108 protein-coding genes and 3 pseudogenes are annotated in these 111,295 nt (G+C 63.6%); 57 read left to right on the plus strand and 54 right to left on the minus strand.

Translation table 11 applies throughout. From position 1 onward, the window contains the following. Positions 1-158 precede the first annotated feature (158 nt). Complete coding sequence (locus LB555_RS18525; RefSeq protein ID WP_140720305.1) at positions 159-1,076, minus strand: LysR family transcriptional regulator; 918 nt, start codon at positions 1,074-1,076, stop codon at positions 159-161. Between the two features lie 139 nt (positions 1,077-1,215). Here LB555_RS18525 and LB555_RS18530 point away from each other — a divergent pair, with 139 nt between their 5' ends. Continuing rightward, the gene (locus LB555_RS18530) at positions 1,216-1,854 is read left to right on the plus strand and encodes a DsbA family protein (RefSeq protein ID WP_140720307.1); all 639 of its coding nucleotides are present in this window, start codon (positions 1,216-1,218) and stop codon (positions 1,852-1,854) included. Positions 1,855-1,890: 36 nt separating this feature from the next. Beyond that, a complete protein-coding gene (locus LB555_RS18535) occupies positions 1,891-2,502 on the plus strand; it encodes an NAD(P)-dependent oxidoreductase (protein ID WP_140720309.1) in 612 nt (203 codons plus the stop codon). Here LB555_RS18535 and LB555_RS18540 read toward each other — a convergent pair. Both LB555_RS18540 and LB555_RS18545 read right to left on the minus strand, forming a co-directional pair. Beyond that, entirely contained in the window at positions 2,486-3,958 is a 1,473-nt protein-coding gene (locus LB555_RS18540; RefSeq protein ID WP_224683568.1) for an ROK family protein, read from the minus strand. The genes LB555_RS18535 and LB555_RS18540 overlap by 17 nt on opposite strands. A gap of 35 nt (positions 3,959-3,993) precedes the next feature. Next, the gene (locus LB555_RS18545; RefSeq protein ID WP_224683452.1) at positions 3,994-4,902 is read right to left on the minus strand and encodes a tagatose-bisphosphate aldolase; all 909 of its coding nucleotides are present in this window, start codon (positions 4,900-4,902) and stop codon (positions 3,994-3,996) included. Positions 4,903-5,185: 283 nt separating this feature from the next. Here LB555_RS18545 and LB555_RS18550 point away from each other — a divergent pair, with 283 nt between their 5' ends. From LB555_RS18550 to LB555_RS18565, 4 genes are all read left to right on the plus strand, one after another. Continuing rightward, the gene (locus tag LB555_RS18550; protein ID WP_140661652.1) at positions 5,186-6,091 is read left to right on the plus strand and encodes a sugar-binding transcriptional regulator; all 906 of its coding nucleotides are present in this window, start codon (positions 5,186-5,188) and stop codon (positions 6,089-6,091) included. Between the two features lie 431 nt (positions 6,092-6,522). After that, positions 6,523-7,500 carry an ABC transporter substrate-binding protein gene (locus LB555_RS18555; RefSeq protein ID WP_015315618.1) on the plus strand — a complete coding sequence of 326 codons (978 nt, stop codon included), beginning with the start codon at positions 6,523-6,525 and terminating at the stop codon, positions 7,498-7,500. Between the two features lie 99 nt (positions 7,501-7,599). Continuing rightward, a complete protein-coding gene (locus LB555_RS18560) occupies positions 7,600-8,661 on the plus strand; it encodes an ABC transporter permease subunit (RefSeq protein WP_224683453.1) in 1,062 nt (353 codons plus the stop codon). Continuing rightward, positions 8,654-9,409, plus strand: a complete 756-nt coding sequence (locus tag LB555_RS18565; RefSeq protein WP_140618990.1) for an ATP-binding cassette domain-containing protein — start codon at positions 8,654-8,656, stop codon at positions 9,407-9,409. Before LB555_RS18560 ends, LB555_RS18565 begins: the two co-directional genes overlap by 8 nt. A 35-nt stretch (positions 9,410-9,444) precedes the next feature. Here the strand turns inward: LB555_RS18565 and LB555_RS18570 are convergent, their stop codons facing one another. The 5 genes from LB555_RS18570 to LB555_RS18590 form a co-directional block, all read right to left on the minus strand. Further along, positions 9,445-10,221 (minus strand): ATP-binding cassette domain-containing protein, encoded by a 777-nt coding sequence (locus LB555_RS18570; protein ID WP_015315621.1) that lies wholly within the window; start codon positions 10,219-10,221, stop codon positions 9,445-9,447. Next, positions 10,218-11,099 (minus strand): ABC transporter ATP-binding protein, encoded by an 882-nt coding sequence (locus LB555_RS18575; protein WP_015315622.1) that lies wholly within the window; start codon positions 11,097-11,099, stop codon positions 10,218-10,220. The genes LB555_RS18570 and LB555_RS18575 overlap by 4 nt, the downstream gene beginning before the upstream one ends. After that, on the minus strand, positions 11,096-11,926 hold the full coding sequence (locus tag LB555_RS18580; protein ID WP_224683454.1) for an ABC transporter permease: 831 nt from the start codon (positions 11,924-11,926) through the stop codon (positions 11,096-11,098). Before LB555_RS18580 ends, LB555_RS18575 begins: the two co-directional genes overlap by 4 nt. Further along, complete coding sequence (locus LB555_RS18585) at positions 11,923-12,909, minus strand: ABC transporter permease (RefSeq protein WP_224683455.1); 987 nt, start codon at positions 12,907-12,909, stop codon at positions 11,923-11,925. Before LB555_RS18585 ends, LB555_RS18580 begins: the two co-directional genes overlap by 4 nt. Positions 12,910-13,053: 144 nt before the next feature. Continuing rightward, entirely contained in the window at positions 13,054-14,664 is a 1,611-nt protein-coding gene (locus tag LB555_RS18590) for an ABC transporter substrate-binding protein (RefSeq protein ID WP_224683456.1), read from the minus strand. Positions 14,665-15,030: 366 nt separating this feature from the next. Here LB555_RS18590 and LB555_RS18595 point away from each other — a divergent pair, with 366 nt between their 5' ends. After that, entirely contained in the window at positions 15,031-16,221 is a 1,191-nt protein-coding gene (locus LB555_RS18595) for a M24 family metallopeptidase (protein ID WP_224654913.1), read from the plus strand. A gap of 67 nt (positions 16,222-16,288) precedes the next feature. Here the strand turns inward: LB555_RS18595 and LB555_RS18600 are convergent, their stop codons facing one another. From LB555_RS18600 to LB555_RS18610, 3 genes are read right to left on the minus strand one after another with little or no spacing between them, the layout of a single operon-like run. Further along, the gene (locus LB555_RS18600; protein ID WP_140661659.1) at positions 16,289-16,705 is read right to left on the minus strand and encodes a cupin domain-containing protein; all 417 of its coding nucleotides are present in this window, start codon (positions 16,703-16,705) and stop codon (positions 16,289-16,291) included. A gap of 5 nt (positions 16,706-16,710) precedes the next feature. Continuing rightward, on the minus strand, positions 16,711-17,568 hold the full coding sequence (locus tag LB555_RS18605) for a phosphoenolpyruvate hydrolase family protein (protein ID WP_224683457.1): 858 nt from the start codon (positions 17,566-17,568) through the stop codon (positions 16,711-16,713). A gap of 9 nt (positions 17,569-17,577) precedes the next feature. Then, complete coding sequence (locus LB555_RS18610) at positions 17,578-18,774, minus strand: Tm-1-like ATP-binding domain-containing protein (RefSeq protein ID WP_015315629.1); 1,197 nt, start codon at positions 18,772-18,774, stop codon at positions 17,578-17,580. A gap of 139 nt (positions 18,775-18,913) precedes the next feature. Between LB555_RS18610 and LB555_RS18615 the strand changes: the two genes are divergently transcribed. From LB555_RS18615 to LB555_RS18655, 8 genes and pseudogenes are all read left to right on the plus strand, one after another. Further along, entirely contained in the window at positions 18,914-19,594 is a 681-nt protein-coding gene (locus LB555_RS18615) for a TetR/AcrR family transcriptional regulator (protein ID WP_224683458.1), read from the plus strand. A gap of 360 nt (positions 19,595-19,954) precedes the next feature. After that, a complete protein-coding gene (locus tag LB555_RS18620; protein ID WP_224683459.1) occupies positions 19,955-21,271 on the plus strand; it encodes an ABC transporter substrate-binding protein in 1,317 nt (438 codons plus the stop codon). Between the two features lie 69 nt (positions 21,272-21,340). Then, positions 21,341-22,246, plus strand: coding sequence for a carbohydrate ABC transporter permease (locus LB555_RS18625; protein WP_015315632.1), 906 nt, complete (start codon positions 21,341-21,343; stop codon positions 22,244-22,246). A gap of 1 nt (position 22,247) precedes the next feature. After that, on the plus strand, positions 22,248-23,207 hold the full coding sequence (locus LB555_RS18630) for a carbohydrate ABC transporter permease (RefSeq protein ID WP_140618971.1): 960 nt from the start codon (positions 22,248-22,250) through the stop codon (positions 23,205-23,207). Beyond that, entirely contained in the window at positions 23,204-23,434 is a 231-nt protein-coding gene (locus LB555_RS18635) for a hypothetical protein (protein WP_224683460.1), read from the plus strand. Before LB555_RS18630 ends, LB555_RS18635 begins: the two co-directional genes overlap by 4 nt. Then, positions 23,431-24,534, plus strand: a complete 1,104-nt coding sequence (locus tag LB555_RS18640; protein ID WP_224683461.1) for an ABC transporter ATP-binding protein — start codon at positions 23,431-23,433, stop codon at positions 24,532-24,534. The genes LB555_RS18635 and LB555_RS18640 overlap by 4 nt, the downstream gene beginning before the upstream one ends. After that, positions 24,534-25,637 carry an ABC transporter ATP-binding protein gene (locus tag LB555_RS18645; protein WP_015315636.1) on the plus strand — a complete coding sequence of 368 codons (1,104 nt, stop codon included), beginning with the start codon at positions 24,534-24,536 and terminating at the stop codon, positions 25,635-25,637. Before LB555_RS18640 ends, LB555_RS18645 begins: the two co-directional genes overlap by 1 nt. 223 nt (positions 25,638-25,860) lie before the next feature. Continuing rightward, positions 25,861-26,088 (plus strand): annotated as a pseudogene (locus LB555_RS18655) (MFS transporter); the annotation flags it as partial. A gap of 37 nt (positions 26,089-26,125) precedes the next feature. Here LB555_RS18655 and LB555_RS18660 read toward each other — a convergent pair. Further along, the gene (locus tag LB555_RS18660; protein WP_140661663.1) at positions 26,126-26,473 is read right to left on the minus strand and encodes a GFA family protein; all 348 of its coding nucleotides are present in this window, start codon (positions 26,471-26,473) and stop codon (positions 26,126-26,128) included. A gap of 115 nt (positions 26,474-26,588) precedes the next feature. Here LB555_RS18660 and LB555_RS18665 point away from each other — a divergent pair, with 115 nt between their 5' ends. Further along, a complete protein-coding gene (locus LB555_RS18665) occupies positions 26,589-27,893 on the plus strand; it encodes an amidase (protein WP_224683462.1) in 1,305 nt (434 codons plus the stop codon). A gap of 15 nt (positions 27,894-27,908) precedes the next feature. On the opposite strand, the gene LB555_RS18670 is transcribed toward LB555_RS18665, so the two are convergent. From LB555_RS18670 to LB555_RS18690, 5 genes are read right to left on the minus strand one after another with little or no spacing between them, the layout of a single operon-like run. Further along, on the minus strand, positions 27,909-28,298 hold the full coding sequence (locus tag LB555_RS18670) for a hypothetical protein (RefSeq protein WP_140618963.1): 390 nt from the start codon (positions 28,296-28,298) through the stop codon (positions 27,909-27,911). 40 nt (positions 28,299-28,338) lie between these two features. After that, positions 28,339-29,319: a hydroxyacid dehydrogenase gene (locus tag LB555_RS18675; RefSeq protein ID WP_224683569.1), complete on the minus strand. Its 981-nt coding sequence runs from the start codon at positions 29,317-29,319 to the stop codon at positions 28,339-28,341. Between the two features lie 14 nt (positions 29,320-29,333). Further along, on the minus strand, positions 29,334-30,053 hold the full coding sequence (locus LB555_RS18680) for a FadR/GntR family transcriptional regulator (protein WP_015315641.1): 720 nt from the start codon (positions 30,051-30,053) through the stop codon (positions 29,334-29,336). Between the two features lie 2 nt (positions 30,054-30,055). Beyond that, positions 30,056-31,225 carry a mandelate racemase/muconate lactonizing enzyme family protein gene (locus LB555_RS18685; protein WP_140618962.1) on the minus strand — a complete coding sequence of 390 codons (1,170 nt, stop codon included), beginning with the start codon at positions 31,223-31,225 and terminating at the stop codon, positions 30,056-30,058. Positions 31,226-31,285: 60 nt separating this feature from the next. Then, the gene (locus LB555_RS18690; protein ID WP_224683463.1) at positions 31,286-32,173 is read right to left on the minus strand and encodes a sugar phosphate isomerase/epimerase family protein; all 888 of its coding nucleotides are present in this window, start codon (positions 32,171-32,173) and stop codon (positions 31,286-31,288) included. Positions 32,174-32,572: 399 nt separating this feature from the next. Here LB555_RS18690 and LB555_RS18695 point away from each other — a divergent pair, with 399 nt between their 5' ends. From LB555_RS18695 to LB555_RS18705, 3 genes are all read left to right on the plus strand, one after another. After that, positions 32,573-33,628 (plus strand): sugar phosphate isomerase/epimerase family protein, encoded by a 1,056-nt coding sequence (locus LB555_RS18695; RefSeq protein ID WP_224683464.1) that lies wholly within the window; start codon positions 32,573-32,575, stop codon positions 33,626-33,628. Positions 33,629-33,681: 53 nt separating this feature from the next. Further along, complete coding sequence (locus LB555_RS18700) at positions 33,682-34,869, plus strand: Gfo/Idh/MocA family protein (protein WP_224683465.1); 1,188 nt, start codon at positions 33,682-33,684, stop codon at positions 34,867-34,869. Positions 34,870-35,081: 212 nt separating this feature from the next. Beyond that, the gene (locus LB555_RS18705; protein ID WP_224683466.1) at positions 35,082-35,933 is read left to right on the plus strand and encodes a sugar phosphate isomerase/epimerase family protein; all 852 of its coding nucleotides are present in this window, start codon (positions 35,082-35,084) and stop codon (positions 35,931-35,933) included. A 294-nt stretch (positions 35,934-36,227) separates the two neighbouring features. Here the strand turns inward: LB555_RS18705 and phnE (LB555_RS18710) are convergent, their stop codons facing one another. The 12 genes from phnE (LB555_RS18710) to phnG form a co-directional block, all read right to left on the minus strand. Beyond that, on the minus strand, positions 36,228-37,595 hold the full coding sequence (gene phnE / locus LB555_RS18710; protein WP_224683467.1) for a phosphonate ABC transporter, permease protein PhnE: 1,368 nt from the start codon (positions 37,593-37,595) through the stop codon (positions 36,228-36,230). Positions 37,596-37,598: 3 nt separating this feature from the next. Beyond that, positions 37,599-38,555, minus strand: coding sequence for a phosphonate ABC transporter, permease protein PhnE (phnE, locus tag LB555_RS18715; protein ID WP_224683468.1), 957 nt, complete (start codon positions 38,553-38,555; stop codon positions 37,599-37,601). 58 nt (positions 38,556-38,613) lie between these two features. Next, entirely contained in the window at positions 38,614-39,522 is a 909-nt protein-coding gene (gene phnD, locus LB555_RS18720; protein WP_015315649.1) for a phosphonate ABC transporter substrate-binding protein, read from the minus strand. A gap of 111 nt (positions 39,523-39,633) precedes the next feature. Continuing rightward, positions 39,634-40,491: a phosphonate ABC transporter ATP-binding protein gene (phnC, locus tag LB555_RS18725; RefSeq protein WP_224683469.1), complete on the minus strand. Its 858-nt coding sequence runs from the start codon at positions 40,489-40,491 to the stop codon at positions 39,634-39,636. Positions 40,492-40,621: 130 nt separating this feature from the next. Then, the gene (locus LB555_RS18730) at positions 40,622-41,326 is read right to left on the minus strand and encodes a DUF1868 domain-containing protein (protein ID WP_263489189.1); all 705 of its coding nucleotides are present in this window, start codon (positions 41,324-41,326) and stop codon (positions 40,622-40,624) included. A 526-nt stretch (positions 41,327-41,852) separates the two neighbouring features. Beyond that, on the minus strand, positions 41,853-42,467 hold the full coding sequence (locus LB555_RS18735; RefSeq protein ID WP_224683470.1) for a DapH/DapD/GlmU-related protein: 615 nt from the start codon (positions 42,465-42,467) through the stop codon (positions 41,853-41,855). After that, positions 42,464-43,171 carry a phosphonate C-P lyase system protein PhnL gene (gene phnL, locus LB555_RS18740; RefSeq protein ID WP_015315653.1) on the minus strand — a complete coding sequence of 236 codons (708 nt, stop codon included), beginning with the start codon at positions 43,169-43,171 and terminating at the stop codon, positions 42,464-42,466. The genes LB555_RS18735 and phnL overlap by 4 nt, the downstream gene beginning before the upstream one ends. 319 nt (positions 43,172-43,490) lie before the next feature. Beyond that, the gene (phnK, locus tag LB555_RS18745; RefSeq protein WP_015315654.1) at positions 43,491-44,267 is read right to left on the minus strand and encodes a phosphonate C-P lyase system protein PhnK; all 777 of its coding nucleotides are present in this window, start codon (positions 44,265-44,267) and stop codon (positions 43,491-43,493) included. Next, the gene (locus tag LB555_RS18750; RefSeq protein WP_015315655.1) at positions 44,264-45,175 is read right to left on the minus strand and encodes an alpha-D-ribose 1-methylphosphonate 5-phosphate C-P-lyase PhnJ; all 912 of its coding nucleotides are present in this window, start codon (positions 45,173-45,175) and stop codon (positions 44,264-44,266) included. The genes phnK and LB555_RS18750 overlap by 4 nt, the downstream gene beginning before the upstream one ends. Then, positions 45,172-46,284 carry a carbon-phosphorus lyase complex subunit PhnI gene (locus tag LB555_RS18755; protein ID WP_224528985.1) on the minus strand — a complete coding sequence of 371 codons (1,113 nt, stop codon included), beginning with the start codon at positions 46,282-46,284 and terminating at the stop codon, positions 45,172-45,174. Before LB555_RS18755 ends, LB555_RS18750 begins: the two co-directional genes overlap by 4 nt. A gap of 1 nt (position 46,285) precedes the next feature. After that, positions 46,286-46,897: a phosphonate C-P lyase system protein PhnH gene (gene phnH / locus LB555_RS18760; protein ID WP_224683471.1), complete on the minus strand. Its 612-nt coding sequence runs from the start codon at positions 46,895-46,897 to the stop codon at positions 46,286-46,288. After that, complete coding sequence (gene phnG, locus LB555_RS18765; protein WP_224683472.1) at positions 46,897-47,358, minus strand: phosphonate C-P lyase system protein PhnG; 462 nt, start codon at positions 47,356-47,358, stop codon at positions 46,897-46,899. Before phnG ends, phnH begins: the two co-directional genes overlap by 1 nt. Before the next feature lie 111 nt (positions 47,359-47,469). On the opposite strand from phnG, the gene phnF reads away from it, so the two are divergent. Continuing rightward, positions 47,470-48,219, plus strand: coding sequence for a phosphonate metabolism transcriptional regulator PhnF (gene phnF / locus LB555_RS18770; RefSeq protein ID WP_140661676.1), 750 nt, complete (start codon positions 47,470-47,472; stop codon positions 48,217-48,219). A 2-nt stretch (positions 48,220-48,221) separates the two neighbouring features. Here the strand turns inward: phnF and LB555_RS18775 are convergent, their stop codons facing one another. The 6 genes from LB555_RS18775 to LB555_RS18800 form a co-directional block, all read right to left on the minus strand. Then, a complete protein-coding gene (locus LB555_RS18775; RefSeq protein WP_224683473.1) occupies positions 48,222-49,238 on the minus strand; it encodes a zinc-binding alcohol dehydrogenase family protein in 1,017 nt (338 codons plus the stop codon). Positions 49,239-49,302: 64 nt separating this feature from the next. Then, the gene (locus LB555_RS18780; protein ID WP_015315661.1) at positions 49,303-50,268 is read right to left on the minus strand and encodes an ABC transporter permease; all 966 of its coding nucleotides are present in this window, start codon (positions 50,266-50,268) and stop codon (positions 49,303-49,305) included. After that, positions 50,265-51,818: a sugar ABC transporter ATP-binding protein gene (locus tag LB555_RS18785; RefSeq protein WP_140618932.1), complete on the minus strand. Its 1,554-nt coding sequence runs from the start codon at positions 51,816-51,818 to the stop codon at positions 50,265-50,267. Before LB555_RS18785 ends, LB555_RS18780 begins: the two co-directional genes overlap by 4 nt. Positions 51,819-51,968: 150 nt before the next feature. After that, positions 51,969-52,961: an ABC transporter substrate-binding protein gene (locus LB555_RS18790; protein WP_015315663.1), complete on the minus strand. Its 993-nt coding sequence runs from the start codon at positions 52,959-52,961 to the stop codon at positions 51,969-51,971. Positions 52,962-53,291: 330 nt separating this feature from the next. Next, positions 53,292-54,290 (minus strand): aldo/keto reductase, encoded by a 999-nt coding sequence (locus tag LB555_RS18795; protein WP_224683474.1) that lies wholly within the window; start codon positions 54,288-54,290, stop codon positions 53,292-53,294. 61 nt (positions 54,291-54,351) lie between these two features. Further along, positions 54,352-55,857 carry a UxaA family hydrolase gene (locus LB555_RS18800; protein WP_015315665.1) on the minus strand — a complete coding sequence of 502 codons (1,506 nt, stop codon included), beginning with the start codon at positions 55,855-55,857 and terminating at the stop codon, positions 54,352-54,354. Between the two features lie 205 nt (positions 55,858-56,062). Between LB555_RS18800 and LB555_RS18805 the strand changes: the two genes are divergently transcribed. From LB555_RS18805 to gndA, 6 genes are all read left to right on the plus strand, one after another. After that, the gene (locus tag LB555_RS18805) at positions 56,063-56,965 is read left to right on the plus strand and encodes a GntR family transcriptional regulator (RefSeq protein ID WP_140618928.1); all 903 of its coding nucleotides are present in this window, start codon (positions 56,063-56,065) and stop codon (positions 56,963-56,965) included. A gap of 118 nt (positions 56,966-57,083) precedes the next feature. Further along, entirely contained in the window at positions 57,084-57,440 is a 357-nt protein-coding gene (locus LB555_RS18810; protein WP_224683475.1) for a DUF2946 family protein, read from the plus strand. Between the two features lie 94 nt (positions 57,441-57,534). Continuing rightward, on the plus strand, positions 57,535-58,077 hold the full coding sequence (locus LB555_RS18815) for a copper chaperone PCu(A)C (protein WP_224683476.1): 543 nt from the start codon (positions 57,535-57,537) through the stop codon (positions 58,075-58,077). Positions 58,078-58,115: 38 nt separating this feature from the next. Then, entirely contained in the window at positions 58,116-58,634 is a 519-nt protein-coding gene (locus LB555_RS18820) for a YcnI family protein (protein WP_224683477.1), read from the plus strand. 52 nt (positions 58,635-58,686) lie between these two features. Further along, positions 58,687-60,321: a copper resistance CopC/CopD family protein gene (locus LB555_RS18825; RefSeq protein ID WP_224683478.1), complete on the plus strand. Its 1,635-nt coding sequence runs from the start codon at positions 58,687-58,689 to the stop codon at positions 60,319-60,321. A gap of 116 nt (positions 60,322-60,437) precedes the next feature. Then, a complete protein-coding gene (gndA, locus tag LB555_RS18830; RefSeq protein WP_224683479.1) occupies positions 60,438-61,865 on the plus strand; it encodes an NADP-dependent phosphogluconate dehydrogenase in 1,428 nt (475 codons plus the stop codon). A 57-nt stretch (positions 61,866-61,922) separates the two neighbouring features. Here the strand turns inward: gndA and LB555_RS18835 are convergent, their stop codons facing one another. Then, a complete protein-coding gene (locus LB555_RS18835; RefSeq protein WP_224683480.1) occupies positions 61,923-62,975 on the minus strand; it encodes a LacI family transcriptional regulator in 1,053 nt (350 codons plus the stop codon). Between the two features lie 402 nt (positions 62,976-63,377). Here LB555_RS18835 and LB555_RS18840 point away from each other — a divergent pair, with 402 nt between their 5' ends. The 8 genes and pseudogenes from LB555_RS18840 (at position 63,378) to LB555_RS18875 (ending at position 71,483) form a co-directional block, all read left to right on the plus strand. Next, entirely contained in the window at positions 63,378-64,616 is a 1,239-nt protein-coding gene (locus LB555_RS18840; protein WP_015315675.1) for an ABC transporter substrate-binding protein, read from the plus strand. 97 nt (positions 64,617-64,713) lie between these two features. Further along, positions 64,714-65,607, plus strand: coding sequence for a carbohydrate ABC transporter permease (locus LB555_RS18845; RefSeq protein ID WP_015315676.1), 894 nt, complete (start codon positions 64,714-64,716; stop codon positions 65,605-65,607). After that, positions 65,600-66,535, plus strand: a complete 936-nt coding sequence (locus LB555_RS18850) for a carbohydrate ABC transporter permease (RefSeq protein ID WP_140721116.1) — start codon at positions 65,600-65,602, stop codon at positions 66,533-66,535. The genes LB555_RS18845 and LB555_RS18850 overlap by 8 nt, the downstream gene beginning before the upstream one ends. Then, complete coding sequence (locus LB555_RS18855; protein WP_411969424.1) at positions 66,535-67,638, plus strand: ABC transporter ATP-binding protein; 1,104 nt, start codon at positions 66,535-66,537, stop codon at positions 67,636-67,638. Before LB555_RS18850 ends, LB555_RS18855 begins: the two co-directional genes overlap by 1 nt. 55 nt (positions 67,639-67,693) lie before the next feature. After that, on the plus strand, positions 67,694-68,440 hold the full coding sequence (locus tag LB555_RS18860; protein WP_015315679.1) for a sugar phosphate isomerase/epimerase family protein: 747 nt from the start codon (positions 67,694-67,696) through the stop codon (positions 68,438-68,440). An 11-nt stretch (positions 68,441-68,451) separates the two neighbouring features. After that, positions 68,452-69,609 (plus strand): Gfo/Idh/MocA family protein, encoded by a 1,158-nt coding sequence (locus LB555_RS18865; RefSeq protein ID WP_224683481.1) that lies wholly within the window; start codon positions 68,452-68,454, stop codon positions 69,607-69,609. A gap of 133 nt (positions 69,610-69,742) precedes the next feature. Next, positions 69,743-70,772, plus strand: a pseudogene (mgrA, locus tag LB555_RS18870) (L-glyceraldehyde 3-phosphate reductase). Between the two features lie 306 nt (positions 70,773-71,078). Then, positions 71,079-71,483, plus strand: a complete 405-nt coding sequence (locus tag LB555_RS18875) for a Fur family transcriptional regulator (RefSeq protein WP_015315682.1) — start codon at positions 71,079-71,081, stop codon at positions 71,481-71,483. A 16-nt stretch (positions 71,484-71,499) separates the two neighbouring features. Here the strand turns inward: LB555_RS18875 and polA are convergent, their stop codons facing one another. Then, the gene (polA, locus tag LB555_RS18880; protein ID WP_224683482.1) at positions 71,500-74,457 is read right to left on the minus strand and encodes a DNA polymerase I; all 2,958 of its coding nucleotides are present in this window, start codon (positions 74,455-74,457) and stop codon (positions 71,500-71,502) included. Positions 74,458-74,886: 429 nt separating this feature from the next. On the opposite strand from polA, the gene LB555_RS18885 reads away from it, so the two are divergent. The 8 genes from LB555_RS18885 (at position 74,887) to LB555_RS18920 (ending at position 82,085) form a co-directional block, all read left to right on the plus strand. Further along, positions 74,887-76,272: a M20/M25/M40 family metallo-hydrolase gene (locus LB555_RS18885; RefSeq protein WP_023770650.1), complete on the plus strand. Its 1,386-nt coding sequence runs from the start codon at positions 74,887-74,889 to the stop codon at positions 76,270-76,272. A gap of 78 nt (positions 76,273-76,350) precedes the next feature. Then, a complete protein-coding gene (locus tag LB555_RS18890; RefSeq protein WP_140618902.1) occupies positions 76,351-76,971 on the plus strand; it encodes a ribonuclease D in 621 nt (206 codons plus the stop codon). Between the two features lie 13 nt (positions 76,972-76,984). Beyond that, positions 76,985-77,188, plus strand: a complete 204-nt coding sequence (locus LB555_RS18895) for a hypothetical protein (protein ID WP_023770648.1) — start codon at positions 76,985-76,987, stop codon at positions 77,186-77,188. A 108-nt stretch (positions 77,189-77,296) separates the two neighbouring features. Further along, the gene (locus tag LB555_RS18900; RefSeq protein ID WP_015315687.1) at positions 77,297-77,551 is read left to right on the plus strand and encodes a GlsB/YeaQ/YmgE family stress response membrane protein; all 255 of its coding nucleotides are present in this window, start codon (positions 77,297-77,299) and stop codon (positions 77,549-77,551) included. A 25-nt stretch (positions 77,552-77,576) separates the two neighbouring features. Then, entirely contained in the window at positions 77,577-77,723 is a 147-nt protein-coding gene (locus LB555_RS18905; RefSeq protein WP_140823902.1) for a hypothetical protein, read from the plus strand. Between the two features lie 25 nt (positions 77,724-77,748). Beyond that, positions 77,749-78,663 (plus strand): hypothetical protein, encoded by a 915-nt coding sequence (locus tag LB555_RS18910; RefSeq protein ID WP_140721128.1) that lies wholly within the window; start codon positions 77,749-77,751, stop codon positions 78,661-78,663. Positions 78,664-78,980: 317 nt separating this feature from the next. Beyond that, entirely contained in the window at positions 78,981-81,254 is a 2,274-nt protein-coding gene (locus LB555_RS18915; RefSeq protein ID WP_224683483.1) for a transglycosylase domain-containing protein, read from the plus strand. A 78-nt stretch (positions 81,255-81,332) separates the two neighbouring features. Further along, on the plus strand, positions 81,333-82,085 hold the full coding sequence (locus LB555_RS18920; protein WP_015315691.1) for an SDR family NAD(P)-dependent oxidoreductase: 753 nt from the start codon (positions 81,333-81,335) through the stop codon (positions 82,083-82,085). 95 nt (positions 82,086-82,180) lie between these two features. On the opposite strand, the gene LB555_RS18925 is transcribed toward LB555_RS18920, so the two are convergent. Then, on the minus strand, positions 82,181-83,965 hold the full coding sequence (locus tag LB555_RS18925) for a cation:proton antiporter (RefSeq protein WP_224683484.1): 1,785 nt from the start codon (positions 83,963-83,965) through the stop codon (positions 82,181-82,183). A gap of 223 nt (positions 83,966-84,188) precedes the next feature. Then, entirely contained in the window at positions 84,189-84,638 is a 450-nt protein-coding gene (locus LB555_RS18930; RefSeq protein WP_015315693.1) for a host attachment protein, read from the minus strand. A 380-nt stretch (positions 84,639-85,018) separates the two neighbouring features. On the opposite strand from LB555_RS18930, the gene cysG reads away from it, so the two are divergent. The 6 genes from cysG to LB555_RS18960 all read left to right on the plus strand — a co-directional run bounded on the left by cysG (position 85,019) and on the right by LB555_RS18960 (position 90,676). Continuing rightward, positions 85,019-86,467 (plus strand): siroheme synthase CysG, encoded by a 1,449-nt coding sequence (cysG, locus tag LB555_RS18935; protein WP_224587505.1) that lies wholly within the window; start codon positions 85,019-85,021, stop codon positions 86,465-86,467. Continuing rightward, positions 86,464-86,757, plus strand: coding sequence for a DUF2849 domain-containing protein (locus LB555_RS18940; RefSeq protein WP_224528917.1), 294 nt, complete (start codon positions 86,464-86,466; stop codon positions 86,755-86,757). Before cysG ends, LB555_RS18940 begins: the two co-directional genes overlap by 4 nt. A gap of 45 nt (positions 86,758-86,802) precedes the next feature. Further along, on the plus strand, positions 86,803-88,473 hold the full coding sequence (locus tag LB555_RS18945; RefSeq protein ID WP_140618890.1) for a nitrite/sulfite reductase: 1,671 nt from the start codon (positions 86,803-86,805) through the stop codon (positions 88,471-88,473). Then, entirely contained in the window at positions 88,448-89,212 is a 765-nt protein-coding gene (locus tag LB555_RS18950) for a phosphoadenylyl-sulfate reductase (RefSeq protein ID WP_023770638.1), read from the plus strand. The genes LB555_RS18945 and LB555_RS18950 overlap by 26 nt, the downstream gene beginning before the upstream one ends. Before the next feature lie 160 nt (positions 89,213-89,372). Continuing rightward, complete coding sequence (locus tag LB555_RS18955) at positions 89,373-89,906, plus strand: DUF934 domain-containing protein (protein ID WP_015315698.1); 534 nt, start codon at positions 89,373-89,375, stop codon at positions 89,904-89,906. Between the two features lie 149 nt (positions 89,907-90,055). Then, positions 90,056-90,676, plus strand: coding sequence for a DJ-1/PfpI family protein (locus tag LB555_RS18960; RefSeq protein WP_015315699.1), 621 nt, complete (start codon positions 90,056-90,058; stop codon positions 90,674-90,676). 45 nt (positions 90,677-90,721) lie between these two features. On the opposite strand, the gene LB555_RS18965 is transcribed toward LB555_RS18960, so the two are convergent. Then, the gene (locus tag LB555_RS18965; protein ID WP_140713196.1) at positions 90,722-91,744 is read right to left on the minus strand and encodes a fatty acid desaturase; all 1,023 of its coding nucleotides are present in this window, start codon (positions 91,742-91,744) and stop codon (positions 90,722-90,724) included. 89 nt (positions 91,745-91,833) lie between these two features. Continuing rightward, positions 91,834-92,034, minus strand: a complete 201-nt coding sequence (locus LB555_RS18970; RefSeq protein ID WP_015315701.1) for a hypothetical protein — start codon at positions 92,032-92,034, stop codon at positions 91,834-91,836. A 238-nt stretch (positions 92,035-92,272) separates the two neighbouring features. On the opposite strand from LB555_RS18970, the gene grpE reads away from it, so the two are divergent. Both grpE and LB555_RS18980 read left to right on the plus strand, forming a co-directional pair. After that, on the plus strand, positions 92,273-92,905 hold the full coding sequence (gene grpE, locus LB555_RS18975) for a nucleotide exchange factor GrpE (RefSeq protein ID WP_015315702.1): 633 nt from the start codon (positions 92,273-92,275) through the stop codon (positions 92,903-92,905). Positions 92,906-93,008: 103 nt separating this feature from the next. Beyond that, on the plus strand, positions 93,009-93,641 hold the full coding sequence (locus LB555_RS18980; RefSeq protein WP_140618884.1) for a trimeric intracellular cation channel family protein: 633 nt from the start codon (positions 93,009-93,011) through the stop codon (positions 93,639-93,641). Between the two features lie 79 nt (positions 93,642-93,720). Here the strand turns inward: LB555_RS18980 and LB555_RS18985 are convergent, their stop codons facing one another. The 7 genes and pseudogenes from LB555_RS18985 to LB555_RS19015 all read right to left on the minus strand — a co-directional run bounded on the left by LB555_RS18985 (position 93,721) and on the right by LB555_RS19015 (position 101,349). Beyond that, positions 93,721-94,596 (minus strand): GNAT family N-acetyltransferase, encoded by an 876-nt coding sequence (locus tag LB555_RS18985; protein ID WP_041163320.1) that lies wholly within the window; start codon positions 94,594-94,596, stop codon positions 93,721-93,723. A 239-nt stretch (positions 94,597-94,835) separates the two neighbouring features. After that, positions 94,836-97,105: pseudogene (locus LB555_RS18990) on the minus strand (response regulator). Positions 97,106-97,248: 143 nt separating this feature from the next. Further along, complete coding sequence (locus LB555_RS18995; protein WP_140721152.1) at positions 97,249-98,238, minus strand: MDR family oxidoreductase; 990 nt, start codon at positions 98,236-98,238, stop codon at positions 97,249-97,251. Positions 98,239-98,291: 53 nt separating this feature from the next. Then, on the minus strand, positions 98,292-98,789 hold the full coding sequence (gene lspA, locus LB555_RS19000; protein ID WP_015315707.1) for a signal peptidase II: 498 nt from the start codon (positions 98,787-98,789) through the stop codon (positions 98,292-98,294). Between the two features lie 13 nt (positions 98,790-98,802). Next, positions 98,803-99,660, minus strand: coding sequence for a TrmH family RNA methyltransferase (locus LB555_RS19005; RefSeq protein WP_224683485.1), 858 nt, complete (start codon positions 99,658-99,660; stop codon positions 98,803-98,805). A gap of 1 nt (position 99,661) precedes the next feature. Then, positions 99,662-100,744: a class I SAM-dependent rRNA methyltransferase gene (locus tag LB555_RS19010; protein ID WP_015315709.1), complete on the minus strand. Its 1,083-nt coding sequence runs from the start codon at positions 100,742-100,744 to the stop codon at positions 99,662-99,664. A gap of 116 nt (positions 100,745-100,860) precedes the next feature. Further along, the gene (locus LB555_RS19015) at positions 100,861-101,349 is read right to left on the minus strand and encodes a hypothetical protein (RefSeq protein ID WP_015315710.1); all 489 of its coding nucleotides are present in this window, start codon (positions 101,347-101,349) and stop codon (positions 100,861-100,863) included. A 149-nt stretch (positions 101,350-101,498) separates the two neighbouring features. Between LB555_RS19015 and LB555_RS19020 the strand changes: the two genes are divergently transcribed. Continuing rightward, positions 101,499-101,936, plus strand: a complete 438-nt coding sequence (locus LB555_RS19020; protein WP_015315711.1) for an EVE domain-containing protein — start codon at positions 101,499-101,501, stop codon at positions 101,934-101,936. Here LB555_RS19020 and LB555_RS19025 read toward each other — a convergent pair. The 4 genes from LB555_RS19025 to sppA all read right to left on the minus strand — a co-directional run bounded on the left by LB555_RS19025 (position 101,926) and on the right by sppA (position 104,656). Beyond that, the gene (locus LB555_RS19025; protein ID WP_015315712.1) at positions 101,926-102,891 is read right to left on the minus strand and encodes an ornithine cyclodeaminase family protein; all 966 of its coding nucleotides are present in this window, start codon (positions 102,889-102,891) and stop codon (positions 101,926-101,928) included. The genes LB555_RS19020 and LB555_RS19025 overlap by 11 nt on opposite strands. Positions 102,892-102,928: 37 nt before the next feature. After that, positions 102,929-103,285: a hypothetical protein gene (locus tag LB555_RS19030; RefSeq protein WP_015315713.1), complete on the minus strand. Its 357-nt coding sequence runs from the start codon at positions 103,283-103,285 to the stop codon at positions 102,929-102,931. Between the two features lie 50 nt (positions 103,286-103,335). After that, on the minus strand, positions 103,336-103,620 hold the full coding sequence (locus tag LB555_RS19035; protein ID WP_006200394.1) for an integration host factor subunit beta: 285 nt from the start codon (positions 103,618-103,620) through the stop codon (positions 103,336-103,338). Positions 103,621-103,699: 79 nt separating this feature from the next. Beyond that, the gene (gene sppA / locus LB555_RS19040) at positions 103,700-104,656 is read right to left on the minus strand and encodes a signal peptide peptidase SppA (RefSeq protein WP_224683486.1); all 957 of its coding nucleotides are present in this window, start codon (positions 104,654-104,656) and stop codon (positions 103,700-103,702) included. Positions 104,657-105,009: 353 nt separating this feature from the next. Here sppA and lptC point away from each other — a divergent pair, with 353 nt between their 5' ends. From lptC to ptsN, 6 genes are all read left to right on the plus strand, one after another. Continuing rightward, positions 105,010-105,723 (plus strand): LPS export ABC transporter periplasmic protein LptC, encoded by a 714-nt coding sequence (gene lptC / locus LB555_RS19045; RefSeq protein WP_140661709.1) that lies wholly within the window; start codon positions 105,010-105,012, stop codon positions 105,721-105,723. Then, positions 105,710-106,303: an LptA/OstA family protein gene (locus LB555_RS19050; RefSeq protein WP_015315716.1), complete on the plus strand. Its 594-nt coding sequence runs from the start codon at positions 105,710-105,712 to the stop codon at positions 106,301-106,303. Before lptC ends, LB555_RS19050 begins: the two co-directional genes overlap by 14 nt. Continuing rightward, positions 106,303-107,115, plus strand: coding sequence for an LPS export ABC transporter ATP-binding protein (gene lptB / locus LB555_RS19055; RefSeq protein WP_140713210.1), 813 nt, complete (start codon positions 106,303-106,305; stop codon positions 107,113-107,115). Before LB555_RS19050 ends, lptB begins: the two co-directional genes overlap by 1 nt. A 200-nt stretch (positions 107,116-107,315) precedes the next feature. Next, complete coding sequence (gene rpoN / locus LB555_RS19060; protein ID WP_224683487.1) at positions 107,316-108,839, plus strand: RNA polymerase factor sigma-54; 1,524 nt, start codon at positions 107,316-107,318, stop codon at positions 108,837-108,839. 264 nt (positions 108,840-109,103) lie between these two features. After that, positions 109,104-109,688, plus strand: coding sequence for a ribosome hibernation-promoting factor, HPF/YfiA family (gene hpf, locus LB555_RS19065; RefSeq protein ID WP_015315719.1), 585 nt, complete (start codon positions 109,104-109,106; stop codon positions 109,686-109,688). A 57-nt stretch (positions 109,689-109,745) separates the two neighbouring features. Then, positions 109,746-110,210 (plus strand): PTS IIA-like nitrogen regulatory protein PtsN, encoded by a 465-nt coding sequence (ptsN, locus tag LB555_RS19070; protein WP_015315720.1) that lies wholly within the window; start codon positions 109,746-109,748, stop codon positions 110,208-110,210. Positions 110,211-110,281: 71 nt separating this feature from the next. Here the strand turns inward: ptsN and LB555_RS19075 are convergent, their stop codons facing one another. Both LB555_RS19075 and LB555_RS19080 read right to left on the minus strand, forming a co-directional pair. After that, on the minus strand, positions 110,282-110,539 hold the full coding sequence (locus tag LB555_RS19075) for a DUF1150 family protein (RefSeq protein ID WP_015315721.1): 258 nt from the start codon (positions 110,537-110,539) through the stop codon (positions 110,282-110,284). A gap of 64 nt (positions 110,540-110,603) precedes the next feature. After that, entirely contained in the window at positions 110,604-111,029 is a 426-nt protein-coding gene (locus tag LB555_RS19080) for an Hsp20 family protein (protein WP_013893014.1), read from the minus strand. Between the last annotated feature and the right edge of the window lie 266 nt (positions 111,030-111,295).

Raw genomic sequence — 111,295 nt, forward strand, 5'->3', positions numbered from 1 at the left:
TTCAAATCCTGTCCCCGCAACCAAACAAAAACGGCCCGCCTGGCTCTATGCCGGCGGGCCGTTCGCGTTCCGATCTCATAATGCTGCGGATGTCTTGTTTTGGGGTGCGGCAGAACCGCTTTATGTAAGCCATTACCGACCTTCTGCCGCGGTTGCATTCACGCCACGGCACTGCCGCGCGATCGCTTTCTCTCTGCGGCGGCGAGCAGGTCCACAAACGCGCGCACCTTGGCGGGCCTGAACCTTGCCGGCGGAAAGACAGCGTGGATACCGCCGTTGGGCAAGGCCCAGTCGGCAAAGACAGGAACCAGCCGCCCCTCGGCGATGTCGTCGCTGACGCTGTAGTCGGGAAACACACCCAGCCCTATGCCGGCAAGCACGCAGGCATGGGCAGCCGGGCTCTTGTCGCATGTGATGACCGGGTTGAGTTCAGTCAGCACCTTGTCGCCATCCCTGGAAAACAGCCATTGGCCGACGCCGCGAAGCTGGGCGTTTCCGACCCAGGCCAGCGACCGCGCCTGCCGCGGGCTCACGCCCTGCGGCAGGTTTGCGGCGAACGCAGGACTTGCCACCACGATCTGCCGGATCGTGCCCAGGCGCCGCGCCTGGTTGGAGGAATCAGCAAGCCAGCCGACGCGGATGCCGAGGTCGATCTGCTCGTCGACCAGATTGCTTACCGCGTCGTCGAAGATCACCTCGACGCGCATATGCGGATAAGTTCTCAGATAGGCGGCGATGACCGGTGCAACCACCTTCGTGCCGTAGTCGAGCGGCGCCGTCAGTCTCAACATTCCAGCCGGTTCGACGGCCGCGCGCGAAATCTCGCCATAGGCGGCCTCCGCTTCCCGCAGGATTATCATCGCACGATCATAGAAGAGGCGTCCCTCTTCGGTCGGCGCGACACGCCGTGTCGTTCGTCGCATGAGTGTCGCGCCCAACTCCTCCTCGAGCTTGCCGATCTGATGGCTGACCACGGCTTTGGCGACGCCAAGCCGGTCGGCCGCCGATGTGAAGGAGCCGGTCTCCATCACGGTGGTGAAGTAGACCAGTCGATTGAGGTTCAGCAGGTCAGCCACGGCGATCGCTTTGTATGAACTGGTCAGACAATCTATATTATTGGATGGTGTTTATCGCAAGATCGTTGTCTGCCACATAGGAGCAACAGATTTGGCAATCCAGACCGCTGCACGCCGCGCCAAGGGATATCAGGCAATCATGAGCAATTCGGATGTGATTTATCTTTTCGATCCGCTCTGCGGCTGGTGCTACGGCGCCGCCCCGATGCTGGACAAATTGGCTGCCAGGGGCGTGCGCGTCGAATTGCTGCCGACTGGTCTGTTTTCGGGAGCGGGCGCGAGGCCGATGGATGAAGGTTTTGCCGCTCACGCCTGGGCGAACGACCAGCGTATCGAGCGTCTGACCGGACAAGCGTTCACGCAGCCCTATCAGCACAATGTCCTCGGCATCCGTGGCACCTTGCTGGACTCGCATGCCGCGACCCTCGCCATCAGCGCCGCCGGCCTGGAAGACCCGAGCCGCCGGTTGACCGCGCTCAAGGCAATCCAACGTGCGCGCTATGTCGACGGTCGCGATATCGTAACTGTGGAAGGCGTGGCTGCCGTGCTCGCCGGCGCTGGCATGATGGATGCCGCCGCGATCCTGAAGAGCCCGACCGAAACCTTACTGACGGCGCACCTCGACCTGGTCAATCGGGGCAGCGCGCTGTTCCAGCGCTTGCATGCCAAGGGCGTGCCTTCGCTAGCGGCCATCCGCAACGAAGCGCCTCGGCTCATCGGTTCGAACGCGCTGTTCGGCAGCTTTGACAATCTTGTCGCCCATATAGCGGCGGCGTGACCCTCAACCGACCTCCAACAAGGACTGGAAAAGAACATGGCAAACGTCGCTCTCATCGGTGCATCCGGCGCTGTCGGCTCGCGCATACTCAAGGAACTCTCCGATCGTGGCCACACGGTCACCGGTATCGCCCGCAGTCCTGAAAAAATTGCCGCGCTGCCCGGCGTGACCGCCAAGAAGGGCGATGTCTTCGACAAGGAAGGCCTTGCCAAATTGATCCGCGACCATGACGCGGTGATCAGCGCGGTGCATTTCGTGGATAGCGACCCCGACACGCTGATCGCCGCGGTGCGTGCCTCGGGCGTGAAGCGCTATCTCGTCGTGGGCGGCGCGGGCAGTCTCGAAGTCGCGCCCGGCAAGCGTCTGGTCGATACCGCCGAATTTCCTGCGATCTACAAGGCCGAGGCACAGAAGGGCGCCGACTTCCTGGACAAGTTGAAGACAGTCAGCGACCTCGACTGGACGTTCCTGTCGCCGTCCGCGATGTTCGTCCCAGGTGAGCGCACCGGCAAGTTCCGCGTCGGCAAGGACACGCTTCTCGCCTCGGATAAGGGTAGCAGCATCTCGTTCGAGGACTATGCCATCGCCATGATCGACGAAATCGAGAAGCCGACGCATGTCAGGCAGCGCTTCACCGTCGGCTATTGATTGAAAGGACCGACGCGTCGCCGGCCAAAGTCGCGCGGAGCCATGCGGCGATGGCCTCGAAGTCGATCGGCTGCGTCGTATCGACGTCGAACAGCGGCCCGCGCCGCAGCGGTTCGGCGCGCTTGGCCAGCTCGATCAATTCGGGGATATAGGCAGCGCCGGGATGACCCGGGAGGCGCTGACCCAGCCGGGCGCCGTAGCGTTCGGCCAGAACTTCGCCCGGCGCGTGGCACCAGATTTCGACCGTGTGTTCGACGCCGGCGTTGCGCAGATGATCCTCGAGCACTTGCCGCGGCTGGAAGCCGAACCAGGCATCGACGATGAAGGTGCTGCCGGCCGGGGCGTCGCCGACGAGCGACCAGATTGCCTGATAGCTGGCGCGGCCCAGCGTGCGATTGAATTCACGGTCGCCGCCGCCGAGCACTTCGAGGAATGGGTTCTTGACCGTATCGAGCGCGAGCAGCGGCCATCCCATGCGATCTGCGATGCCGTGTGACACCGTGCTCTTGCCGCTGGCCGGGATGCCGTTGACGAGCACGGCGCGTCTGGCGCGGGCGGGCTCAACGGAAAGCGATGTCGATGTCGGTGCCGAAAGCGCCTGGAGACCCGCGCCGATCACTCCGGCGTCGTCGCCAAGCTGCGCCGGCGCCACCGGGCATTGGTACCACGGCGCCAGCGCCGGCGCGTGGCCGAGCGCTCTGTGTGCCGCCCGGCCAAGACCGCCGCCAAGCAGGACGAGGTCGGGGTCGAACACGGCAACGGTGGTATCGATGGCCGCGCGCAGTGGCCTCGCCCAGGCTTCCAATATGCCTCGCGCCTGGATGTCGCCGGCGGCGTCGCGGGCAAAGAATTGGTCGACCGAAACCTCGGGACCAAAGCCAGCCCGCCCTATGTGACGGCCGAGCGCCGTGCCCGAACTGGTGGTTTCGACACAGCCGCGCCGCCCGCAAGCGCAGAGTTCGCCGTTGACGTCGACGGTGATGTGCCCCAGTTGCCCCGCCGCTGCCCGGCCGCGCATGATCCGTCGGTTCTGGACGACGGCGCCGCCAATGCCGGTGCCGATGGTGAACATGGCGATGTTGTCGTGGCCCCGGCCGGCGCCAAGCGCCATCTCGGCGGCCAGCGCCATGTTACAGTCGTTGTCGACGACGACAGGCTTGCCGGTCATGCTTTCCAGCCGCTGCGCGAGCGCGACCGAAGCGAGGTTGACATAGCCGCCCGACAGGACCGCGCCGCGCCGTACGTCGACGCGGCCGGGGACGCCGACGCCGATGGCCGCCACATCAGGCGTATCGAGAAGGCGCGCCATGTCGGCGATGCGGCCAAGCACCAGCTCCGCGTCGGGCGCGCTCTTTTCGGAAAGGCGTTCGAGGATTTCACCGGTGCCCGAGATGCGGGCGGCACGCAAATTGGTGCCGCCGATATCGATCCCTATGGCCATCGACTTTTGTGGCATGACGTCCTGCACGTGCCGGCGCTCAAAGGTGGATATCAAGCGGCAGCCTTCCGCCGATAGTGCCCGATCACCGCCTGGATCTCTCGCAGCCGCGGCACCGCGATGGTCTTAAGCCTTTCGCGCTGAATGTCACGATCGAGCGAGATGCAGTCCTTCCACAGCGATCGGCCGGCGATGACGCCGGAGGCGCCATTTTGCATGGCGATCTCGACCTGGCCAAGGAAAGTGGTGTGGTTGACGCCGGCCGAAAGTACGGCCCACGGCACTTCGCCGGCCATTTCAGTGATGTTGGCGCAGGCTTCCGGCGTTCCAGGGTAGGGAAGCTTCAGCACCTTCGCGCCGCATTCCAGCGAAATCCTCGTACCCTCCTCGACCAGCCAGGGCGTCTTGGCCGCATAGTCCTCGGGGCTTTCCCCTTCGAGCTGATAGGTCAGGAATTCGACGACGAGCAGCAGGTCCTCTTTGCCGAAGTCGGCGATGCATTGGCGCAGGATGGCGATGTTGTGTTCGTTGGCTTCAGGCTTGTCGGCCCTGAGATACACCATGATCTTGCCGCCCGTGCCGCCGAGTTCGCGCACGCGCCGCGCATCGATGCCGGGGACCAGCCGCGACAGGCGATAGCCCTCCGGCGAAACGTCGAAACCGGACGCGTCGAGGCCGATGAGGAGTGCGGTATCCCGGTTCAGTACGCCGTCGTCGACAACCCTCGGCACCGCGCAGAGTGGGTCGAGCAGCACGCAGGACGCCGCACTTGCGAGATAGCGCGTGATGTCGGCCTTGGTGTCGCCGAGCATGTCGTTGGTGATCCTGGCCTGGTCCTCGGGGGCCGACGCCAACAAGGTGCGCATGCCGCCGCGCTGGTCGCAAGCGATGGCCACCATGGCTCCGTCCTTGCCGCATATCTGCTGGTAGCCGCGCAGTTCCGCGGTGGTCATCCTGGTCATGGTTTTCTTCTGTCCGATGTTGGCGCGCCGAGGCGCTGATCCCGTGGAAACAAAAACAAATGGTCAGTTTGCCCGCCTGCCGGCAGGAAGAGTTTGCCGCCTGATGCATCGCCGGCGGCTGGGATAAGCAGCCCAGCCGGCGTTTGGCCTGGTATCGCCTCAAGTTGCGAGTTCATCGGATTTGCGCGATAACTCGCATCGGCGTATACGTGTGTAACACGTTGCTGAAAGGAATTGCAAGCTGTCTGTTCCCTCCGCCCAGGACGCGACCGCATCGCGCACGATGCTGCACACGGTTGCCAAGTTGCACTATGTGGAGGAGATGTCGCAGGTCGACATAGCGCGGCAGCTCGGTGTCTCCACCGCGACGATTTCGCGCCTGCTGCAGCGGGCGCGGGCCGAAGGCATCGTGCGCATCGAGGTGATCGACCTGGCGACGCCGGAGGATATTACCAGGCAACTTGTCGACGGATTGAAATTGCGGGACGCCGCCGTTGTCGAAACGCCGGCAGCGGGTGCGCTGACGGCGCTTTCCGCCCCGCTTGGCGCTTTGCTCAGGCAGGCGCAACTGGTGGCCGGCTCCGTGGTCGCCATCGGCTGGGGACGCGCCGTGCGCGAGGTCATTCGAGCCGGCCTGCCGCGCATGCCGGGCGTGCTGACTGTGGCCGCGACTGGCGGCATGCAGCAGCACGCGGCGCATTTCCAGGTAAATGAATTCGTGCGGCTCGCCGCCGAAGAGTTTGGCGGGACACCGCACTTTATCCATGCGCCCTATCTGCCGTCCAGCGAGCTGCGTGACGTCTTCCTTGGAGACGCCACCATCCGCGATGCCGTCGCGCTGTGGGACAGGACCGACGTTGCGATCGTCGGCATTGGCCTGCCGCACGCCATCAACCCACCCGAGGCGAGTGCCGCCACGCCGACCGAGCAGGCGCTGGTCCATGCGGCTGGCGACGTCCTTCGCCATTATTTCGATGCGGAAGGCGCCCTGATCGCCTGGGAAGGGGAGAGCCGGATGATCGCCATGTCGCCGGCGCAGCTTCGCGCCGTGCCCCTGGTGATCGGCGTCGCAGCCTCGCCGGAGAAGGCGACGGCCATCATCGGCGCCGTTCGTTCCGGGCTCATCAACACGCTGGTGACGGATACCAAGACGGCTCAGGCCATCCTCGCGGTTCTTGCAACGCGATAGCGGCAGATATGCGGACTGATGCGGCGCTGTCGGTGCGGAGAGAAGCCGCTGCGAAATCGATTGTGTCGCCGGGGAGTCGGGACGATAGTTCGCCCGGGGCTCGGAGGAGCAGTCAGAAGGCGTCTGGAAAGCCGGCGTTGCAGTCGCGGAAAAACCGAGTTGCAATTTATTTCTGCAAAGTGTTACAAATTGCCGATCCGTCGTGCAGGATGCCGGGCGCGATGGTTCCCTGACCTCGCGGAGGCGAGGAAAGTGAGCACGGGATTGTGCGGTCGGCTCGGTCGGCTGATATTTAGACTGGAGGGCGCTTGGGAGGAGCTGCCCGCGAAAGGCAAACAGGCGTTCCGGCCGTCGGCATCTGCCTCTGAGCGGATAACGGCCATTCCAATGTCACCGAAAACGGCAGAACTGCCAACAATGAGGAGGATGTCATGAAGAAGATCGTTGCCGCGCTCGCAGCGCTTGCCGTCAGCGCAACGGTGCTGATGGCGCCCGCGCAGGCGCAGGACAAAAAATACACCATTGCGCTCATTCCGGGCCTCACGACCGATGGCTTTTACATCACCATGCGCAAGGGTGCCCAAGCGGCCGCCGACGCGCTCGGCGTGAACCTGGTCTTCCAGGGCGCTCCGGACTTCAACCCGGTCACCCAGGTGCCGGTGCTCGACGCGGTCATCGCCAAGAAGCCGGATGCAATCCTGATCGCGCCGACCGACAAGGTCCAGCTGGTCGAGCCGCTGCGCAAGGCCAACGACGCCGGCATTCCGGTCATAACAGTCGATACTTTCATCGGCAGCGGCGTCTACCAGACGGGTGCTGGCGATGCCGATTTCCCGCTGGCCTACATTGCTTCTGACAATGTTCTGGGCGGCGAGATCGCCGCGCGTGCGCTTGCCACCGCCGTCGGCGACAAGGGCAAGGTCTATGTGTCGAACGTCAAGCCCGGCATCTCGACCACCGACCAGCGCGAAGAAGGCTTCAAGAAGGAAATGGCCAAGCATACGGGCATCACCGTGCTGGAGACCCAATTCAATGACGACGACGCCAACAAGGCGGCCTCGCAGCTGCAGGCCGTCTTCGCGCGCAATCCCGATCTGGTCGGCGTGTTCGGCGCCAATCTGTTCTCCGCGCTGGGTGCGGCCAACGGCGTCAAGCAGGCCGGGCAGAGCGGCACCGTCAAGGTCGTTGCCTTCGATGCACCGACCAGCATCGTCGACAACATCAACACCGGCCTGGTGGACGTGGCGATCGCCCAGCATCCCGCCGAGATCGGCTACTTCGGCGTCGTCTCGGCCTATGCCCACCTGACCGGCCATTCAATCCCGGTCACGATCGGCACCGGCTTCACGATCATGGACAAGTCCAACATCGCCGACCCGAACATCTCGAAGTACCTCTACTCCGAGTAGGTCAAGACGAGCTTGGCTCCTCCCGGTCCGCCGGGGGGAGCTCGTGCCGGGTTCCCAAAGGCGGGGCCTGTTTGAACGCAGCCGCGCCGCGGAGTATTCATGACCTCGACATCACCAGCCCAGCCGGCCGAGAAGCATGTCGCCCCCCAGGCCGATCATGGCGATCCGGCCAGGACCCTGATCGGACGCATCGCCGAAGGGCGCGCCTGGTTGTTCCTCGCCGGTCTGATCATCTGTTTCGAGGTATGGTCGAGGTTCGCCTTCGGCGCGACGTTCGTGCTCAACCCGTTCAACCTGCAATCCATCGCAATCTTTGCCATAGCGCCGTTGCTGCTTGCGACCGGACAGACCTTCGTCATCATTTCGGGCGGCATCGATCTGTCGCTGGGGTTCATCATGGGGCTTGCCGCCGTCGTTGCCGCGCATGCCACCAATATGGCGGGCGCCGCCATTCCCTTGCCGCTGGCCATGCTGGCGGGCATCCTCGCCGCGGTGATCGTCGCCGGCTTTCCCGGCATCATCAACGGCCTGCTCATCTCGCGCCTCAGGGTGCCGCCGTTCATCGGCACGCTCGGCATGTTCGGCGTCGCGCGCGGCGTTGCCTTCCTGCTTGCCGGCGGCACGACGGTGCCGGTTCAGAATTCCTGGTTCGCGCTGCTCGGTAATGGCAAGTTCTACGGCGTGCCCTATCTGGTCATGATCGCTGCCGTGTTCGTCATCGTGATGCATTATCTGCTCAGCCAGACACGGTTCGGCCAGCACAATTATGCCATCGGTGCCAATGTGCAGGCGGCGCGGCGCGCCGGCATCGACATCAGGGGCCACATATTGCGGCTCTATGTGCTGTCGGCGATGTGCGCCGGCCTTGGCGGGGCGCTCTACGCGGCGCGCTTCACGGCCGGTGCGGCACAAGCCGGCGAGCCGCTGCTGCTCGACAGCGTCGCGGCGGTCGTCATCGGCGGCGCCAGCCTGTTCGGTGGCTCCGGCACCATCCTGGGCACGGTCGCCGGCGCGCTGGTGATCGCGGTCATCCAGTACGGGCTGGTCTTCGTCAATGTCGAGCCGTTCTGGCAGTTCATCGCCGTTGGCGTCGTCATCATCATTTCCGTGCTCATAGACCAGGCGCAGCGCCGGTTCAGTGGAGGCCGCCAGGATGAATAGCACCGACCAGAACACCCCCTTGCTCGAGGTCCGCAACCTGTCCAAGCATTTCGGCGCCGTGCGCGCGCTCAACGATTTCTCCATGGCCGTGCGGCCGGGCGAAGTGGTGGCGCTGGCCGGCGACAATGGTGCCGGCAAGACGACGCTGATCAAGGCAATCTCGGGCGTGTTCCAGCCGACAGGCGGCGAAATCCTGCTCAGGGGCCAGCCGGTGGCATTCGCGACGCCGCAAGAGGCGCGCGAAAAAGGCATCGAGACGATCTACCAGGATCTGGCTCTCGCCGACAATCTGTCGATCGGCGCCAACATTTTCCTTGGCCGCGAACCGATGCGCAAGGCGTTCGGCTTCCTGCCGGTGCTCGACCGCAAGGCCATGGCCGAGGCGGCCAGGGAGACGATGAAGCGGCTGGATTTCCACGTCAGCCGGATGAACGCCCCGGTCAGCAATTTCTCCGGCGGCCAACGCCAAGCTGTCGCCATCGGCCGCGCTGTCTACTGGGATGCGCAGATCCTCATCATGGACGAACCGACCGCGGCACTTGGCGTGCCGGAACAGCGCAAGGTGATCTCGCTCATCCACCAGCTCAAGGCGCAAGGACGCGGCGTGATCTTCATCTCGCACAATCTGCAGGATATCTTCGCGGTCTCGGACCGCATCGTCGTGCTGCGCCGCGGCGTCCAGGCCGGCGAGCGCAAGATTTCCGAGACCAACCATGACGAGGTCGTCAGGTTGATGGTTGGAGGGTAGGCCGTCCTGTCGGTGTGATCTTGTCGAAGAGCGGATCATGGTCTGTTTCTGTTCAATCTGGGCGCAGCCGCCACCAGTGCCTTGCCGATGGCCGATTGCGGCGCGTCGATGACGGTTCGGGCATCGCCGCTCTCGGCAATCCGCCCGGCATCGAGAAGGATGACGCGGTGGGCGACCGCCCGGACGACGCCAAGATCATGCGAAATGAAGAGATAGGCGATCCGTTCCTCGCGCTGCAGGTCCAGCAGGAGATCGAGGATCTGGCCGCGCACCGAGACATCGAGCGCCGACACCGCTTCGTCAAGCACGATCAGCGACGGCTTGGTGGCGATGGCGCGGGCAATCGCCACACGCTGCCGCTGACCGCCGGAGATTTCATGGATTGCGCGGGGCGCGAGATCGGCCGCCAGGCCGACCCGCTCCAGCAAGGCGGCGATGCGGCGCGGGCGCTCCGTGCGCGGGGCGACGCCATGAATGCGCAAGGGGTCATCGAGGACGCGCGCCACTGTGGCGCGCGGGTTGAAGGCGGCCAGCGGATCCTGGAACACCATTTGCACGCGCGCGCGACGGGCTCGAAGTGCCGAGCCGCCCAGAGCCAGGAAATCATCGCCTTCGAATTCAATGCGTCCGCCATCCGGCTCGATCAGGCGCAGCACCAACCGCGCGATGGTCGACTTGCCGCTGCCGGAAGGGCCTGCCAGCGCCAGCGTTTCGCCGGGCTCGATATGAAAGGAGACATCGCTCACCGCAGCAAGGGTCTTGCCGCCGCGACTGTAGCGTTTGGTGAGATTGGACACTGTCAGCAGGCTCATGCATTCAGCCTGCTTCGGTGCAGCAGCGGCTCGGCGTCGAGGTCGATATGGGCGTCGAGCAGCGCGCGGGTATAGGCTTGCGTCGGGGCTTCGACAATCTGCTCGGTCTTGCCAAACTCCACCAACTCGCCGTGGCGGAACACGGCGATGCGTTCGGCAAGCTCCGCGGCGAGCGCAATGTCATGGCTGATGAACAGCAGCGTCATGCCGTCCTCGGCCACAAGCCGTCGAATCAAAGCGACGATCTCGGCCTGCACGATGGTGTCGAGCGCACTGGTCGCCTCGTCGGCGATCAGCAGTTTCGGCCCGGCGGCAATCGCGGCGGCAATCGCCACGCGCTGCTTCTGGCCGCCGGAAAGCTGATGCGGGAAGGCGTGCAGGGCGGAGTCGGGGTCGGGCAAGCGGACGCGTTCGAGAAGGGTTTTGGCTTTGGCATATGCCTGGGCCCATGTGAGGCCGAGATGCGTGCGCGCGACTTCGGCGATTTGTTTGCCGACTGCCATTACCGGATCGAGGCTGGCGGACGGATCCTGGAAGACGAAGCCGATGTCGCGGCCGCCAAGGGAGGCTTGATTGTGACGGTTGAGAGATAGGCGATCCTTCCCACCCCCCTCTATCCTGCCGGAGGGGGGTGCCTTGGCCCCCAACGTTGGCGGTGATCGCATGAACCAGTCGATACTCCCCTCAATCCTGGCGCTCGCCGGCAACAATCCCGCGATCGCCAGCGCCAGCGTGCTCTTGCCCGAACCGCTTTCACCGATGATGGCCAGCCGTTCGCCTGGCTGGATATCGAGAATAATATTCTTCAGCGCGGCGACCTCGCTGCCATCACGGCGGTAGGTCACCGTCAGATCTCGGATCGACGCCAGTACCGTCACGACAGGCCCCTTCGCACGGCCGTCGTCTCGACGATGCCTTCGCCGGCGAGATAGACGCCGAGCACCGTCAGCACCAGCGCAATGCCCGGGACGATCGAGAGGAACGGCGCGGCGCGCAAGACAGCGCGACCTTCCGCGATCATGCCACCCCAGGTGACCCGGTTGGGGTCGCCAAGACCAAGGAAAGACAGGGCTGCTTCGGTGAGGATCGCGGCGGCGACGATCACCGACGACATCGCCAAGATCGGCGGCAAGGCATTGGGCAGCACCTCGCGAAAGGCGATTTCCAGGGGATGCATGCCAATGACACGGGCACTGGCGACATAGTCGCGTTCGCGAATGGAGAGGACTTCCGCGCGGGCGACCCGCGCCGGCCCCGTCCAGGTGCCGAGCGCTATTGCGACGACGACGACGCCGAGCGAGGGCCCAACCACGCTGACGAAGGCCAGTGCCAGCAGGAAGCCCGGCACGGTCTGGAAAGCATCGGTGACGCGCATCAGCACCTCGTCGATCAGGCCGCCGGCGAAGCCGGCCAGCGTGCCGATCACCGCGCCGAAAGCGAGTGCCGCGGCCGCCGCGGCCAGACCGACGGCCAGCGAGGTACGGGCGCCATGAAACAGCTCGGCCAACACGTCCCGGCCGAGCCGGTCGGTGCCGAGCGGCAGCGACCAGTCCTGGAAAGGCGGCAGCAACGCCGCGCCAGCAATGGCTTGCGGGTCGCCGGGAAACAGCAGCGAGGCCGACAGCGCCATGGCAAAAAGCGCCGTCAGGATGATGGCACCGGCGGCCGCCTCGGGCGTGCGCAGAAAGCGGCGCAGACGGCTCATGCACCGGCCCCGCTGGCGCCGACGCGCGGGTCAAGGAACGCGTAGGCGATGTCGACGACAAGATTGATGACGATGACCAGGACGGCGCTGGTAAGAATGATGCCGAGCAGCAGCGGCGTGTCGCGCGCGGCGACCGCTTCCTGCGCCAGCCGACCAAGGCCGGGCACGGCAAAGACGCTCTCGATGACCACGCTGCCGCCGAGCATCTGCGCCGACTGCAGGCCGAGCATGGTGACCAGCGGCAGCAGCGCATTGCGGGCGACATGGGCGAGCACGATGCGGCGGCGGGATAATCCCCTGGCGCGGGCGGCCAGCACAAAATCCTCGCGCCAGGCCTCGGCCATGCCGGCGCGCATCATGCGCAGATAGAGCGCCAGATAGATGAAACCGAGCGCGCAAACCGGCAGCACCAGATGGGTGGCGATATCCGCGGCGCGGTCGAGACCGGTCTTGTCCGAGGCCAGCGTCTCGACGCCGCCGACCGGCAGCCAGCGCAGGTCGACGGCGAAGATCACGATCAGCACCAGGCCGAGCCAGAAGCCGGGCACCGCGTAGAGAGCCAGCGAGGCGACGGAGAGGAAACGGTCGCGGAAGCTGCCTGGCCTGGCGCCGGCATAGATGCCGAGCACCGAGCCGAGGCCAAAGGAGAGCGCGGTGGCGCTGACCATCAGGATGAGCGTGGTCGGCAGGCGCTCGAGGGTGACGTCCCGGATCGGCCGGGAAAAAGTGACGGACTGGCCGAGATCGAGATGCAGCAGTGCCCAGAGGTAGTTGGCGAGCCGCGTCAGCTCCGACTGGTCGAGACCCCAGCGGTGGCGCAACAGCTCGATCATGCCGGCGTCGCCGCCGGTCGAGACGATGTAGGCGTCGACCGCATCGCCGGGCGCTGCTTCGAGCAAAAGGAAAGTGCCGATGACGACGATCAAAAGCACGAAGATGCTGCCGACGAGGCGACGGCGCAGGAGGACGAGGGCGCGATTCATGCGGACCTCGAATGCGCGATAAGGGACATAACGAAATGTCGAGCCCAGGCGCGCCCCACTGTCCTGCCGGACATCTCCCCCTCAAGGAGGGGGATTGGCTGCTGCCGACGGCTTTCCTCGCGAATTCTCATCCGCGTGAGTGTGTCACGATTCCAAATATGTGTCCGCCCAGTTCGAGACCGCCCAGCGCGGGTTGTTGGCGATGTTGCCGACCTTGTCACTGGCGACGCTGATAAAACTCCATTCGGCGACGTTGATCAGCGGCAGGTCGGCCGCGACCTGCTTCTGAAACTCCTTGTAGAGATTGGTGCGCGCCGTGGTGTCGAGCGTTTCGGAGGCCTTGGTGATCAGGGCGTCGAGCGCGTCATTCTTGTAGCCGCCCTGGTTTGAGAACGGCACGCCATCGGGAATGCCGCCCTGCACCAAGATGGTGGTCGAGATCGCCGGGTCGCCGCGGAAAACCGGCGGGCCGACCGCGAGGTCGAAGGCGTGGTCGGTATAGACCGCCTTGATGTGGGCGGCCGAGTCGTTGTTGACCAGCTGCGCGTCGATGCCTATTGCCGCGAGCGCCTGGCGCAGGTAGTCGCCGAACTGTTTTGTCTCATTGAAATAGGGGGCAGGCAAGAGCCTGAGCGAGAAGCGGTTGCCGTCGGCGCCTTTCTTATAACCGGCTTCGTCGAGCAGGGAGTTGGCCTTGGCGACATCGAAGGCATAGATCGGCACGTCGGCGGTGTAGAATTGCGGATCGTTCTTCGGCACCGGGCCGGTGGCCGTGGCGGCGTAGCCGAGGAACACTGTCTTGACGACGAAGTCCTTGTCGATGGCGTGCGCGATGGCCTGGCGCACCTTGAGGTCGGCCAATTCCTTGCGGCGATGGTTGATCTCCACCACGAGCTGGTAGGTTAGGCCCTCATAGCCCTTGGTGATGACCTTCAGGCCGGGAACCTTGGAGATGCGGTCGAGATCGGCCAGCGGCACGGCCGAGAAAGCCGCGAGTTGGATTTCCTCGGCCTCCAGCGCGGCGGCGGCCGAGGTACGGTCGGGCAGGACCTGATAGATGATCTCGTCAAGATAGGGCTCGTCCTTGCCCCAGTAGTCGGCGTTCTTCGTCAGCCGGTAGTACTGGCCGGCCTTATACTCGCCGAACTTGAACGGACCCGTACCGATCGGTGCGTTGTTGGCGGGGTTGTCCTCGATCTTGCCGACTTCGTAGATGTGCTTCGGCACCACGCTCGACAGCGCCGGCAAGGCGTTGCGGATCAGCTGGAACGGCGTCGGCTTGGCGAATTTGAACACGGCGGTCAGATCGTCTGGCGTGTCGACCGTGCTGAGGTCCTTGAACACGGTGCGGCCGAGATTCTGCAGCGGCTTCCATATCTGCAGCGCCGAGAAGGCGACGTCGGCCGAGGTGAACGGCTTGCCGTCATGCCATTTGACTCCTTCGCGCAGCTTGAAGGTCGCCGAGAGACCGTCGGCGGCACCTTCCCAGCTCACCGCCAGCCGAGGCGCGAGCCCGTCCTTGCCGTCGAAGGAGGCTTCGGCCAGCGTCTCGACGATCTTGCTGGAGATGAAGAAAACGCCGTTGGAGGCGACGATCGCCGGGTTGAGATTGCGCGGCTCGGAATCGGCGGCAAGCACGAGCCGTCCGCCGTTCTTTGGCGTCTGCGTCCAGCCCAGGGCCGGCATGGCGGTGGTGGCCAGCAGCATTGCCGACCCGGTAAGCATGGTGCGTCTGGAAATGGTGAAACCTGACATGATCGAACTCCGTCCTCTCCTCCACCCGACCGGGCGCGGCCTCGAACGCCGGCGCGCGCATCGGCATCCTTGCGGCGGGATTATGGGCCTTGCCGAGGGTTTCGCCAGAGACGGAATTGGCGCATCCTTGCTTGGCTTTGAAATTTCCGTCCGCTGGACCAGTTTAGCACAAGTCCAGTCAATTCGGTTGGCTGGTAGGACCAGATTTCCGGATATGTGAACAAATGACGCTTTGGTGACCGCCCTGGCGCTGTGTTCGTAAACATTCTGGCTGGACCAGAGCGAGAAAAATGGTGCAGATTTGACCGCGAGCCGGCGGATCGGGTGCGAAACAGCGCCGATCCCGGGCAATTCTGGGAGAGAGTGATGAACATTGCGCCGGGCAAGAGTGCCGTCAGCGATATCCCGTTCGAGCAGGCCAGAGTCGACCGGCTGATGGAGGAGGCCGGCATCGACGTGCTGCTCGCAACCTCCAAGCACAACACGCAATATCTGCTGGGCGGCTACAAGTTCATCTTCTTCGCCGCCATGGATGCGATCGGTCACAGCCGCTATTTGCCGATCGTGGTCTACGAGAAGGGCGGTCCGGATCATGCAGCCTATATCGGCAACCGCATGGAAGGCGGCGAGCACCAGAACCACCCGTTCTGGACGCCGACGCTGCATGCCGCCTGCTGGGGCACCCTCGACGCCGCCAATCTTGCCGTCGAGCATGTCAGGAAGATCGGCAAGGGCGATGCCCGCATCGGTATCGAGCCCGGTTTCCTGCCGTCGGACGCCTATGCGCTGATCCGCAAGGCATTGCCCGACGCGAAGCTGATCGATGCGACTGACATGCTGGAACGCATGCGTGCCATCAAGACCGACGCGGAGTTGGAGAAGCTGCGCACGGCCTCCGAGCTGATCACCGATTCCATGCTGGCGACCATCGCCTGGGCGCGCGAGGGCACGACCAAGGCCGAGATGATCGAGCAGATCAGGCGCGAAGAGACCAATCGCGGTGCGCATTTCGAATATTGCCTGCTGACGCTGGGCTCCAGCCACAACCGCGCCACCTCTCCGCAAGCGTGGAAGAAGGGCGAGGTGCTGTCGATCGATTCCGGCGGCAATTATCACGGCTATATCGGCGACCTCTGCAGGATGGGCATTCTGGGCGAACCCGATGCCGAGCTCGAGGATCTGCTGGCCGAGGTCGAGACGGTGCAGCAGGCGGCCTTCTCGAAGGTGAAGGCGGGCACGCTTGGCGGCGACATGATTGCTTACGCCGAGGGTGTGCTGAAGACATCCAAGGTCGCGCCCTATACGGATTTCTTCGCCCACGGCATGGGCCTGATCACGCATGAGGCGCCGTTCCTGATGACCAACCATCCGGTGGCTTATGAAGGCACCTATGCGGCCAAGCCGCTGGAGAAAAACATGGTGCTGTCGGTGGAGACCACCATGCTCCACCCGACGCGCGGCTTCATCAAGCTGGAGGATACGCTGGCGGTGACCGAGAGCGGGTACGTGATGTTTGGCGATCGCGGCCGGGGATGGAATAGGGGTGGGACGGCCTAATTTTGGAGGCCGGCGCTGCCCCTCATCCGCCTTTCGGGGCGGCGCTGCCTGTAGCAGGATAGATTGATCAACTGCCCGGTGGGATCAGCCTGAAATCCGGCAGTTCGCGCAGGCCCAGTTCCGGCCCGGCCGGCGAATAGACGACGAACAGCTGCATGGGCCCGTCGCCGGTGTTGAGCGTCGAATGAAACCGACTCTCCGGCACGTAGATGGTGCAGCCGGGGCCGACTTTCTCCACCACCGGATTGCCCTTCTCATCCTCGACCATCTGCTCGCCATGGCCCGAGATGACGAAGATGATCTCTTCCGCACCCGGATGGTTGTGGCGGGTATGGCCCTTGCCTGAGGGCAGGTCGACGACGCCGCCGGAAAAGCGGGTCGCGCCGTTCACTTCAGGTGCCACCGTCAAAGACAGTTTTCCCCAGTCGAAGCCGAAGGCGCTGACGTCCTTCGGGTAGACAAACACCTTGCTCCTGTCGGTCATCTCTCTCATCCCTTCTTGTTCTTTGCGGCGGCGCCGAGCGTCACCGCCTTGAAATCCACCGTCTGCCTGGCGATCGCGGCTTCCGCCGGCAGCCGTTCCATCGAGCTCGCGCCATAAAAGCCGTGCAGGCCCTTGGCGTGGGAGAGGATGTAGCGGGCGTCATCGGGCATCGAGATCGGGCCGCCATGGCAAAGCAGGATGACATCCTTGCGCACCGAGCGCGCCGCCTCGGCAATGGCGTCGATGGCAATGACGCAGTCGTCGAGCGACTTGGCCGAGGTGGCGCCGATCGAGCCGCCGGTAGTCACGCCCATATGGGCGACGACGACATCGGCGCCCGCCTTGGTCATGGCGCGTGCTTCTTCGGGGTTGAAGACATAGGGCGTGGTCAGGAGGTCGAGCTTGTGTGCCTCGGCGATCATGTCCACCTCTAGGCCGAAGCCCATGCCGGTCTCTTCGAAACTCTGCCGCATCTGGCCGTCGAACAGGCCGATGGTGGGAAAGTTCTGAACGCCGGAAAAGCCCATCGTCTTCAGTTCCGCCAGCAGCAGCGGCATGATGACGAAGGGATCGGTGCCGTTGACGCCGGCCAGTACCGGCGTCTTCTTGACCACCGGCAGCACCTCATAGGCCATCTCCTTGACGATCTCGTTGGCGTTGCCATAGGCGAGCAGGCCAGCGGCCGAGCCGCGGCCAGCCATGCGGTAGCGGCCGGAATTGTAGATGATGATGAGGTCGATGCCGCCGACCTCCTCGGCCTTGGCCGACAGGCCGGTGCCGGCGCCGCCACCGACGATCGGCACGCCTTTGTCGATCATTCCCCGGAACTTTTTCAGTATGTCCTTGCGCGGTATGGCTGGCATGTCTGGGTCTCACTGTCTGGCGATGTCGAGAAAGGCCGCGACCGCCGCCTTGGCAAAGTCCGGATCGTTGATGTGCAGCGGCAGGCGGGTGACGCGGCGCGTCGCACCCGGCCTGATGGTGCGCTCGACGGCTTCGAACAGAGCTGCGTCGGCTTCCGGATCGAAGAAGGCGCCGCCTTCGATGTCGAGCGCGGAAACGCCTTTTTCCGGGATCAGGAAATGCACCGGGCCTTCGCAATGGGCGAGCCTTGTGCCGATCCATTCGCCGATCGCGCGACATTCCCGCGCGGTCGTGCGCATCAGCGTGACGTTCGGATTGTGCTCGTAGAACAGCCGGCCACGATAATGCTCCGGAATGGTCGATGGCGCCCAGAAATTGACCATGTCGAGCGCGCCGACCGAGCCGACATAGGGTAGCTTGGTGCGGGCAATGGCACCGAAACGATCCTGGGTCGCCGGCAGCACGCCGCCGAACAGCAGGTCGCAGACCTCGGTCGTGGTGATGTCGATGACACCCGACAGCAGGCCGCTGTCGGCCAGCTTCTCCATGCTGCGGCCGCCGGTGCCAGTGGCATGGAAGACCATGCAATCATAAGTCGAGCGGAGGTGTTCAGCGATTGCCGTCACGCAAGGCGTGGTGACGCCGAACATGGTGAGGCCGATCGAGGCCTTGCCGTCCGCCGCAGGCGCCGGATTGACCGCCATGCCCGCTATCGCCTGGGCGGCGTTGTGCAGCACGACACGAGACAGCCGGTTGAGGCCGGCCATGTCGGTCACCGATGGCATCATGATGATGTCGGACACGTCCACATAGGGGGCGGTGTCGCCCGAGGCCAGCGTGGAGACCATGAGCTTGGGCAGACCGAGCGGCAGCGCGCGCATGCCCGCTGTGATGATCGAGGTGCCCCCGCCGCCGCCAATGCCGATGATGCCCGATATGTCGTCGCGGGACTGGACAAAGCGCGTGAAGGCCCCAGCCATTGCCGCAACCGATCTGCCGCGGTCGTCGATGCCGAGCACCGCACCGCGGCCATCGGGATGATGGGCGGCGACCTCTTCAGCCGAGACGTCGACCGGCACGGTCGCGCCTCGCGTGCCGACATCGACACGGCAGACGACGGCACCCGTCGCGGCGATCGCATCGGCCAGGAATGCGAGTTCCTCGCCCTTGGTGTCGGCGGTGCCCACCACATGGATGCGCTTCATCCGCGCCTCCCTCTGCTGGTTGGTTCGAAGGTGGTGATGTTCATCAGATGAAAGCTTTGTGCGCCGTAGAGCGTCAACGTGGCCACTCCAGGAAAAGGGCTGCCATTGCAAATTTTTGAGACGCGCGTATCGTATTGGCATGGATGTCTCACGTCAACAACCCGCAACGGACGACAATGCCGGGGAGAGAGCAGAGCGCGGACCGCGGGCGCGGACAAAGCGGCTGATGCTGGAGACGGCCACGCGGCTGATGCAGGCGGGTGCGACGCCTTCCGTCAGCGAGGTCGCGGAGGCAGCCGAGGTCTCCCGGGCCACGGCCTACCGCTATTTCCCGAGCCAGGCAGCCTTGGTGCAGGCGGTGGTCGATGAAGGGCTGGGGCCAATCTTGACCTGGAAGTCCACCGCTGCCGATGCCGAGCGCCGCGTCGCCGAACTGTTCGATACGGCCATGCCCCGCATCGAGGCTTTCGAGGCGACGTTCAAGGCTGCGTTGAAGCTGTCGCTCGATCAATGGGCGCGGCGCCAGGCGGGCACGCTGGGCGGAGAGCCGGCCTTCACGCGCGGCCATCGCGTCGAATTGCTGAAGGAGGCGCTGACGCCGCTCAAGGGCCGCTTGCCGCCGCGCGACTTCAAGCGGCTGGCGCAGGCTCTGTCGCTGATCTTCGGCGTGGAGGTGCTGATCGTGCTCAAGGATATATGGGGGCTGGACAGCCGCCGGATGATGTCGGTGGCGCAATGGGCGGCGAGTGCGCTGGTGCGCACGGCAATCGCGGAGTCGGCTTATGGTGGTGATGAGTCCGCTTCAGGAGCGGCGAAATAGCCCCAATCTGGTTCGACCAGATTTGCCTGCATACCGCTGATCCTAGCCCAAAATGCGATCATGGGGCAAGGTCAATGTATATCATTGAGTAGGAAAATCATGGGAAAACAGGCAGATAAAGCTTTAATTCGACAGTAACGGCCCATGCCGGCTTTCAAGAAAGGGCTTGACGTCGCCGCAGGATTGGTAATACCAGATCAAGGAAGATAAGCGGATCGAAAGTGAGGGCTGCGATCCATTTCCGGACAGAGCGAGGAGGCTCCGAATTCGGAAAAGCGCGACCACGGGAGGAACTACCAGGGCCGGCTCCGTCGCTGGCTCGTACGACAAGGTAGAATGCGCACAAGGGAGGAAATCATTATGCGCAAGTTAGTGACCAGCATGCTTGCTGGTATCGGCTTAACGCTTGCCTGCGGAACGTCCGTCTACGCGCAGGAAAAGTCGCTCACCATCTTCTGGGCGGAATGGGATCCGGCCAATTACCTGCAGGAACTCGGCAACGAGTACGAGAAGGAAACCGGCGTCAAGATCACGGTGGAGACCACGCCCTGGTCCGACTTCCAGACCAAGGCCTTTACCGAGTTCAACGCCCATGGCGACGCCTATGACCTGGTCGTCGGCGACTCGCAGTGGCTCGGCGCCGGCGCCGCCGGCGGCCACTACGTCGACCTGACCGACTTCTTCAAGAAGCATGATCTCGGCAACGTCATGGCACCGGCGACGGTGAAATATTATGCCGAGTATCCCGGCAACAGCGGCAAATACTGGGCGATCCCGCTTGAGGGCGACGCCGTCGGCTGGTCCTATCGCAAGGATTGGTTCGAGGATCCCAAGGAAAAGGAAGCCTTCAAAGCCAAATACGGCTACGACCTCGACGTGCCGAAGGATTTCAAGGCGCTGCGCGACATCGCCGAGTTCTTCCACCGGCCGGATCAGAAGAGATACGGCATCGCCATCTACACCGACAATTCCTACGACGCGATGGCGATGGGCTTTGAGAACGCGCTGTTCTCCTATGGCGGTGAGCTGGGCGATTACACGACCTACAAGGTCGACGGTCACATCAACTCCGACAAGGCGGTGGCCGCGCTCGATGCTTACAAGGAGCTCTACAAGTTCACGCCTCCGGGCTGGGCCAAATCGTTCTTCGTCGAGGACAACCAGGCAATCACGGAAAACCTGGCCGCGATGAGCATGAACTTCTTCGCGTTCTTCCCCTCGCTGATCAACGAAGCGTCGAACCCGAATGCCAAGAACACCGGCTTTTTCGCCAACCCTCCCGGCCCAAATGGCGACCAGTTCGCCGCACTCGGCGGGCAAGGCATCTCCGTCATCTCGTACTCGAAGAAGCAGGACGAGGCGATGAAGTTCCTCGAATGGTTCATCAAGGACGAGACCCAGAAGAAGTGGGCGGCCCTTGGCGGCTATACCTGCAGCCAGGCGGTGCTCAAGTCGCCTGAGTTCCAGAACGCAACGCCCTACAACAAGGCCTTCTACGAGACCATGTTCAAGGTGAAGGATTTCTGGGCAGTGCCGGAATACGCAGAACTGCTGCAGCAGCTGAACCAGCGCGTCTACCCCTACATGATCGGCGGCAGCGGCACCGCCAAGGAAACGCTGGACGCATTGGCTGGAGACTGGAACGCGACCTTCAAGAAATACGGCCGCGTCCAATAATCCTTCATGTCCCGCGGAGGGGGCGGTGTCGCCTCCTCCGTTTCTTTTTCTTGAACCGGGAGCAGGGTCTTGGCGACCACGATGATCACCACCCTCGACAGATCCTCGCGCGCCGCGGCACGCGGCCTAAGCGATATCTCCATCCGCAATCTCTTCATCATCCCGACGGTTCTGTTCCTGATCGTCTTCAACATTTTTCCGCTGATCTATTCGCTCGGCTATTCCTTCACCGACTTCCGCGCATCGACCAATGCGCCGGCGAATTTCGTCGGGCTGCAGAATTATCGCGACCTGCTCAACGACCCCTATGTCTGGTCGAACTTCGCCATCACGGCGAAATACGTGATTGTCTCGGTCGTCGGACAGCTGCTTGTCGGCTTCGGCGTGGCGATGCTGCTCAACCGGGACATTCCGCTCAAGGGTCTTATCACCACGCTGCTGCTGCTGCCGATGATGCTGTCGATGGCGGTGGTCGGGCTGTTCTGGAAACTGCTTTACGACCCGTCATGGGGGGTTATCAACTATGCGCTCGGGCTCGGCAATTTCGAGTGGCTGGCCGACCCCAAGATGGCGCTCTACGCTGTTGCGTTGACCGACATCTGGATGTGGTCGCCCTTCGTCATGCTGCTGTCGCTGGCCGGGCTGTCGGCGGTGCCGAAGCATCTCTATGAGGCCGCCGCGATCGACCGCGCCGGGCCGTTCTACACGTTCTTCCGCATCACCCTGCCGCTGGTCGCGCCGATCCTGATGATCGCCGTCATCTTCCGCACCATGGAAGCCTTCAAGACCTTCGATCTCGCCTACATCCTGACCAGCCAACCGACGGCGGAGCTGATCTCCATCCGGCTCTACAAGATGGCGTTCCAGGAATGGCAGACCGGGCGCTCCTGTGCGATGGCCTACATCGTGCTGATCATGGTGCTGGCGATCACCAACATCTACGTCAAATATCTCAACAAGGTGAAGGAGCGCTGAGATGGCCGCCGTCCGCACTTCTTCCGAAATCACCTTCAACCGCGTCGCCATAGTCGCCGTGCTGCTGGTGACGATCATCTTCCTGGCGCCGATCTACTGGATCGCCTCGACGGCGTTCAAGCCGCGCAATCTTGCCACTACGATTCCGCCGACCGTCGTCTTCCAGCCGGAGATATCGCCGTTCGTGAAGCTGTTCACCAAGCGCTCTCAATTGCGCAGTCCGCCGTCGCCGGAAGAGTACGCGGCGGCCCCATGGTGGGAGCGCGTCGTCTTCGACGGTGGCGAAAAGATCGTGCGCGACGGCAAGGGCCAGGTGCAGTGGTCGGGCTATCCGAGCCGCTTCCTGAACTCGCTGATCATCGCCATCACCTCGACGGTGCTGGCCGTCGGCATGGGCACGTTCACCGCGTATGGCTTCTCGCGCTTCAGGGTAAAGGGGGAGGCGGACCTGCTCTTCTTCATCCTGTCGACACGTATGCTGCCACCGGTGGTGGTCGCGATCCCGATGTTCCTGATGTACCGCGCGGTCGGCCTCAACGATACCCACGTCGGGCTGATCATTCTCTACACCGCCTTCAACCTGTCCTTCTCGGTGTGGCTGATGAAGGGTTTCATGGATGAAATCCCGAAGGAATATGAGGAGGCGGCACTGGTGGACGGCTATACACGCATGGAAGCCTTCTTCAAGATCGTGCTGCCGGAGGCCGCCACCGGTATCGCCGCCACCGCCGTCTTCTGCTTCATCACGGCGTGGAACGAATACGCCTTCGCGCTGATCATGACCAACCGCCGCGCCCAGACGGCGCCGCCGTTCATCCCGAGCCAGGTCGGCTCGGGCCTGCCGGACTGGACGGTGATAGCCGCCGGCACCTTCCTGTTCCTGCTGCCGGTCGCCATCTTCACCTTCCTGCTCCGCAACCATCTGCTGCGCGGCATGTCCTTCGGAGCGATCCGCAAATGAGCTTTCGCGCCATCAATCAGAAATATCTGGAACCGGGTTCGCAGATACTCATGGTGCTCGGCATCGTGGCCCTCTGCCAGCCCTGGAACATGACCCTGCACACCTACGGCCTGACCATCATCCTGACCGGGCTGATCGGCTTCAACATTACCTCGAAGATCGCACCCGAGGAACAGGCCGGCACCGGTCATGCCGGGGACGCGCGAAATCCGGGAGCACAGCATTGACCCAGATCGAGCTTCGCGGCGTCCAGAAATTCTTCGGTGCCGTCCAGGTCATCAAGGACCTCAACCTCAAGATCGCGGACAATGAGTTCATCGTGCTGCTCGGCCAGTCCGGTTGCGGCAAGACAACGACGTTGCGCGCCATCGCCGGACTGGAAACCATCGACGAGGGCGACATCCTCATCGACGGCAAGCCGGTCCAGCATCTGAAGGCAGCCGACCGCGACATCGCCATGGTGTTCCAGTCATTCTCGCTCTACCCGCATATGAGCGTCTACGAGAACATCGCCTTTCCGTTGCGCGCCACGCGCAAGAGCAAAAGCGAGATCGACCAGGAAGTGCGCTCGGTCGCCAAGACGCTGCAGATAACGGATCTGCTGGCCAAGAAGCCGTCGGCGCTTTCGGGCGGCGACATGCAGCGCGTTGCCATCGGCCGTGCGCTGGTGCGGCGGCCGAAGGCGATGCTGATGGATGAGCCGATCGGCGCGCTCGACGCCAAATTGCGCGAGGAGATGCGAGCCGAGATCAAGCGGCTGCATATCAAGCAGGGCTCGACCACCATCTATGTCACGCACGACCAGATCGAGGCGATGAGCCTCGCGGATCGCATCGTCATCATGCATGAGGGCGTGCTGCAGCAGGTGGGAACGCCCGACGAGGTCTATTCGCGGCCGGCCAATCTGTTCGTGGCCCAATTCGTCGGCAGTCCGGTGATGAATGTCGCCGACGCGGCGGTTGCCGAAGCAACGTCATCGGCCTCGGTCACCGTTGGTGGCGCGGCTTCCGGCTTCGAGTTTCCGCGGGCGCTGCTGTCGAAACTCAACGGCCACGCCAGCGGCCAACTCGCACTTGGCATCCGGCCGGAAGGCGTCCTCATTCGTCGTGACGCGGCCGATGGCTTCATGGCCGTCGAGACGCAGATCGTCGAACCGCTCGGCTCCTTCGACATCGTCGACCTCAAGGTTGGCTCGAAAATGCTGCGGGCCCGCACCAAGAGCGGCTTCGTTGCCGGACCGGGCGAGAAGGTGTTTGCCCGAATCGATCCGACCCAGGCGCATTTCTTCGACAAGGCAAGCGGCAAGTCGCTTGAGGTGAGGCTCTGATGGCCCATATCCAGCTCAAGAACATCTCCAAGACTTTCGGCAATCACACGGCCTTGACCGGGCTCGACCTCGACATCGCCGATGGCGAATTCTTTGTCCTGCTCGGCGAGACGGGCGCCGGCAAGACGACGACGCTGCGGCTGATTGCCGGTCTGGAGAAGCCGAGCGAGGGGCAGGTCTTCATCGACGGCGTCGACGTCGCCGACTGGGGTGCGGCCGAGCGCGACGTGGCCCTGGTGCTGCAGCAATATTCGCTCTACCCGCGCTACACGGTGCGCGAAAACCTCGAATTTCCGCTGAAGCCGAAGATCCGCCGGCTGCCGGATGCCGAGATCAAGGACCGCGTCGACCGCGCCGCCCGCACGCTGCGGATCGAGCACCTGCTCGACCGCAAGACCGACCGCCTGTCCGGCGGCGAGATGCAGCGCGTCTCCATCGGCCGTGCCATCGTGCGCAAGCCGCGCGTGTTCTTGATGGACGAGCCGCTGTCGGCGCTCGACGCCAAATTGCGCGAGGCGCTCCGCACCGAATTGAAGAACCTGCAGATACAGCTTGGCGCCACCTTCCTGTTCGTGACCCACGACCAGATCGAGGCGATGTCGATGGGCGACAAGGTCGGCGTGCTCAACCATGGCCGCATCATCCAGACCGGCACGCCGCACGAGATCTACAACAATCCGCGCGACACCTATGTGGCGAGCTTCGTCGGCTCGCCGCCGATGAACCTCATCGACGGCAGGCTGGTTAACGGCCGCGCGGTGATGGCGCCATTGAATTTCGAACTGCCCTTCGCGGGGGCGGCCAAGATTTTTACGGGGGCTGGGGCGAGTGCGGCGACCGACGGTCGCCCGCTCGTCTTCGGCATTCGTCCGGAGGATGTCTATCTGGAAAGCGGCGCACCGGTCGAGGCCCGTGTCCACGACGTCGAGAACCATGGCGTGGAAAAGATCCTGACGCTGCGGGTCGGCGATACAACGCTTCGCGCCACGGTGCCGGCCAGGACCGATGTCGCGATCGAGCAACCGGTGCGCTTTGCCTGGAATCCCGACAAGGTGGTGCTGTTCGACAAGGGCAGTGGTGTCAGCCTGCGGCACGCATCATAGGGCGCGGCTATTTCGGCAGGTAGGTCTCGTAAGGCGTGTCGTTGATCAGCAGGATCACGCATTCCGTCTCCGAGAGGCAGGCGTCGTCATGCATCTCATTGGCTTTCTGCGTCCAATAGGATCCAGACGGCAGTTCGACCTTGGTCGCTTCACCGCCAGTTGCCGGGGACTTTCAGCAAGGTTCCGGCAGCGCCTTTGGCCCTTTCGCCCCACAGTGATCCCAAGCGTGCCGGTAGAGCTGCAGAGCTGGCTGGTGCGGGCAGCGCCCGACCAGGCTGAAAGCGCCGGTGGCCTGATGGTGGCGACCTTCCAGGTAGCGATTGCGATGGGCGCCGTCTTCGGCGGGCTGCTGGTCGACCATGCCGGTGTCGGCAGCGCGTTTGCCTATTGCGGCGCCGCGACGCTGCTGGCGGCCATCGCGGTGTTCCTGCGCGGCCCAAAGGCCGAATAGTCTCTCGCAACAGCCACCTATAGGGGATGATGGGAAGCTAGACGGCCCGCCCGTCGAACGCGAAGACCGACAAGGTGGACGGGTCGAGACCGGTGACGCAATTGATGTTGATGTAGGCGCTGCGTTCGCCGCCTTCGCTGGTGTCCTCGGCAAAAGGATGGATGCCGCAGGTTCGACAGAAGCGGTGCGCTATCTTCGTTTCGCCGAATGTGTAGCGGCCGAGGTCATCGCCCCAGGCGACGAGCGTAAGCTTGTCGTGCGGCACGGCCCATAGCAGCGCACCCTTGCGGGCGCAGATCGAGCAATTGCAGCGCACGACGCTCTCAAGTTCGCCCTCCACCTCGAATGCAACCTTGCCGCAATGGCAGCTGCCTTTGTACAGCATCAGTATCTTCCTGTCGCTGGCAGGTGCAAAGGCACGCTGGCCGGGTTATCCCTTCGGCAGTCCCAACGGCTGCTTGCCTTAAAGACGTTCCATCCTGGCGGAGTCCGACACCAACATGCAACCAATCCGCGACCGCCTCGAAATCATCCTGTCACGTCTTGCCAACCGTGCGGCCGACGAGAAGGTCTTCACGAAGCTTTATGCCGAAGCGGCGCGGGTCGCGGCTGACGCCAGCGATGCCCGCAAAAGAGTGGGCGTGACACTCGGCCCGCTCGACGGCACCATTGTCTCGATCAAGGACCTGTTCGATGTCGCCGGCGAGCCGACCACGGCCGGGTCGCTGATGCGCAAGACCGCCGCGCCGGCACAGCGCGACGCCGCCATCGTCAGCCGGCTTCGGCAAGCCGGTGCGGTCGTCATCGGCAAGACCAACATGACCGAGTTCGCCTTCACCGCGATCGGCGACAACATGCATTACGGCACGCCAGGCAACGCCGTTGATGCCAGCCGCATTCCAGGCGGGTCGTCCTCGGGCGCCGGCGTGTCCGTGGGCGAGGGGACGAGCGACATCTCGATCGGCTCCGACACCGGCGGCTCGATCCGCATTCCGGCGGCGCTCAACGGCGTCGTTGGTTTCAAGCCGACTGCACGGCGCGTCCCGCTCCATGGCGCCTTTCCGCTTTCGGGCACTTTGGACTCGGTCGGACCGCTTGCCCGAACCGTCTCGCAATGCGCCGCCGCCGACTCGGTCATGGCCGGTGAAGTGCCGAAGGAGTTGGTGGCCATTCCACTCGCCGGGCTTCGCATCGGCATTCCGCGCGGCGTTCTTTTCGGCGACACGGAAGGCGAGGTTGCATCCGCCTTCGAGTATTGTCTTGGCAAGATCGAACAGGCTGGCGCACACATTACGGATCTGTCGATCGACGACATGATCGCGGATCTGCGCGCGGCCACCAGGCGTGGTTCGATCGCGGCGATGGAGGGCGCGGAAGTGCATGCCGACTGGCTGGCGACAGGCGCATCCGTGCCGGTCGACCCGCATGTCAGCGGGCCATTGTCGCGGGCGGCGCTGCTGCCGACGCCGGTCTATATCAGGGCGCTCCGCCGCCGTGCCGCGCTGGCCGCCGCCATGGATGAGCGGCTGGCATCGGTTGACGTGCTGGCGTTGCCAGCCACACCGGTGACGGCGCCGGCCATCGCTTCCATGGCCGAGGATGCCGAGTTGCGTGACCGCACCGAAGGCCTGCTGCTGCGCAACACCCAGGTCGCCAACCAGTTCGACCTTTGTGCGATCTCGTTGCCGATGCCGGGGCCATCGCTGCCAATGGGGCTGATGCTCGTGGCACGCAATGGCCATGACCGGCATCTGCTGCGGATCGCCCTGTCGGTGGAGAGGCTGCTGGGGGTTGATCGGCAGTGAGTCGCGGATGACGGATCAGTGCGATGAACAGTGCTTGCGTTCGCCGTCCTTGGCGGTGCGCACGATGCGGGTCGCGACCAGCCAAGGCAGGCTGTATTCCTTGACGGTGAAGGTCTGGATGCGGTGCTCGATCGAGCCCCTGACCACGATCTTTCCGCTGTAAAGCACGTCGGACTGAGCTATTATCGCCTTGTCGGTCTGCGGCAATCCGCTGGTGTCGATCGACGCGCCCTTGATGATGGAGCCGGTGGCAAGGTCAAGCGCGCTGTTCGACGGGCAGGGCGCCTTGAAGCAGCGTAGTCCGTTGTCGCAATAGACATAGCTGCTCTCGGCCGCTGCGAATGCCGGCAAGGTGCAGATGGACGAAGTTGCGACAATCAGAACTGCAAGGCGAAGACCGGACATGGCTCGCAACGTCGCGGAGAATTGGGGCGAAACGGCGATGCTATATCTGCGCCGGAAACCGACGCCGGTAGTGATCGACCACTTCGGGATTGCGCAGATTGACAGGCAGTTTGCCCGCCAGCACCAGCAGGGCTTCGCCGGCCGCGCCGACGCCCATGCGCATCATCGATTCCTCGGTAATCCCCGCCATATGCGGGGTGACGATGACGTTGTCGAAGCCGAAATAGGGATGGTTTGGCGGCAGCGGCTGCGTCGAGAAAACGTCGAGCGCGGCGCCGCCGATGCGACGCTCCCGCAAGGCCTCGATCAGCGCGTCGTCATCGACAACCGGCCCGCGCGACACGTTGATCAGCAGTGCGTTGGGTTTCATGCGGGCGATGCGTTCGCGGCTGATCAGGCCTCGCGTTTCCGGCGTCAGCGGACAGCAGAGCACGATGATGTCGCTCTGCTCGACCAGCGCGTCGATCGACAGGAAGCCGACCTTTTCCGGCGCCGGCTGCATGCTGCGTGTCGTTGCCACCACTTTGAGATCGAAGCCGTGTGCGGCGATGTGGCCGACCGCCTGCCCGACGGCGCCGAGACCAACAATGCCGATGGTCTTGCCGGCGAGTTCGATGTTGGCATTGGCGTGCTCGCGTCCGGCCAGCCAGCCCTTGGCGCGCAGGTCGCGGTCGACCCGGCGGAACTGCCGCAGCAGTGCAAGCGCGGTGAACATGACATGTTCCGCCACCGAGCGGGCATTGACCGCCGGCACGTTGGCCACGAGCACGCCGGCCGCCGCGGCCGCTTCCATCGGGATCATGTCGAGACCGGCGCCATGGCGGATCGCGGCCCTCAGCTTCCATGCACCCTCGAACAGCGCCGGCGGCAGCGGCGCCCGCACGATGATGATGTCGGCATCCTTGGCCTCCCCCGCCAATGTGCCGGGGTCGAGCGCCGAAGCGATGACCAGCTGGCCGGCGCCGGCCAGCTTGGCCGTGGCGCGCGGGTGCAGCGGATGCGTCGACAGGATCTTTGGCACGGTCTGGGTCACGGTCAGGCCTTTTCGAGTGCCGCGCCCGCGGGCGAAGCCGCCATGCCGCCCTCGATCAGGCCCTTCCAGTAGCTTTCCGCGCCTTGCAGATGGGCGCTCATGAGCGCCTGGGCGAGATTGCCGTCGCGGCGCAGCAGCGCCTCGTAGATCTGCACGTGCTCGGCATGCGAGCGCACGCTGCGTTCAGGATCGTTGAAATAGATCGGCAGGCGCTGCTCGCCCATCAGATAGTAGACGCTGCAGATGTTGTGGAAGACGCTGTTCTTGGTGGCGCGCACGATCTCGAGGTGAAACTCGCGGTCTTCCTTGGCCAGACCTTCGCCAGCGGCGATGCGGTCTTCCGAGGCTTTGAGGATTTCGCGCAGGCGCTCGAAATTCTCCTCGGTGGCGCGCGAGCAGGCAAGCTCGGCGGCCTTGATCTCATGGATCTTGCGCAACTCGACCGTTTCATAGATCTGCAAGGGATCGAGCGGCAGGCCGGCACGTGCGAACAGCGCCAGCGCCTCGACGCTGGCCTGCTTGGTGTCGATGTAGATGCCCGACTTGGCGCGGCGCTCGACGATGCGCATGGCCTCGAGGATGGCGAGCGCTTCGCGGATCTGGCCGCGGCTGACGCCGAAATGCTCCGCCAATTCGCGTTCCGACGGCGTGCGGCCGCTCTCCTTGTCCGAGTGGGAGAACAGATAGGCGGCGAGTTCCGCGAGAAGGTTCTTTTCTTTCATCGTCAATTGCGTTGCGCGTGCGCCTCCAGGAATCGCTCCGAAACGGTGAATCCCAGTCCGGGCTTTTCCGGGATCGCTATCATACCGTCCTTGGCTTCGACAGTCTCTTCGACCAGATCGTGGATCATCGGGTTGGCGCCGAGCGAATACTCGACGGTGAAACTCGAAGGCGACGCGGCGCAGACATGCAGCCCGGCGAAGAAGCAGGGCGCGCCGGCCCACAGATGCGGCGCAAAGCGCAAATTGAAGGCGCTGGCGATGGTGCCGATCTTCATCGCCTCGCTGATACCGCCACAGAAGGCAGGATCGGGCTGGAAGATGTCGGCGGCCTTGAGAACGGCGAGATCGCGGAAGGCATAGCGTGTCGCCTCGCTTTCGCCGGTGGCGATCGGAACGGCGCCGGAGGCGCGCACTTCGGCCATGCCTAGCTTGTCGTCGGCGATGACAGGCTCCTCGAACCAGGCGAGATCGAGGTCGTTTACGAGATGGATGAAGCGTTTGGCTTCCGCTACCGTATAGGTGCCATGGGCGTCGACCATCAGATCGATGTCGGGGCCGAGGGCCTGGCGCGCGGCGCGCACGCGGGCGGCGGAAACGTGCGCCGCGCCGTCCATGGCGCCGACCCGCATCTTCAACGCCTTGAAGCCGCCTTTGGCGATATAGGATTTCATCTGTTCCCCGATGGCATCGGCGGAGGCCCAGCCGCCCGAGGCATAGGCCTGCATGCGATCGACCTTGCGGCCGCCAAGGAGCCGCCAGACCGGCTGGCCCAGCGACTTGCCCAGTATGTCCCAGAGCGCGATGTCGACCGCGCTGATGGCGGCGACGCTCATGCCACGCCGCGCCAGTTGTGGCATGGCGTGGCCGGCGCGGGCGGCGCTCTCATGGCGCACGCCGTTGTAGAGCATCTCCCAGATGACTCCGATGTCGGCCGGATCGCGGCCGATCAACTGCGGCCCGACCTCGTGATTCAGCATGTGAACGAGTGCGCCGTAGCTGCCGGCACTGCCGGCTGCGTTCTTGCCTTCGCCCCAGCCGACCAGCCCGTCATCGGTTTCGACGCGCAGGATGGCGGCGTCGAAGGTCGTCACCTGGCCGAAGTCGCTGCGATGCTGCTTCGCGGCTTCGATCGGCACGCGGACCCACCAGGCCTGGACTGTCTTGATGCGCATATTTTTCCCCAGCCCTGCCGCCGGTCGGGGCGGAAGGGCAAATTTCCCAGCGGCAGTCGACTATTTGATCAGCGGCAGCAGTGTTTCGGCGGTGATGCGCATCTGGTCGGTGTAGAATTTCTCGGTCAGCACGCTGGAGCCATGGTCCTGGATGAACTTCAGCTGCTCGGGCGAGATATCGACCGGATGGCGCTCGACCATGTCGGGATAGGGTGCTGCCGGCGTGCGGTCGACCGGGGCGACGAACTCGTTGGTCAGTGCGCCGTCGTAGCCGACTTCCTTCAAGGTGGCGACGATCCTTGGCCAGTCGATCTGGCCGAGGCCGGCGGCAAAGCGGTTGTTGTCGGCGACATGGAAGTCGAACAGGCGCTTTCCGACCTGGCGGATAGCGTCATGGACGTTAAATTCCTCCATGTGGATGTGGTAGGCGTCGAGGCAGACGCCGCATTCGGGGCTGACCGCGTCAGCCAGCGCCAGCGCCTGGGCGCCGCGGTTGAACAGATAGGTTTCGAAGCGGTTGAGCGGTTCGACGGCGATCTTGACGCCGACCTTCTTGGCGTGGGTGAAACATTCGCGGGTCGCGTCCACCACCCACTTCCATTCCTCTTCCTCGGTACCGTCCGGGACCACCTTGCCGACGGTTGCCGGAACCAGCGTGATGATCTCGCCATCGAGTTCGCCGACCATCGTCAGCACGTCCTTGACGTATTGCACGGAGCGCTCGCGCTGGCCCTCGTCCCTGGCGGCGAGGTTGCGTTCACCCAGCATCAAGGTCACCGCGCCCCAGCAGCGAATGCCATGCTCCTTCAGCAGCGCCCGCGTCTCCTTGGTCTTGTACTGCGCGGGCTCGCCGGAAATCTCGATCGACTCATAGCCGAATTTCTTGATGCGCTTCAGCGTCGTCTCAAGCGGTTCCGCGCGCATCCAGTTGTGCGTCGAAAGATGCATGGTCTGTCCTTCCCAGATTCGTCCGTATGGTTTGCCTGCGACATGCATCGCCGGAAGACGACGCAAGGGTTCCTCCCCAAGGCATCCCCAGCCTTTTACTGCAAACTGGTTAGACCAATTGGGTCTGAAATGAGGTCTACAGCAAATTCCTTGAGACGGCAACAACTGTGGCGACGCAACTTTCAGGCTGGATTAGTTTGTTGATTACATTGCGATATGTGCCGTTATTTTGGGCTCTCGGAGTGCCTTTTCGGCGCATTCCAAGGCTTGACCAGATTGCCTTATTTGGTCATACCAGAATGGCGGTGTCGGCGAGCGTCCGACGCGATAAAGACCAAAGTGACTGGCCCTGCTTTCATCAGGCGCTATGCTTGGTCGTGACAAACGAGGAGGATGCCGATGCCGACGACAATGAAGGGCCCTGGACTGTTTCTGGCGCAGTTCGCGGGTGATGCCGCACCGTTCAATTCGCTGGCGTCGATCACCAAATGGGCCGCCGGCCTCGGCTACAAGGGCGTGCAGATCCCGACCTGGGACGCGCGCCTGTTCGACCTCAAGAAGGCGGCGTCTTCCAAGGCCTATTGCGATGAGGTGAGGGGCATCTGCACTGATGCCGGGGTCGAGATCACCGAACTGTCGACGCATCTGCAGGGGCAATTGGTGGCGGTGCATCCGGCCTATGACGCGCAGATGGATGGGTTCGCGCCGCCGTCGGTGCACAACAACCCGAAGGCGAGACAGGAATGGGCTGTCGAACAGATGAAGTTCGGTGCCAGGGCATCGCGCAATCTCGGGCTGAATGTCTCGGTGTCGTTCACTGGCTCGCTGGCTTTCCCTTACCTCTATCCCTTTCCGCAGCGCCCCGCCGGACTGATCGAGGAAGCCTTCGGCGAACTCGGCAAACGCTGGAAGCCGATCCTCGACGCCTATGAAGACAATGGTGTCGATGTCGGCTACGAAATCCATCCTTCGGAGGACGTGTTCGACGGGGCGACCTTCGAAATGTTCCTCGACGCGGTCGGCGGCCACAAGCGCTGCAACATCAATTACGACCCTTCGCATTTCCTGCTGCAGCAACTCGATTATCTCGAATTCATCGACATCTATCACGAGCGGATCAAGGCTTTCCACGTCAAGGATGCCGAGTTCAATCCGACCGGACGGCAGGGCGTGTACTCCGGTTACCAGAGCTGGACGAACCGCGCTGGCCGCTTCCGTTCGCTCGGCGATGGGCAAGTGGATTTCGGCGGCATCTTCTCCAAGCTGACGCAGTACAACTACGATTCCTGGGCGGTGCTGGAGTGGGAATGCTGCCTGAAGCATCCGGAGGATGGTGCGGCCGAAGGGGCGCCCTTCATCCAGCACCACATCATCCGGGTGACGGAGAAGGCATTCGACGATTTCGCCGCCGGCACCACGGACAAGAAGCTGCTGCGCGCCATGATGGGATTTTGACACGGCTTTCCCTCTCCCTCGGGGGAGGGGTATCTCACACGAGGGAGAAAAACATGGTTGGTGCATCGAAGTCGGAAACGGGAGGCGGCCCGATCCGTTACGGCATGGTCGGCGGCGGGCAGGGCGCATTCATCGGCGCAGTGCACCGGATCGCTGCGCGCATGGACAATGATTTCGTGCTGGTCGCCGGCGCCCTGTCGGCCGATCCGGGGCGTGCGAAAGCCTCGGCCGCCGAACTGGGGCTCGATCCCTCGCGCAGCTATGCGTCCTACGCCGAAATGGCCAAGGCCGAGGCGAAGCGCTCGGATGGCATCGAGGCGGTGGCCATCGTCACTCCCAACAACGTGCATGTGCCGGCGGCCAAGGCCTTCCTGGAAGCAGGCATCCACGTGATCTGCGACAAGCCGCTGGCAACGACCCTGGCCGAGGCGAAAAGGCTTGCGGCGATCGTCGAAAAGACCGGCAAGGTGTTCGTGCTCACCCACAACTACACCGCCTATCCGATGGTGCGGCAGGCGCGCGAAATGGTCGCCAAGGGCGTGCTCGGCGACATCCGCATCGTGCAGTCGGAATATCCGCAGGACTGGCTGACCGAGGACCTCGCCGCCACCGGCCAGAAGCAGGCGGCTTGGCGTTCAGACCCCAAGCAGGCGGGCGCCGGCGGCGCGCTCGGCGATATCGGCACCCATGCCTACAATCTCGCCCGCTTCGTCTCCGGGCTCGAACTCGACTCCCTGTCGGCCGATCTCGACGCCTTCGTGCCGGGCAGGCTGCTCGACGACAATGTCAACGTCATGCTGCGTTTCAAACCGAGGGGGAAAACGCATCCGGCCAAGGGCATGATCTGGGCGAGCCAGGTGGCGCCCGGGCATGAGAACGGCCTGAAGCTGCGCATATACGGTTCGAAGGGCGGGCTGGAATGGGTGCAGGCCGATCCCAACTATCTCTGGTACACGCCCTTCGGCCAGCCGAAACAGCTGATCACCCGCAACGGCGCCGGTGCGCTGCCGGTGGCGGGCCGTGTCAGCCGCGTTCCGTCAGGCCATCCCGAGGGTTACCTCGAAGGCTTCGCCAACATCTACCAGGAGGCCGCACGGGCCATTCGCGCGGCACGCAAGAAGGGTGGCAAGCCAGCAAAGGATGTCGTCTTCCCGACCATCCAGGACGGCGTCGAGGGCATGGCCTTCATCGAGGCCTGCGTGAAGTCGTCGAAGAAGAACGGGGCCTGGACCAAGCTTTAAGAGGCGCCGAGTAACGAGGGCCCTCACCCGGATAGCCAACCGAATTGCCTAGGGCAATTCGGGGCAATCCGACCTCTCCCCGAGGGGGAGAGGAGGCGTTGGCGCATATCTCTTCTCCCTCTCAGGGAGAAGGTGGCCGCGAAGCGGCCGGATGAGGGGAGTGGCGAACACCGGCGGTGCAATCGGCCGGCCGCCAAAAAGGGAGGGCGTCGATGAAGATCGGCATGTGCATGTTCTTGTGGACGACGGCGGTATCGAAGAAGCACGAGCCGCTGCTTCGAGACATCAAGGCAACCGGCTTCGACGGTGTCGAAATCCCGATCTTCGCCGGCACGCCGGACGACTACAGGAAGCTGGGCGAATTGCTCGACCGTATCGGGCTGGAGCGGACCGCTGTGTCAGCCATGGGCGATCCGGCGATGAACCTGATTTCGGCCGATGCGGCAACACGCAAGGCCGGTGTCGACTACATGAAATGGGCGATCGATTGCGCCGATGCGCTTGGCGCCCGCACGCTGAGCGGACCGCTGCATTCGACGCTCGGCGGATTTTCCGGGTCCGGACCGACCGCCGCCGAAAAGAAGCGCTCGATCGCCTCGCAGCGCGCCATAGGCGACCATGCCGGCAAGAGGAACGTCACCATCGGGCTGGAGGCGCTCAACCGCTTCGAGTGCTATCTCTTCAACAGGATGGCCGACCTGTCGGAACATATCGACGCCATCGACCGGCCGCAGATCAGGGCAATGTACGACACGTTCCACGCCAATATCGAGGAAGCCGACCCGATCGGCGCCTATACGAAGCACCGCGGCAATGTCGTGCATATCCATATATCGGAGAACGATCGCGGCGTGCCGGGGCGTGGCAACATTCCGTGGAAGGAAACTTTTTCCGCCATTCGCAAGAGCGGCTATGACGACTGGCTGACGATCGAAGCGTTCGGTCGCTCGCTGAAGGATCTGGCGGCGGCGACCAAGGTGTGGAGGGATTTTTCCGAGACGCCGGAAGCCGTCTATCGCGATGGGTACAGGCATATCAGGGACGGGTGGAGGAAGGCGGCTTAGGCGCCTACGTCTGGTCCATTTTCTATTTGTGTTCGCGTCGCTTGCCAGGTGGTTCCCCCACTCCGTCTCGGCTTCGCCGAGCCACCTCTCCCCCCTCCGGAGGGAGAGGAAGGGGCTTGGTGGCGCCGGGACAGGAAGAGAGCCTCGGCCTTCGGGGACAAGCGCGGATCGGACAGTCTGGTGCCTTTCCTCTACCCCGTCGACCGGGGGAGAGGTGTCGAGCGAAGCTCGACGGAGTGGGGGTCGACCCCTCGGCGCCGGGCGAGACGATGCTTGCGCTTCTGCGTCACAACACTAACCCTGCCTGGCCTGGATCCTGTTGTAATCGTGGATCGTCCGGCTCAGCCGGCGGCGCAGGAAGTTGGATATGTTGTCGAAAATGAAGACGACGAGCAGGATCAGCAGCACCATGTAGAACACGTTGGCCCAGTTGGAATTGGTGCGCATCGCTTCCCACAGTTTCAGGCCGATGCCGCCGGCGCCGACGGCGCCGATGATGGTGGCGCCGCGGGTGTTGGATTCCCACTGGTAGAGCGTTTGGCTGATGAAGACCGGGATCACTTCGGGCATCACGCCGTAGCGCTGCACCAGGATGCCGTTGGCGCCGGTCGAGAGCACGCCTTCGCGCGGCTTGTCGTCGATGTTCTCCAGGCCTTCCGAATAGACTTTGCCGAGGGTGCCGATCTCGGTGAAGAAAATCGCTGCACTTCCCGCCAGCGGGCCGGGGCCGAAGGCGCGGGTGAAGAACAGCGCCCAGATCAGCATGTCGACCGAGCGCATGAAGTCGAAGAAGCGCTTGAGCACTTGGCCGAGCATGCCACTCGGCGTGATGTTGCGCGCCGCGAAGAAGGCAAGGGGGAAGGCGACGATGCCGCCGAGCAGCGTGCCGAGGAAGGCCATGACAATGGTCTGCAGGAGCTTCGTCCAGACATCGCCGTGCTGCCACTGGGCGTTGTTCCAGACGTTGTCGCCGGCAAGAGCAAGGTTGGTGGTACCTGGTTTCAGCTCTGGTCCCGAGACGATCAGCGAGATCACTTCCCGCGCTGATTTGCCGAAGAAGGGCGAGCGCGTGTCGAAAACGAAGTTCGCCCAGCCGAGGAAGCGCTTGCGCACCTTGACGCGGTCGACAGTGACGCGCACCTCGCCGACGAAGCCCATCTTGGCCACCACCTCGTCGTCATGGGCGGTGATCCAGTCCGGTACGGCACCCGTGACCACCGGCTTGCCGCTGGTCAGCGAAACAGGCACGGTCTGGCCGTTGGCGACGATCGTCGCCTGCGTCTTGTCGAAGGTGACGGATTTTGCCGGCCCGTCGATCAGCACGGTGAAGGTGCCGTCCGGATTCCTGGCCACCCAGTCGGGATTCGGGTTGTCGCCCAGCGCGGAAAAGCGCGGGTATTTGGGCGTGATCTCCGGCTGGTCGAGACGGAATTCCGGCTGCAGATCGTAGCTGATCCATTGTGTCAGGAAGAGCGGCAGGCGCTCCCAGTGCGATTCCCGCAGCACCTGCGGCAGGCTGAAGAACCACAAGGCATAGATCAGATAGAGGAGAGTGCCGACGAACAGCAGGAGCGGACCGAAGCGCTTGTATGCCGAGCGCCGGAACACCTGCGGGTGGCGCGCCTCGATCGACAGCATCTCCTCAGCGGTCATGGTCGCCATGATTTACGCCCCCATCATGAAGGCTTGTTCGCCGACCAGCTTGCGACGAAGCCAGGCGGAAAACTGGTCGATGATGAAGATGGTGGTGAACAGGAGCAGCACCAGTGCCAGCGTCTTGGCGCCGAAGCCGCGCGAGATCGAGAGCTTCAGCTCTTCGCCGATGCCGCCGCCGCCAACGGCGCCGATGATGGTCGAGACGCGGACGTTGATCTCCACGCGCAGCAGCGTGTACGACATGAAGTTGGGCAACACCTGCGGCAGGCCGGCAAAGCGAACCCGCTCGAACCAGTTGGCGCCGACTGCGCGCAGGCCTTCCTCGGCTCGCATGTCGATGTTCTCGTTGATCTCGTAGAACAGCTTGCCGAGTGCGCCGATGGAATGCAGGCCGATGGCGATGATGGCGGCGACCGGACCGGTCGAGACGATGGCCGCGAACAGCCCGGCGATGACGATCTCCGGAAAGGCACGCAGCAATTCCATGAAGCGCTTGACCACCAGCCTCAGTGCCGGATGAGGCGTCAGGTTGCGCGCCGCGATGAAGGAAAAGGGCACGGCGAAGACAAAGCCGATGAAGGTCGAGACCAGCGCCACGTTCACGGTGGTCAGCATCAGCTCGACATATTCGGGGATGTAGAAACCGTCCCAGACGTAGACGCGGCCGAGCGGGAAGTTGAATTCCTGGGTGCCGGTATCATGCGGCGAGGCAATGTCGAACAGCGCCCGCCAGACGTCGTTCCAGTCCTTGGGGACCAGCCAGCTCAGGAAATCCAGAATATGCGGCAGCCGGTCGAAGAAGTGCCCGGCGTTGGCTTCGTCGGCGAACCACATGCTGGAAAGCATCGCGGCAAGCAGCAGGCCGACGCCCAGCACGGTATAGAACCGGCGCAGCGACGTCTGGCGTCGCCAGGCATCGGCCATCTCGTGGGTGGCGCCGGAGGGGGCTGTCACGGAAAGGGTCATGATCGGGATGCAAAAAGGGCGGTACTTGATGAGGTACCGCCCTTTTGCAATTTCGCCGTTAGCCGCCGATGGCTGCCTTACGGGCTTCGACGATGACGCTGTAGAAGTCCGGCTTCACCGGAACGTAGCCGGTGAAATCGCCGCCTTCGACGCCTTCGAAGCAAGCCTTGTCCTTCTTGGGCAGGTCGGTGAAGAAGGCCGCCAGCTTGGCGGTCATGTCGTCGCCGATCGCGGTGCGCACGACAAGCGGGCCGTTCGGGATCAGGCCCGAGCGCCAGACTTCGACGAAGTCGTTAGGGTCGACGGCGCCCTTGGCGACTTCCTTGTGGAAGGTGCCGGAGGTGTAGCCGTTCTTGAAGTCGCCGATGCCCGAGGAATCGTCGACCGCGACATCTACCTTACCGTCACGCACGGCCAGAACGTTGTTTTCGTGGCCGCCATTGAACTGGGTCGAAGCGAAGTAGGTCTCGTTCGAGGCGCCGGTGGTCTTCGGAATCTGGGTCAGCGGGATCAGATAGCCGGAGGTCGAATCCGGATCGGCATAGCCGAGCTTCTTGCCCTTGGCTGACTTGATGTCCGTGATCCCCGACGTCTTCAGCGCCAGGCCGATCGAATAGTAGCCGGTGGAGCCGTCCGTCTGCTTGGTGGTGAGGATCGGGGTAACCGCCTTCGGATCCTTGAGATAGACGCTGGCGTAGCCGGAAGCGCCGAGTTCGGCGAAGTCGAGCGTGCCGCCGAGCAGGCCCTGGATGACGCCGTCATAGTCGGCGGCCGGGAACAGCGAAACCTTCTCGAAGCCAAACTCTGCCTTCAGGTGATCGGCCAGGCACTGGTAGTTGCGCAGCCGGTCGGTTTCGTTTTCACCGCCGAGAATGCCGACGCGAAATTCCTTCATGTCGGCGGCATGGGCCATGCTGGTGGCCATGGCGAGCACCGAAACGGCACCGAAAACCATCTTCCTGAACATTGATATCTCTCCTGTAAGTTCCGGCCCCGCGCCGGCAGCGTTCTTGATCTTGACAAGTGCCCTTGACGCGGGCGGACGATCCAGGCTGCTCGCTATTGGCCCTTACTGGGCTCAGTATCCCGGGAATGCGGGCTCGAGCGGTCCGGCGGATGCGGCGATCTTCTGCTTGAAGGCAACACTGGTGGAGGTGATGACCTCCGATATCTCGCCGCCATTGCTGTCGGCGCCATAGACAAGACGCACGGCTTGGCGGTCGAGCTCTTCGGGCGGCCCGTCGAAGACGACCTTGCCGGCGGCCATGCCGATGATGCGGTTGCAATAGGTGCGGGCGGTATCGAGCGTATGCAGATTGGTGACAACGGTGATGCCTTCGCGCAGATTGATGTCCTGCAGAGAATTCATCACCACCTTGGCGTTGAGCGGGTCGAGCGAGGCGATCGGCTCGTCGGCGAGGATCACCCTGGGCTGCTGCATCATGGCGCGGGCGATGGCGACGCGCTGCTGCTGGCCGCCCGACAGCGTGCCGGCGGGCTGAAGTGCGGTGCGGGCGATGTCGAGCCGCTCGAGCGCGGCGACCGCCTCCGCGCACTCGGCGCGCGAAAACATGCCCAGAAGATTGGACAGGGTCGAACGGTGGTTCAATTTGCCGAGCAGCACGTTGGTCAGCACGTCGAGGCGCGGCACCAGATTGAACTGCTGGAAGATCATGGCGCAGTCGCGCTGCCAGCGCCGCAGCGGCGAGCCGCGCAGCCGGGAGACCTCGGCGCCGTCAAAAAAAATCGACCCCTGGCTGGGGTCGACAAGACGGTTGATCATGCGAAGAAGAGTGGATTTGCCGGCGCCCGAACGACCGATGACGCCGACCATCTGCCCTTGCGGGATCGAGATGTTGACGTCGCTGACGGCGGTGTTCTTGCCAAATCGTCGGCTGACGCCGCGGATTTCGAGCGTGGCAGAGTTTGCTGACATGGGCTGGTTCCAGTCCGGTCCATATTGATCGTCAGGCACTCGCCTAACGCAACCACATGAACCTGCCGTGTCGCGATGATGTCAGTTTTGTTACGCTCCACAGGCGCGGCGACTGGCGCCTTGCGGGCGATCAGCCGAGCACCAGCAATTCCTCGAAATGCTTCATGTCGCGGAATGCGCAGAAGGCGGGAGCCTTGATCTCGATCACCGGCGCCTGGCGCGCGAAAAGTGCCAGGCAATCGTCAAACAGCGCCTGCCACGCGGCGGCCCTATCATCATCAAAGCGCTGGATCTGATAGGCGAAGGTGATGTGGAAGACGTAGGTGTCGTGATCGGGATGCCGGTAGCCGAACGGCACCGCGAGCGCATCGCGCCATGCACGCATGATGCGCGCATCCTCGTCGGTCGCGCCGGCAACGGTGAGGCCGGTCGGCAGGACCTCGGCCACCTTGATGTTGAAAGGGCCGAAGCCCTGGAACCCCTTCAGGCGCTCCAGATAGAGGCGGGTCATGGCGTCGATGCTGGTGTCGAGCGGCACGTCCCGCGGCCAGAAGGGCAGGCGACGGCGATATTCGATTATGCCCTGGAAAAGGGTCATGTGCAGGCTGGAGATCGGCGTGAAGGCGAGGCGGTCCGCGCCGGGCATGGCGCGGATGCGCTCGCGCACCTCGATGATCGCGGCTTCGGAAGGCGAGCCCTCGACAAGATGGCTGACCACCGTGTTGCCGGGCTCGAAGAGGAAGTTGCCTGACGTGTCATAGCGGGTGCCGAGATGCACCGGCGGCGTCGGACTGGAACCTTCGAAAAATCCGGTAAGCGAGGGTCTGACGGTCATGGCAATCTCCTTTGGGAGAGATGCCTCCTGTCCGAGTCACATGTCAGGGATGTGAACGGTGCCCTGTATGAGCATCGTGCCGAACAGATGAGTAGGAACCAGCGCGCTTAGGATAGACGCAATCCCAAGATCATCAACATGGCAGCGGAAACGGCGTCCGACCATCGCCTGCGCCCAACTGACGTTCCACGACCCCGGTGACCATCGCCAGCCCGCAAAATATGATGGAAACGGTCTCCGGTTTACAGGAAGGCTGTTAGCCTGGCTTTCCGGTAAGGTTGGCGAGGAACCATAAAATATAGAGTGGTACTAATCCTGTCGCCGATAACCCCAGCCCTACCACTATCATAATGATTGAGGAGACTACGTCAGACTGGCCCCAGCGATTAATCTCACGCTTCACTGCCAAAATTCCCAGTACCAACAGGGCCATTCCAACACAAAAAAGTATTAAGACGATAAAGCCCATTCCTGCCCTGTGCCGCTGAGTTTTCCAAACAATACTTTGGCAAAAACATCAATGGCGTCAACCGTATTTCTCCAGGAACGCCTCCGCCGACAACTCTCGGAAATCGTCCAGTGCCGCTCGCAGCCGCGCGTGATCCCAATCCCACCAGGCGAGTGCCTGGTAGCGTTCGGCGGTGCGGCGGTCGAAGCGCTCGCGGATCGGTTTTGCCGGTACGCCGGCGACGATCGTGTAGGGCGCGACGTCCTTCGAGACGACCGCGCCGGCGCCAACGGCGGCGCCGTCGCCGACGGTGACGCCGGGCAGGACGGTCGAGCCGTGGCCGAGCCAGGTGTCGTGGCCGATGATGACGCGCTTGGCGCGGCGCTCGGCGAAGAATTCGCTCTCATGCTCGGCGTCGTCCCAATAGTCGGAAGCGCGGTAGGTGAAGTGGTGCAGCGTCGGCCGCCAGGTCGGGTGGTTGGTGGCGTTGAGGCGCACGCTGGCGGCGATGTTGGCAAATTTGCCGATCGTCGCGCACCAGACCGCGCAGTCCTGCATCATGTAGGAATAGTCGCCGAGCTCGCTTTCCGAAACCCGGCTGCGGTCGGCGATCTCGGTCCAGCGGCCGAGTGTCGAGTTGTGCACCTCCGCCGTCGGGTGAACCAGCGGCGTCTCCGATAGCTTCCTGGTCATGCGGCGATTTTTCCCGGAGCGAAGGCGGTGACGTCGATGATGCGGTCGGCCACCGCCTCGCGCACATCGTGATCGTGGAAGATGCCGAGCAGGGCGACGCCCGCCGCCTTCTTGGCGGCGATGAGTTCGATCACCACGTCGCGGTTCGTCGCGTCGAGCGATGCGGTCGGCTCGTCGAGCAGCAGGATGGGGTGCTCGGTGATGAAGCCTCGCGCGATGTTGACACGCTGCTGCTCGCCGCCCGAGAAGGTTGCCGGTGGCAGCATCCAGAGTTTTTCCGGCAGGTTGAGCTGGGCCAGCAACGCGCGTGCCTTGGCTCGGGCTGCCTCGCGCTCCTCACCGCGTTCAACCAGTGGCTCAGCGACGACGTCGAGAGCCGAGACGCGCGGCACGGTGCGCAGGAACTGGCTGACATAGCCGATCGTTTGCCGGCGTACGGCAAGCACGGTGCGCGGGCTGGCATGGGCGAGGTCGATCAGTCCGTCCTCGTGCCTGACGATGATCTGGCCTTCGTCGACGGCGTAGTTGCCGTAGAGCATCTTCAGGATCGAACTCTTGCCGGCGCCGGACGGACCACCGAGCACGGTGCATTCGCCCGCCTTGATCGAGAACGAGACACCCGCGACGACAGGGAGTTTGATGCCGTCGCGCAGATGCATGGTGAAGCTTTTGGCAACGTCGGAAACAACGAGTGGGGTCGGCATCAGAAGGTTCTCCGATTGTCGTCGGTCGGCGGGAGGATACGGCTCTTTCTCCCCGCCACTATACGGGGAGAAATGTCCGGCAGGACAATGAGGGGCAGCGCCGAGGTCCGGCTGAGCAGTTGCTTTGCGCAGGGCGAAGGTGCCGGGACGACAGATGCGTCCGCAACGCACGTTCCCGCCACGTCAGCGCCGCCCCTCATCGCCCTGCCGGGCACTTCTCCCCGTATAGTGACGGGGAGAAGGGGCTGTGTCGGGCGGTTTCGCCAATCGCCAACGTTGAAAAATTCGCTTGGCAGCGGGTGGTGGCCTGGCGCCATCATCACACCTGCAAAATCGAGGAAACCAGCAATTGCGTGTAGGGCGCGCGCGGGTCGTCGAGGACGCGGTCGGTGAGGCCGCTTTCGACGACGCGGCCATCCTTCATCACCATCATGCGCTGCGACAGAAGCCGCGCCACCGCGAGGTCGTGGGTGACGACGATCGCGGCAAGGCCGAGATCCGTGACCAGGCCGCGCAAGAGATCAAGCAGGCGGGCCTGCACCGAGACATCCAGGCCGCCGGTCGGCTCATCCATGAACACCAGCCGTGGCCCGGTGACGAGATTGCGGGCGATCTGCAGCCGCTGACGCATGCCGCCGGAAAAGGCGCGCGGTTCGTCGTCGATGCGGTCTTCCTCGATCTCGACGCGCGACAGCCAGTCGACCGCGGTAGCGCGGATCTTGCCGTAGTGGCGGTCGCCGACCGCCATCAGCCGTTCGCCGACATTGGCGCCGGCCGAGACCGTCATGCGCAGGCCGTCGGCTGGGTTCTGATGGACAAACCCCCAGTCGGTGCGCATCAGGAAGCGGCGCTCGGCCTCGCTCATGCGGTAGAGCTCGCGGAACTGGCCGTCGCGCATGCGGTAGCTGGCTGTGCCGGAGGAAGGCAGCAGCCGCGTCGACAGGCAGTTGAGGAGCGTCGTCTTGCCGGAGCCGGACTCACCGACGACCGCCAGAACCTCGCCCGGCCACAGGTCGAAGGAGACATTGTCGCAGCCGACCCGCGAGCCATAGAACTTGGAGAGCGCCGAGACGCGCAGCAGCGGTTCGTCGGTCATTGCGCCGGCTCCATGTTTCCTGCGGCAAGATCGGTTTCGGGGGCAAGGTGGCCGCGATGGCCGTCGGCGCGCCGCTTCTCGCAATAATCGGTATCGGAGCAGACGAACATGTGGCCGCCATGGTCGTCGAGGATGACCTCGTCGAGATAGACATTCTCGGCCGCGCACAGCGCACAGGGCTGATCGAAAGTCTGCACCTCGAACGGATGATCCTCGAAGTCGAGGCTCACCACATCGGTGAAGGGCGGCACGGCGTAGATGCGCTTTTCGCGGCCGGCGCCGAACAGCTGCAGGGCCGGCGAGCGGTGCATCTTGGGATTGTCGAATTTCGGTGTCGGCGACGGGTCCATCACATAGCGGCCCTCGATCTTGACCGGATAGGCATAGGTGGTGGCGATGCGGCCGTGCTTGGCGATGTCCTCATAGAGCTTCACATGCATGAGGCCGTATTCTTCCAGCGCATGCATTTTCCGCGTTTCGGTCTCGCGCGGCTCGAGGAAGCGCAGCGGTTCGGGGATGGGCACCTGGTAGACCAGCACCTGGCCCGCCGTGAGTGGATGTTCGGGGATGCGGTGACGGGTCTGGATGATGGTGGCGGTGGCGGTATCGGTGGTGACCGCGACGTTAGCGACTTTCTTGAAGAAGGCGCGGATCGACACGGCATTGGTGGTGTCATCGGCGCCCTGGTCGATGACCTTGAGCACATCGTCGGGGCCGATAATCGACGCGGTGACCTGCACGCCGCCAGTGCCCCAGCCATAGGGCATCGGCATTTCGCGCGAGGCGAACGGCACCTGGTAGCCCGGAATGGCGATGCCCTTGAGGATCGCGCGGCGTATCATCCGCTTGGTCTGCTCGTCGAGATAGGCGAAGTTGTAGGTGGCGATGTCTGTCGGTTGCGCAGTCATTCCGCTGCCTCCTTTTTTTCTTCCGCCTTCGCTGGATTCTCGCGTGCTTCGTACTCGGCGCGCATGCGACGTACGAGATCGAGTTCGGCCTGGAAGTCGACGTAGTGCGGCAGCTTCAGGTGCTCGACGAAGCCGGTGGCCTGGACATTGTCGGAGTGCGAGATGACGAACTCCTCGTCCTGGGCGGCGGCGACGATATCCTCGCCGAGCTCGGAGGCGCGCAAGGCGCGGTCGCAGAGCGCCATGGCCATCGCCTTGCGTTCGCTCTGGCCGAAGACGAGGCCGTAGCCGCGGGTGAATTGCGGCGGCGCCTTGGCCGAGCCCTTGAACTGATTGACCATCTGGCATTCGGTGACGCGCACCGTGCCGAGCGGCACGGCGAAGGGCAGTTCGGGAACGTCGAGTTCCAGCTCGACCTCGCCGATGCGGATTTCGCCGACGAAGGGATGGTTGCGGGCATAGCCGCGCTGGGTGGAATAGCCGAGCGCCAGCAGAAAACCCTCGTCGCCGCGCGACAGTGCCTGCAGGCGGATGTCGCGCGCCATCGGGAATTCCAGCGGCTCGCGGGTGATGTCGCCGGGCACATGGTCCTGCGGCATCTGGCCATCGGGCTCGATCAGGCCTTCACGGGCGAGGATCGCCGAGACGCGCGGCATTGCCTGCGCTTCCGTCTCGCGCTGCAAGGGCTCGGCGACATCGGCGCCAGCGGCAAGTTCAGGGTCGAGCAACCGATGCGTGTAGTCGAAGGTCGGACCGAGCAACTGGCCGCCTGGCAGATCCTTGTAGGTCGCCGAGACGCGCCGTTCGACCAGCATGGCGCCGGTGTCGATCGGCTTGCTGTAGCCGAAGCGCGGCAGCGTTGTGCGGTAGGCGCGCACCAGGAAGATCGCCTCGATCATGTCGCCGCGTGCCTGGACGATGGCGAGTGCGGCCAGTTCACGGTCATAGAGCGAGCCTTCGCTCATCACCCTGTCGACGCCGAGCGCCAGCTGTTCGACGATCTGGTCGAGGCGAAGTGCGGGCACCGAGCGGTCGCCGCGCCGGCGATCGGCGAGCAGGCTGTGGGCGTTGGCAATGGCGGCCTCGCCGCCTTTTACCGCGACATACATCTTACACCTCCATCGTCTTGATGCGCGTCGTGCGCGGCAGGCAGGCTATGCCGTCCGATGTGGCGAGGATGATGTCGACGCCGCGCGGAAAGCGCCTGATATTCTGCTTCCACTGCTCGACGAAATGGCGCGGCATCTGTGCCGGCGCGATCGTGGCGCTGGTTTCAATGCCCGGGCCTTCCAGCAAGAGCGGGGTCCCTGAAGTGAGATCGCCGACCTGCAGGATCAGCGTCGTCGATCGGTCGGGATAATCCTGCGTGCCCTGTGAAAAACCGTCGAGCGCCATCATCTCGGCCGGCGTGGCAACAAACGCGAAATGCGCGTCGGCCGGCGTGTTGGCCAGCGGCGCGCCCGTATGGAACCCAAGCCAGGACCCGATCGCGGCGGAGGCATGCAGGGCAGGGTCGAGCCAGAGCGGCGTGTCGTTGTCGCATAGCGCCAGTGCCACGGCGCCCGATGTCGCTGAAAGCGGCGCCGGCGGGCCGGCCAGGGGTGGCAAGGGGTGGACACTGCCCGGCCGCGCCATGGCATCCATGACGGCCCGAAACACGGTCTGAGCGTTGAAGACCGGATCGGCGAAACCGCCCTCGATCGATTGCGCAGCGATATCCATCAATCTTCTCCGCGAACCATGGTGAAGAAATCCACCTTCGTTGCCGCCGTCTCGGCGCGGCGTTTTTCCTGGGCAGCGGCAAGCGCCGACCGCAAAGGCGCGATCAGCCTGGTCTCGACCTCGGTGCGGCGGGCAGGGTCCTGCCAGAGCGCGTCGGCTATTGCTCCCAGCTTCGCCTTCTGCTTGTCGCGGCCAAGCGCGTAGCAATGGCCGACCTGCCCGGATGGCAGCCGGACAGTGGCACGCGTGACGGTCGCCTCGCCGACATTGAAGGGCGCGCCGCCGCCGCCGATGCGGCCACGCACCGTGACCAGGCCCGTCTCGGGACCGCGCAGAAGTTCGGCTTGCGAAGGCAGGCTGGACTCGTTCCAGAGCCGCACGATGTCGTCGCCGCTCGATTGCGCCAGCGTCGCCATGGCGGCCTTGCGCTCGGCCTGGTCGCGGCCTTCCTGTCCTCGCATCGCCAACTTCCTCTCAGCTAAATTTGTCTATTGATATAGACAACTATACAAATTATACATATTACCTAACGCGAGTCCATGACGGGTGCGTGACAGGCCGGGGGGCAAAACATGATCGGGCATGATGTCGCCGACAGCATCGAGCGGCGCAGCGGCGTCTCACTGTGGCGCCAGATCGCCGACAGGATCCTGCAATCCATCGCCGCCGGCGATTTCGCCGAAAACGCCGCGCTGCCGCCCGAAGTCGCGCTGGCCGAGCGCTACGGCGTCAACCGTCACACCGTACGCAGCGCCATATCGGCCCTCGTGCAGGAGGGCGTGCTGCGGGCCGAGCAGGGACGCGGCACCTTCGTCCTGTCACGCAAGCGGCTGTCCTATCCGATTGGCGCGCGGACACGCTTTTCGACTGGCCTGCAGGGGCAGACGTCGGAACGGCACATCGTGCTGCTCGCTTCGTCGGTCGAGCCCGCCAGCCAGCGCGTGGCCGAAGGCCTTGGCCTTGCCAGGGGTGCCGAGGTGATCCGGTTGGAGACACGCGGCGAGGCTGACGGACGGCCAGTGTCGCGCGCCGCTGGATGGTTCGATGCCCGGCGCTTTGCCGGCATCGACAAGGCGATGGCGCAAACCGGTTCTATCACCGCCTCGCTCGCACGTTTCGGTATCGACGATTATCTCAGGCAATCGACCGTGCTCTCGGCGCGCCATGCCGACGCCGCCGATCTCGCCGATCTCGATCTGCAGCCGGGCGCCATCGTGCTGGTCACGGTTGCGGTCAATGTCACACCCGACGGCCAGCCGATCCAGTTTTCGGAGTCGCGTTTTCCGGCCGAGCGGGTGGAGTTGAAGCTGTCGGCGCTGTAGGGCTATCCGATCTCGATCACGGCCTTGATCAGGCCCGACTTTTCATGCGCCCAGCGTGCGAGATCTCCTGGCGTATCGGCCAGCGTGGTGCGGTGGGTGACAAGCTTGGCCAACGGCACGGCACCATTGCGGATCGAGGCCGCGACATGGTCGAAGTCGGCGCGCAACGCATTGCGGCTGCCGATCAATGTCATTTCTCGCTTGTGGAACTCGGGATCGGAAAAAACAATATCGTCCTTGACGACGCTGACCAGCACCAGCGCTCCGCCATGCGCGACGTGGGCAAAGGCCGATTGAACCGATCGCGTGTTGCCGGTGGCGTCGAAGACCACGTCGAAGCCTTCGCCGTCGGTCGCATCACGCACCAGATCGGACACGGGTCCTTGCGAGCCGTCGAGAATCGAAAAGCCGAGTTCACTCGCCGCGAAGACCAGTCTTTCGGTGCTCATATCGAGAAGTGTCACATCCAACCCGGCAATGCGGGCGAAGATGGCGGTGCCGAGCCCGATCGGGCCGGCGCCGATGACCAGGGTGCGGGCGCCAGGCTCGGCCCGGGCGCGCCGGACGGCATGCGCCCCGATGGCCAGGAATTCGACGGCGGCGGTGTCGGCGAGCGACAGGCCGTTGGTGGGATAGAGATTCTTAGCCGGCACCAGGATCTGTTCGCACATCGCGCCGTCGCGGTGCACGCCGAGCACTTCGATCCTGACACAGCAATTGGGCTTGCCGTGCCGGCAGGCGATGCATTTGCCGCAGGAAAGGTAGGGGTTGATGATCACCGGTTCGCCAAGGGCGAGGTCGACGCCTTCGCCCCGCTCGGTCACTGTGCCGGAGACTTCATGGCCCATGATGCGGGGATAGGCGAGGAAAGGGTGCTTACCCTCGAAGATATGGTAGTCGGTGCCGCAGATGCCGACATGACTGACCGCCACCAGGGCCCAGCCGGGAGGCGGGGCGCCGGGAGCCGGGTGGTCTTCGACAACAAGGTCGCCGGGCGAGCGGCAGACGACGGCTTTCATGCTTTGATCCAGTCTGTTCAAGAAATCGCCGGCCCGCGTCAGGCCGGCGATCGATCGGAATGCGTCATTTGCCGCGGCGGCGCAGTCCGTCGAAGTAGACGATGATGATGATCAGCGCGCCGGTGATGATGCGCTGCCAGAACGAGTTGACGTTGAGCAGGTTGGCGCCGTTGTTGATGGTGGCCAGGATGAAGGCGCCAAGCAGCGGCCCGTGCACCGAGCCGACCGCGCCGAACAGCGAGGTGCCGCCGATGACCGAAGAGGCGATCGCCTGCAGTTCCCAGCCCTCGGCCTGGGTCGGGTTGCCGATGCCGATGCGGGCGGCGAGCAGCACGCCGACGAAGGCCGCGCACAGGCCGGACAGCGTATAAGCCATGTAGATGGTGCGCTGGACATTGACGCCGGACAGGCGCGAGGCCTCGGCGTTGGAGCCGACCGAAAAGAGGTAGCGGCCCCAACGGCTGTGATGCAGGAAGACATAGGCGGGCACACCCACCAGGATCACCATCCAGAACAAATTGGGGATGCCGATAAAGGAATTGCGCGAGAAGGCGGTAAAGCTGTCGCTGTTGATGTTGATCGAGTTGCCGTTGGTCATCAAAAGGCCGATGCCGCGCAGCGAGGTCAGCGTCGCCAGCGTGATGATGAAGGGCGGCAAGCCCATCTTGACGATGCCGAAGCCATGGAAAAGGCCGATGGCGACACCGACGAGCAAGGTGATCAGGATGGCGACCGCGATCGGAACGCCGGCATTGATCAGCATGGCGACGACGACGGTGGCGAAGCCGACCACCGCGCCGACCGACAGATCGATGCCGCCGGTGATGATGACGAAGGTCTGGCCGACCGCCATGATGGCGATCATCGAGCCCTGCCGCAGAAGATTGGCGATGTTGTTGCCCGAGGCGAAGCTTGGCGTCGCCAGGGACAGGACGATCCAGAGCAGCACCAGCAGCGCCAGCAGCGTCAGCCCGAACAGGACGTTGTAGTTGCGCTTCGGTTTTTCGGCGGGGATCGCCTCGATGCTCATGTCTGTCCTCCCAGTTTTTCTTGTTTCTCGGCGAGCGCCTGCGTGAGAATGTCCTCGTGACTGGCGGTATGGAACCCGTGCGTGGCCACCAGCTTGCCGCGCCGGAACACGTGCAGCGTGTCGGCCAGTTCGTAGACCTCCGGCAAATAGGACGAGATCAGGATGATGCCGGCGCCCTTCGACAACAGCTCGCCGAACAGGCGATAGATCTCCGCCTTGGTGCCGACATCGACGCCGACCGTCGGTTCGTCGAAGATGAACAGCTTGGCGCCGTGCGCCAGCCATTTGCCGATGACGATCTTCTGCTGGTTGCCGCCCGAAAGGCTCGACGCCAGCGCCCCGCGCGTCGGCGTCTTGATCCTCAGGCCGGCGATCTGACGGTCGGCCTCGGCCTTCTCTTTCGCATTCGAGATCAACAGATTGCTGGAGATGCGCTTGTAGATCGGCAAATTGAGGTTGAGGCCGACCGGCAAATTGAGGCAAAGGCCTTGGTCGCGGCGGCTTTCCGGCGCCAGTGCCATGCCGAGCTTGATCGCGTCGTGCTCGGAGTTGATCTGGACGTCCTTGCCTTCCCACAGGATCTGGCCGGCCGACTTCTTGTGACGTCCATAGAGCGAGGTGACGAACTCGCTGCGGCCGGCGCCGATCAGTCCGTAGAGGCCGACGATCTCACCGGCACGCACCGTCATCGAGATGTTCTCGAAGCCTTTGCCCGACAGGTTCCTTGTTTCGACGATCGGAGCGCCCGGCGTGAAATGCTCCTTGTGATAGACCTGTTCGATAGAGCGGTTGATCATCATCTTGACCAGCTCGGCATCATTGGTCTCGGCGATATTGCGTGTGCCGACCAGCGTGCCGTCGCGCAGCACGGAAACCCGGTCGGCGAGTTCGAAGACCTCCTCCATGCGATGGCTGATGTAGATGATCGTCACGCCTTCACCCTTCAGGCGCCGGATCAGCGTGAAAAGCTGGTCGGCCTCCTTGCGGGTGAGGTAGGCCGTGGGTTCGTCGAAGATCAGGAATTTGGTGCCGCGCACCGTGGCGCGGGCAGCGGCGATCAGCTGTTGCTGGCCGATGGTGAGATCACCCAGCACGACATGCGCCGGCAGGTCGAAGCCGAGATCGTCGATGATCGTCTGCGCTTCCCTGACCATGGCGCGCTGCTGCAGGATGCCGAAACGGGAATTTTCCTCGCCAAGGAACATGTTGGCGGCGACCGTCAGGTGACGGCACAGCACGACTTCCTGGTGCACGGCATTGATGCCGAGCGCCATCGCTTCATGCGGCGTCGCCAGGGCTGCCGGCTGGCCTTCCCAGAGGACCTCGCCAGAGGTGCGCGGCATGACGCCGGTCAGGAGTTTGATGAGGGTCGATTTGCCGGCGCCGTTCTCGCCGACGATGGCGTGGATTTCGCCTGACTTGAAGGCGAGATTGACCGGCTTCAGCGCATGGGTGCCGGGGTAGCGTTTTTCCAGCCCGCGCAGTTCGAGGATGGTCCTGCCGGGTTCCAGCACGGGGGCCGGATGCAGTTCCTGCGCCGTCGGCGTCATGACAATCCTCCCAGATTGGCCCCGCGGTTGGCATTCGGCGAGGCTGCGGTCGTCTTTCAGGCAAAGCCAAACAGGCTGATCGCCAAGCCGCTTTGGCGGCGGATGCTTCCGGGGCCTCTGGCCCCGGAAGCGGTTTTGAACGCCGGCTGCTTAGAGCTTGGGATTGAGCAGCGCGTCGATCTTGGGGTCCTTCATATTGGCCTTGGTCACCAGATTGGCGCCGGTGTCGACATTGGCCTCGACCTTTTCGCCCTTCGAGGCGGCGAGCGCGGTCTTGATGCCGTCATAGCCCATCCGGTAGGGATCCTGGACGACGAGGGCGGAAATGACGCCGTCGTTGAGGAACTTGATCAGCTTCTCGTCGCTGTCGAAGCCGACCAGCGCCAGCTTGCCGCCAAGGTTGTTCTCGGCGACGGCCTGGCCGACGCCCTGCGCCATGATCAGGTTGGAGGCGAAGATGCCCTTGAGGTTCGGATTGGCGGTGATCAGGTCGGTGGCGATGTTGAGGCCGGTGGTGGCCTGGCCGTCGGCGTATTTGTCGGCGACCAGCTTCAGGCCGGGATATTTTGCCTTGAGCTGCTCGGTGAAGCCCTGCTTGCGCTGTTCGAGCGAGCCGGCGCCGGGAGCGTTGGTGATCAGGGCGACGTCGCCCTCGATCTTGCCGCCATTAGCGGCGCCGATGGCGGCGGCAAGGCCGTCCGCGGCGACGCGTCCGCCCTGCACGTTGTCGGTGGTCAGGAACGAGGTGAAGGCCTTGGAGTCGGCGCCGGAGTCGATGCCGATGACCTTGACCTTGGCGGCCGCTTCATCGATCGGCTTGCCCAGCGCCTTGAACTCGGTGGGCGCGATCACGATCGCGGCCGGGTTGCTGGCGACGGCGTTCTCGAGGATCGAGACCTGGCCGTTGACGTCGGTCTCGGCCTGGGCGCCGAGTTCCGGCACGTTGATGCCGAGATCCTTGCCGGCCTTGCGGGCGCCGGCCAGAACGATCTGCCAGTAGAAGGACGTGGTGTCCTTGACGATGATCGGGATAGTCACATCCGCCGCCGAAACCGGTGCGGTATGCATGACGCCGGTGAGCATCGATGCTGCCGCCAGGGCCATGACGGCGCGGCGGTTGAGAATGCTGGTCACGAATTTCATAAGATCCTCCCTAAGTCGCCCGGTGAACGTTAACGGAAGCTCCGTCCGGATAGGCGTAGCCCAAACAGAACTTTATCAATAAAAAACAGTTGCACCGTTTTGATAGTGCATCGATCCAGCCGATGCAAGCGGTGTTTCAGCCAGTTCTTCCAGACAATGACTCCCCTAGCGGCGGCTTCTCCCTTGTCGCGGTCAGGCGCTCCCGTTTCCGTTCTGTAAAGCTATGGAATATTAATTCCATAGCTCAGTCAATATGGAATGTTCATTCTTCTTTGGATCGCGACATCGCGAAGGCGGGTCGCGCGCCCGTGCACATCGCGACGATGCGCTTCAATGCAGTTCCTGCACCACCGTGTAGGGACGATACCTGGCATAGTCCGTCTCCGGCACGTCGATATCGAGCAGTTCGAGGTTGCGCGTCAGGTTTGCCAATTTTGCGGTACCGGTCAGCACAGTGGCGACCGCGGGTTCGTGCAAAGGAAACTGGAACGCGGCGGCGGGCAGCGGGTAGCCACCTTCAGCGGCGATCTTCTCCATGGCGTCGACACGGTCGAGAACATCGCGGCTGGCGGGCTGGTAGTCGAAATGCGCCCGTTGCACCGGCCCGGTCGCCAATATGCCTGAGTTGAAAACCCCGCCAATGACAAGCGAGGTCCGTTGCGCCCGGCACAGCGGCAGCAATTCGGCTTCCGCGCTGCGGTCGAGCAAGGAATAGCGGCTGGCGAGCAGGATGCAGTCGAGCGGCGCGCGGCGCATCACGTCGAGGCAGATCTGGACTTCATTGACGCCGAGCCCGTAGGCGGAAATCGTGCCGGCCCGCTTCAGCTCCTCGAGCGCCTTGAGGCCGCCGTCCATCAACTGGCGAAAGTGCAATTTGGTTTTCTCGACACCGTGCGTGTAAACGCCGATATCGTGGACAAACAGGATGTCTATCCTGTTTAGCCCAAGGCGCGCATAGCTGAACTCGACCGAGCGCATGATGCCGTCATAGGAATAGTCGTAGTCCAGCGCGAAGGGCAGCGGATCGACATAGGAGTGGTCTGGCACCTGATCTTCGGGCACCGGGTGAAGCAGGCGGCCGACCTTGGTCGACAACACATAGGAATCACGTGGCTTGTAGCGCAGGAAATCGCCGAAGCGCCGTTCCGACAGGCCGAAACCGTAGAAGGGCGCGGTGTCGAAATAGCGCAGGCCCGCCTCCCAGGCACCCTGCAGCGTTTCCATTGCCGCTTCGCGCGAACACGCCCGGTAGAGGCCGCCGATCGCGGCGCCGCCGAAACTGACTTCGGTGACCTCCAACGCGGTCTGGCCGATGCGGCGTTTTTCCATGCGCAACCTCCCTATCCCGGCCACCTGTCCGGCCGGGCAGTCTACCAGACATCAATCGAAATCAGAGCGTCGCGCCGAGATGCCAGGGCACGAATTCGTTGTCCCCGTAGCCAAAATCCTCGCTCTTGGTCTTGCGGCCCGAAGCCGTCTCGACGATCAGTTCGAAGATCTCCCGGCCCATGCCGGCGATGGTCTTTTCGCCGGAGGCAATGACGCCGCAATTGACGTCCATGTCCTCTTCCATCTGGTGATACATGGTCGAGTTGGTGGCGACCTTGATCGAGGGAGTCGGCCGGCAGCCGAAGCAGGAGCCGCGGCCGGTGGTGAAGACGATGACGTTGGCGCCGCCCGCGACCTGACCGGTGGCAGAGACCGGGTCGTAGCCGGGCGTGTCCATGAACACCAGCCCATTGCCGGTGACCTTCTCGGCGTAGCCGAAGACGCCGTTAAGCGGCGTCTGGCCGCCCTTGGCGACCGCGCCCAGCGACTTTTCCAGGATGGTGGTTAGGCCGCCGCGCTTGTTGCCGGGCGATGGGTTGTTGTCGATCGAGGCGCCATGCTTGGCGACGTGATCCTCCCACCATTTCACGTAGCCATCGAGCTTCTTGGCGACCTCGGGGCTTGCGGCGCGATAGGCGAGCAGGTGCTCGGCGCCATAGATTTCCGTCGTCTCGGAGAGGATGCCGATGCCGCCGACGCCAGCGAGGATGTCGACGGCCGCACCCAGCGCTGGATTGGCCGTGATACCCGACATGCCATCGGAGCCGCCGCATTGCAGGCCGACGACGATCTCGCTGACGGGGATCGGCTCGCGCTTCAACTGGCCGACTTCCTCGGCGATCTCGGCCAGCACGCCCATCGCCTTTTCGACCGATTTGCGCGACCCGCCGGCATCCTGGATGTTGAAGTGGCGCTTGCCGGCGGCGGCACCCTTCTGGCCGTAAAGCGTGAGCTGGTTGACCTCGCAGCCGAGCCCGACCATCAGCACGCCGCCGAAATTCGGGTGGCGGGCATAGCCGGCCAGCGTGCGGTGCAGCACCATCATGCCGTCGCCGGTGCCGCTCATGCCGCAGCCCTGGCCATGGACGATGGGCACGAAGCCATCGATCCCGGGATATTTCGGCAAAAGGGTCCGGTTGGCGGTGTCGGCGATCGAATGGCAGACGGTGGCCGAGCAATTGACGCTGGCGATGATGCCGATGAAGTTGCGGGTGCCGGCGCGGCCGTCGGCGCGGCGATAGCCCATGAATGTCCGGGCGCGGTCCGCTTCCGTCGCATGCTCGGCCTCGCTTGGCGGCACCACGGGGAGGCGGCCGGCCTCGAAGACCAGATTGTGCGAATGGACATGCTCGCCGGGCGCGATGTCCTGCGTGGCGCGACCGATCGCCTGAGCGTATTTGACCACGGCTTCACCCGCGGCAATCGGCTTGATCGCCACCTTGTGGCCGGGCTCGATGACGGTGGCAGCGAGCGCGCCACCCGGCAGCGCGGTGCCGATCTCGATGCGCCCATTGGCAACGGCGACATTGTCGGCGGGGGACAGAAGAATGGTATTCGAGACGTTCACGGGCGGTTTCCTGGGTGATCCTGGGATGCGCGGATTGACACGCGCCTGTTAAGAGTTAATGTCTTTTATCGTGAAAAAACAGTTTTGCGTCAATTGTTTTTTCACGGCGGTTCCGCCCTGGGTAAGTGGTGGCGCTGCAGACGATGGAACGTCATATTGCGCTTCAAGCCGGCCGCCGCAAGCGCTGGCGTGCAACGGGTCAGGGATGTCGAAGAGCAACAACGTCTACAAGGACGCCTATAACCGTTGTCTGAGGCTGCTCGATGAGACGCGCAGCCTGCCCTCGGAACCGGAACTTGGCGCCTTGCTGGGAGTCAGCCGCACGACCGTGCGCAGCATCCTGGCGCGCATGGAAGAAACCGGGTTGATCGCCTGGAACAAGCGCGCCAAGACGGTGCTGCGCGATCCACGTGCGGATGATTTCTTTCCCGAGGAAGAGACCGACACGCTGGCCGAGATCATCGAACGGTCGTTCATGCGCAGGCTGCTGGCCGGCGGCGCCGAGGCCGGCATGCAGATCAACGAGCTCGAACTGGCGCGCGAGATCGGCGTCGGCACCACCAGCGTACGCGAGTTCCTGATCCGCTTCTCCCGCTTCGGCCTGATCGAAAAACGCCGCAACAGCCATTGGGTGCTGAAAGGCTTCACGCGGGCCTTCGCGCTGGAACTGACCGAGATCCGCGAAATGTTCGAATTGCGCTCGGCCGCCGCCTTCACGGCGCTGCCGCAGGACAGTCCGGTATGGGGCGATCTCGATCGGCTGGAAGGGGAACACCGCGTTCTGGCACGCGAGATCGCGACGCGTTTCAATGAGTTCTCGGAGCTGGACGAGCGCTTGCACCGGCTCATTCATCGCGCCTCACGCAACCGCTTCATCGTCGATTTCTACGACGTCATCGCCATGATCTTCCACTACCACTACCAGTGGAACAAGGCACAGGAACGCGAGCGCAACGAAGTCGCGATCGGCGAACATCTGGCCTATATCGAGGCGCTCAAGTCGCGCGATCTCGGCAAGGTCGATGCCGCCTGCCGCAAGCACCTGAAGTCGGCCCGCCAGACATTGCTGACCTCCATCCCGGAAAGCCGGCCGTCTCAAAAGAACTGATCCTGCCGTGTTGCCGCAGCATGGAATTGACGATTTTCGACCTCTGGCTGCCGTGGTAGGGATAGTCATCGATCGTTTGAAGAGGCAAATGGTGAACCGCCGGGAGAGACGCTGGAGCATGCCGGTCGCGCTTGTCGCGGCCTGTCTGCTGTTGCTCCAGTCGACACTTGGTGCGTTCGCCTTCAGCATCGGGCCTGATACCGCGCAGCTCGATGCCTTCGGCAACGTCATCTGTACCCACGATGGCGCGACACAGCTTCCCGGCGGCGACCAGCACCCGTCCCATCCGCCGGCCTGCTGCACACTCGGCTGCAGCATGTTTTCGCCGGCCTATGCGCCGCCGGCCGATGCCGGGCTTGCGCTTGCGTCCCTTTCCTTCGAGGCCGTCGCCTTCGTCTTCCCGGCGACCACGCATCTCGACTTCGCCCGCGAACGCTCCCCATCGAATCCGCGCGCGCCCCCATTGGTGGCTTGAGCCTGCTTGCTTGCGGAACCTTTCGCGAGCGTACTCATCCAAGATCAAGCATTCGCGACCGGCGACGGCGCGATCATCACGTCATGGAGCAACCATGTCCCATTCTTTCCGTATATTGGCGGGCACTGTGTTCGGCCGCACCCTGTCTCGCTTCAAAGCCGATCTCGGCATTGGCGCGTTAGCCCTCGCGCTTGTCTTCCTGGGCGCCCAGGCCGTCCTGGCGCATGAATTCAAGGTCGGCGATCTCGAAATCGAACACCCCTGGTCGCGCGCCACGCCAGCCGGCGCCAAGGTGGCCGGCGGCTATTTCACCATCGTCAACAAAGGCAGTACACCGGACCGGCTGCTGTCGATTTCCTCCGACGTCTCGGAAAAGGCCGAGCTGCATCAAATGGGTGTCAAGGACGGCGTCATGACCATGCGGCCAGTGGATGGTGGCCTGGAAGTCCCGGCAGGCGGCAAGGTCGCGCTGGCACCCGGTGGCTACCACCTGATGTTTATCGGCCTGAAGCGGCAACCCAAGCAGGGTGAAAAATTCGCCGCCACGCTGACCTTCGAGAAGGCCGGCACGGTCAATGTCGAGTTCGCCGTCGAAGGCATGGGCGAAATGGGCGGCATGGACGACCACGCCAATTGATCGCGCCGATCACCGATTTTGAAATCAGAGGGACCATCATGAACAAATATCTTTTGGCGGCCGGCGCGTTTCTCGTGCTGGGGACAAATGCCGCCTTCGCGCACATCACGCTGGAGACCCAGGAGGCGGCAGTCGGCTCGACCTACAAGGCTGTGCTGCGCGTGCCGCATGGCTGCGACGGCAAGGCGACGACGGCCGTGCGCGTGCAGATCCCAGAAGGGGTGATCGCGGTGAAGCCGATGCCGAAGCCAGGCTGGACGCTGCAGGCCAAGAAGGGCAAATATGAAAAATCCTACCAGCTCTATGGTCAGGCGGTTGCCGATGGGGTCAAGGAAGTCGACTGGAGCGGCGGCAACTTGCCGGATGAATTCTACGACGAGTTCGTCTTCCGCGCGACGCTGACGGCCGACCTGCCCGCCGGCCAGAAGCTGTACTTCCCGGTGGTGCAGGAATGCGGCGATGCCGCCGCCCGCTGGATCGAGATTCCGGCGGCCGGACAGGATGAGGACGCGCTGGAGAACCCGGCGCCCGGGATCAAGCTCACGCCGAAGACATAGCTTTTCTCCCTGGCGCTCTGCTTGTCGGAGCGCCGCATCCCCATGGCATGGCATGATCGCAATACCTTCCTGGATAGTCGATACGAACAGCAAGCTCGTCGGCTGGGTTGCCGGCGGGCTGCTCGCTGCGGCCATGGCGCTCATCGTCATGGCCTCGACAAGCCAGGCCCTTGCCCATGCGGCGCTGATCAAGACCGATCCGGCCGACGGTGCGGTGCTGGCGCAGGCCCCAGCGCGGTTCTCGCTTACCTTCAGCGAGCCGGTCTCGCCGCTGGTGCTGACGCTGGTGACGCCCGACGGCACCCCGGTTCCGCTGACCGACTTCCGTCTCAGCGACCAGACGGTCGAGATCGACAATCCGCGGGCGCTCAAATCCGGCACGCACGTGCTGAGCTGGCGTGTCATTTCCGCCGACGGCCATCCGGTCGGCGGCTCGCTGCTGTTTTCCGTCGGCGCGCCAAGCGAGCCGCCGGCCGTCTCCGAGGCGATTGACTGGCCGCTGCGGTCGGCGATCTGGATCGGCAATGTTTTTCTCTACATGGGCCTTTTCTTCGGCATTGGCGGCGCGTTCGCCTTTGCCTGGCTGGCCGGGGATGGCCGTGCCGGCCGTCGCTTTGTCACGGCCGCGATCTTGTGCGGGCTGATGGCGGCACCCTTGTCGCTGGGCTTTCAGGGTCTCGATGCGCTGGGGGCGCCGCTCTCCCATCTGGCGCAGCCGGTGATCTGGCGCACCGGGCTCGGCACCAGCTTCGGCTGGACGGTGCTGATCGCCCTGGTCGCCTTGGGACTTGGCCTGCTGTCGCTGGCCGGACCGCGCGCGGCCGCCAGGCCGCTTGCCCTTGCCGGACTGGCTGGCGTCGGCGTCGCACTCGCCGCCAGCGGCCATGCCAGTGCCGCCGAACCGCAATGGCTGACACGGCCGCTGGTCTTCGTGCATGGCGTCGGCATCGCTTTCTGGGCGGGCGCTTTGGTGCCGCTCGGTCTCGCGCTGAAACGTCAAGCGGCGGGCGCCGTCGAATTCCTGCACCACTTCTCATGGGCAATCCTGCCTGTGGTGGCCTTGCTTGCCGCGGCAGGCATCGTGCTGGCCGTGATCCAGGTGCAGATACCCTCGGCGCTGCTCGACACAGCCTATGGCCGGCTGCTGCTGGTCAAGCTCGTGCTGCTGGTCTTCCTGTTCACCCTTGCCGCAGTCAATCGCTGGAAGCTCACCGCTTCGGCCGAGGCGGGAGCGACCGAGGTGCAACGCAGGCTCACCCGCTCGGTCAGCGTCGAAGTGCTGATCGTGCTGGCGATCTTCGGAGTCGCCGCGGGCTGGCGCTTCACGCCGCCGCCACGAGCACTGGCGATCGCGGCGGCGCAGCCGGTTTCGGTCCACATCCATGCGCTGCAGGCGATGGCCGATCTCAGCATCACGCCAGGCCATGCGGGGCCGGTGGTCGCCTCGATGATCATCATGACCGGCGATTTCGGACCGCTCGACGCCAAGGAGGTGACGCTGGTGCTGTCGAAGCCCGATTCCGGCATCGAACCGCTGAAGCGCGCGGCGACCAGGCCCGGCGACGGCAGCTGGCGTGTCGACAACCTCATCATCCCGGTACCCGGCCGCTGGATGGTGCGCATAGACATCCTGGTCTCGGACTTCGAGATGGTGAAGATCGAGGCGCCGGTCGACATCAGACCGTAACGCCCCAGCCACACAATTGGGCGAGGCGGTTGACGCGGGCCTGAAGGGCCGTCAATCATTCAAGCAACAATGAGCGCAAGCTCGAAAACACCAGATCCGAAAGCAGGGAAGAAACGATGGAAAAAGCCGAAATCGGCCTGATCGGCCTTGGCACTATGGGCTCCAACCTGGCGCTGAACATCGCCGAGCACGGGCACCGCATCGCCGTCTTCAACCGCACAAGGGCACGCACCGACGCTTTCGTCGAGAATTCCGGTGCGCTCAGGGACATGGTCGTCCCCTGCTACAGCCTGGAGGAACTCGCCGCCGCGATCCGGCCGCCGCGTCCGATCATCATCATGGTGCTGGCCGGCAAGCCGGTCGACGAGCAGATCGAAGCGCTGCGTGGCGTGCTGTCCGACAACGATATCGTCATCGATGCCGGCAATGCCAATTTCCGCGATACGATGCGGCGCTTCTCCGAGCTCTCTGGCTCGGGTTTGACCTTCATCGGCATGGGTGTCTCCGGCGGTGAGGAGGGCGCGCGCCACGGACCCTCGATCATGGTCGGCGGCACGGAAGACTCCTGGAAGCGCGTCGAGAAGGTGCTGACCGCGATCTCCGCCAAGTTCAAGGAGGAACCTTGCGCCGCATGGCTCGGCACCGACGGCGCCGGGCATTTCGTCAAGACCATCCATAACGGCATCGAATATGCCGACATGCAGATGATCGCCGAAATCTACGGCATCCTGCGTGACGGCCTGGGCATGGGGCCGAAGGAGATCGCCACGGTATTTTCCAACTGGAACAAGGGCCGGCTCAATTCCTACCTGATCGAGATCACCGCCAAGGTGCTCGCCGCCGACGATCCGAAGACCGGCAAGCCGGTGGTCGACATCATCCTCGACCGCGCCGGCCAGAAGGGCACCGGCAAATGGTCCGTCATCGAGGCGCAGCAGCTCGGCATTCCGGCGACCGCGATCGAAGCGGCGGTGGCGGCGCGCGTGCTGTCGTCGATCAAGGACGAGCGGCAGGCGGCGGAAAAAGCCTATGGCAATATCGGCGTGACCAGGATTTCCGGCGACAAGGACGCGCTGCTGAAAGACCTCGAACTGGCGCTGTTCGCCGGCAAAATCGCCGCCTACGCGCAGGGCTTCGCGGTGATGAGCGGCGCTTCGAAGGAGTTCAACTGGAACCTGCCGATGCCGACCATCGCCAAGATCTGGCGCGCCGGCTGCATCATCCGCTCGCAGATGCTCGACACGATGGCCGAAGCGCTCGGCAGCGGCGATGCTTCCACCAGCCTGCTCATGGCGCCAGCCTTCATCACCATGATGCAGGAGGCGCATCCGTCGCTGCGTCGCGTCGTGGCCAGGGCTTCCGAAGCCGGCGCGCCGGTGCCTGCACTGTCGTCGGCTCTTGCCTATTTCGACAGCTACCGCCAGGGCCGCGGCACCTCGAACCTGATCCAGGCGCAGCGCGACTTCTTCGGGGCGCATGGTTTCGAGCGCATCGGCGAGCAGGGTGCGTTCCATGGGCCGTGGGGCAGCGGCGCGGCTGGCTAGATCAATTCCAGGAAGATTGCGTGGCGGTTTTCCGTCCTGAATTGCGTAAAAAGGAGTCTATTCACCGAAGCGCCGATAGGCCACGACGCCCTTCGGTTCGCTCAGGCTCTGCAGCGAGCCGGGCGCGGCGCCGCCGATCCAGCCGAGCACCGAGCGGGCGAGTTCGGACCCGGCCAGGCGGAAGTCTTCGTTCACGACCAGCAATTCATGCCTGAACAGATGCAGCAGTTCCGACGACTGCTTCGACACCACGTCGACGTCGCGGCCGAGCTTGAGGCCGGCGTCCTCGATGCCGGCGACGATGGCGAGGGTCGCGGCGGCGGCGCTGCTGACGATGCCGTCCGGCCTGATGTCGCGCCGCATCAGCTGCGCGGTCCTCGTCCTGATCTGTTCGATCGAATGGTCGATCGAAACGGTGTTGAAGGGCACCTCGCTAGCGCCGACTTCGCTCAGCGCATCGGCAAAGCCGTCGACCGTGTGGCGGTAGTAGCTCAAACCCACCGGCGGCGTCACCAAAGCGAGCCGGCGGCGGCCTAGGCCGGCGAGATGGCGCACCGCCTCGGCCGCGAAGGCGTGGTTGTCGAAATCATGATAGGGATGCACGAGCCCCATATCGGTGCGGCCGTGGGTCGCGAAGGGAATGCCGCGCTCCAGCATGTAGCGGGCCCGGGGATCGTTCGGCTGCGTGCGTGAAATGATGACGCCGTCGGCGGAGCCGGTCTCCACGAGATAGCGCACCGGATCCAGCGGATCCTGCGAGCGCGAATAGGGCGTGACGATCAGGTGGTAGGGCGTGTCGGCGATGACTTCCGTGACGCCATAGATGATGTCGGAGACAAAGCTCATGAGTTCGTGCTCAGTGTTGAGCACGAGGCTGATGACATTGGTCTTGCCGGTCCTGAGGCGCACGCCGGCGCGGTTCGGCCGATAGCCGATCTGCTTGGCCACGAGCTGGACTCGGCGCCTAGTCTCGGCGCCGATCTCGGGCGCGTCCTTCAAGGCCCGCGAGACGGTGGTGACGCCGAGCCCGGTCATGAAGGCAAGCGTCTTCAGCGTCGGCCGCTCCTGTGCCGTCGCCTCGTCATCCTTGGCCGTGCGCTGTCTGTTCATCCGTCCCGCCCATCAGGCGCATAGCAGCCGCCGGGCAGCCCGGCAATGTTGCGGCCGCTCCCCATGGCGCGTCACCTGCAGTGGAAGCAGTATACTGAAACGTTACAGCTTGTCACGATCGGTGTAAACGGGCGCGGGCGGACGCAAAAAGACGCCGTCAACCGCAGGCCGAAAAAACGTTGGGATTCAGAGGGAAGCGTGCTCTTGGCAAGTTTCTTGCTGCTCTTACCTAGAGAGCGGTGCAGTTTTGCATATTGCGTCGCACAATGCCGCGGCAGCGAGATGATTTTGTTCGCAGCTCGAAAAATGTCAAAGTGACATTCTGCCGGAAGGGGTTGCGTATGGTCTTCAATTGCCGTATCGAAAATCTGTAACGTTTCAGATTTCTGGGAGGAAGCCGAAATGCGATACAAATTCCTGACCGCTGCCTTTGCCGCGACGGTTGCTCTCAACTTTGCCGGGCCGGCGGCCGCGACCGATCTGGAAGTCACCCATTGGTGGACCTCCGGCGGCGAGGCGGCGGCGGTCGCCGAACTCGCCAAGGCATTCGACGCCACCGGCAATCACTGGGTCGACGGCGCCATCGCCGGATCCGGCGGCACGGCGCGGCCGATCATGATCAGCCGCATCACCGGCGGCGATCCGATGGGGGCCACGCAGTTCAATCACGGCAGGCAAGCGGAAGAGCTGGTTCAGGCTGGCCTGATGCGCGATCTCACCGATGTCGCCACCAAGGGCAAGTGGACGGAAGTGGTACGGCCCAAGAGCCTGCTCGACTCTTGCACCATCGACGGCAAGATCTATTGCGTGCCGGTCAACATCCATTCCTGGCAGTGGCTGTGGCTGTCGAACGCGGCGTTCGAGAAGGCCGGCGTGCCGGTGCCGAAGAACTGGAACGAGTATGTGGCCGCCGCTCCGGCGCTGGAGAAGGCAGGCATCGTGCCGCTCGCGGTCGGTGGGCAGGCCTGGCAGGCATCGGGCGCCTTCGACGTGCTGCTTGCCGCGGTCGGTGGAACCGACACCTTCCTCAAGGTCTACAAGGACAAGGACGCCAAGTTCGCAGCCGGTCCTGAAGTCGCCAAGGTGTTCAAAGCGGCCGACGATGCGCGCAAGATGGCCAAGAACACGAATGTGCAGGACTGGAACCAGGCCACCAACATGGTCATCACCGGCAAGGCCGGCGGCCAGATCATGGGTGACTGGGCGCAGGGCGAGTTCCAGGTCGCCGGCAAGACCGCCGGCAAGGATTACACCTGCCTTCCCGGCCTCGGCCTGAACGAGGTCATCGCAACGGGCGGCGACGCCTTCTATTTCCCGCTGCTCAAGGACGCCGACAAGGCCAAGGCGCAGGAGGTGCTGGCCGAGACGCTGCTCGATCCCAAGACCCAGGTCGCCTTCAACCTCAAGAAGGGCTCGCTGCCGGTGCGCGGCGACGTCGACCTCAACGCGGCCAATGACTGCATGAAGAAAGGTCTCGCCATCCTGGCCAAGGGCGCGGTCATCCCGTGGACGGACCAGCTGCTCTCGCAGGACAGCCAGAAGCAGAAGGAGGACCTGTTCTCGGAGTTCTTCGCCAAGCCCGACATGAGCCTCGAAGAGGCGCAGAAGCGCTTCGCCGACATCATCGCTTCGGCTGATTGACGACCGACGAGCCGTCCGCTCCCGACCTTGCCAGACAGGGCCGGGAGCCAAGGCGTGCTGACTTTCCGCCCTTATCCGATCCAGCACGGCTGTACCGATGAGCAAGAGCGAACGCCCGAGCCAACTCTTCCGCAATCTCAACGCGAAGGTCGCTTCGATCCCGATGATCCTCACCGCAATGGTGGTCTTTGTCGGCGGCACCGCGTGGACGGTGCTCTATTCCTTCACCAATTCGAAGCTGCTGCCGCGGCTGAATTTCGTCGGGCTCGACCAGTATTACCGGCTGTGGGCGACGCCGCGCTGGCTGATTTCGATCGAGAACCTCTTGATCTACGGTGTGATCTCACTGGTGTTCTCGCTGGTGATCGGTTTTCTGCTGGCGGCCCTGCTCGACCAGAAGATCCGTTTCGAGGACACGTTCCGCACCATCTTCCTCTACCCCTTCGCGCTCTCCTTCATCGTCACCGGCCTTGTCTGGCAATGGCTGCTCAATCCGGATTTCGGCGTCCAGGGCGTGGTACGAAGCCTCGGCTGGACCAGCTTCGACTTCAATCCGCTCTACAATTCCAGCATCGTCATCTACGGCATATCGATCGCGGCGCTTTGGCAAGGCACGGGGCTGATCATGTGCCTGATGCTGGCGGGCCTGCGCGGCATCGACGAGGACATCTGGAAGGCCGCACGGGTGGACGGGATTCCCATGTGGAAGACTTATCTGTTCATCATCATCCCAATGATGCGGCCGGTTTTCATCACCACGCTGGTGATCATCGCGTCCGGCATCGTCAAGGTCTATGACCTCGTCGTCGCGCAGACCAGCGGCGGGCCGGGCATCGCCTCCGAAGTGCCGGCCAAATACGTCTATGACTACATGTTCTTCGCCCAGAATCTCGGCCAGGGCTTTGCCGCCTCGACCATGATGCTGCTGTCGGTGATGATCGTCATCGTGCCGTGGGCCTATCTCGAATTCGGAGGCCGCAAGCGTGTCTGATCATGCCGTCTCCTTGTCCGCCACGTCGTCAAACCTCCGGGCTGGCGCCTCCGGCCCGAGCGGACCAAAGCCGCGGCACATGTTCTCGCGCCGTAACATTTTCCTGTACGGCACGCTCATCGTGGTGGCGCTCTACTATCTCCTGCCGCTCTATGTGATGGTCGTCACCTCGCTGAAGGGCATGCCGGAGATCCGCCTCGGCAACATTTTCTCGCCGCCGCTCGAGATCACCTTCGAGCCCTGGGTCAAGGCGTGGTCGCAGGCCTGCACCGGCCTCAATTGCGACGGGCTTTCGCGCGGGTTCTGGAATTCGGTGCGCATCACCGTTCCCTCGGTGATCCTGTCGATCGCCATCGCCTCGGTGAACGGCTACGCGCTGGCCAACTGGCGCTTCAAGGGCGCCGACACCTTCTTTATCATCCTGATCGTCGGCGCCTTCATTCCCTACCAGGTGATGATCTATCCCATCGTCATCATCCTGCGCGAGATCGGCCTCTATGGCAGCCTTACCGGCCTGGTGATCGTGCATTCCATTTTCGGCATGCCGATCCTGACGCTTCTGTTCCGCAATTATTTCACCTCCATGCCGGAGGAACTGTTCCGGGCGGCGCGCGTCGATGGCGCCGGCTTCTGGGGCATCTACCTGCGCATCATGCTGCCGATGTCACTGCCGATCTTCGTCGTCGCCGTCATCCTGCAGGTGACCGGCATCTGGAACGACTTCCTGTTCGGCGTCGTCTACACCCGTCCCGACACCTATCCGATGACGGTGCAGCTCAACAACATCGTCAATTCGGTGCAAGGCGTGAAGGAATACAACGTCAACATGGCCGCCACCATCCTGACCGGGTTGGTGCCGCTGATCGTCTATTTCATTTCCGGCAAATTGTTCGTGCGCGGCATCGCCGCCGGCGCGGTGAAAGGGTGATGGCGATGGCGGCGAACGGCACCAGCGTTTCGATCCAAGACCTGTCGCTGAACTTCGGCGCGGTCTCGGTGCTGCAGACGCTCAATCTCGATGTCGCCGAAGGCGAGTTCATCGTGCTGCTCGGACCCTCCGGCTGCGGCAAGTCGACCTTGCTCAACTGCATCGCCGGCCTGCTCGACATTTCGGAAGGCCGCATCTTCATCAAGGGCAAGAACGTCACCTGGGAAGAGCCCAAGGACCGCGGCATCGGCATGGTCTTTCAGTCCTATGCGCTCTATCCGCAAATGACGGTGGAGAAGAACCTGTCCTTCGGGCTGCGTGTCGCCGGCATCGCCAAGGACGAGATCGCCAAGCGCATCGCGCGCGCCGCCGAGATCCTGCAGATCGAGCCGTTGCTGCAGCGCAAGCCGGCGGCCCTTTCCGGCGGCCAGCGCCAGCGCGTGGCGATCGGACGGGCGCTGGTGCGCGATGTCGACGTCTTCCTGTTCGACGAACCGCTGTCCAATCTCGATGCCAAGCTGCGTTCAGAGCTGCGCGTCGAGATCAAGCTTCTGCACCGCAAGCTGCAGAACACGATGATCTATGTCACCCACGACCAGATCGAGGCGATGACGCTGGCCGACCGCATCGCGGTGATGAAGGGCGGCGTCATCCAGCAGCTCGACGCGCCGCAGACCATCTACAACCGCCCGGTCAACCGGTTTGTCGCCGGCTTCCTCGGTTCGCCTGCGATGAATTTCGTCGAGGGGCAGCTGGAGACCGGCACGACGGCGGTGTTCAAGACCGGGGATTTGACCATACCGCTCGAGCGCTATGGCTTCGATGGCGCCGGCAACAAGAGCGGGCCTTGCGTGTTCGGGATTCGCCCCGAGCACGTTGCCTTTGGCGAGGCCGCGAATTCCATGCCCTTCGCCACCGATGCCGCCGTCGAGATCGTCGAGCCGATGGGCTCCGATACGCTGGTGTGGACGAAGCTCGGCGGCCGCATTTTTTCCTTCCGTGTCGAGGCGGAAAAAACGCTGCGCAATGGCGACCCGATCAGGATCGGCTTTGATCCTGCCCGCGCCTCGCTGTTCGATACTCCATCCGGCAACCGCATGTAGCTCCCAAGAAAACCATCCTCCCAAGGACAATCCCCAAGCAGAACGGACAGAGACGATGAACTGGTCATTCCAACTTTACAGCGCCCGCAATTTCTTGCCCTGGACCGATGTGCTCGAAATGCTCGGCAAGCTCGGCTACGCCGAGGTCGAAGGGTTCGGCGGCGTCTATGACGATCCCAAGGCCTTCCGCGCCGAGCTCGACAAGAACGGCCTTGCCATGCCGACCGGGCATTTTTCCATCGATGCGCTGGAGAATGATTTCGACGGTGTGCGCCGGATCGCCGAAACGCTCGGCGTCAAGCTTTTGATCTGTCCGTATCTGATGGCCGAGGACAGGCCATCCGACGCCGCCGGCTGGCGCGCCTTTGGCGAGCGCCTGGCCAAGGTCGGCGAGGTCGCGTCGAAGGCCGGCTATGGCTTCGCCTGGCACAACCATGATTTCGAGTTCAAGACACTCGCCGACGGCTCGGTGCCGCAGGACCATATCCTGTCGTCCGCGCCCAATATAGGCTGGGAAATGGACGTCGCCTGGGTAGTGCGCGGCGGCTCCGACCCGCTGCCCTGGATCGAAAAGCAGGGCCAGCGCATCGTCGCCGTCCATGTCAAGGACATGGCGAAGGCGGGCGAGGGGCTGGATGAGGATGGCTGGTCGGATGTCGGCCACGGCACGATCGATTGGGCCGGCCTGATCAAGGTGCTGCGGGCCAAGAGCGCGGCGAAATACTTTGTCATGGAACAGGACAATCCCAACGACATCGAGCGCTTCGCCCGCCGCTCGATCGCAACCGTCAAGAGCTACTAGGAACAACCACCATGGCAAAGAAGCTGGGTACTGGGAAATTGGGTGTTGGCGTCATCGGCTGCGGCAACATCTCGAAGGCGTATTTTTCGCTGGCGCCGTTGTTTCGCGGCATCGAGATGCGCGCCTGCGCCGACATCAACATGGACGCGGCCAGGGCGCGGGCGAAGGAATTTAAGCTGCGCGCCGAGACCGTCGAGGATCTGCTCAAGGCCGACGATATCGACATCATCGTCAACCTGACCATTCCGGCCGTGCATTACGAAGTCTCGAAGCAGGTGCTCGATGCCGGCAAGCATGTCTATTCCGAAAAGCCGTTCGTGCTGTCGCTCAAGGAGGGTCAGGACCTCAAGGCGCGGGCCCAGAAGAGGGGGCTGCGCATAGGCTCGGCGCCGGACACGTTCCTCGGCGGCGCGCACCAGCTGGTGCGCGAACTGATCGACGAGGGGAAGCTTGGCAAGATCACCAGCGGCACTTGCCACGTCATGGGCCACGGCATGGAGCATTGGCACCCCAATCCCGACTTCTTCTTCCAGCCCGGCGCGGGACCAGTGCTCGACATCGGACCGTACTACATCACAAATCTCATCCAGCTGATCGGGCCGGTGAAGCAGGTGGCGGCTTTCGCGACGACCCCCGCCAAGGAACGGACCATCAGCTCAAAGCCGCGCGCGGGCGAAAAAATCCCGGTCAACACGCCGACCACCATCCATGGCCTGCTGGAATTCGAGAACGGCGCCGTGGTGACGCTGAACACAAGCTGGGATGTGTGGGCTCACGGCCACGCGCCGATGGAACTCTATGGCGAGGCCGGGACGGTGTTCGTGCCGGATCCGAACTTCTTCGGCGGCGACGTGCGCTTCACCGAAGAAGGCAAGCCGGTCAAGAAGCTGCCGAAATGGAAGCATCCGCTTGGCGTTCCCAATGAGATGCATGGCCAGGGCATGATGGCCAATTACCGCACGGCGGGCCTGGCCGACATGGCGCTGGCGATCGCCGAAGGGCGACCGCACCGCTGTTCAATGGAGCTCGCGCTGCATGCCGTCGATGTCATGACCGGCCTCCTGCGCTCCGGCGAAACCGGCAAGTTCGTCCCCATGCAGACCACTTGCGAGCGTCCGGCCGCGCTTGGCGTCAAGCAGGCCAAGGAGCTGCTGGCCAAGAAGACGTAGTCGCATGGATTATCGATAATTTTGCTTACCCCTCTCCCCGTTCCTCCGGGGAGGGGGTAAAGGATGGGGTACGGGCATGCTCATCGCCTCTGCGATGACGGTGCCCTGTCCGTTCAGATTCGAGGATTTCCCCATGCCCTATATCGCCGCTGAAAACCGCTACGAGAAAATGATCTACAACCGCTGCGGTCGGTCCGGCCTCAAGCTGCCGGCGATCTCGCTCGGGCTGTGGCACAATTTCGGCGACGACACGCCGCATCGAACCAAGCAGGCGATCGTGCGAAAGGCCTTCGATCTTGGCATCACCCATTTCGACCTCGCCAACAATTATGGGCCGCCGCCCGGCTCGGCCGAGACGGCTTTCGGCGAGATACTGCGTACTGATTTTGCCGCCTATCGCGACGAACTGATCATCTCGACCAAGGCCGGCTACGAAATGTGGGCCGGCCCCTACGGCGAATGGGGCGGGCGCAAATACATGCTGGCCAGCCTCGACCAGAGCCTGAAGCGGATGGGCCTCGACTATGTCGACATCTTCTATTCGCACCGCTTCGATCCCGATACGCCGCTCGAAGAAACCATGGGCGCGCTCGACCATGCGGTGCGTTCGGGCAAGGCGCTCTACGCCGGCATCTCGTCCTACAATTCGCAGCGCACCCGCGAGGCCGCCGACATATTGAGGCAACTCGGTACGCCCTGCGTCATCCATCAGCCGAGCTATTCGATGCTGAACCGCTGGGTCGAGGAGGACGGACTGCTCGACACGCGGCTCCATCGTGTTCTCGCCGCTGGCGCAAGGCATGCTGACCGACAAATATCTCGGCGGCATTCCCGATGGCAGCCGGGCCTCCCAAGGCAAGTCGCTCAAGACAGCTTTCATCAACGATCGCACCATTGCCAACATCAAGGCGCTCAACGCGATCGCCGGCAAGCGCGGCCAGACGCTGGCCCAGATGGCCTTGGCCTGGGTGCTGCGCAGGGGCCGGGTTACTTCGGCGCTGATCGGCGCCAGCCGGCCTGAGCAGGTCGAGGATTGCGTCGGGGCGCTGAAGGTGCTCGACTTCAGCGACGCCGAACTGGCCGAAATCGATACATACGCGCGCGAGTCCGATATCAACCTGTGGGCTGCTTCCGCCGAACGCAAAGGCCCGCCGAGGAAATAGCTGAAGCCGGCTAATGAAGGCTGGCGGAATTGCTCGCGCCGGCCTTCGCGGATGAAGTCCAGTCAGGGCGTGGCCGGCCTCCCTGAGGCGGCGTTGATCGCCGCGTGGGTCGGCAGGCCAATGGTGCCTAGCACACCCTTGGCTACCCTCGTCGAGATTTCTGCCAATGTGCCCGCGCGTCATCGATTGGCCCGGGACAACAACAGAAGAGTAGCAAAGAGGGCGGTTCGTCGCTATCTGAATGGGATCGGGCCGTTTGCATGCGCGGACAGCCCGCCAACAGTGCAGGACAAGTGGAACAGGACCATGGCGGCAAGGGATGTGCTGACGAAAAACCAGTTGTGCGTGCTCGAGAAACTCGAGATCGCCAGCGGGCCGCTCAGCGCCTACACCTTGCTCGATCAGCTTCGCGAGCGCGGTTTTCGCGCCCCATTGCAGGTCTATCGCGCGCTCGACACGCTGGTGAAATCAGGTTTCGTGCACCGGCTGGAAAGCATTAATTCCTTCGTCGCCTGCGCCGAGCCGCACGACCATAGCCACTCGATGACCGCCTTCGCCATATGCGATACTTGCGGGCAGGTGACCGAAATGTCCGATCACGACGTCGATCACCGGCTGAACGAATGGGTCAACTCGACCGGCTTCGCCGCCAAGAAGGCGGTGATCGAATTTCGCGGGACCTGCGCGAAATGTTTGGCGCAAGCGGCCTGAGGGCCTCGCTAGCGCGTCAGTGTGCCTCGTCCCAGTTGTTGGCGGCCCGCGCGTCGACATGCAGCGGCACCGACATCGAGACCGCCGGCATCGCCGCGTTTTCCATGACATGGCGCACGACGGGGATCGTCGCCTCGACTTCCGCCTCGACCGTTTCGAAGATCAGTTCGTCATGCACCTGCAGGAGCATGCGGGCCGACAGCTTGGCCTTGTCCAAGGCTTCCTCCATGCGGATCATGGCGCGGCGGATGATGTCGGCGGCGGTGCCTTGCAGGCGGGCGTTGATCGAGGCGCGCTCGTTGAACGCGCGCAGCGACGGGTTCGAGGACCTGATGTCGGGATAGTGGATGCGGCGGCCGAAGATCGTTTCGACGAAGCCGTGCTCGCGGGCATAGGCCTTGGTCTCCTCGATATAATCGCGGATGCCGGGAAAGCGCTCGAAGTATTTCTTGATGTAGGCGCTCGCCTCCTCGCGCGGGATCGACAGCTGGTTGGCGAGACCGAAAGCCGAGATGCCATAGATGATGCCGAAATTGATCGCCTTGGCGCGGCGACGCACTTCCGACGGCATACCCTCCACGGGCACGTTGAACATTTCAGACGCTGTGATGGCGTGGATGTCGGCGCCATCCGCAAAGGCCTGCCGCAATTGCGGGATTTCGGCGACATGGGCGAGCACGCGCAGTTCGATCTGGCTGTAGTCGGCTGACACCAGCCGGAGGCTCTTGTCGGTGATGAAGGCGGTCCGGATCTTGCGGCCTTCAGCCGTGCGCACCGGAATGTTCTGCAGGTTCGGGTCGGAAGACGACAGACGGCCCGTCGTCGTCGCGGCGAGCGCGTAGGAGGTGTGGACGCGTTTCGTGTCGGGATTGACGAAGCCGGGCAGGGCGTCGGTGTAGGTCGATTTCAGCTTGGTCAGCTGGCGCCAATCGACGATCTTACGCGGCAGTTCGTGCCCTTCCGCGGCAAGGTCTTCGAGCAGCTGCGCCGAGGTCGACCACTGGCCGGTCTTGGTCTTGGAGCCGCCGGGCAGGCCCATGCGGCCGAACAATATGTCGCCGAGCTGCTTGGGTGAGCCGATGTTGATGCGCTCGCCGATGAGCAGGTAGATTTCCTCCTCGAGCCGGGCCGCACCTTGCGCCAGTTCCCCCGACAGCCGCGACAGGATCTGCCGGTCGACCGAAATGCCGCGCTGTTCCATGCGCGCCAGCACCGGCACCAGTGGCCGCTCCAGGCGTTCATAGACCGAGACCAGGCCCTTGGCGGCAAGCCGGGGCTTCAGCACCCGCCACAGCCGCAACGTCACGTCGGCATCCTCGGCGGCGTGAGCGGTCGCCCTGTCGATATCGACCTGGTCAAAACCGACAGAGTTCTTGCCGGAACCGGTCACGTCCTTGAGTTGAAGGGGTTTATGGCCAAGCCATTTGTCGGCAAGGGCATCCATGCCGTGGCCATGCGGCGTGCCGGCGTCGAGCACGTAGGAGATCAGCATGGTGTCGTCGAACGGCGCGACATCGATGCCGTAGCGGCTCATGATGACCAGATCATATTTCAGGTTCTGCGCGATCTTCAGCACCGACCTGTCCTCGAGCAGGGGTTTGAGCACCGCCAGCGCCTCGCGAAGCGGAATCTGGTTTTCGAGCGTGCCGCCGCCAAGCAGGTCGCCATTGCCGCTCTTATGGGCGAAGGGAATATAGCCGGCGCGGCCAGGCGCTGTGGCCATGGCCATGCCGATCAGTTCGGCCTGCATCGGATCGGTCGAGGTGGCCCTGACGTCGAAGGCAGCGATACCGGCCTCCCGCGCCTCCGCGACCCAGGCTTTCAGCGTCGCGATATCGCGGATGCACTGATAGGCGGAGGTATCGATCTTGGCGGTCGCCGCTCTCTCCAGCCGCAATGCGGCCAGGAGGGAAGGGGTGTCACCTTGTTTTGGCGTCTCCGTCGTCTCGATTTCAGCAGCCTGGCCAGGCTCGGAGCCCGTCCCGTTCCGGGCAACGGGCGGTGTTCCGGCGCCGACATCGGGGCCATGGGCGTTATCGGCGCGTTCGACGGGCACCGCGACGGCCTGGACGTCGCCGGCCTCGGTGCCGGTCGCTTCCGCCACACGGCGCGTCAGCGAGGTGAATTCCATGGTCTTGAGGAAGCCGATCAGCTTTGGTCCGTCGGGGGCATGCAGGACGAAATCATCCAATCCTTCTGCCACCGGCACATCGTTCTTCAGCGTCACCAGCTGGCGCGAGATGCGCGCCTTGTCGGCGTTGGCGATGATCGATTCCCGCCTTTTTTCCTGCTTGATCTCGCCGGCGCGGGCGAGCAATCCGTCGAGGTCGCCGAACTGCTCGAGCAGTTGCGCCGCGGTCTTTGGCCCGATGCCGGGCACGCCAGGCACATTGTCGACTGAGTCGCCCGTCAGCGCCTGCAGGTCGATCATCTTTTCCGGCGGCACGCCCCATTTCTCGACGACTTCGGGGATGCCGATCTGCCGGTCCTTCATCGGGTCGTACATGCCGACCGTTTCGCCAACCAGCTGCATCAGGTCCTTGTCGGAGGAGATGATGGTGGTGTCGCCGCCGGCCTCGCAGGCCAGCCGGCAATAGGTGGCGATGAGATCGTCGGCCTCGAAGCCTTCCATCTCGACGCAGGGCAGGTTGAACGCCCTGGTAGCCTGGCGGATCAGGCCGAACTGCGGGATCAGATCCTCGGGCGGAGCCGAACGGTTGGCCTTGTATTCGGGATAAAGGTCGTTGCGGAAGGTTTTCGAGGAATAGTCGAAGATGACGGCGAAATGCGTCGGCACAATGCCCACATCGGTGTTGCGGGCGTCCTGCATCAGCTTCCACAGCATGTTGCAGAAGCCGGAAACGGCACCGACCGGCAGGCCGTCCGACTTGCGGGTCAGCGGCGGCAGCGCGTGATAGGCGCGGAAGATGTAGCCGGAGCCGTCGATGAGAAAGAGATGATCGCCTTTTTTCATGCGGGCAGGGATAGCGCGGCGCGATGGCTTGGTCCATGCCAAAGACAGCGCCAGATACAACACCCTGACAGATCGCGACCCTGACGGATCGGAGGCATACAGGCCCGCTCACGGGCACGTTACAAAAGTGTAACGTTGACGCCCTTGAATCGCCACGTTCACAGACCCAAATAGACGTCATCGGCAGTTTTCGCCGAAGTCCGGAGCAAGGCCCGTCCCCCGCCTATACCGGACAATTGCGGCAGCCTATCCCCCCTCTCCGGGCTGCCGCATCGTTTCGAGTAAAAGGCCGCCGTGGTTCCCCCTCCACCACGGCGGCATTTTTTTTTGCCCGCGGCGGCCATCCGAGTCGTGGTCCAATCGTCCCGGGCTTTTCGTTTCGCCGCTCTGCCTTTACGGTTCCGGCACTGAACCGAAAGGCTATTGCAAATGTCCGCAGTCTCCCCCGTCCTCGACCGTCTCGACAAGAATCTCGACCAGAGCCTGGAACGGCTCTTCGGCCTGCTCGGGATCAAATCGATCTCCACAGATCCAGCCTACGCCGCCGACTGCCGCAAGGCGGCGGAATGGCTGGTGGCGGAACTCAAACTGATCGGCTTCGACGCCAGCGTGCGCGACACGCCGGGCCACCCGATGGTGGTTGCGCATCATGATGGGCCGGCTGGCGCGCCGCATGTGCTGTTCTACGGCCATTACGACGTGCAGCCGGTCGACCCGATCGAATTGTGGGAAAACGATCCCTTCGCCCCCGCGATCAAGGAGGTCGGACCTGGTCACAAGATCATCACCGGGCGCGGCTCGGCCGACGACAAGGGCCAGCTGATGACCTTCGTCGAGGCATGCCGTGCTTGGAAACAGGTGCACGGCAGCCTGCCGTGCCGGGTCACCATCCTGTTCGAAGGCGAGGAGGAATCCGGCTCGCCCTCGCTGAAGCCGTTCCTCGAGGCCAATGCCGAGGAGCTCAAGGCCGACTTCGCGCTGGTCTGCGATACCAGCATGTGGGACCGCGACACGCCGTCGATCTGCGTCGGGCTACGCGGTCTGGTTGGCGAGGAGATCACGGTGAAGGCCGCCGACCGCGACCTGCATTCGGGCCTGTATGGCGGGGCTGCCGCCAACCCGATCCGCATCCTGGCCAAGGTGCTGGCCGACATCCACGACAAGGACGGCCATATCACCATCCCGGGCTTCTATGACGGTGTCGAGGAAACGCCCTCGCAGGTGCTGAAATCATGGGAGACGCTGGGCGAGACGGCCGAGACCTTCCTCGGGCCTGTCGGCTTGTCGATCCCATCGGGCGAAAAAGGCCGCTCGGTGCTGGAACTGACCTGGGCGCGACCCACCGCCGAATTCAACGGCATCATCGGTGGCTATACCGGCAAGGGTTTCAAGACGGTCATCGCGGCGGAGGCCTCGGCAAAGGTCTCGTTCCGCCTTGTCCACAAGCAGGATCCGGCCAAGATCCGCGCGGCCTTCCAGAAATTCGTCAAGGAACGCATCCCGGCCGATTGTACGGTCGAATTCCATGCTCATGGCGGCTCACCGGCAATCCAGCTCTCTTACGACTCGCCCTTCCTGGCCAAGGCCAAGACGGCGCTTTCCGACGAATGGCCAAAGCCCGCGGTGACGACCGGCAGCGGCGGCTCCATTCCGGTGGTGGGCGACTTTCAGACCTATCTCGGCATGGAATCGCTGCTGGTCGGGTTCGGCCTCGATGACGACCGCATCCACTCGCCCAACGAGAAATACGAGCTCAGCTCCTTCCACAAGGGCCAGCGCTCCTGGGCGCGCATTCTGGATGCGCTGACACGCTGAGCGCGGAAAACACGTTTTCTTGTTGATTTTTCACTGGATCGCGGCGAGGACGGGTAACGCCGCGACCCGGAGAAAACGATGAGCGATATCCGCTTCCATAAAAACGATCTGCCCGACCTTTCGCATTACGATGTCGCGGCGGTGGCGATCGATACGGAGACGCTTGGCCTCAACCCGCACCGAGACCGGCTCTGCGTGGTGCAGATCTCGCCCGGCGACGGCAGCGCCGATGTCATCCAGATCGCGCCGGGTCAGAAGGAGGCACCGAACCTGGTCAAGCTGCTGGCAAACGACAGGGTGACCAAGCTGTTCCACTACGGTCGCTTCGACCTCGCCGTGCTCTACCATGCGTTTGGCGTGATGGCCGAGCCGGTGTTCTGCACCAAGATCGCCTCGCGGCTGACGCGCACCTACACCGACCGGCACGGGCTGAAGGACATCTGTTTCGAGCTTCTCGGCGTCGGTCTGTCCAAGGCGCAGCAATCGTCGGATTGGGCGGCCGAAACGCTGTCGCCCGAACAGCTCGAATACGCCGCCTCCGATGTGCTCTATCTGCATCGTTTGCGCGATGCGCTGGCGGGACGGCTGGCGCGCGAGGGCCGCACGAAGGAGGCGGATGCCTGTTTCCGTTTCCTGCCGACGCGGGCCAAGCTTGACCTGATGGGCTGGGGCGAAGAGGATATCTTCGCTCACAGTTGAGAAAAGGGATGAGATGGCGGACAGAAAGCCGATATCGACCGCGCCGACCGACGGCTCCAAGGTCACCGTCACCTGGAAGGACAGCGACGGCGTCCTCAATGAATCCATAGCGCAATACCGCGACGGCGGCTGGTGGGTCTACACCGACAGCCATACGCAGAAGAAGGTCGAGCCGACCAGCTGGCGGCCCGCTGCCAGCGACGACGACGACCAGTGAGCGCCGCTGGCGAGGCCGAATGCTTTCGACTAGCCTGAAGCCGTTGATATCGGGGCCGATTCGGAGCCTTCCGCTCCGCACCCGCCCTCTTGCACGGAGGAACCCGCCATGGGTGTCGAAAGCCTTCTCGTCTTCATCCTCATCGGTGCCATCGCCGGCTGGCTCGCCGGTCTCATCGTTTCGGGTTTCGGCTTCGGCCTGATCGGCAACATCATCGTCGGCATTATCGGCGCGTTCATCGCCGGCTGGCTGTTTCCGCGCATCGGCTTCTCGATCGGCGGTGGCATCATCGCCTCCATAATCCACGCCACGATCGGCGCCATCATCCTTTTGGTTCTGGTCAGGGTGCTGAAACGAGCCTGATGCTCGGCATGACAGAAGGCGCGCCATGAAGCAGAACACGCTCTATCTCACCATTGGCGCGCTCATCATCGTGATCATCGCGCTGGGCGTCTACGTCTACCGCGAGCAGGCCAGGCCGAAAGGCGTCGAACTCAAGATCGACGACAAGGGCATTTCAATCCAGCAGAACTGAACCCGCCGGGATCCAGGAGCGTGACATGGGGGCTTCCGACGCGTGGCAGAGCGGAGAGCGGCCCAGGATTACCGTGGCGGAATGGGAGAGGCTGAACCGGCCGCCACGACGCGAGGCGTTGCTGCGCTATTACTGGCGGACTTTTCGCTTCCTGAGGACATCCGCGCCGGTCAGCGAATTGCAGGGACGACAGCAATCGTTCCGTGACGCGGTCGTCGCCAGCGTTGCCTTCAACCGGCCTGATGTGATCGCATGGCAGATCCACCTCGTGCGCAGACACCTGGCCGAGCACGAGAGCTATATCGTCTTCGACAACAGCAAGAAGGAGGAGGCGAGGGAAGCCATCCGCGACCTCTGCCTGCGCCAGCACGTCCCCTATGTAGCGTTGCCGAGAAACAGGCTGACGGTCAGCAGATCGCACGGCCAGGCGCTCAACTGGATCGTGCGCAATTTCATGACCGGCTTGGCCCCGAAGGTCTTCGGCTTCATCGACCATGACATCTTTCCGACGGAATCTTTTTCAATCCGCGACCGGCTGAAGGGCAAGAGCGTTTACGGCAGTGTCCGGCGCGACACTCCGACGCCGGGCGGCTGGTTCTTGTGGCCGGCCTTCTGTTTTTTCGACGGAAGCCTGTTGCGGCAGCGGCTGGATTTCGCGCCGAGCTACAAATTCCGTATGGACTCAGGTGGCGGCAACTGGCCGCTGCTCTACCGCACGATCGACCAGGCGCTGGTCAGATTTACCGAGAACAAGTTGCTGCGCTGCGGCGAGGGCGATGACGAGCACGAGGATTTCTTCATGTCGGTCGACGGCTGGCTGCATGTAACCAATGCCTCGAACTGGCGAAGGCAGCCGGTTGACAGGCGCGAACAACTTGTCGCCTTGTTGCGGCAAGCTGCGGGTCCTGACCAGTTGGATGTGAAGTTCGAGCCGATCTAGAAGGATCGGAGTCCGTCGACCGCTCGAACAATGTCGTTGCGGTCACCTGCGAGGAGCAGGCGCTGGCCTTCTATCCGCCGGCGTCGATTGTCGGAACGGCAGGCTCGGGGATCGAGCCAGGCTTGGCGCGCTTTTAAGCGCAGGCCGGGCGCCGGCCGTTTCCCGGTGGCGAACCGACGGTGTCGGAGAGAAGAGGATTAACAGATCCCTAACGGAATTCAGAGGTTTGGCCGAAGGCCTGCTTAACCCGCCCTTAAATCGCCGCATCTACTCTTCAACCCGAGCGCCATTGGCACCGGGGACATCAAGCGCAGCGCATGGCGAACCGCAGAGACAGTCGCATCGAGCCCAGCTTCGAGGGACCGCCGCGAGCGAGATCCCAGACGGGTCTTTCGGTGAGCGAGGAGGACCGCGTCGTGCCGAGCAACCGCAAAGCCTCCGCCAAACGCAAATCATCGAAGGCGAAATCGTCGCGGGGGAGGCGCGGCGGAGGCGGGCGCGGGCTGTTCGGCGTGCTCGGCCGGCTGTTCTACTGGTGCTTCGTGCTCGCCATCTGGGGCGGCATCGCGGTGGCCGGCGTCGTCATCTACTATGGCGCCAAGATGCCGGCGGCCACGACCTGGTCGATTCCCGATCGTGCGCCCAACATCAAGATCGTCTCGGCCGATGAGCAATTGCTGGCCAATCGCGGCATGAGCGGCGGCGAGGCGGTCGGCCTGCACGAAATGTCCCCCTATATCCCCGAGGCGGTCATCGCCATCGAGGACCGCCGTTTCTATTCGCATTTCGGTGTCGATCCGATCGGCCTGTCGCGCGCCATGGTCACCAACCTCATCGGCGGGCATTTCTCGCAAGGCGGTTCGACGCTGACGCAGCAATTGGCCAAGAACCTGTTCCTGACGCCGGATCGTACGCTGGAGCGTAAAGTGCAGGAGGTGCTGCTGGCCCTATGGCTCGAGCACAAGCACAGCAAGGACCAGATACTCGAAATGTACCTCAACCGGGTCTATTTCGGCTCCGGCGCCTATGGCGTCGAGGCGGCCTCGCGGCGCTATTTCGGCAAGAGCGCGCGCGACGTCACGCTGTCCGAAGCCGCCCTGCTTGCCGGCCTCTTGAAAGCGCCCTCGCGGCTGTCGCCGGCGCGCGATCCCAAGGCCGCCGAGGAGCGTTCGCAGCTGGTGCTCGGCGCCATGCGCGAGGAGGGCAAGATCAGCGAAAAGGAGCTGAAAACGGCGCTCAGCGCGCCGGCGACGCGCTCGCCATCCTACTGGACCGGTTCGGAAAACTATGTCGCCGACACCATCATGGAAGAATTGCCCGACCTGATCGGCGACGTGCGCGGCGATATCGTGATCGATTCTACCGTTGACCTGAACCTGCAGAAGCTCGCCGAAAAATCGATCCGCCGGCTGATCGACGACAGCGGCAAGAAGCTCAACGTCACCCAGGGCGCGCTGGTGTCGATCGACGATTCCGGCGCGGTACGCGCCATGGTCGGCGGCTACGACTATTCGACCAGCCAGTTCGACCGTGCCTCGGAGGCGCGCCGGCAGCCGGGCTCGGCGTTCAAGCCGTTTGTCTATATGGCGGCACTTGAGGCCGGCCGCACGCCTGACAGCATCCGCAACGATGCGCCGATCAAGATCGGCAACTGGACGCCGGACAATTACGGCGGCAAGTACTTTGGCAAGGTCACCTTGGCGACAGCGCTGGCAAAATCGCTGAACTCGGTTGCCGCGCAGCTGACCATGGAAGTCGGCCCGAACGCGGTGGTGGAAGCCGCGCACCGCATGGGCATCCAGTCCGACCTGCAGGCCAACACCTCCATCGCGCTCGGCACCTCGGAAGTGACGCCATTGGAGCTGACTTCGGCCTATGTGCCCTTCGCCAATGGCGGCTACAAGCCGGACATCCATTTCATCCGCCGCGTGACGACGTCAGACGGCAAGGTGCTCTACGACAGCGCCGGCGGCAGCGCACCGCGCGTGATCAAGCCCGAGATCGTCGGCATGATGAATTCGATGATGACCGGCACGGTCGAGGTCGGCACCGCCAGGAAGGCGGCTTTCGCCTGGCCGTCGGCCGGCAAGACCGGCACCAGCCAGAATTCGCGCGACGCCTGGTTCGTCGGCTACACCGCCAATCTGACCACCGGCGTATGGTTCGGCAATGATGACGGCACGGCGATGAAGAAGGTCACCGGCGGCGCGCTGCCGGCGCAGGCCTGGCACGAATTCATGGTCGCCGCGCATGAGGGCGTGCCGGTGCGGCCGCTGCCCGGCACCTGGAAATCGACGCCGGCCGACACCATCGTCCCCGACGAGATTCCCTCTGCCAGCAACAACCAGCCGGCACCGGTTCCGTCGGCGTCCGTCGGCCAGCAGGCGCCAGCCGCGCAGGCCGCGGCACAGGCGACGCCAGGGCCGGTCCGTGCGGCGCGGCCTGCCCAGACCGTCGATGCCGATGGCTTCGATATGCCGGCGGATGACGGCACCACCGCTTCGGTCGGACATCCGGTGCCGCCAGGCAGCGTCGGCGGTCGGCTCAAGAAACGGCAGACGTCGATCCTGGATATCCTTGGCGGCGGCTGAGCAGCCGGCTGGCGGCGTCAATCCGCCTCTCGCCACCTCGGCGGCATTCGGCTACATGTCCAGCCCGGAGACCGCGACATGACCGAGACCGACACCAGAAAAACCATCGTGCTGACCGGCGCCAGCCGCGGTATCGGCCATGCCACCGTCAAGCGCTTTTCGCGCGAGGGCTGGCGCGTCATCACCTGCTCACGCCAGGCCTTTGCCGAGGATTGCCCGTGGCCGGCCGGTCCCGAGGATCACATCAAGGTCGACCTCGCCGATCAGGAAGATGTCGGTATTGCGGTCTCGGAAATCCGCCATCGGCTGGAATCCCATGGTGGCCAGTTACACGCGCTGGTCAACAATGCAGGCATTTCGCCCAAGCTCAAGGACGGCAACAGCCGCATGAACTCGATCGACACGCCGATGCATGTCTGGCGCGACGTGTTCCAGGTCAATTTCTTCGCGCCGATCATGCTGGCGCGCGGCCTGTTCAAGGAATTGGCGGCGGCCAAGGGCTCGATCGTCAATGTGACGTCGATCGCCGGCACCCGCGTGCATCCCTTCGCCGGCACCGCCTATGCGACGTCGAAGGCCGCGCTCGGCTCGCTGACGCGCGAGATGGCGCATGATTTCGGCCCGCACGGCATCCGTGTCAACGCCATCGCGCCAGGCGAGATCGACACCGCGATCCTGTCGCCGGGCACGGAAAAAATCGTCGAGACCATCCCACTGCGGCGCCTGGGCACCACGGCTGAGGTCGCCGACATCATCTTCTTCCTGTGCTCGAGCCAAGCGTCCTACGTGACCGGCTCGGAAATCCACATCAATGGCGGCCAGCACGTGTGAACTGGTCGAGCCAAGGCCCGCTAATCTGGCCAGGGTGACAACAGCCTTCGCAGTTCATTCGTGGCTTGATCAACGCGCCTGTGGGCAGCGCCGGCTCAGGCAGCGGACGGTTCAGCGACCCGCGGCTTGTGGCCAAGCACCTCTTCGACAATGCCGCGCGCGATCTCGCGTTCGCCCATGATCACCGTATCGGCGCCGAGCCCCTTGAGATGCTCGACCTCGGCATCCGAATGGGCGCGGGCGACGACGTTGATGTTGGGATTGGCGGCGCGTGCCCGCAGCACGATCTGGCCAGCCTCGAACGCGTTGGGAATGGCAAGGATCAGCCGCGTGGCGCCTTCGGGATTGGCGGCGGCGAAGACTTCGGCGTTGGCGGCGTTGCCGGCAACGGTTTCGACGCCGTCTGCTTTCAGCCTCGCCAGCGTCTTGTCGGCATCCTCGATGACCAGGAAAGGCCGTGCTGCTTCTTTCAACGCGGCGCCGACGAGGCCGCCGACGCGGCCGTAGCCGATCAGGATGGCATGACCGGTGAGCGCCGTCCTTGGTGGCGGGCCGTCTTCCTTTTTGGATGCCATGGCGACCGAGGCGACATGGCCCGGTTCCGTCGCCGGGCCAACCGGCTTGGCGTCCGCCGGCGGCGCCGTCCTGGCGGCGCGGGCCTCGAGCCACGGCTTCATCCAGTCGATGACCAGGAACATCAGCGGGTTGAGCACGATCGACAGGATGGCGCCGGCCAGGATGAGGTCCCGTCCCTGTTCGGGCAGAAGTTTCAGCCCGACGCCGAGTTCGGCCAGGATGAAGGAGAATTCGCCGATCTGGGCAAGGCTGGCCGAAATCATCAAGGCCGTGGCCAGCGGATAGCCGAAGGCGACGACGATGACGAACGCCGCCAGCGACTTGCCGATGACGATGATGGCCAGCGTCGCCAGGATCGGCAGGCCGTTGCTGAACAGGCTGAGGGGGTCGAACAGCATGCCGACGGAGACGAAGAACAGCACCGAGAAAGCATCTCGCAGCGGCAGCGATTCTTCCGCGGCGCGGTGGCTGAGCTCGGATTCGCTCATGATCATGCCGGCGAAGAAGGCGCCCAGCGCCAGCGAGACGCCGAACAGTTTTGCCGCGCCGAAGGCGACGCCGAGCGCTATTGCCAGCACCGAGAGGCGGAACAGTTCGCGCGACCCGGTATGGGCAACGTAGTGCAGGATCCAGGGAATGACCCTGCGGCCGACCACCAGCATGACGACGACGAAAGCGGCGACCTTCGCCAGCGTCATGCCGACGACACCCCAGATGCCGTAACTGGCCGGCAGCGCCAGCAGGCCGCTCGAATGGGCATCGGCCGGTTCCTGGCCGCCGAGTACGCCGGCAAGGGCCGGCAACAGCACCAGCGCCAGCACCATAGCCAGATCCTCGACGATCAGCCAGCCAACGGCGATGCGGCCGCGCTCGGTCTCGATCAAGCGGCGTTCCTGAAGCGCGCGCAGCAGCACCACGGTCGAGGCGACCGATAGCGCCAGGCCAAACACCACGCCCGCCCCCATCGACCAGCCGAGCATCCAGGACAGCCCGGCGCCGAGCGCCGTGGCAAAGCCGATCTGGACAATGGCTCCCGGCACGGCAATGGCGCGGACCGACAGAAGGTCCTTCAGCGAAAAATGCAGGCCGACGCCGAACATCAGGAGGATGACGCCGATTTCGGCCAATTCGTTGGCAAGGCCGGCGTCGGCGACAAAACCGGGTGTGTTCGGCCCAACCAGCACGCCGGCTACGAGATAGCCGACCAGTGGCGGAATGCGGAACCGATTGGCGAGGGCGCCGAAGACGAAAGCCAGCCCCAGACCGGCGACGATGGTGGCGATAAGGGGCGTGTCATGCGGCATTGTCTATGGAGCGCCTTTCAAGCCAGCGATGTCGGATATGCGCCGCCCTAAGCCGCCGCCTGTTTGCAATATGGTGGACGGGGTGTCGGCGATGCAACCCGCAAAGCCGCGAATCAACGTCGAGACGGCAAAAACCTGACCGGCAGCTGAGTGACTGCCGGTCAGGTGCTTGGGTTCAGTGGCGACCGTGCTGCGACCCGATAGGCGCCTTCGCCGCGCGTGGTCAGGCTGCCTGCAGCAATGCCTCGATCTCGAAAATGGCGTGGTTGGTCATGGTCTTCGGGATTTCGGCCGTCACCTTGTCGCCAACCTCCTTATGCAGCTTCTTGCGCATCGCGCCGAGCACCATGGGCGGGGCGACAAGCACAAGGCTGTCGAATGCACCCTCATGTGCAAGCTTGTAGAGGCGGGCGGCAATCTCCTCGGCGAAGCGTTCCTTGCCGATGCGATGCCAGTCGGTCTCCTCGACCGCGCTGCGATGCACGGATGGGCCGTCATTGTATCGACCGGGGCTGTCGCTTCCCTGTTCGCGTGTGGGCGGGTTCTCCTGTTCCATCACCTGCACGACTTCAAGGTTGGGAAACTTGGTGTCGCCGGCGTTCTTGAGCAGGAGCGCCTTTTCGCCGTCGGCCACCAAAACCCAAATGCCATGCTTCAGTTTGATCGTGTTCATAGGGACGCTCCTTGTTGAGTGGTGGCTATACCGGGAACGCATTTTGACCCGTCAACGTTCCACCCGAACGGAGGACCGAGTGGCCGTGCAGACAGGCGCTGAAGACGAAATCACCACCGGACGACTTTAATCTACTGAATTGGTAGAAATTAGAAAAAACTGTTTTGTGGGATCGGTCGCCGGCAGCTAAAAGTGCCTGAAATCAAGGCGCGTTTCAGCAGCCCGGGCGCTCCCGGTGCATGGGCATGGAATATTTTTCTCCTGCCCTTCGCGGTTGCAGAAAAGCGATTGCCTGCCATCACCGCATGCGCGAGTGCTTTGCTTCTGCTTTTTTACGCTTGGGCGTAAAACTGCGACCCTGTTCCCGGATCTGCTTTGTCATGTCGCAAGCCACCACCAAGCTCAACGCCTTCCCCGTCTTCATGCGGGTCGAGGGCGAAGCCGTGGCCATTGTCGGCGGCGGCGAGGAGGCTTTGGCCAAGGCGCGGCTGATCGCCCAGTCGAGCGCGGTCCTGCACATCATCGCTGGGGATGCCGAACCGGATCTGTTGGCCTTCATCGCCGAGACGGGCGCGAACCATATGCCCGGCGCGTATGATGCTTCGCAGCTTGAAGGCGCCGTGATGGTGTTTGCCGCCAGCGGCGACGAGGCGCTCGACCGTCGCGTCGCCGCCGACGCGCGCCGGCTGGGCATTCCCGTCAATGCCGTCGACCGGCCGGACCTCTGTGATTTCTTCACTCCGGCGCTGGTCAACCGCGCACCGGTCGCCGTGGCGATCGGTACCGAAGGCGCGGGCCCCGTGCTTGCCCAGATGCTGCGCAGCCGCATCGACCGCATGCTGTCGCCCTCGCTCGGGCCACTGGCAGCGCTTGCGGCGTCGTTCCGCAATGCCGCCGAGAGATTGCCCAGGGGCAATGTACGCCGCCGTTTCTGGAGCGACTTCTTCGGCGGAGCGCCAGCACGCGCCGTCGAGGCCGGCGAATTTTCACAGGCGCGCGAAGCCGCCACCGATCTGCTGTTGTCCGACGCGCCCATTCGCGGCCACATCGCCTTGGTGGGCGCCGGTCCCGGCGCCGAGGACCTCCTGACCCTGCGGGCGCATCGTCTGCTGATGGAGGCCGATGTCATCGTCCATGACGCGCTGGTGCCGGAGGCGATCGTCGCCATGGGCCGCCGCGATGCCGAGCGCCTGCCGGTGGGAAAGCGCAAGGGCTGCCATACCAAGAGCCAGGCCGAAATCAATGCGCTGCTGGTGGATCTCGGCCGTCAGGGCAAGCGCGTCGTGCGGCTGAAATCGGGCGATCCGCTGGTGTTCGGCCGCGCCGGCGAGGAGATGGCCGCGCTTCGTGACGCCGGCATCGCCTATGAGGTGGTCCCAGGCGTCACAGCGGCCTTTGCCGCTGCCGCCGATTTCGAACTGCCGTTGACGCTGCGCGGCGTTTCCTCCTCGATGGTGTTCACCACCGGCCACGATCTCAAGGGCAATTCACTGCCGGATTGGGCCAAGCTCGCGATTTCCGGCGCTACCGTTGCCGTCTACATGGGCCGCTCGGTCGCGGCCGAAGTTGCCGGCCGGCTGATCGAGGCGGGCTTGTCGCCGGACACGGCGGTCGCCGTGGTCGAGAATGCCAGCCTCGCCAATCGGCGACGCTTCCACGGCACGCTTGCCGACCTGCCGTCGCTGGAAGCGCGCGCCGATCTGTCGGGCCCGGTCATGACCATCATCGGCGACGCCGTCGCCGGCGCCAATTTCGAGCGGTCCGAGCCGCTCGCGGCACACAGGCACGAGAGCGTGCCCGTAGCAGCCGCCGAGGGAGTTCAGCCATGAAGATACTGACCGCCAATCGCCTCGGCGACGGCATTGCCGTGTGGTACGCCGATGGCGGCTGGGCCGAGACGGTGGACCATGCGGACCTTGCCCAGGACAAGGCGGCCGAGGATCGGCTGGAGGCGATCGGCGCCAAGGCCCATGCCGACAATGAAGTGGTCGACGTCAATCTGATCGACGCGGACATCGTCGATGGCGTTGTCGAGCCGGTGCGGCTGCGCGAGAAGATCCGCGCCGCCGGCCCGACCATCCGCAACGACCTCGGCAAGCAGGCCGAGCGGGCGGCATAGCCAGGACACCAGGTGAACGGGCGGACGCGCCCTGAAAGACGAAGCATGTACCGTTACGATGAGTTCGACCACGATTTTGTCCAGGCCCGCGTCGCCGAGTTCAGCGACCAGGTCGAGCGCCGGCTGTCCGGCGAGATCACCGAGGACCAGTTCCGGCCGCTCCGGCTGATGAACGGTGTCTATCTGCAGCTGCACGCCTACATGCTGCGCATCGCGGTGCCCTACGGCACGCTGAACGGCAAGCAGTTGCGCATGCTCGGCCACATCGCCCGCAAATACGATAAGGGCTACGGCCATTTCACCACGCGCCAGAACATCCAGTTCAACTGGCCGGCGCTGTCGGACGTTCCGGCGATTCTGGCGGACCTGGCCAGCGTGGAGATGCACGCCATCCAGACCAGCGGCAACTGCATCCGCAATGTCACCGCCGATCATTTTGCCGGGGCTGCCGCCGACGAGGTCGCCGATCCGCGTCCCTATGCGGAAATCCTGCGGCAGTGGTCTTCGGTGCATCCGGAATTCTCGTTCCTGCCGCGCAAGTTCAAGATCGCGGTGACGGGAGCCGAGCGCGATCGCGCCGCCATCCAGACACACGACATCGGCCTGCACCTGAAGAAGAACGCCGCCGGCGAACTCGGCTTCGCCGTCTATGTCGGTGGTGGCCAGGGCCGCACGCCGATGGTGGCGAGGAAGATCCGCGACTTCTTGCCCGAAGCCGACCTTCTCTCCTACTGCACGGCGATCCTGCGCGTTTACAATCTCTATGGCCGCCGCGACAACAAGTACAAGGCGCGCATCAAGATCCTGGTCCACGAGACCGGCGCCGAGGAAATCACCCGGCAGGTCGAGGCCGAGTGGCAGGAATTGAAGGACGCGGAGCTGAAGCTGCCCGAGGCGGACATCCGCGCGATCGAGGCCTATTTCGCACCGCCGGCGCTGACCGGGCGGCCGGACGGCGACGCTGCCGTCAAGGTGGCGCGGCTGGATTCCAAGGGCTTCTCGGACTGGCTCGACCAGAACGTGGTGACGCACCGCCACCCCGACTACGCGGCGGTGACGATCTCGCTCAAGGGTATCGGCGAGGTGCCGGGCGATGCGACCGACAGCCAGATGGAAGCGGTCGCGGACATTGCCGAGAAATATGCCTTCGACGAGCTTCGCGTCAGCCACGAGCAGAACCTGATCCTGCCGCATGTGGCGCGTGCCGACCTCAAGGCGGTCTATGACGCGCTGGTCGACATCGGGCTGGCGACGGCTAATTCCAACCTGATCTCGGACATCATCTCGTGCCCGGGCCTCGATTATTGCGCGCTGGCGACGGCACGCTCGATCCCGATCGCACAGGAAATCTCGCGCCGCTTCGCCTCGCTGGAGCGGCAGCGCGAGATCGGCGAATTGAAGCTGAAGATCTCCGGCTGCATCAATGCCTGCGGCCACCACCATGTCGGCCATATCGGCATCCTCGGTGTCGAGAAGAAGGGCTCCGAACTCTACCAGGTGACATTGGGCGGTTCGGCCGACGAGAACACTTCGGTCGGCGAGATCATCGGCCGTGGCTTCTCTTCGGAAGAAATCACCGACGCCATCGAGCAGATCGTCGACACCTATCTCGGCCTTCGGCTCAACCCGCAGGAAAAATTCATCGACGCCTACCGCCGTGTCGGTCCCGCGCCGTTCAAGGAGGCGCTCTATGCTGGCGAAGCCAAGGCCGCTTGACCATATTGCCGATGTCGATGACGGCATCGCCGCCAAAGCGGCGGGGTTTGACGCGCTCTACGGTCATCTCAGCCCGATCGAGATCATCGAACGATCGGCCAACGATCTGTTTCACGACGAGATCGCCGCCGTGTCTTCGTTCGGCGCGGATTCGGCAGTGCTGCTGCATATGATCGCCAAGATCGACCGCACGCTGCCGGTCATCTTCCTCGATACCGGCAAGCATTTCGAGGAGACGCTCGGCTATCGCGACGCGCTGGTCGCCGATTTCGGATTGACCAACATCCGGGTGATCAAGCCGGACGAAGCGGCGCTCGAACGGATCGACCCGACCGGCAATCTGCACCAGAACAACACCGATGCCTGCTGCGACGTGCGCAAGGTCGAGCCGCTGGCACGTGGCGTCGCACCCTTTCGCGCCTGGTTCACGGGCCGCAAACGCTTCCAGGCCTCGACACGGGCCGCACTTCCGGTGTTCGAGGCGGTCGGGCCTCGCATCCGCATCAATCCGCTGGCGCACTGGACGACGTCGGACCAGGCCGACTACATGCGCGCGCATGCGCTGCGCGAAAACCCACTGGTCGCCTATGGTTATCTGTCGATTGGCTGCTTTCCCTGCACGCAGCCGGTGCAGCCGGGCGAGGATGCGCGCAGCGGCCGCTGGGCCGGCCACGCCAAGACCGAGTGCGGCATTCACCTGTCGGGACTGGAAGTGTCGCTGACCGACGCATCACTATAAGGTATGTTGCAATTCAGGTGAGGCCGGGCTGCAAACGGCAGCTTCCGGTTCTCACGGACTTCAAGTACGTTTCGCTCCGGTTCTCGCAAGCCGCCGTTTTCGACGCAACCTGACCTGAATTTCAACACACGCTCGAGCTCTTCGAATTTTAGGAATTTTGATGACTGGACTGACGACACCGGAGACCCGGCTCTGGACCCCGGAGGGTTTTCGCGAGGACGAGTGGAGCCATGCCGAAAGCGCCGACGCGCTTTCCGGCAATGGCCGATTCATCTTGCCGCTGCAGGCCTTCCTCGATCTCGACCCGGAGGTGCGCCGCTCGGCGAAGGAGCGGCTCGGCGTCGTGCTGCAACCCGGCGACCCGCTCGAGAAGATCGTCGACCTGCTCGACCAGCTGTCGCTGGTGGCGCTGGCCTTCCCGGCTTTCGGCGACGGCCGCTCCTTCTCCAAGGGCGAACTGCTGCGCAGCCGTTATCATTTCACGGGCGCGTTGCGTGCCACCGGGCAGGTCCTGGTCGACCCGTTGCCGCACATGCTGCGGCTTGGCTTCGATGAATTCGAGATCTCGAATCCAGTGCTCATGAAGCGCCTGGAAGAAGGCCGCACCGGCGGGTTGGGGCTTTATTACCAGCCGGCCGCCATAACGGAGACCAAGGGACCGAAATATTCCTGGCGGCGCCTTCGCAACAGCTGACGCTTTTTCTAGCAAGGTCGAAGGCCTCTACTCCAAAAACTGGTCGTACCAATTGTGCGATTTGCGCTTTTCCTTCCGGCATCTTGCTCTTAGGATATCGCTGTTATTTCGCAACCCGAAATAAATGGCCACAAAGGGAGGAACCGGGAATGGCTGGCAAGAAGATATTGATGCTCGTTGGCGAGTTCAGCGAGGAATACGAGATTTTCGTCTTTGAACAGGCCATGCATGCCGTCGGCCATACAGTGCATGTCGTTTGCCCGGACAAGAAGGCGGGCGATGTGCTGAAGACATCGCTGCACGATTTCGAAGGCCACCAGACCTACACCGAGAAGCCCGGACACGATTACATCCTCAACAAGACGTTTTCCGAGGTTGATCCGGCCCAGTACGATGCCGTCTACGCGGCGGGCGGGCGCGGTCCCGAATACATCCGTATCGACAAGCGGGTGCAGGCGCTGGTGCGGCACTTCCATGAGACAGGCAAGCCGATCTTCACCATCTGCCATGGCGTGCAGATCCTGATCGCGGTCGACGGCGTGGTGCGGGGCAGGGAAGTGGCGGCGCTTCACTATTGCGAGCCGGAAGTCACGCTGGCCGGCGGCATCTATATCGACGTCGCGCCGAACGGGGCCCATGTCGACGGCAATCTCGTTTCGGCCAAGGGCTGGCCGGGCCTGTCCAATTTCATCCGCGAATGCCTGAAGGTGCTGGGCACGGAGATCCGCCATGGCCAGATCCTGATGCGCGACGAGCGGCAAGCGGCCTGAGAAAGGTTTGGGAAATACCGCCGCGCGCTGGCGCGGCGGTATGCTCTACGCCGCCATCCGCGCTTCGCGGAACGACACCAGTTTGTGGCTGCTTTCGTCCCACAAGGCCAGTTTGACGCAGCGCAGGCTCTCGAGGAGCGTGACGCGGCCGATGCCGCGCAACTCGGGATAATCCCGCAGCACTTCCTGCAGCCGGTAGCCGGGCACCTTGGCGGAGAGGTGGTGGACGTGGTGAACGCCGATATTGCCGGTGAACCAGTTCAGCACCGGCGGGAGGTCGTAATAGGACGAGCCGTGCAGGGCGGCGCGCTGGAACTCCCATTCCTCATCCTTCGCCCATTCGGTCTCCTCGAACTGGTGCTGGACATAGAACAGCCAGATGCCGGCCGAACCGGCGAGAATGACGATCGGCAGATGGACGATCAGGAACGCGCCGGGGCCGATGACCCAGATGAGGATGGCCGCGGCAAGCGCGATGCCAAGATTGGTGGTCATTGACGACACCCAGGGCGTCAGGCCGCCACGCATCATGCCGATAGGCAGCCTTTGCGAGAAGATGAACAGCCAGATCGGCCCCAGGCCGAACATCACCAGGGGATGACGGTAGAGGCGATAAGCCAGGCGACCCCGCCAGGACATCCGCCGGTATTCGGCGACGGTCAGCGTCCTGATGTCGCCCATGCCGCGTTCGTCGAGATTGCCGGCGCTGGCATGATGGGTGGCATGGGCACGCCGCCAGCAGTCGTAGGGCGTCAGCGTCAGGATGCCCAGCGCCCGGCCGATCCAGTCATCGGCAATGCGATTGGCAAAGAAGGAGCCATGGCCGCAATCGTGCTGGATCATGAAAATCCGCACCAGGAAGCCGGCCGCGGGCAGGATCAGCACCAGTCCCCACCAATGACCATAGGCATAGGCAGCGGAAGACAGAGCCCACAGCGTGGCGAAAGGAACGAGGGTGATGGCGAGTTCGAGTGTGCTACGCCGCCTGTCAGGCTTCTTGTAGCGCGCCAGGATCTTGAGCCAGGCACGCTTGCTGTTGGCAGCTGCCTCGGGGGAAATCATGTTCATCAGGAAGCATAGGCAGGGTGCGCCGCCACCGCAAGCCAGGGATCACGCAAAGTTACTGTGCGTAATTGTCGCGTAAGGTCCGGGCGATCCTACTGCCGGCGCCAGCCGGCGTCGCCATCCTCGACCCGGTCGAGATGCTCGAGCAATTGCTCAAATCGGTCCGGAATGTCGGGTTCGATGCGGAAGGCTGGCAAGGTGCGCAGAAAGCGCGTCACTGCCTCGGCGCCGAACTGGCGCCGAACCTCCGCAGCGAGCCCTTCTCCTTTTTCAAGCTTGTTGCGGGTCATCATTTCAAAAATCCTGCGTCGGCTCCGAAACTCCCCCAGCAGCGGAATGGTTCCCGCATCACCGCCTCGTGGCAAGCAAAGCCGGCAAGTACGGTAAAATTTGAATTAAAATCGAAGCGTCCCCACCGTGCTTTCCTGGTCGGGTCGCAGGCGCCTGCGGTCGCTTTCCCCTTGATTTTTGGCCTGCGAACCTCGATATCGGGCACAAAATCCATACCATTCGAGATGACGGGAAACGGCGATGAGCGACCAGGCAAAAGACGAACGCACGCCCAATGAAGCCGAGGCGGCCGAGGCCAATGCCGAGCGCACGGAAGGCAGCACCGATGGCGACTACGAAGCGCTTGTGCGGCTGCTGAAGGAAAATGAAGAGCTGAAGGACCGCGCGCTGCGGGTCGCGGCCGAGATGGAAAACCTGCGCCGCCGCACCGCGCGCGACGTGCATGACGCGCGCACTTATGCGGTGGCGAATTTCGCCCGCGACATGTTGTCCGTGTCGGACAATCTGCGCCGCGCCCTGGATGCCATTCCGGCCGAGGCCAAGGCATCGGGGGATGCCGGCTTCAAGGCGCTGATCGAAGGCGTCGACCTGACCGAGCGCGCCATGCTGTCGGCGCTGGAGCGGCATGGGGTCAAGAAACTCGCTCCCGAGGGCGAGAAGTTCGATCCCAATTTCCACCAGGCAATGTTTGAAGTGCCCAATCCCGATGTTCCGGCCAACACCGTGGTCCAGGTCGTGCAGCCGGGCTATTCGATCGGCGAGCGGGTGCTGCGCCCGGCCATGGTCGGCGTCGCCAAGGGCGGTCCGAAAATCGCCGCCGACGCGCCGGTCGAGCCAGGGCCGGTCAATGAGCAGGCCGAGAAGGATGCGTGATTAGTGGGGTAGCGATAGAGAGTTGTGAGTAGCAGGGACCGGGCCGGGGAGGCGCCTGCTTCGCCAATTGCCATTCACTACTGACTGCTTCACTACTCACTCCATGAACCCGATCGCTCTCCTCGACTATGCCGGCGTTGCCGTCTTCGCGGCGACGGGGGCGTTGGCGGCGTCGCGCAAACAGCTCGACATTATCGGCTTCCTGTTCCTGGCCAGCGTCACCGGCATCGGCGGCGGCACGCTTCGCGACGTCATCCTCAATCTGCCGGTTTTCTGGGTCGCCAACTCCAGCTACGTGCTGATTTGCGCGGCGGCCGCTGTGCTGGTTTTCTTTGCCGCGCACCGTATCGAATCCCGCTGGAAATGGCTGCTCTGGCTCGACGCCATCGGGCTGGCCGCTTTTTCGGTGATGGGTGCGGCCAAGGGACTGGCCATTACCGGTTCGCCGGTCGTCTCCGTCATCACCGGCGTGCTCACCGCCACGTCCGGCGGTATCCTGCGCGATCTGCTGGCCGGCGAACCCTCGGTGCTGCTGAGGCCGGAAATCTATGTTACGGCCGCTCTCACGGGCGCTGCCATCTTCACGGCTGGCGACGTCACAGGATTGCCGCCGATCGTTTCAGAGCTGGCCGGCTTCGCCGCGGCGTTCGCGGTTCGCGGCGGCGCGCTCCGTTTCGGCTGGACCTTTCCAGCCTACAAGAGCCGGCCCGGCCGGCGGCCGGAAGACATTCCGTGAGGAGAGGGAGTAGGGGAGTGGTCAGTAGTCGCCGAAGCGCGAATCGTGTCGTCTTGACTACTGACTACTGCCTAATCGCTCACGCGGCGAAGCGCTGCGCTTCCCCGCCATAATAGTTGACGTAGCGGGCACCGATCTCCTTGACCGGCATCACGACGAAAATGTCGACCGTGGAGAATTCGCGGTCGATGACGCAACCATCGCCGATGCGAGCGCCGACCCGCAGATAGCCCTTGACCAGAGGCGGCATCGCCGCGATCGCCGCCTTGGTGTTGACCGCCTCGATCGGCATCAGGTCCATGGAGCAATAGCGCCCCGACACAGCGCGCACGTCCCAGGCCGAGTTGGTGCGGCAGTGATGGGCAAGATAGGTGAGCGCCTCCGCATGCGCGGCCGGCACGGTGCCATGGAACGAGGCGCAGCCGGTCATCACCCCGATCTCGTAGTGATTGATGTAGGCCCAGATGCCTTGCCATAGCGCTTCGATGGTGCGCTTCGAACGGTATTCCGGCAAGACGCAGGAACGGCCGAGTTCAAGGAAACGCTGGCTGGGATGGCGGGCGATGAGCTTGGTCAGCTCGAATTCGCCTTCGGAATAGAAGCCTCCGGCGGTTGCCGCGATTTCTTGCCGCAGCAACCGATAGGTGCCGACGATGCGACGGTGCTCAGGGCCGGAAAGCGTGGTGTCGAGGACGAGCAGATGGTCGCAGAGCGGGTCGAAGCGGTCGGCGTCGCGGCGGTCCTGCGCCTGGAACAGATCCTTCCTGGCGCCAAGCTCGTCATAGAATACACGGTAACGCACTTCCTGCGCGGCCGCGATCTCGGCCTCGTTGCGGGCGAGCCGCACTTCGAGATTGCCGATACGGCCGAGCGCCGCGCCCTTTATGACGGAATCGACATTACGTCCGGCGAGCAAGGCGCTGCTGGCGTTCGGCCGAGTGTCACATTCCGGCATAACTGTATGCACGAGTGATTCTCCTTCGAGCCATCCCTCTTGGCACGGGGATACGGTGTAGGTGCAACAGGATTGTGACAGTACCGTGATACGGCGTCGCGGGCAATACTTCGTCGGCTGGCGAAAACGGTCAACCGGCTACGTTGCGCCACAAGACCCAGGCGCGTCGCGTTCGCGGGCGCCGAAAATGGGCTGGTTTTTGGCGGCCTTGACCAGCCACGCACCCGGAAAAAGCTGGCTCAAGCGGCGACCTGGCCCTCGACGGCACTGACCAGCGCATCGGGGTCGAGCGGCTTGGTGACGAAGCCGCTGGCGCCGTGGGCGAGCACCGCATGGCGAGTCTTTTCCTGGCTGTCGGCCGACAGCACCATGATCGGCACCGGCGGCACGGAGGCCTCCTCTTCATGGCGGCGGATCGCGGCAATGGCGTCCAGTCCGTCCATGACGGGCATGTGAAGATCCATCAGCACCACGTCGAAGCGGTGCTTGTGGCCGGCACCAGTGACCGCCTCGACGGCGGCCTTGCCATTGCCGACCACCTTGACGCGATGCCCGGCCTTCAACAGCGTCGCGCGGGCCAGCATGGCATTGATGTCGTTGTCCTCGGCGATCAGCACGGACAGGCCCTGCTGGCGTTCGCCTGAGGCACGAAGCGCCGGCGCGCGGCGTTTTTCCGGCTGCGGCTGGGCCAGGACCGGTGCGTGGCTGCTCAAAAGGACACGCAAAAGTGTTCCTCCGCGCACTGGCCGGGCAAGGAAAGTCGCGTAGCCGCTGGCACGAAACTCGCCCAGCATGCCGCGGTCGGTGGGTGCGATCAGCGTGACGGCTTCGCAATCGGAAAACCCATGCTGGCGAAGCCGCTTGAGCAGCCTTCCGTCACTCTCTTCCATGGCCGCGTCGACCAGAAGCACGTCGCAGCCGTCGGCAAAGGATGCGGCCTGAGCCACGGTGGTGGCGATTCCGGCCGCTCCGCCATTGGAGCGGATGGTGCGGGCGATGGCGTCGGCCTCGACGGTGTTCTTGGAGACGATCACGGCGCGTCGCCCGGCAAGCGCGTTCAACCGGCCCTGCGGCGGCTCGGTGGCTGATGTGGCGGGAATCTCGAAGACGAATTCCGATCCCTGGCCAAGCCGGCTGGAAACCGAAATCGTGCCGCCCATGGCGGCCACCAGGCGCTTGGAGATGGCAAGTCCCAGTCCAGCACCGCCATGCGTGCGCGTCGAGGTGCCGTCGGCCTGCTCGAACTCCTCGAAGATGCGCTCCATGTCCTCGTCGCGCAGGCCGGGACCGGTATCGGCGATGGTGAAGCAGATGCGGTCGCTGGTCTCGGTTCGGGCGCGCGCGACGCTGACCAGCACGCCCCCACTGTCGGTGAACTTGATGGCGTTGCCGATGAGGTTGAGCAGCACCTGCCTGACCCGGCCCGGATCGGCGGTGATCAATTGCGGCACATCCGGTTCGACATGGCAGCCGAGGCCGATATTCTTGGCGAAGGCGCGCGCGGCCATCAATTCGATGATGTTGTCGGCGATCTCGCGCACCGACATGGGCTGCGGTTCGGGATCGAAGCGTCCGGCCTCGATCTTGGAATAGTCGAGCAGGTCCTCGATCAGGGCAAGCAAGGCGCTGGCCGAGGTCGAGATGGCGCCGACATAGGTCTGCTGCTCCGGCGAAAGGCTGGTGTCGGCGAGCAGCCTGGCCATGCCCATGATGCCGTTCATCGGCGTGCGGATCTCATGGCTGACGGTGGCGAGGAAGCGCGACTTGGCCTGGCTCGCGAATTCGGCCCGCTCGCGCGCGGTGATCATGGACGATTCAGCGCGCTTGCGTGCTGTGATGTCGCGGGCGATGGCGCGATGCGAGACGGCACCACTGTCCTTTTCGCGCACCGACAACTCGATCCAGGAGAACCAGCGCGGGCCTGTCGGCGTGCGGATGGCAACGTCGGTGGAACTCAGGCATTCATGATCGGAGAAAGCCGCATCGGGAACGATGCCGACCTCGATGCCGAGTTCGGCCAACGTCTTGCCGGCAAGATCGCGCGGATCGGTTTCGACGAGGTCGGCGAACACCTTGTTGGCGTAGACGATGTAGCCGTCGCGGTCGCGATGGATGACGAGATCGCCGAGCGCGTCGATGAGACCGCGAAAGCGCTCCTCGCTTTCCTGCATCTCCCACATGCGGTCGGCCAGCGTCTCGATCTCGGCGCGGTTACGGGCGGTGGTTTCGTCGAGCAGGACCGCGGTGCGGCGTACGCTGCGTCTGGCGCGCAGATGCATGGCCAGGCCAGCAAGGCCGGTTGCCAGCAAGGCAAGGCTGATGAAGACTGGCGCCCCGGTCAGGGATGAGAGGCCGGCCAGCAGCATGACGGCAACGAAGGTCAGGATCGGCAGGCCTTCGCGCTTGGCCGGTTGCTGATCAGGGACCAGCGGCGGGGGGGCGGTTGCGCCGATGCCGCATCGATGTCGTCGCCGGCGTCGGCCTGTTGGCTGTCGGATTCCGCGATCATGCGAGATCCTTTGCCAGACAGAGATTATGCAAAATTGCGGGGGATCGTTCGAATTTTAGCGGATCGGGCGTTTTTGGCCCGGCGGCGACGTATTTGCCACCAATGTGGCAATTCCGCCCCGCGCCTGCCACCCCTGAGCCGGGTCACATGTCGACGACGACGCGGCCACGGATCTTGCCGTCGACGATGTCGTGTGCCGCACCGATGATGCCGTCGAAGCCGATGGTCGTGGACAGGCTGGCGAGCTTGTCCACATCGAGATCGGAGCCGATGCGCCGCCAGGCCTCGAGGCGCACGGCTTTCGGCGCCATCACCGAATCGATGCCGAGCAGGGAGACGCCGCGCAGGATGAAGGGGGCGACACTCGACGGAAGATCCATGCCGCCGGCCAGGCCGCAGGCCGCGACCGCGCCGCCATAGGAGGTCATCGACAGCACATTGGCCAGCGTGTGGCTGCCGACCGAATCGATGCCGCCGGCCCAGCGCTCCTTGGCCAACGGCTTGGCGGGTTGGTTGAGCGCGTCGCGCGATATCACCTCGGCGGCGCCGAGGTTGATCAGATAGGGGCTTTCGGCGTTGCGGCCGGTTGACGCGATGACATGGTAGCCGAGGCTGGACAGGATCGAGACCGCGACCGAACCGACGCCGCCGGCAGCACCCGTCACCACGACAGGTCCGCGCTCAGGCAGGATGCCGTGCCGCTCCAGCGCCATGACGCAGAGCATGGCCGTGTAGCCGGCGGTGCCGACCGCCATGGCATCATGCGCGCTCATGCCTTCCGGCAGGGGCACCAGCCAGTCGCCCTTGACGCGGGCGCGCCCGGCATAGGCGCCGAAATGGGTTTCGCCAACACCCCAGCCATTCAGGATGACCTTGTCGCCCTTGCGCCAGTCGGGATTGGAAGAAGAGATGACGGTGCCTGCAAGGTCGATGCCCGGCACCAGCGGCCATCGACGGATCACCGGCGCCTTGCCCGATATCGCCAGTCCATCCTTGTAGTTCACCGTCGTCGCCTCGACCGCGATGGTGACGTCGCCCTCCATCAGATCGGCGTCGGTGAGATCGGTCACGGCGACCGACTGTTTTTTCTCGGCATCGCGCGAAACGAGGATGGCTTTGAAGGTTTCGGTCATCTTTTTCTCCGCGAACTTGCTCGGCGTGACTGTGCGGCGATGGCCGCGCGGGGTCAATCCTCGGAAGGCTTGGCGTTCGGAGGCGTGGGTTCACGCCGCCAGCCGATGAGTTCGTCGAAGACGACCAGGGCCGCGCCCACCGAAATGAAGGCATCGGCAAGGTTGAAGACGGCGAAGGACCAGACCGGCGTGTGGAACAGGATGTAATCGATGACGTGGCTATAGACGGCGCGGTCGATCAGATTGCCCAGCGCGCCGCCGATGATCAGGGCAAAGCCGGTGCGGGCGATGACATGGCCCGATGGCGTGCGCGTGGCGAGGTAAAGCACGAAAGCGACGACCAGCACCGCGATGACAACCAGGCCGATGTCACCGAAGGAGGAGAACATCGAGAAGGCGATGCCGGTGTTGTAGGTGCGAAACAGCGCCAGGAAGGGCAGGAGGTCGAGCTTTTCCTGGAAGGGCAGTCCGGCTTCGACCCGCGTCTTTATCCACTGGTCGAGCGCGATGGCCACGATGACGAGCAGCGCGTAGGGAGACCATGATTTCACGATTGGGCAACCCTCATTGCTGGTCCGAAATTGGTTCGAGCTTCAGCGCGCCGCGCCGGATCTCGAACAGCATGATGCCGGTGGCGACCGCCAGATTGAGCGAATCGGCACGGCCCGCCTGCGGAATCCTGAGCAGCCTGTCGCAGCTTGCCGCCAGGCTTTCGGGCAGGCCCTGCTGCTCATTGCCCATCATCAGCAGCACCGGCCCGCGGGAAAAATCGACCGAGCGATAGTCGACCGCGCCTTTCAGATGCGTGCCGGCAACCAGCCCTGAAAAGCCGCCACGCCAGGCAAGGAATGCCTCCGTAGTTGCCTTGGCCACCGGGATGGCGAAGATCGACCCCATGGTGGCGCGCACCGTTTCCACCGAAAACGGATCGGTCGTGTCGCCGACCAGGATGACGCCCTTGGCGCCGACGGCATCGACGGTGCGGATGACGGTGCCGAGATTGCCGGGATCGCGCACCCGGTCGAGCGCCACCCAGACATCGCCATTGTCGGCACGGATGTCCTTCAGGGCCAGGAATTTCTGCGAGAAGACGCCGACCACCATTTGCGGATTGTCGCGGCGGGTGATGGCGACAAGCACCTTTTCCGATACTTCGAGCACGGTGCCCCCGGCGGCGACCGTGCGTGCCGCGACCTTTTCCACGGCCGCATTGCCGCGTCCTGCCTTGGCGAAAACCAACGTCCTGATCTGCCAGCCCAAGTCGAGCGCATCGATGACCAGCTTCAGCCCCTCGGCCATGAAGGCGTTCTGCTGGTCGCGGAATTTCTTCAAGGCAAGTACCTTGATGTCCTTGACCAGCGGATTGGCAAGGCTGGTGACTTCCTTCACCTGACCGGGCGCGCCGGCATGCCGTTCGTTCATGTCAGGCCACCCAGCGCGAAAACAGTGACGTCGAAAGCGCCCGGCCGGCGGACTTTTCACGGATGATCAGCTCACCCGATTCAACCTTGCCGCCCATGCCGGCGAACGTGTCGCGCACCAGAGCGTGGATGGCGAAGAAGGAGGCACGGATCGAATAGGCGGTCAGCACCACGGCAAGCGGTCTTGGGGTCAGGATCGAGCGACAGAGGTCCGTCAGATCGGGAAGATCTTCGAACAATTGCCAGACCTCGCCCTTGGGGCCGCGGCCATAGGCCGGCGGATCGAACAGGATGATGTCGTAGCGGCTGCCGCGACGCTCCTCGCGCTCGGCGAACTTGACCGCGTCGTCGACGATCCAGCGGATCGGCTTGCCGCCAAGTCCGGATATCTCCTGGTTTTCGCGAGCCCAGCCGATCGCCTTCTTCGAGGCGTCGACATGGGTGACCTCGGCGCCGGCGCGCGCCGCCACCAGCGAGGCAAGGCCGGTATAGCCGAACAGGTTGAGTACCTTGACTGGCCGCCTGGCGGCCGCGATCAGCCCGGCCATATGGTCCCAGTGCGACGCCTGCTCGGGAAAGACGCCGACATGGCGAAACGAGGTGAAGCGGCCGAGATAGTCGATGCCGTCATGCTTCATCGGCCAGGTTTCGCCGAGCGGCGTCCTGGGAAAACGCCAGCGACCGATGCCTTCCTCGTCGGTGTCACCGGTGAAGATCGCGTCGGCACGCTCCCAGTCCTTTGCCGGCAGAGCTTTCTGCCAGATCGCCTGGCCCTCGGGCCGCACGATGCGGTAGGGGCCATATTGTTCAAGCTTTTGTCCCGCGCCGCTGTCGAGCAGCGCGTAATCCGCGTTGGGTGCCACTTCGAGGATTACCGGAAGTTGCTCAGCGGGCAGGACGCCGTCGCGACGGGCAAGGTTGCGGGGCGTGGATTTCGGTGCGGGCTGGTCCGGCTTCAGGTCTTGCCGCGGCCTGACCTCCGGCCTGGCCACGCCGCGACCTTCCGGTGGACGCGATTGCGCGGCTTCGCCTTTACCCGGCTGGTGCGGGCGGCCGTCGCGGCGTTTGTCGCGAAAAGACTTCAAGAGACAGCTTCTCCGGCGGTTCGGCCCGCTTCTGCCACAGCTATGCCCATCGGCGCAACAAACCCGCGCGACATTGCGATAGCAACGATTGGGCAATTGCGGCGATTGCGGATGGTTTAGCCGCCACGCCCGATCGAAAGCAGTGCGACAACCAGCGAAACGAAGCCGGCAGCCTTGGCCGCCGTGACGGCCATGTGGCCGGTTTCCCAGCGCAGCCGTATGGCTTCGAAATTGTCTGGAATTGGCCCTGGCACCCAGGTGGCGAGAATTTTATTGGCCGGTTTGACGAGAACGAACCAAAGCACGAGGGATAGCGCATAGAGCAAGGTGGCGGCGAGTGCGAACCAGAACGCCGGCCGATCCTGGCGCAGCAGCCACGCCAGCAGTCCCGGGCAGATGATTGCCGCGACATCCAGCGGCGCGCCAATGATTGCGAAGAGCAGGAACTGGCCGTTGAAAACGGTGGCCTCGCGCCAAAGCGCCGGGGACCATCGGGTGAGCCGGGGCACCGATTCCAGGACATGGGCGAAGGACGGCCCGAGGCTGAGCGCAGCGATCATGGTGGCCAAGACAGACCAGAACAGCAGGAAGCCATATAGTCGCATGACGCAACAACGGTTCCGGGCCGAAGCCGTTCCGAACGGCCGCACTTGCCATTGCCGCGGCCCCAGCCCTATCGTTTGGCACTCCGGCACTGCGGGCCGATTAGCGGGCAAGCGTTGGCCGACGGACAACTGGCCAATTAGGAACAGAAATGAGCGCGTATTGGATCGCCGTGGCGTCGGCCGAACATGTCCGGCGCGGCCGCAAGGGCGGCTTCATGCAGGTCAACCATGGCAAGGCGGCACCGCTGCGCCGCGTCAGGCCCGGTGATGGCATCGTCTATTATTCGCCGACCACGGTTTTGGGGGAGAAAGACGGTCTGCAGGCGTTCACGGCGATCGGCATGGTGCGGGAAGGAGACCCCTATCAAGGCGACATGGGCGGCGGCTTCACGCCGTTCCGTCGCGATGTCGACTGGGCGCAGGCACAGGAAACGCCGATCAAGCAATTGCTTGAGAGGCTGGAGTTCACCTCAGGCAAATCGAACTGGGGTTACCCGTTGCGCTTTGGCTTGTTCCCGATCAGCGTGGCAGATTTCGCTTTGATCGCGGAGACGATGGGCGCCAAACTCGCTTCGACTAGCCCCTGAGCGCCTTGTAGACGGCAATGCCGGCGGCCAAGTCCTCCAGCGCGGCACCGACCGACTTGAACAGCGTAATCTCGTCCGGGCTGCCGCGACCTTCCTTTTGGCCGCGCGCCAGTTCGTGCAGGTCGGCGACGATGGCTTGTGGTTTCAGCACGCCTGAGGCCAGTGGCTGGAGGATGTCGCCGGCTTCCTTGGTGGCGCCGGCGCGGGTGTCGACATAGACGCGGGCGCGCATGACCGCGTCGTCGTCGCTTTCGCGCATCGCAGGCGTAAAGCCGCCGACCAAGTCGACATGGGTTCCCGGCCGCAGCAACGTGCCCTTGATCAGCGGCGTGGTGGTGATTGTCGCCGAGGAGATGATGTCGGCTTGGCCAAGCTCGGCATCGAGATCGGTCGCGGCGCTGGCCGCGAAGCCCTCGGCGCGCAGATCGGCCGCGACTTTCTCGGCGTTGGCCGGGGTGCGGTTCCAGATGCGGATGGTCTTGATTGGCCGCACGGCGCTGTGCGCCTTGGCCAGGAAGGGCGACAGCGCGCCGGCGCCGACCACGAGCAGCCGCGAGGCATCGTCGCGGGCGAGATAGGACGCCGCGAGGGCCGAGGCGCACGCCGTGCGCCACTGCGTCAGCCGCTGGCCGTCGATCAGGGCTTCCGGCTCGCCGGTGCTGCCATCGAGCAGGAGATAGAGCCCCATCACGGCGGGCTTGCCGACGGCGTTGTTGTCGGGCGAGACGGTGACGATCTTGACGCCGATATGGCCGCCGGCGGAACGGCCCGCGGCGTGAAAATCGGTCCATGCGGGCATCAGCAGCAAGGTCGACGCCGCGCCGTCAGGCCTTTCGACCGTGTGATGATGCCTGACCGGCTGCACCGCGCCCTCGCGAAATGCCGTGCGCAATGTCTCGACCAGTCCAGGAAAGGTCAGCGCACGATCGACCTCAGCGGCCGAAATGGTCAGCATGAAAAGCTCCGTGAAAAGAAACGCGCCGACCTGCGGCTCAATTGGTCGGCTTCGGCAACGCCGACCCTTGGGCCGGTGCTTGGGCTGATGCCTGCGGCACCGAGGGCGTGCGGCTGACTGCCTGGCGCAGGTTTTCGGCCTCGACACCGCGCTGGCGAGCCAGTTTGCGGTAGTGGCCCTGCTTCACCCATGTCGCCAGGCTGCCGACGACCATGCCGATGGCGAGCGCCAGGAACAGGAAGATGAACAGCGGCAAGGTGAGTGTCAGCTTCGGATTTCCGGGATTGAAGGGGTCCAGCGTGAAGGCGACGAGTTCGCGGTTGGCGACGGCCAAAGCGATCAGGATGATCGCCAGGGGCACGAAGACCACGATGAGCATGAAGCGATTGAGCATGATGTTTTCCGTCGCAAGCGGGCCGATAAGGCCGTCCAGCGCTGACGCGCCTACTTGCCGCCGTTCAGCCTTTCACGCAACTCCTTGCCGGTCTTGAAGAACGGCACCCATTTCTCCTCGACCTCGACGGATTCGCCGGTGCGCGGGTTGCGGCCGGTGCGGGCAGGTCGGTTCTTCACCGAAAAAGCGCCGAAACCGCGCAATTCGACCCGGTTGCCCTCGGCAAGCGCGTCGGTGATTTCATCGAAGATCGCGCCGACGATGTTTTCGACGTCGCGCAGGAAAAGATGCGGATTGCGCGTGGCAATAATCTGCACAAGCTCGGACTTGATCATCAGACGGGTCCCCGTGAAAGCAGTTCGGCCAAAATTATCAGGATGATTTTATTTGCTTTTTTAGCTGTCCCAACGCGTCTCAAGGGTGCCAGACGGAAACGAGACCGTCAAGAAACAAGCGGTCGGCGCCAAGTTCACGGATCACGTCGCCGCCGGAGTCCGGCAGGCCGAGCGCGCCGGCGATCGTGCGTGCCATCGCCTTCGAGAACAGGAAACCGCCGCGCCGTTCCGTGTCCTTCCACTCGACCACCTTGAGCTTGGCATCGACACCCTTGGTCGCCAGCCAGTCGATCGCCACGGACTCGCCGCCGACGGCGTCGATCAGCCCGTTGGCAACACCCTGGCGGCCAGTGAAGATCGAACCGTCGGCCAGCGCCAGCGCCTGTTCGTGGGTCATCTTGCGACGTTCGGCGACGATGCCGACGAACCAGTCGTAGCTGTCCAGAATGAGCTTGCGGACCATGGCGCGCTCGTCGTCATTGGTCGGCTTGAAGGGCGAGGGTGAGGCTTTCAGCGGCGAGGACTTGACCTCCTCCAGCTTGACGCCGAGCTTGTCCATCAGGCCGCTGACGTCGGGATACTGGATCAGCACGCCGATCGAGCCGACGATCGAGGTCTTGCGGGCGACAATATGGTCGGCGGCACTGGCGATCATGTAACCCGCCGACGCGGCGAGCGTGCCGACCTCGGCCACGACAGGCTTGTCGGCGGCCAGCTTGCGCACCTCCTCGTAGATCGATTCCCCGCCGACGGTGGTGCCGCCAGGAGAATCGACCACAAGGATCACGCCTTTTACTTTCGGCGACTGGCGGATGGCCTCGAGCCGCTTGATCAGTTCGTCGTCCTCCGTGATGGTGCCTTCTATCCTGACCTTGGCGATGTGGTCGACGGCGGAGCCGCCGAAATCGTCGCCATAGAACCAGGCCGACAGCGCAATCACCCCGAGCGCCACGATCCCAAAGGCCACAACACGCCAGAAAGTCAGCTTGCGCCGCAAGCGGCGGCGGTCGATCAGGTCGTCGGCTCTCAATGCCATCGTCAGCCTCACAGTCACCGGGAAGAGACGCTTTTAGACCATGATGTCTTGATCGGGAAGCAGTTCCGTCCCGCACATGGCGCGGCAATCCGCGCGCAGCGGTCCGTGTTGTCTGTTTTGTGACTGGCCTGTGCGGGCGACGCAAGGTAAGTGGGAAGAACTTCGGTGGTGAAAAAAGACGCAAGGGCGTCTATTTCTGCTATGAAGCACTGGCTGTTGCGCTGACCCGGGTTTCGTTTGTGCACGGCAGCTGTCACATTTTTGCGGTTTTCGTCGGCTTGTGCTTGCGCGAGGGCGCTGGCGTCCCACCTATAGGCGGTGCTCCCGGGGCAGGGTTTTAGAAGAAAGCAGTCATGTTAGCGCGACCGAATGAACCGACCAGCCCGGAGACGGAGTTGGCTCCCCCGGCGGATGACTGGACGCGGGGCGAAGCTTTCGACCGCGCCCAGCGTCATTCACGCCGCGTGCGCGTACTCAAATTCGCCGTGCCCTTGGCCGCGGCATTGATCGCCGTCGCCTTCCCAGTCTATTCCTACCTCGCCGCGCCCGTTTCCGTCGCGGTGCAGGCCGAAGGCACCGCCTTCTCGAACGGTAAGCTGGTGATGGCCAATCCCAAACTCAATGGTTTCACCAAGCAGAAGCAGCCCTATTCGATGACGGCGCTGCGCGCCATCCAGGATGTGAGCACGCAAGGCATCATCGAACTCGAAGGCATCGACGCCAAGGTGCCGATCGCCCCCGACAATGTCGCGGCGATTAAAGCCTCGCGCGGTACCTACGATCGCGACGGCAATACGATGAAGCTGAACAGCGACGTCACCATCAGCACGACCGACGGCATGCAGGCCAAGTTCAAATCCGTCTTCCTCGACATGGGCAAAGGCACTATGAAGACGGATGATCCCGTCGATGTCAGCCGTGGCGGGTCGCAGATCAGGGCGGATTCGATGTCGGTCCAGGACAATGGCAAGATCCTGGTGTTCGAGAACAAGGTTCGTGTCAACATCGATCCCGCCGTTCTGAAGGCGGCTGAGGCAAAGGGCGAAGAAGCGAATGTGGCTCAATAATTCGACACGGCTCGCGGCCGCAACTTCGGCGCTGTTCCTGCTCAGCCTGGCGCCGTCGCTGGCGCAGTCGGGAGCGGCCAGCCAGGTGTCGGGTCTCAAACTGGCCGGCGACAAGCCGATCCAGATCGAAAGCGACAAGCTGGAAGTCCACCAGGCCGACAGCGTCGCGATCTTCACCGGCAATGTCACCGTCGTCCAGGGACCGACGCTGATGAAGGCCGGCAAGATGATGGTCTACTACGTCAAGGATCCCAATGCGGGCGCCAAGGGCGCCGAAGCCGCCGGGGCGGCAGCCATGACCGGCTCGGCCAACATCGATCACCTGGAGATCTCCGACAAGGTCTACATCAAGTCGGATCAGCAGGTCGCGACCGGCGATCAGGGCAGTTTCGACATGAAGAGCCAGGTGCTGGTGCTTTCGGGCAAAAAGGTCGTCCTTTCGCAAAACGACAATGTGCTGGTCGGCTGCAAGCTCACCGTGCAGATGAAGACCGGGCTGGCCCAGGTCGATCCATGTGCTGGGCAGCGTGTGCAGATGTCGATCACACCGCCGCCGAAATCGGGAGCGACGAACCCCTGATGGTCAGCCTGTCGTCGCTGACGGCGCGTCTTCCGGGACGGGCCGCAGGCAAGCTTTCGGCGCCGGCCACGGTCGACAAGGCGAAGTTCAAGGGAACCTTGATCGCCAAGGGTCTGACCAAGAGCTACAAGGGCCGCAAGGTCGTCAGCGGCGTCACGCTGGGCGTGCGCGCAGGCGAGGCCGTCGGGCTGCTCGGCCCCAACGGCGCCGGCAAGACGACCTGTTTCTACATGGTCACCGGCCTGGTGCCGGTGGATGAAGGCACGATCGAGATCGACGGCTTCGACGTCACCTCGATGCCGATGTATCGTCGCGCGCGCCTCGGCATCGGCTATCTGCCTCAGGAGGCCTCGATCTTTCGCGGCCTCAATGTCGAGCAGAACATCCGCGCCGTGCTCGAAGTGGTCGAAAAGGATCGCAAGATCCGCGAGCGCAACCTCGACGAACTGCTTGAGGAATTTCACATCAGCCATCTGCGCAAGGCGCCATCCATGTCGCTCTCGGGCGGCGAAAGGCGGCGCCTGGAAATCGCGCGCGCGCTGGCGACGCGCCCGGCCTACATGCTGCTCGACGAGCCCTTCGCCGGCATCGATCCGATCGCCGTCGCCGATATTCAGCAATTGGTGCGTCACCTGACGGCGCGCGGCATCGGGGTCCTCATCACCGACCACAATGTGCGTGAGACGCTCGGCCTGATCGACCGCGCCTACATCATCCACGCCGGCCAGGTGCTCACTCATGGCCGCGCCGACGAAGTGGTGGCAAATCCTGACGTGCGGCGGCTTTATCTCGGCGAGGGTTTTACGCTCTGAGCGTGAAATTTGTTTTCTGATACGATTTTTTGCGCGCCGCCGACCTGTTTTCCGCGATTTTGCTCCGGGATAACGCTCCGGTAAGCGGGTTTTGCTAGGCTTTGCCTTGACAAGCAAAAGCCGGGCCAGTTTCTATGGCCGGCCGTGAAATTGATTTCCGGAAGTTGGGGACGCGTAGAGGAGGCGTTTGAAACCGAACCATGGCATTGGCGGCCAAACTACAGCTCCGACAATCGCAGTCGCTGGTGATGACGCCGCAGCTGATGCAGTCGATTCGGCTGCTGCAGTTCACCCATACCGAGTTAGAGCACTTCATCGACGAGGAGATCGAGCGCAACCCGCTTCTGGAGCGCGCCGAGCCGCAGGATGATGCCGTGAGCGACCAGGCGCAGAAGCTCGACGTAGAGCCGCAAGCGTCCGCCGATGGCGACTGGTTCGAGAACGAGGCGGGATGGAGTGCCGAGGCCATCTCGGAAAAGCTCGATACGTCGCTGGAAAACCTGTTTCCCGACGATCCCGGCACCAGCGAGCGGTTGGGCCCCGACCTGACGGCGCAATGGAAATCGGCTTCGGGCAGTGGAGGCTCCTCGTCCGAGGGGCTCGACGCCGGCGACATGGCTGCGAGCGGGATCACGCTGCGCGACCATGTCGGCGAGCAAGTCGCGCTCGCCTTCATCGATCCCGTCGCGCGGCTGATCGCCGGAGAACTTGCCGATGGGCTCGACGAGACCGGCTATGTCAGGGCCGATCTGGCGGAGATCGCCGCGCGGCTTGGCACCGACGAGGTGGCGGTGGGCGAGGTGCTGGCGGTGTGCCAGACCTTCGAGCCGGCCGGCCTGTTTGCCCGCGACCTCGCGGAATGCCTTTCGCTGCAGCTTGCCGTGCGTGACCGTCTCGATCCGGCCATGAAGGCCCTGGTCGCCAATCTCGAACTGCTGGCGCGCCGCGATTTCCAGACGCTGAAGCGGCTCTGCGGCGTCGATGAGGAGGATTTGCTGGACATGCTGGCCGAAATCCGGGCGCTCGACCCGCGGCCGGGCATGGCGTTTTCTGGCGGCGCCAGCGATGCGATCGTCGCCGATGTCGAGGTGCGGGCGGCCAATGACGGCAGCTGGACCGTCGAACTCAATGCCGAAACGCTGCCGCGCGTGCTCGTCGACCACATCTATTTCGCCCAGGTGTCGCCGCACGCGAAGAACCAGGCGGAAAAGGATTTCCTGGCCGAGTGCCTGCAGAACGCCAACTGGCTGACACGGAGCCTCGACCAGCGGGCCAAGACGATCCTCAAAGTGGCCTCGGAAATCGTGCGCCAGCAGGACGCCTTCCTGGTCCATGGCGTGCGCCAGCTGAAGCCACTCAACCTGCGCACGGTGGCAGACGCCATCGGCATGCACGAATCGACGGTCAGCCGGGTGACCGCCAACAAATACATGCTCACCCCGCGCGGCGTGTTCGAGCTGCGCTATTTCTTCACGGCCTCGATCGCGGCATCGGGTGGTGGCGATGCGCATTCCTCGGAAGCGGTGCGTGATCGCATCAAGCAAATGATCGACGAGGAGAAGCCCGTCGATGTGCTGTCGGACGATGCTATTGTCGACATGCTCAGGGAAAGCGGCGTCGATATCGCCCGGCGCACCGTCGCCAAGTACCGGGAAGGCATGAATATTCCCTCGTCGGTACAGCGCCGGCGCGAGAAACGGGCGCTCGCCAGCGCCGGCCGCTAGGCGTTCACGATTTCCACAGCTTTCAAGTTTCATTGACAAGCCACGGTGAAGTGGCTAGAAGCCCGCCCGCATGAGACGGGCTCGATGCCCGCTAGCGGATGGTCCGTCACGACAATGACCCGGGACGGTCAAGAAGGCGGCTTGTGATCAACCGGAAAGTTCGGATTTAAATCGGCGCGAGTGACGCCGCAAAGCTTGTGCGCACGGATCACGAGTATAAACTCGGGCCAGTTTGAAGCCTGAGCAAGGAAGGTCAGTTTTCAGATGAATCTGCGCATTTCGGGAAAGCACATGGATATCGGCGATGCGTTCCGTACACGCATCAACGATCGTGTCGGTGAAGCGATCGGCAAATATTTCGATCGTGGCTTCGCGGGGCATGTCACCGTCATCAAATCGGGCTCGCGCTATTCCGCGGATTGCATGATCCGGCTGGATTCCGGCGCCTCGCTGCAGGCCACCGGCGATGCCCAGGACCCGACACTCGCCTTCGAGGCCGCGGCCGATCGGCTGGAGACCCGGCTTCGGCGATACAAGCGCCGTCTGAAATCGCACAATTCAGGCAATGGCAATGGCGAGTTGACCGACATCGCTTACACGGTGATGGCACCGCTTGCCGATGACGATGAGGAAATCCCGGAGGATTTCGCACCGGCCATCGTCGCCGAATCGACCATGACGCTGAAGACCATGTCGGTGGCCTCGGCGGTCATCGAACTCGATACCAAGGACAGTCCCGTGCTTGTTTTCCGCAATGCCGGAACCGACCATCTCAACATCGTCTATCGCCGGCCCGACGGAAACATCGGCTGGATCGATCCGTCCACGACCAAAGTCGCACAGGGATAAAAGCCAGCCGCACGAGGGGTGGGGACTGGCGCGGCAGGCGAACAAGGATTTTCAAGCATGGATCTGAGCGATCTTATCAGCGTTCCGGCGATTTTGCCGGCGTTGAAGGCGAACTCCAAGAAGCAGCTACTGCAATTGCTGTCCGAGCGGGCAGCAACGATTTCGGGCATTCCGGAACGGGAGGTGTTCGACACCATCCTGCAGCGCGAGCGCCTGGGCTCGACCGGCGTCGGCAACGGCATCGCCATCCCGCACGGCAAGCTCGCGGGCGTGAAGCGCATCGCCGGCGTTTTCGCCCGGCTGGAGACGCCGGTCGATTTCGAATCACTGGATGACCAGCCGGTCGATCTGGTGTTCCTGCTGCTGGCGCCCGAAGGGGCGGGTGCCGATCATCTCAAGGCACTGTCCCGCATTGCGCGCGTGCTGCGCGACGCCGACACCGTGGCCAAGGTCAGGGGCACGCGCGACGCCGCGGCGATCCATGCGCTTTTGTCGGATACGCAGGCCTCGCACGCGGCCTGAAGCCATCTTTTTAAATATTGCTCCAAGGGCCGCCATGAGCGGCCCTTTTCAGTTCAGCCAACCAATTGTCTTTAATGAATGGCGACGGTGGTCAGGTCGTTTTCCATGGCGCCGGCCAGCGCGCGGTCACGCGCGTCGGAAAGCAGGATCGGCTGGCCATTGGCCCCAAACAGGGCCCACAGCTCCATGCCGGGCGCGATTTCACCGATGTTGGGGAAGCGGCCGAGCAGTTCGTCGCTCGAGACCTTGCGCAGATAGGCGACAGAGCCTTCGCCGAGATGGGCGAATTCGCCGCTGGTCATGGTGATGGTTTCGTCAGTTCTGGTCATTTCAAGCCTCCTTGGCGCGAGGACGCCGCTCAAGGCCATCCCGCATGAGAGCCATCGGTGAAGATCAGTCTTTCACCGATATGTTTATTTTCCGTACCAGCCGTTCCGACTCCGGCCGATCAAGGTCGATCGACAAAAGGCCGTTCTTCAGCTCCGCCGCGATCACACGCATGCCGTCGGCCAGCACGAAGCAGCGCTGGAACTGGCGTGCGGCAATGCCGCGATGAAGGAATTCGCGCTCGGTATCGTCGGTCTGGCGACCGCGCACGACCAACTGGTTTTCCTCCGTTGTCACATCGAGATCGCTTTCGGCGAACCCGGCGACGGCGAGTGTAATGCGCAGCCTTTCGGCCTTGCCGTCGGCACCGCTCAGGCGCTCGATGTTGTAGGGAGGGTAGCTGTCACCGGACTTCGCCAGACGCTCCAGGGTCTTTTCCATGGCGTCGAAACCCAGGAGAAGCGGGCTGGAGAAAGGCGTCATTCGGCTCATGTTACACTGTCCTCTCAAGAGCGACATAAACTGGAAAAACCCAAATGGCATTTTTCCCGATGGTCTTGATATGGTCCGCCCCGCGACCAAGTTCAAGCCACCAAAAGACCCGCCCAAGGAGACCATGTCGCGGACCCACGGAAATAGCCCAGGATCATCGTGGACTCACAGGAATAATCGACATGGCGCTTGAATCGACGCGCGGATGCAAGGAGAAGCGCGCAGGCCGGAACCGTCCCCCGTCAAGCGGTTCAGCAGCTTTGCAG

Origin of the sequence: Mesorhizobium sp. BR-1-1-10 (assembly GCF_020165595.1) — a bacterium.
GTDB classification, from domain to species: domain Bacteria; phylum Pseudomonadota; class Alphaproteobacteria; order Rhizobiales; family Rhizobiaceae; genus Mesorhizobium; species Mesorhizobium australicum.

What these genes read in the sequence shown, in the direction of transcription:
- LB555_RS18530 (WP_140720307.1), top strand. Translation starts at nt 1,216, where the DNA reads ATGAGCAATTCGGATGTGATTTATCTTTTCGATCCGCTCTGCGGCTGG.
- LB555_RS18535 (WP_140720309.1), top strand. Translation starts at nt 1,891, where the DNA reads ATGGCAAACGTCGCTCTCATCGGTGCATCCGGCGCTGTCGGCTCGCGC.
- LB555_RS18540 (WP_224683568.1), bottom strand. Translation starts at nt 3,958, where the DNA reads ATGCCACAAAAGTCGATGGCCATAGGGATCGATATCGGCGGCACCAAT.
- LB555_RS18545 (WP_224683452.1), bottom strand. Translation starts at nt 4,902, where the DNA reads ATGACCAGGATGACCACCGCGGAACTGCGCGGCTACCAGCAGATATGC.
- LB555_RS18550 (WP_140661652.1), top strand. Translation starts at nt 5,186, where the DNA reads ATGCTGCACACGGTTGCCAAGTTGCACTATGTGGAGGAGATGTCGCAG.
- LB555_RS18555 (WP_015315618.1), top strand. Translation starts at nt 6,523, where the DNA reads ATGAAGAAGATCGTTGCCGCGCTCGCAGCGCTTGCCGTCAGCGCAACG.
- LB555_RS18560 (WP_224683453.1), top strand. Translation starts at nt 7,600, where the DNA reads ATGACCTCGACATCACCAGCCCAGCCGGCCGAGAAGCATGTCGCCCCC.
- LB555_RS18565 (WP_140618990.1), top strand. Translation starts at nt 8,654, where the DNA reads ATGAATAGCACCGACCAGAACACCCCCTTGCTCGAGGTCCGCAACCTG.
- LB555_RS18570 (WP_015315621.1), bottom strand. Translation starts at nt 10,221, where the DNA reads ATGAGCCTGCTGACAGTGTCCAATCTCACCAAACGCTACAGTCGCGGC.
- LB555_RS18580 (WP_224683454.1), bottom strand. Translation starts at nt 11,926, where the DNA reads ATGAGCCGTCTGCGCCGCTTTCTGCGCACGCCCGAGGCGGCCGCCGGT.
- LB555_RS18585 (WP_224683455.1), bottom strand. Translation starts at nt 12,909, where the DNA reads ATGAATCGCGCCCTCGTCCTCCTGCGCCGTCGCCTCGTCGGCAGCATC.
- LB555_RS18590 (WP_224683456.1), bottom strand. Translation starts at nt 14,664, where the DNA reads ATGTCAGGTTTCACCATTTCCAGACGCACCATGCTTACCGGGTCGGCA.
- LB555_RS18595 (WP_224654913.1), top strand. Translation starts at nt 15,031, where the DNA reads ATGAACATTGCGCCGGGCAAGAGTGCCGTCAGCGATATCCCGTTCGAG.
- LB555_RS18600 (WP_140661659.1), bottom strand. Translation starts at nt 16,705, where the DNA reads ATGACCGACAGGAGCAAGGTGTTTGTCTACCCGAAGGACGTCAGCGCC.
- LB555_RS18605 (WP_224683457.1), bottom strand. Translation starts at nt 17,568, where the DNA reads ATGCCAGCCATACCGCGCAAGGACATACTGAAAAAGTTCCGGGGAATG.
- LB555_RS18610 (WP_015315629.1), bottom strand. Translation starts at nt 18,774, where the DNA reads ATGAAGCGCATCCATGTGGTGGGCACCGCCGACACCAAGGGCGAGGAA.
- LB555_RS18615 (WP_224683458.1), top strand. Translation starts at nt 18,914, where the DNA reads ATGGATGTCTCACGTCAACAACCCGCAACGGACGACAATGCCGGGGAG.
- LB555_RS18620 (WP_224683459.1), top strand. Translation starts at nt 19,955, where the DNA reads ATGCGCAAGTTAGTGACCAGCATGCTTGCTGGTATCGGCTTAACGCTT.
- LB555_RS18630 (WP_140618971.1), top strand. Translation starts at nt 22,248, where the DNA reads ATGGCCGCCGTCCGCACTTCTTCCGAAATCACCTTCAACCGCGTCGCC.
- LB555_RS18635 (WP_224683460.1), top strand. Translation starts at nt 23,204, where the DNA reads ATGAGCTTTCGCGCCATCAATCAGAAATATCTGGAACCGGGTTCGCAG.
- LB555_RS18645 (WP_015315636.1), top strand. Translation starts at nt 24,534, where the DNA reads ATGGCCCATATCCAGCTCAAGAACATCTCCAAGACTTTCGGCAATCAC.
- LB555_RS18660 (WP_140661663.1), bottom strand. Translation starts at nt 26,473, where the DNA reads ATGCTGTACAAAGGCAGCTGCCATTGCGGCAAGGTTGCATTCGAGGTG.
- LB555_RS18665 (WP_224683462.1), top strand. Translation starts at nt 26,589, where the DNA reads ATGCAACCAATCCGCGACCGCCTCGAAATCATCCTGTCACGTCTTGCC.
- LB555_RS18670 (WP_140618963.1), bottom strand. Translation starts at nt 28,298, where the DNA reads ATGTCCGGTCTTCGCCTTGCAGTTCTGATTGTCGCAACTTCGTCCATC.
- LB555_RS18680 (WP_015315641.1), bottom strand. Translation starts at nt 30,053, where the DNA reads ATGAAAGAAAAGAACCTTCTCGCGGAACTCGCCGCCTATCTGTTCTCC.
- LB555_RS18685 (WP_140618962.1), bottom strand. Translation starts at nt 31,225, where the DNA reads ATGCGCATCAAGACAGTCCAGGCCTGGTGGGTCCGCGTGCCGATCGAA.
- LB555_RS18690 (WP_224683463.1), bottom strand. Translation starts at nt 32,173, where the DNA reads ATGCATCTTTCGACGCACAACTGGATGCGCGCGGAACCGCTTGAGACG.
- LB555_RS18695 (WP_224683464.1), top strand. Translation starts at nt 32,573, where the DNA reads ATGCCGACGACAATGAAGGGCCCTGGACTGTTTCTGGCGCAGTTCGCG.
- LB555_RS18700 (WP_224683465.1), top strand. Translation starts at nt 33,682, where the DNA reads ATGGTTGGTGCATCGAAGTCGGAAACGGGAGGCGGCCCGATCCGTTAC.
- LB555_RS18705 (WP_224683466.1), top strand. Translation starts at nt 35,082, where the DNA reads ATGAAGATCGGCATGTGCATGTTCTTGTGGACGACGGCGGTATCGAAG.
- phnE (WP_224683467.1), bottom strand. Translation starts at nt 37,595, where the DNA reads ATGGCGACCATGACCGCTGAGGAGATGCTGTCGATCGAGGCGCGCCAC.
- phnE (WP_224683468.1), bottom strand. Translation starts at nt 38,555, where the DNA reads ATGACCCTTTCCGTGACAGCCCCCTCCGGCGCCACCCACGAGATGGCC.
- phnD (WP_015315649.1), bottom strand. Translation starts at nt 39,522, where the DNA reads ATGTTCAGGAAGATGGTTTTCGGTGCCGTTTCGGTGCTCGCCATGGCC.
- phnC (WP_224683469.1), bottom strand. Translation starts at nt 40,491, where the DNA reads ATGTCAGCAAACTCTGCCACGCTCGAAATCCGCGGCGTCAGCCGACGA.
- LB555_RS18730 (WP_263489189.1), bottom strand. Translation starts at nt 41,326, where the DNA reads ATGACCGTCAGACCCTCGCTTACCGGATTTTTCGAAGGTTCCAGTCCG.
- LB555_RS18735 (WP_224683470.1), bottom strand. Translation starts at nt 42,467, where the DNA reads ATGACCAGGAAGCTATCGGAGACGCCGCTGGTTCACCCGACGGCGGAG.
- phnL (WP_015315653.1), bottom strand. Translation starts at nt 43,171, where the DNA reads ATGCCGACCCCACTCGTTGTTTCCGACGTTGCCAAAAGCTTCACCATG.
- phnK (WP_015315654.1), bottom strand. Translation starts at nt 44,267, where the DNA reads ATGACCGACGAACCGCTGCTGCGCGTCTCGGCGCTCTCCAAGTTCTAT.
- LB555_RS18750 (WP_015315655.1), bottom strand. Translation starts at nt 45,175, where the DNA reads ATGACTGCGCAACCGACAGACATCGCCACCTACAACTTCGCCTATCTC.
- LB555_RS18755 (WP_224528985.1), bottom strand. Translation starts at nt 46,284, where the DNA reads ATGTATGTCGCGGTAAAAGGCGGCGAGGCCGCCATTGCCAACGCCCAC.
- phnH (WP_224683471.1), bottom strand. Translation starts at nt 46,897, where the DNA reads ATGGATATCGCTGCGCAATCGATCGAGGGCGGTTTCGCCGATCCGGTC.
- phnG (WP_224683472.1), bottom strand. Translation starts at nt 47,358, where the DNA reads ATGCGAGGACAGGAAGGCCGCGACCAGGCCGAGCGCAAGGCCGCCATG.
- phnF (WP_140661676.1), top strand. Translation starts at nt 47,470, where the DNA reads ATGATCGGGCATGATGTCGCCGACAGCATCGAGCGGCGCAGCGGCGTC.
- LB555_RS18775 (WP_224683473.1), bottom strand. Translation starts at nt 49,238, where the DNA reads ATGAAAGCCGTCGTCTGCCGCTCGCCCGGCGACCTTGTTGTCGAAGAC.
- LB555_RS18780 (WP_015315661.1), bottom strand. Translation starts at nt 50,268, where the DNA reads ATGAGCATCGAGGCGATCCCCGCCGAAAAACCGAAGCGCAACTACAAC.
- LB555_RS18785 (WP_140618932.1), bottom strand. Translation starts at nt 51,818, where the DNA reads ATGACGCCGACGGCGCAGGAACTGCATCCGGCCCCCGTGCTGGAACCC.
- LB555_RS18790 (WP_015315663.1), bottom strand. Translation starts at nt 52,961, where the DNA reads ATGAAATTCGTGACCAGCATTCTCAACCGCCGCGCCGTCATGGCCCTG.
- LB555_RS18795 (WP_224683474.1), bottom strand. Translation starts at nt 54,290, where the DNA reads ATGGAAAAACGCCGCATCGGCCAGACCGCGTTGGAGGTCACCGAAGTC.
- LB555_RS18805 (WP_140618928.1), top strand. Translation starts at nt 56,063, where the DNA reads ATGTCGAAGAGCAACAACGTCTACAAGGACGCCTATAACCGTTGTCTG.
- LB555_RS18810 (WP_224683475.1), top strand. Translation starts at nt 57,084, where the DNA reads ATGCCGGTCGCGCTTGTCGCGGCCTGTCTGCTGTTGCTCCAGTCGACA.
- LB555_RS18815 (WP_224683476.1), top strand. Translation starts at nt 57,535, where the DNA reads ATGTCCCATTCTTTCCGTATATTGGCGGGCACTGTGTTCGGCCGCACC.
- LB555_RS18820 (WP_224683477.1), top strand. Translation starts at nt 58,116, where the DNA reads ATGAACAAATATCTTTTGGCGGCCGGCGCGTTTCTCGTGCTGGGGACA.
- LB555_RS18825 (WP_224683478.1), top strand. Translation starts at nt 58,687, where the DNA reads ATGATCGCAATACCTTCCTGGATAGTCGATACGAACAGCAAGCTCGTC.
- gndA (WP_224683479.1), top strand. Translation starts at nt 60,438, where the DNA reads ATGGAAAAAGCCGAAATCGGCCTGATCGGCCTTGGCACTATGGGCTCC.
- LB555_RS18835 (WP_224683480.1), bottom strand. Translation starts at nt 62,975, where the DNA reads ATGAACAGACAGCGCACGGCCAAGGATGACGAGGCGACGGCACAGGAG.
- LB555_RS18840 (WP_015315675.1), top strand. Translation starts at nt 63,378, where the DNA reads ATGCGATACAAATTCCTGACCGCTGCCTTTGCCGCGACGGTTGCTCTC.
- LB555_RS18845 (WP_015315676.1), top strand. Translation starts at nt 64,714, where the DNA reads ATGAGCAAGAGCGAACGCCCGAGCCAACTCTTCCGCAATCTCAACGCG.
- LB555_RS18855 (WP_411969424.1), top strand. Translation starts at nt 66,535, where the DNA reads ATGGCGATGGCGGCGAACGGCACCAGCGTTTCGATCCAAGACCTGTCG.
- LB555_RS18860 (WP_015315679.1), top strand. Translation starts at nt 67,694, where the DNA reads ATGAACTGGTCATTCCAACTTTACAGCGCCCGCAATTTCTTGCCCTGG.
- LB555_RS18865 (WP_224683481.1), top strand. Translation starts at nt 68,452, where the DNA reads ATGGCAAAGAAGCTGGGTACTGGGAAATTGGGTGTTGGCGTCATCGGC.
- LB555_RS18875 (WP_015315682.1), top strand. Translation starts at nt 71,079, where the DNA reads ATGGCGGCAAGGGATGTGCTGACGAAAAACCAGTTGTGCGTGCTCGAG.
- polA (WP_224683482.1), bottom strand. Translation starts at nt 74,457, where the DNA reads ATGAAAAAAGGCGATCATCTCTTTCTCATCGACGGCTCCGGCTACATC.
- LB555_RS18885 (WP_023770650.1), top strand. Translation starts at nt 74,887, where the DNA reads ATGTCCGCAGTCTCCCCCGTCCTCGACCGTCTCGACAAGAATCTCGAC.
- LB555_RS18890 (WP_140618902.1), top strand. Translation starts at nt 76,351, where the DNA reads ATGAGCGATATCCGCTTCCATAAAAACGATCTGCCCGACCTTTCGCAT.
- LB555_RS18895 (WP_023770648.1), top strand. Translation starts at nt 76,985, where the DNA reads ATGGCGGACAGAAAGCCGATATCGACCGCGCCGACCGACGGCTCCAAG.
- LB555_RS18900 (WP_015315687.1), top strand. Translation starts at nt 77,297, where the DNA reads ATGGGTGTCGAAAGCCTTCTCGTCTTCATCCTCATCGGTGCCATCGCC.
- LB555_RS18905 (WP_140823902.1), top strand. Translation starts at nt 77,577, where the DNA reads ATGAAGCAGAACACGCTCTATCTCACCATTGGCGCGCTCATCATCGTG.
- LB555_RS18910 (WP_140721128.1), top strand. Translation starts at nt 77,749, where the DNA reads ATGGGGGCTTCCGACGCGTGGCAGAGCGGAGAGCGGCCCAGGATTACC.
- LB555_RS18915 (WP_224683483.1), top strand. Translation starts at nt 78,981, where the DNA reads ATGGCGAACCGCAGAGACAGTCGCATCGAGCCCAGCTTCGAGGGACCG.
- LB555_RS18920 (WP_015315691.1), top strand. Translation starts at nt 81,333, where the DNA reads ATGACCGAGACCGACACCAGAAAAACCATCGTGCTGACCGGCGCCAGC.
- LB555_RS18925 (WP_224683484.1), bottom strand. Translation starts at nt 83,965, where the DNA reads ATGCCGCATGACACGCCCCTTATCGCCACCATCGTCGCCGGTCTGGGG.
- LB555_RS18930 (WP_015315693.1), bottom strand. Translation starts at nt 84,638, where the DNA reads ATGAACACGATCAAACTGAAGCATGGCATTTGGGTTTTGGTGGCCGAC.
- cysG (WP_224587505.1), top strand. Translation starts at nt 85,019, where the DNA reads ATGTCGCAAGCCACCACCAAGCTCAACGCCTTCCCCGTCTTCATGCGG.
- LB555_RS18940 (WP_224528917.1), top strand. Translation starts at nt 86,464, where the DNA reads ATGAAGATACTGACCGCCAATCGCCTCGGCGACGGCATTGCCGTGTGG.
- LB555_RS18945 (WP_140618890.1), top strand. Translation starts at nt 86,803, where the DNA reads ATGTACCGTTACGATGAGTTCGACCACGATTTTGTCCAGGCCCGCGTC.
- LB555_RS18950 (WP_023770638.1), top strand. Translation starts at nt 88,448, where the DNA reads ATGCTGGCGAAGCCAAGGCCGCTTGACCATATTGCCGATGTCGATGAC.
- LB555_RS18955 (WP_015315698.1), top strand. Translation starts at nt 89,373, where the DNA reads ATGACTGGACTGACGACACCGGAGACCCGGCTCTGGACCCCGGAGGGT.
- LB555_RS18960 (WP_015315699.1), top strand. Translation starts at nt 90,056, where the DNA reads ATGGCTGGCAAGAAGATATTGATGCTCGTTGGCGAGTTCAGCGAGGAA.
- LB555_RS18965 (WP_140713196.1), bottom strand. Translation starts at nt 91,744, where the DNA reads ATGAACATGATTTCCCCCGAGGCAGCTGCCAACAGCAAGCGTGCCTGG.
- LB555_RS18970 (WP_015315701.1), bottom strand. Translation starts at nt 92,034, where the DNA reads ATGATGACCCGCAACAAGCTTGAAAAAGGAGAAGGGCTCGCTGCGGAG.
- grpE (WP_015315702.1), top strand. Translation starts at nt 92,273, where the DNA reads ATGAGCGACCAGGCAAAAGACGAACGCACGCCCAATGAAGCCGAGGCG.
- LB555_RS18980 (WP_140618884.1), top strand. Translation starts at nt 93,009, where the DNA reads ATGAACCCGATCGCTCTCCTCGACTATGCCGGCGTTGCCGTCTTCGCG.
- LB555_RS18985 (WP_041163320.1), bottom strand. Translation starts at nt 94,596, where the DNA reads ATGCCGGAATGTGACACTCGGCCGAACGCCAGCAGCGCCTTGCTCGCC.
- LB555_RS18995 (WP_140721152.1), bottom strand. Translation starts at nt 98,238, where the DNA reads ATGACCGAAACCTTCAAAGCCATCCTCGTTTCGCGCGATGCCGAGAAA.
- LB555_RS19005 (WP_224683485.1), bottom strand. Translation starts at nt 99,660, where the DNA reads ATGAACGAACGGCATGCCGGCGCGCCCGGTCAGGTGAAGGAAGTCACC.
- LB555_RS19015 (WP_015315710.1), bottom strand. Translation starts at nt 101,349, where the DNA reads ATGCGACTATATGGCTTCCTGCTGTTCTGGTCTGTCTTGGCCACCATG.
- LB555_RS19020 (WP_015315711.1), top strand. Translation starts at nt 101,499, where the DNA reads ATGAGCGCGTATTGGATCGCCGTGGCGTCGGCCGAACATGTCCGGCGC.
- LB555_RS19025 (WP_015315712.1), bottom strand. Translation starts at nt 102,891, where the DNA reads ATGCTGACCATTTCGGCCGCTGAGGTCGATCGTGCGCTGACCTTTCCT.
- LB555_RS19030 (WP_015315713.1), bottom strand. Translation starts at nt 103,285, where the DNA reads ATGCTCAATCGCTTCATGCTCATCGTGGTCTTCGTGCCCCTGGCGATC.
- LB555_RS19035 (WP_006200394.1), bottom strand. Translation starts at nt 103,620, where the DNA reads ATGATCAAGTCCGAGCTTGTGCAGATTATTGCCACGCGCAATCCGCAT.
- sppA (WP_224683486.1), bottom strand. Translation starts at nt 104,656, where the DNA reads ATGGCATTGAGAGCCGACGACCTGATCGACCGCCGCCGCTTGCGGCGC.
- lptC (WP_140661709.1), top strand. Translation starts at nt 105,010, where the DNA reads ATGTTAGCGCGACCGAATGAACCGACCAGCCCGGAGACGGAGTTGGCT.
- LB555_RS19050 (WP_015315716.1), top strand. Translation starts at nt 105,710, where the DNA reads ATGTGGCTCAATAATTCGACACGGCTCGCGGCCGCAACTTCGGCGCTG.
- lptB (WP_140713210.1), top strand. Translation starts at nt 106,303, where the DNA reads ATGGTCAGCCTGTCGTCGCTGACGGCGCGTCTTCCGGGACGGGCCGCA.
- rpoN (WP_224683487.1), top strand. Translation starts at nt 107,316, where the DNA reads ATGGCATTGGCGGCCAAACTACAGCTCCGACAATCGCAGTCGCTGGTG.
- hpf (WP_015315719.1), top strand. Translation starts at nt 109,104, where the DNA reads ATGAATCTGCGCATTTCGGGAAAGCACATGGATATCGGCGATGCGTTC.
- ptsN (WP_015315720.1), top strand. Translation starts at nt 109,746, where the DNA reads ATGGATCTGAGCGATCTTATCAGCGTTCCGGCGATTTTGCCGGCGTTG.
- LB555_RS19075 (WP_015315721.1), bottom strand. Translation starts at nt 110,539, where the DNA reads ATGACCAGAACTGACGAAACCATCACCATGACCAGCGGCGAATTCGCC.
- LB555_RS19080 (WP_013893014.1), bottom strand. Translation starts at nt 111,029, where the DNA reads ATGAGCCGAATGACGCCTTTCTCCAGCCCGCTTCTCCTGGGTTTCGAC.